The 112,977-nt window shown below is 60.4% G+C and carries 101 protein-coding genes, 4 tRNA genes and 4 pseudogenes (1 of these 109 only partly in view); 62 read left to right on the forward strand and 47 right to left on the reverse strand.

Translation table 11 applies throughout. The features are described from left to right. The gene (locus GXB78_RS28220) at positions 1–756 is read right to left on the reverse strand and encodes a methyl-accepting chemotaxis protein (protein WP_371699990.1); all 756 of its coding nucleotides are present in this window, start codon (positions 754–756) and stop codon (positions 1–3) included. A gap of 102 nt (positions 757–858) precedes the next feature. Further along, positions 859–2,157, reverse strand: a pseudogene (locus tag GXB78_RS28225) (HAMP domain-containing protein); the annotation flags it as partial. Between the two features lie 323 nt (positions 2,158–2,480). On the opposite strand from GXB78_RS28225, the gene GXB78_RS22685 reads away from it, so the two are divergent. From GXB78_RS22685 to GXB78_RS28235, 3 genes and pseudogenes are all read left to right on the forward strand, one after another. Then, complete coding sequence (locus GXB78_RS22685; protein ID WP_064361384.1) at positions 2,481–3,797, forward strand: Na+/H+ antiporter family protein; 1,317 nt, start codon at positions 2,481–2,483, stop codon at positions 3,795–3,797. A gap of 199 nt (positions 3,798–3,996) precedes the next feature. Beyond that, positions 3,997–4,821 (forward strand): annotated as a pseudogene (locus GXB78_RS28230) (cache domain-containing protein); the annotation flags it as partial. A gap of 102 nt (positions 4,822–4,923) precedes the next feature. Continuing rightward, positions 4,924–5,679 (forward strand): methyl-accepting chemotaxis protein, encoded by a 756-nt coding sequence (locus GXB78_RS28235; RefSeq protein WP_408005154.1) that lies wholly within the window; start codon positions 4,924–4,926, stop codon positions 5,677–5,679. 200 nt (positions 5,680–5,879) lie between these two features. Here the strand turns inward: GXB78_RS28235 and GXB78_RS22695 are convergent, their stop codons facing one another. Then, a complete protein-coding gene (locus GXB78_RS22695; RefSeq protein ID WP_329517096.1) occupies positions 5,880–6,815 on the reverse strand; it encodes a LysR family transcriptional regulator in 936 nt (311 codons plus the stop codon). Positions 6,816–6,928: 113 nt separating this feature from the next. Between GXB78_RS22695 and GXB78_RS22700 the strand changes: the two genes are divergently transcribed. The 3 genes from GXB78_RS22700 to GXB78_RS22710 all read left to right on the forward strand — a co-directional run bounded on the left by GXB78_RS22700 (position 6,929) and on the right by GXB78_RS22710 (position 8,593). Next, positions 6,929–7,414 (forward strand): DMT family transporter, encoded by a 486-nt coding sequence (locus GXB78_RS22700; protein WP_329517097.1) that lies wholly within the window; start codon positions 6,929–6,931, stop codon positions 7,412–7,414. A 3-nt stretch (positions 7,415–7,417) separates the two neighbouring features. Further along, on the forward strand, positions 7,418–7,870 hold the full coding sequence (locus tag GXB78_RS22705) for a DMT family transporter (RefSeq protein ID WP_329517098.1): 453 nt from the start codon (positions 7,418–7,420) through the stop codon (positions 7,868–7,870). 555 nt (positions 7,871–8,425) lie between these two features. Next, entirely contained in the window at positions 8,426–8,593 is a 168-nt protein-coding gene (locus tag GXB78_RS22710; RefSeq protein ID WP_016775405.1) for a metallothionein, read from the forward strand. 21 nt (positions 8,594–8,614) lie between these two features. Here the strand turns inward: GXB78_RS22710 and GXB78_RS22715 are convergent, their stop codons facing one another. Together GXB78_RS22715 and GXB78_RS22720 are read right to left on the reverse strand one after the other, a co-directional pair. Beyond that, a complete protein-coding gene (locus GXB78_RS22715) occupies positions 8,615–8,887 on the reverse strand; it encodes a hypothetical protein (RefSeq protein WP_329517099.1) in 273 nt (90 codons plus the stop codon). Between the two features lie 48 nt (positions 8,888–8,935). Then, entirely contained in the window at positions 8,936–9,163 is a 228-nt protein-coding gene (locus tag GXB78_RS22720; RefSeq protein ID WP_016775403.1) for a DUF6555 family protein, read from the reverse strand. Between the two features lie 146 nt (positions 9,164–9,309). Between GXB78_RS22720 and GXB78_RS22725 the strand changes: the two genes are divergently transcribed. The 10 genes from GXB78_RS22725 to mnmH all read left to right on the forward strand — a co-directional run bounded on the left by GXB78_RS22725 (position 9,310) and on the right by mnmH (position 22,925). Then, the gene (locus tag GXB78_RS22725; RefSeq protein ID WP_329517100.1) at positions 9,310–10,077 is read left to right on the forward strand and encodes an AraC family transcriptional regulator; all 768 of its coding nucleotides are present in this window, start codon (positions 9,310–9,312) and stop codon (positions 10,075–10,077) included. A 210-nt stretch (positions 10,078–10,287) separates the two neighbouring features. Next, positions 10,288–10,461 (forward strand): DUF1427 family protein, encoded by a 174-nt coding sequence (locus tag GXB78_RS22730; RefSeq protein ID WP_007969534.1) that lies wholly within the window; start codon positions 10,288–10,290, stop codon positions 10,459–10,461. Between the two features lie 31 nt (positions 10,462–10,492). After that, the gene (locus GXB78_RS22735) at positions 10,493–11,449 is read left to right on the forward strand and encodes a quinone oxidoreductase family protein (RefSeq protein ID WP_329517101.1); all 957 of its coding nucleotides are present in this window, start codon (positions 10,493–10,495) and stop codon (positions 11,447–11,449) included. Between the two features lie 270 nt (positions 11,450–11,719). Beyond that, entirely contained in the window at positions 11,720–13,723 is a 2,004-nt protein-coding gene (gene tssI / locus GXB78_RS22740; RefSeq protein ID WP_329517102.1) for a type VI secretion system tip protein TssI/VgrG, read from the forward strand. 181 nt (positions 13,724–13,904) lie between these two features. After that, positions 13,905–14,585: a DUF4123 domain-containing protein gene (locus GXB78_RS22745; RefSeq protein ID WP_329517103.1), complete on the forward strand. Its 681-nt coding sequence runs from the start codon at positions 13,905–13,907 to the stop codon at positions 14,583–14,585. Continuing rightward, on the forward strand, positions 14,582–18,172 hold the full coding sequence (locus GXB78_RS22750; RefSeq protein ID WP_329517104.1) for a toxin VasX: 3,591 nt from the start codon (positions 14,582–14,584) through the stop codon (positions 18,170–18,172). Before GXB78_RS22745 ends, GXB78_RS22750 begins: the two co-directional genes overlap by 4 nt. Continuing rightward, positions 18,162–19,283 (forward strand): hypothetical protein, encoded by a 1,122-nt coding sequence (locus tag GXB78_RS22755; RefSeq protein ID WP_329517105.1) that lies wholly within the window; start codon positions 18,162–18,164, stop codon positions 19,281–19,283. The genes GXB78_RS22750 and GXB78_RS22755 overlap by 11 nt, the downstream gene beginning before the upstream one ends. Before the next feature lie 222 nt (positions 19,284–19,505). After that, the gene (locus GXB78_RS22760; RefSeq protein ID WP_329517106.1) at positions 19,506–20,615 is read left to right on the forward strand and encodes a hypothetical protein; all 1,110 of its coding nucleotides are present in this window, start codon (positions 19,506–19,508) and stop codon (positions 20,613–20,615) included. Between the two features lie 172 nt (positions 20,616–20,787). Beyond that, positions 20,788–21,822 (forward strand): selenide, water dikinase SelD, encoded by a 1,035-nt coding sequence (gene selD, locus GXB78_RS22765; protein WP_329517107.1) that lies wholly within the window; start codon positions 20,788–20,790, stop codon positions 21,820–21,822. Further along, positions 21,822–22,925: a tRNA 2-selenouridine(34) synthase MnmH gene (gene mnmH, locus GXB78_RS22770; protein ID WP_329517108.1), complete on the forward strand. Its 1,104-nt coding sequence runs from the start codon at positions 21,822–21,824 to the stop codon at positions 22,923–22,925. The genes selD and mnmH overlap by 1 nt, the downstream gene beginning before the upstream one ends. 109 nt (positions 22,926–23,034) lie before the next feature. Here mnmH and GXB78_RS22775 read toward each other — a convergent pair whose 3' ends face one another. Then, a complete protein-coding gene (locus GXB78_RS22775; RefSeq protein WP_253503600.1) occupies positions 23,035–23,709 on the reverse strand; it encodes a histidine phosphatase family protein in 675 nt (224 codons plus the stop codon). Positions 23,710–23,992: 283 nt separating this feature from the next. Between GXB78_RS22775 and GXB78_RS22780 the strand changes: the two genes are divergently transcribed. Both GXB78_RS22780 and hemB read left to right on the forward strand, forming a co-directional pair. After that, a complete protein-coding gene (locus GXB78_RS22780; RefSeq protein ID WP_329517109.1) occupies positions 23,993–24,691 on the forward strand; it encodes a glutathione binding-like protein in 699 nt (232 codons plus the stop codon). A gap of 247 nt (positions 24,692–24,938) precedes the next feature. Then, the gene (hemB, locus tag GXB78_RS22785) at positions 24,939–25,913 is read left to right on the forward strand and encodes a porphobilinogen synthase (protein WP_329517110.1); all 975 of its coding nucleotides are present in this window, start codon (positions 24,939–24,941) and stop codon (positions 25,911–25,913) included. 124 nt (positions 25,914–26,037) lie between these two features. On the opposite strand, the gene GXB78_RS22790 is transcribed toward hemB, so the two are convergent. Next, a complete protein-coding gene (locus GXB78_RS22790; protein WP_329517111.1) occupies positions 26,038–27,567 on the reverse strand; it encodes an FAD-dependent oxidoreductase in 1,530 nt (509 codons plus the stop codon). Between the two features lie 333 nt (positions 27,568–27,900). Then, positions 27,901–30,105, reverse strand: a complete 2,205-nt coding sequence (locus GXB78_RS22795) for a TonB-dependent receptor (protein ID WP_329517112.1) — start codon at positions 30,103–30,105, stop codon at positions 27,901–27,903. A gap of 332 nt (positions 30,106–30,437) precedes the next feature. Here GXB78_RS22795 and GXB78_RS22800 point away from each other — a divergent pair, with 332 nt between their 5' ends. After that, positions 30,438–31,529: a DUF1615 domain-containing protein gene (locus tag GXB78_RS22800; protein WP_329517113.1), complete on the forward strand. Its 1,092-nt coding sequence runs from the start codon at positions 30,438–30,440 to the stop codon at positions 31,527–31,529. 70 nt (positions 31,530–31,599) lie between these two features. On the opposite strand, the gene GXB78_RS22805 is transcribed toward GXB78_RS22800, so the two are convergent. The 4 genes from GXB78_RS22805 to GXB78_RS22820 all read right to left on the reverse strand — a co-directional run bounded on the left by GXB78_RS22805 (position 31,600) and on the right by GXB78_RS22820 (position 34,105). Then, complete coding sequence (locus GXB78_RS22805; protein ID WP_329517114.1) at positions 31,600–32,001, reverse strand: hypothetical protein; 402 nt, start codon at positions 31,999–32,001, stop codon at positions 31,600–31,602. 201 nt (positions 32,002–32,202) lie between these two features. Next, positions 32,203–32,895, reverse strand: coding sequence for an anti-sigma factor (locus tag GXB78_RS22810; protein WP_329517115.1), 693 nt, complete (start codon positions 32,893–32,895; stop codon positions 32,203–32,205). Beyond that, positions 32,892–33,419, reverse strand: a complete 528-nt coding sequence (locus GXB78_RS22815) for a sigma-70 family RNA polymerase sigma factor (protein WP_329517116.1) — start codon at positions 33,417–33,419, stop codon at positions 32,892–32,894. Before GXB78_RS22815 ends, GXB78_RS22810 begins: the two co-directional genes overlap by 4 nt. A gap of 164 nt (positions 33,420–33,583) precedes the next feature. Beyond that, positions 33,584–34,105 (reverse strand): DUF3455 domain-containing protein, encoded by a 522-nt coding sequence (locus GXB78_RS22820; RefSeq protein WP_329517117.1) that lies wholly within the window; start codon positions 34,103–34,105, stop codon positions 33,584–33,586. 313 nt (positions 34,106–34,418) lie between these two features. Here GXB78_RS22820 and GXB78_RS22825 point away from each other — a divergent pair, with 313 nt between their 5' ends. Beyond that, the gene (locus GXB78_RS22825) at positions 34,419–35,048 is read left to right on the forward strand and encodes a glutathione S-transferase N-terminal domain-containing protein (protein ID WP_329517118.1); all 630 of its coding nucleotides are present in this window, start codon (positions 34,419–34,421) and stop codon (positions 35,046–35,048) included. A gap of 106 nt (positions 35,049–35,154) precedes the next feature. Here the strand turns inward: GXB78_RS22825 and GXB78_RS22830 are convergent, their stop codons facing one another. Further along, positions 35,155–35,595: a CBS domain-containing protein gene (locus GXB78_RS22830; RefSeq protein ID WP_329517119.1), complete on the reverse strand. Its 441-nt coding sequence runs from the start codon at positions 35,593–35,595 to the stop codon at positions 35,155–35,157. Positions 35,596–35,793: 198 nt separating this feature from the next. On the opposite strand from GXB78_RS22830, the gene GXB78_RS22835 reads away from it, so the two are divergent. Further along, complete coding sequence (locus tag GXB78_RS22835; RefSeq protein ID WP_329517120.1) at positions 35,794–38,154, forward strand: DNA polymerase II; 2,361 nt, start codon at positions 35,794–35,796, stop codon at positions 38,152–38,154. Here GXB78_RS22835 and GXB78_RS22840 read toward each other — a convergent pair. The 3 genes from GXB78_RS22840 to GXB78_RS22850 form a co-directional block, all read right to left on the reverse strand. Beyond that, complete coding sequence (locus tag GXB78_RS22840; RefSeq protein ID WP_329517121.1) at positions 38,119–38,589, reverse strand: DUF1810 domain-containing protein; 471 nt, start codon at positions 38,587–38,589, stop codon at positions 38,119–38,121. The genes GXB78_RS22835 and GXB78_RS22840 overlap by 36 nt on opposite strands. A gap of 24 nt (positions 38,590–38,613) precedes the next feature. Beyond that, entirely contained in the window at positions 38,614–39,435 is an 822-nt protein-coding gene (locus GXB78_RS22845; RefSeq protein WP_329517122.1) for an aldo/keto reductase, read from the reverse strand. 222 nt (positions 39,436–39,657) lie between these two features. Continuing rightward, positions 39,658–40,806: an aldose epimerase family protein gene (locus GXB78_RS22850; protein ID WP_329517123.1), complete on the reverse strand. Its 1,149-nt coding sequence runs from the start codon at positions 40,804–40,806 to the stop codon at positions 39,658–39,660. 338 nt (positions 40,807–41,144) lie between these two features. Between GXB78_RS22850 and GXB78_RS22855 the strand changes: the two genes are divergently transcribed. The 4 genes from GXB78_RS22855 (at position 41,145) to GXB78_RS22870 (ending at position 44,993) form a co-directional block, all read left to right on the forward strand. After that, positions 41,145–41,894 (forward strand): hypothetical protein, encoded by a 750-nt coding sequence (locus tag GXB78_RS22855; RefSeq protein WP_329517124.1) that lies wholly within the window; start codon positions 41,145–41,147, stop codon positions 41,892–41,894. A 223-nt stretch (positions 41,895–42,117) separates the two neighbouring features. Continuing rightward, on the forward strand, positions 42,118–43,332 hold the full coding sequence (locus GXB78_RS22860) for an MFS transporter (RefSeq protein WP_329517125.1): 1,215 nt from the start codon (positions 42,118–42,120) through the stop codon (positions 43,330–43,332). Positions 43,333–43,449: 117 nt separating this feature from the next. Further along, positions 43,450–44,235, forward strand: a complete 786-nt coding sequence (locus tag GXB78_RS22865) for a sulfite exporter TauE/SafE family protein (RefSeq protein ID WP_329517126.1) — start codon at positions 43,450–43,452, stop codon at positions 44,233–44,235. 185 nt (positions 44,236–44,420) lie between these two features. Then, on the forward strand, positions 44,421–44,993 hold the full coding sequence (locus GXB78_RS22870; protein ID WP_329517127.1) for a DUF4174 domain-containing protein: 573 nt from the start codon (positions 44,421–44,423) through the stop codon (positions 44,991–44,993). Positions 44,994–45,227: 234 nt separating this feature from the next. Here GXB78_RS22870 and GXB78_RS22875 read toward each other — a convergent pair whose 3' ends face one another. Beyond that, positions 45,228–46,349, reverse strand: a complete 1,122-nt coding sequence (locus tag GXB78_RS22875; RefSeq protein WP_329517128.1) for an AAA family ATPase — start codon at positions 46,347–46,349, stop codon at positions 45,228–45,230. Between the two features lie 450 nt (positions 46,350–46,799). Here GXB78_RS22875 and GXB78_RS22880 point away from each other — a divergent pair, with 450 nt between their 5' ends. Then, a complete protein-coding gene (locus GXB78_RS22880) occupies positions 46,800–47,129 on the forward strand; it encodes a DUF6124 family protein (protein WP_329517226.1) in 330 nt (109 codons plus the stop codon). Between the two features lie 16 nt (positions 47,130–47,145). Then, positions 47,146–47,411, forward strand: a pseudogene (locus GXB78_RS22885) (hypothetical protein). A 95-nt stretch (positions 47,412–47,506) separates the two neighbouring features. Here the strand turns inward: GXB78_RS22885 and ampC are convergent. Then, positions 47,507–48,673 (reverse strand): class C beta-lactamase, encoded by a 1,167-nt coding sequence (gene ampC / locus GXB78_RS22890; protein ID WP_329517129.1) that lies wholly within the window; start codon positions 48,671–48,673, stop codon positions 47,507–47,509. A gap of 160 nt (positions 48,674–48,833) precedes the next feature. Between ampC and GXB78_RS22895 the strand changes: the two genes are divergently transcribed. Then, the gene (locus GXB78_RS22895; protein WP_329517130.1) at positions 48,834–49,706 is read left to right on the forward strand and encodes a LysR family transcriptional regulator; all 873 of its coding nucleotides are present in this window, start codon (positions 48,834–48,836) and stop codon (positions 49,704–49,706) included. A gap of 118 nt (positions 49,707–49,824) precedes the next feature. Here GXB78_RS22895 and gudD read toward each other — a convergent pair whose 3' ends face one another. Together gudD and GXB78_RS22905 are read right to left on the reverse strand one after the other, a co-directional pair. Continuing rightward, positions 49,825–51,168, reverse strand: a complete 1,344-nt coding sequence (gene gudD, locus GXB78_RS22900) for a glucarate dehydratase (protein WP_329517131.1) — start codon at positions 51,166–51,168, stop codon at positions 49,825–49,827. A gap of 25 nt (positions 51,169–51,193) precedes the next feature. Continuing rightward, the gene (locus GXB78_RS22905) at positions 51,194–52,540 is read right to left on the reverse strand and encodes an MFS transporter (RefSeq protein WP_329517132.1); all 1,347 of its coding nucleotides are present in this window, start codon (positions 52,538–52,540) and stop codon (positions 51,194–51,196) included. A gap of 355 nt (positions 52,541–52,895) precedes the next feature. Here GXB78_RS22905 and GXB78_RS22910 point away from each other — a divergent pair, with 355 nt between their 5' ends. The 4 genes and pseudogenes from GXB78_RS22910 to GXB78_RS22925 all read left to right on the forward strand — a co-directional run bounded on the left by GXB78_RS22910 (position 52,896) and on the right by GXB78_RS22925 (position 55,752). Next, a complete protein-coding gene (locus GXB78_RS22910; RefSeq protein ID WP_041477180.1) occupies positions 52,896–53,609 on the forward strand; it encodes a FadR/GntR family transcriptional regulator in 714 nt (237 codons plus the stop codon). A 91-nt stretch (positions 53,610–53,700) separates the two neighbouring features. After that, positions 53,701–53,931: a hypothetical protein gene (locus GXB78_RS22915; protein WP_329517133.1), complete on the forward strand. Its 231-nt coding sequence runs from the start codon at positions 53,701–53,703 to the stop codon at positions 53,929–53,931. Positions 53,932–53,965: 34 nt separating this feature from the next. After that, a pseudogene (locus GXB78_RS22920) lies at positions 53,966–54,407 on the forward strand (LysR substrate-binding domain-containing protein); the annotation flags it as partial. Positions 54,408–54,690: 283 nt separating this feature from the next. Beyond that, complete coding sequence (locus GXB78_RS22925; protein WP_329517134.1) at positions 54,691–55,752, forward strand: AI-2E family transporter; 1,062 nt, start codon at positions 54,691–54,693, stop codon at positions 55,750–55,752. On the opposite strand, the gene GXB78_RS22930 is transcribed toward GXB78_RS22925, so the two are convergent. The 3 genes from GXB78_RS22930 to GXB78_RS22940 all read right to left on the reverse strand — a co-directional run bounded on the left by GXB78_RS22930 (position 55,749) and on the right by GXB78_RS22940 (position 56,842). Beyond that, a complete protein-coding gene (locus GXB78_RS22930) occupies positions 55,749–55,931 on the reverse strand; it encodes a hypothetical protein (protein ID WP_042609153.1) in 183 nt (60 codons plus the stop codon). The genes GXB78_RS22925 and GXB78_RS22930 overlap by 4 nt on opposite strands. A gap of 103 nt (positions 55,932–56,034) precedes the next feature. Then, complete coding sequence (locus GXB78_RS22935; RefSeq protein ID WP_016770691.1) at positions 56,035–56,229, reverse strand: hypothetical protein; 195 nt, start codon at positions 56,227–56,229, stop codon at positions 56,035–56,037. Between the two features lie 232 nt (positions 56,230–56,461). After that, on the reverse strand, positions 56,462–56,842 hold the full coding sequence (locus tag GXB78_RS22940; protein ID WP_024013471.1) for a hypothetical protein: 381 nt from the start codon (positions 56,840–56,842) through the stop codon (positions 56,462–56,464). Positions 56,843–57,085: 243 nt separating this feature from the next. Between GXB78_RS22940 and GXB78_RS22945 the strand changes: the two genes are divergently transcribed. Together GXB78_RS22945 and GXB78_RS22950 are read left to right on the forward strand one after the other, a co-directional pair. Then, positions 57,086–57,904, forward strand: coding sequence for a shikimate 5-dehydrogenase (locus tag GXB78_RS22945; RefSeq protein ID WP_329517135.1), 819 nt, complete (start codon positions 57,086–57,088; stop codon positions 57,902–57,904). Positions 57,905–58,092: 188 nt separating this feature from the next. After that, positions 58,093–58,611 carry a cupin domain-containing protein gene (locus GXB78_RS22950; RefSeq protein ID WP_329517136.1) on the forward strand — a complete coding sequence of 173 codons (519 nt, stop codon included), beginning with the start codon at positions 58,093–58,095 and terminating at the stop codon, positions 58,609–58,611. A 129-nt stretch (positions 58,612–58,740) separates the two neighbouring features. Here the strand turns inward: GXB78_RS22950 and GXB78_RS22955 are convergent, their stop codons facing one another. Continuing rightward, complete coding sequence (locus GXB78_RS22955; RefSeq protein WP_329517137.1) at positions 58,741–59,385, reverse strand: YceH family protein; 645 nt, start codon at positions 59,383–59,385, stop codon at positions 58,741–58,743. A gap of 125 nt (positions 59,386–59,510) precedes the next feature. Here GXB78_RS22955 and GXB78_RS22960 point away from each other — a divergent pair, with 125 nt between their 5' ends. After that, positions 59,511–60,020 (forward strand): DUF1993 domain-containing protein, encoded by a 510-nt coding sequence (locus GXB78_RS22960; protein WP_329517138.1) that lies wholly within the window; start codon positions 59,511–59,513, stop codon positions 60,018–60,020. Between the two features lie 238 nt (positions 60,021–60,258). Here the strand turns inward: GXB78_RS22960 and sstT are convergent, their stop codons facing one another. Further along, positions 60,259–61,491, reverse strand: coding sequence for a serine/threonine transporter SstT (gene sstT, locus GXB78_RS22965; RefSeq protein WP_116658113.1), 1,233 nt, complete (start codon positions 61,489–61,491; stop codon positions 60,259–60,261). A gap of 307 nt (positions 61,492–61,798) precedes the next feature. On the opposite strand from sstT, the gene GXB78_RS22970 reads away from it, so the two are divergent. After that, positions 61,799–62,956 (forward strand): MFS transporter, encoded by a 1,158-nt coding sequence (locus GXB78_RS22970; RefSeq protein WP_252873072.1) that lies wholly within the window; start codon positions 61,799–61,801, stop codon positions 62,954–62,956. Here the strand turns inward: GXB78_RS22970 and nhaR are convergent. Further along, positions 62,951–63,850 carry a transcriptional activator NhaR gene (gene nhaR / locus GXB78_RS22975; RefSeq protein ID WP_042609159.1) on the reverse strand — a complete coding sequence of 300 codons (900 nt, stop codon included), beginning with the start codon at positions 63,848–63,850 and terminating at the stop codon, positions 62,951–62,953. The two genes, GXB78_RS22970 and nhaR, sit on opposite strands and share 6 nt — an antisense overlap. Before the next feature lie 133 nt (positions 63,851–63,983). Between nhaR and GXB78_RS22980 the strand changes: the two genes are divergently transcribed. Further along, positions 63,984–64,226 (forward strand): hypothetical protein, encoded by a 243-nt coding sequence (locus GXB78_RS22980; RefSeq protein ID WP_042609160.1) that lies wholly within the window; start codon positions 63,984–63,986, stop codon positions 64,224–64,226. 29 nt (positions 64,227–64,255) lie between these two features. After that, on the forward strand, positions 64,256–65,005 hold the full coding sequence (locus GXB78_RS22985; protein WP_203418679.1) for a TerC family protein: 750 nt from the start codon (positions 64,256–64,258) through the stop codon (positions 65,003–65,005). Positions 65,006–65,252: 247 nt separating this feature from the next. Here the strand turns inward: GXB78_RS22985 and GXB78_RS22990 are convergent, their stop codons facing one another. Next, a complete protein-coding gene (locus tag GXB78_RS22990; protein WP_252880512.1) occupies positions 65,253–65,420 on the reverse strand; it encodes a hypothetical protein in 168 nt (55 codons plus the stop codon). Positions 65,421–65,654: 234 nt separating this feature from the next. Between GXB78_RS22990 and GXB78_RS22995 the strand changes: the two genes are divergently transcribed. From GXB78_RS22995 to GXB78_RS23005, 3 genes are all read left to right on the forward strand, one after another. Then, positions 65,655–66,326, forward strand: a complete 672-nt coding sequence (locus tag GXB78_RS22995; RefSeq protein WP_329517227.1) for a peptidase C39 family protein — start codon at positions 65,655–65,657, stop codon at positions 66,324–66,326. Between the two features lie 90 nt (positions 66,327–66,416). Beyond that, positions 66,417–66,623: a DUF6021 family protein gene (locus tag GXB78_RS23000; RefSeq protein ID WP_329517139.1), complete on the forward strand. Its 207-nt coding sequence runs from the start codon at positions 66,417–66,419 to the stop codon at positions 66,621–66,623. A 12-nt stretch (positions 66,624–66,635) separates the two neighbouring features. Continuing rightward, complete coding sequence (locus tag GXB78_RS23005) at positions 66,636–66,842, forward strand: hypothetical protein (RefSeq protein ID WP_329517140.1); 207 nt, start codon at positions 66,636–66,638, stop codon at positions 66,840–66,842. A gap of 54 nt (positions 66,843–66,896) precedes the next feature. Here the strand turns inward: GXB78_RS23005 and pbpG are convergent, their stop codons facing one another. From pbpG to folD, 4 genes are all read right to left on the reverse strand, one after another. Beyond that, a complete protein-coding gene (gene pbpG / locus GXB78_RS23010) occupies positions 66,897–67,835 on the reverse strand; it encodes a D-alanyl-D-alanine endopeptidase (protein ID WP_042609165.1) in 939 nt (312 codons plus the stop codon). A 300-nt stretch (positions 67,836–68,135) separates the two neighbouring features. Next, on the reverse strand, positions 68,136–69,041 hold the full coding sequence (locus tag GXB78_RS23015; RefSeq protein ID WP_329517141.1) for a hypothetical protein: 906 nt from the start codon (positions 69,039–69,041) through the stop codon (positions 68,136–68,138). Continuing rightward, positions 69,028–69,627 (reverse strand): DUF6932 family protein, encoded by a 600-nt coding sequence (locus GXB78_RS23020; RefSeq protein ID WP_329517142.1) that lies wholly within the window; start codon positions 69,625–69,627, stop codon positions 69,028–69,030. Before GXB78_RS23020 ends, GXB78_RS23015 begins: the two co-directional genes overlap by 14 nt. A 225-nt stretch (positions 69,628–69,852) precedes the next feature. Then, the gene (gene folD, locus GXB78_RS23025; protein WP_016775338.1) at positions 69,853–70,707 is read right to left on the reverse strand and encodes a bifunctional methylenetetrahydrofolate dehydrogenase/methenyltetrahydrofolate cyclohydrolase FolD; all 855 of its coding nucleotides are present in this window, start codon (positions 70,705–70,707) and stop codon (positions 69,853–69,855) included. A 275-nt stretch (positions 70,708–70,982) separates the two neighbouring features. Here folD and GXB78_RS23030 point away from each other — a divergent pair. The 10 genes from GXB78_RS23030 (at position 70,983) to GXB78_RS23075 (ending at position 80,379) form a co-directional block, all read left to right on the forward strand. Continuing rightward, a tRNA-Arg gene (locus GXB78_RS23030) sits at positions 70,983–71,059 on the forward strand. Between the two features lie 32 nt (positions 71,060–71,091). Beyond that, positions 71,092–71,167 (forward strand) — tRNA-His (locus tag GXB78_RS23035). 57 nt (positions 71,168–71,224) lie between these two features. Next, a tRNA-Leu gene (locus GXB78_RS23040) sits at positions 71,225–71,309 on the forward strand. Positions 71,310–71,386: 77 nt separating this feature from the next. Beyond that, a tRNA-His gene (locus GXB78_RS23045) sits at positions 71,387–71,462 on the forward strand. Between the two features lie 401 nt (positions 71,463–71,863). Then, complete coding sequence (gene tig / locus GXB78_RS23050) at positions 71,864–73,174, forward strand: trigger factor (protein ID WP_016775337.1); 1,311 nt, start codon at positions 71,864–71,866, stop codon at positions 73,172–73,174. A gap of 92 nt (positions 73,175–73,266) precedes the next feature. Beyond that, on the forward strand, positions 73,267–73,902 hold the full coding sequence (gene clpP / locus GXB78_RS23055) for an ATP-dependent Clp endopeptidase proteolytic subunit ClpP (protein ID WP_016775336.1): 636 nt from the start codon (positions 73,267–73,269) through the stop codon (positions 73,900–73,902). A gap of 112 nt (positions 73,903–74,014) precedes the next feature. Next, positions 74,015–75,298, forward strand: coding sequence for an ATP-dependent Clp protease ATP-binding subunit ClpX (gene clpX / locus GXB78_RS23060; protein ID WP_016775335.1), 1,284 nt, complete (start codon positions 74,015–74,017; stop codon positions 75,296–75,298). A 163-nt stretch (positions 75,299–75,461) separates the two neighbouring features. Further along, positions 75,462–77,858 carry an endopeptidase La gene (gene lon / locus GXB78_RS23065; protein ID WP_016775334.1) on the forward strand — a complete coding sequence of 799 codons (2,397 nt, stop codon included), beginning with the start codon at positions 75,462–75,464 and terminating at the stop codon, positions 77,856–77,858. A 149-nt stretch (positions 77,859–78,007) separates the two neighbouring features. Further along, positions 78,008–78,280, forward strand: a complete 273-nt coding sequence (locus GXB78_RS23070; protein ID WP_003183171.1) for an HU family DNA-binding protein — start codon at positions 78,008–78,010, stop codon at positions 78,278–78,280. A 227-nt stretch (positions 78,281–78,507) separates the two neighbouring features. After that, positions 78,508–80,379: a SurA N-terminal domain-containing protein gene (locus GXB78_RS23075; RefSeq protein WP_329517143.1), complete on the forward strand. Its 1,872-nt coding sequence runs from the start codon at positions 78,508–78,510 to the stop codon at positions 80,377–80,379. 839 nt (positions 80,380–81,218) lie between these two features. Here the strand turns inward: GXB78_RS23075 and GXB78_RS23080 are convergent. Beyond that, positions 81,219–82,424 carry an MFS transporter gene (locus tag GXB78_RS23080; RefSeq protein ID WP_329517144.1) on the reverse strand — a complete coding sequence of 402 codons (1,206 nt, stop codon included), beginning with the start codon at positions 82,422–82,424 and terminating at the stop codon, positions 81,219–81,221. Positions 82,425–82,544: 120 nt separating this feature from the next. Between GXB78_RS23080 and GXB78_RS23085 the strand changes: the two genes are divergently transcribed. Then, a complete protein-coding gene (locus GXB78_RS23085) occupies positions 82,545–83,444 on the forward strand; it encodes a LysR family transcriptional regulator (protein WP_329517145.1) in 900 nt (299 codons plus the stop codon). A gap of 92 nt (positions 83,445–83,536) precedes the next feature. Then, positions 83,537–84,358 (forward strand): DUF2242 domain-containing protein, encoded by an 822-nt coding sequence (locus tag GXB78_RS23090; RefSeq protein WP_329517146.1) that lies wholly within the window; start codon positions 83,537–83,539, stop codon positions 84,356–84,358. Positions 84,359–84,800: 442 nt separating this feature from the next. Here the strand turns inward: GXB78_RS23090 and GXB78_RS23095 are convergent, their stop codons facing one another. Both GXB78_RS23095 and GXB78_RS23100 read right to left on the reverse strand, forming a co-directional pair. After that, positions 84,801–85,841 carry an AraC family transcriptional regulator gene (locus GXB78_RS23095; protein ID WP_329517147.1) on the reverse strand — a complete coding sequence of 347 codons (1,041 nt, stop codon included), beginning with the start codon at positions 85,839–85,841 and terminating at the stop codon, positions 84,801–84,803. A gap of 3 nt (positions 85,842–85,844) precedes the next feature. Further along, a complete protein-coding gene (locus GXB78_RS23100; protein ID WP_329517148.1) occupies positions 85,845–86,975 on the reverse strand; it encodes a nitrilase-related carbon-nitrogen hydrolase in 1,131 nt (376 codons plus the stop codon). Between the two features lie 207 nt (positions 86,976–87,182). Here GXB78_RS23100 and GXB78_RS23105 point away from each other — a divergent pair, with 207 nt between their 5' ends. From GXB78_RS23105 to GXB78_RS23115, 3 genes are all read left to right on the forward strand, one after another. After that, the gene (locus tag GXB78_RS23105; protein ID WP_329517149.1) at positions 87,183–89,222 is read left to right on the forward strand and encodes an NADPH-dependent 2,4-dienoyl-CoA reductase; all 2,040 of its coding nucleotides are present in this window, start codon (positions 87,183–87,185) and stop codon (positions 89,220–89,222) included. A 125-nt stretch (positions 89,223–89,347) separates the two neighbouring features. Continuing rightward, entirely contained in the window at positions 89,348–90,283 is a 936-nt protein-coding gene (locus GXB78_RS23110) for a 1-aminocyclopropane-1-carboxylate deaminase/D-cysteine desulfhydrase (RefSeq protein ID WP_329517150.1), read from the forward strand. 454 nt (positions 90,284–90,737) lie between these two features. Next, entirely contained in the window at positions 90,738–91,421 is a 684-nt protein-coding gene (locus tag GXB78_RS23115) for a hypothetical protein (RefSeq protein ID WP_329517151.1), read from the forward strand. A gap of 88 nt (positions 91,422–91,509) precedes the next feature. Here GXB78_RS23115 and phnX read toward each other — a convergent pair whose 3' ends face one another. Beyond that, positions 91,510–92,337, reverse strand: coding sequence for a phosphonoacetaldehyde hydrolase (gene phnX / locus GXB78_RS23120; protein ID WP_329517152.1), 828 nt, complete (start codon positions 92,335–92,337; stop codon positions 91,510–91,512). Positions 92,338–92,479: 142 nt separating this feature from the next. Further along, the gene (locus GXB78_RS23125; RefSeq protein ID WP_329517153.1) at positions 92,480–93,589 is read right to left on the reverse strand and encodes a 2-aminoethylphosphonate--pyruvate transaminase; all 1,110 of its coding nucleotides are present in this window, start codon (positions 93,587–93,589) and stop codon (positions 92,480–92,482) included. Positions 93,590–93,702: 113 nt separating this feature from the next. Between GXB78_RS23125 and GXB78_RS23130 the strand changes: the two genes are divergently transcribed. Continuing rightward, positions 93,703–94,563 carry a LysR substrate-binding domain-containing protein gene (locus GXB78_RS23130; protein WP_329517154.1) on the forward strand — a complete coding sequence of 287 codons (861 nt, stop codon included), beginning with the start codon at positions 93,703–93,705 and terminating at the stop codon, positions 94,561–94,563. Between the two features lie 77 nt (positions 94,564–94,640). Here GXB78_RS23130 and GXB78_RS23135 read toward each other — a convergent pair whose 3' ends face one another. Continuing rightward, a complete protein-coding gene (locus GXB78_RS23135; protein WP_329517155.1) occupies positions 94,641–96,035 on the reverse strand; it encodes a type VI secretion system Vgr family protein in 1,395 nt (464 codons plus the stop codon). A 221-nt stretch (positions 96,036–96,256) separates the two neighbouring features. On the opposite strand from GXB78_RS23135, the gene GXB78_RS23140 reads away from it, so the two are divergent. Beyond that, positions 96,257–96,961, forward strand: a complete 705-nt coding sequence (locus GXB78_RS23140) for a YebC/PmpR family DNA-binding transcriptional regulator (protein ID WP_016775324.1) — start codon at positions 96,257–96,259, stop codon at positions 96,959–96,961. Positions 96,962–97,087: 126 nt separating this feature from the next. Here the strand turns inward: GXB78_RS23140 and GXB78_RS23145 are convergent, their stop codons facing one another. The 4 genes from GXB78_RS23145 to GXB78_RS23160 form a co-directional block, all read right to left on the reverse strand. Next, positions 97,088–98,401, reverse strand: a complete 1,314-nt coding sequence (locus GXB78_RS23145) for a leucine-rich repeat-containing protein kinase family protein (protein WP_329517156.1) — start codon at positions 98,399–98,401, stop codon at positions 97,088–97,090. 225 nt (positions 98,402–98,626) lie between these two features. Further along, a complete protein-coding gene (gene zapE, locus GXB78_RS23150) occupies positions 98,627–99,757 on the reverse strand; it encodes a cell division protein ZapE (protein ID WP_329517157.1) in 1,131 nt (376 codons plus the stop codon). A 137-nt stretch (positions 99,758–99,894) separates the two neighbouring features. Next, on the reverse strand, positions 99,895–100,650 hold the full coding sequence (locus tag GXB78_RS23155) for an anti-sigma factor family protein (protein ID WP_329517158.1): 756 nt from the start codon (positions 100,648–100,650) through the stop codon (positions 99,895–99,897). Next, a complete protein-coding gene (locus GXB78_RS23160; protein WP_041477125.1) occupies positions 100,647–101,153 on the reverse strand; it encodes a sigma-70 family RNA polymerase sigma factor in 507 nt (168 codons plus the stop codon). The genes GXB78_RS23155 and GXB78_RS23160 overlap by 4 nt, the downstream gene beginning before the upstream one ends. Positions 101,154–101,309: 156 nt before the next feature. On the opposite strand from GXB78_RS23160, the gene GXB78_RS23165 reads away from it, so the two are divergent. After that, positions 101,310–102,416 (forward strand): catalase family peroxidase, encoded by a 1,107-nt coding sequence (locus GXB78_RS23165; RefSeq protein WP_329517159.1) that lies wholly within the window; start codon positions 101,310–101,312, stop codon positions 102,414–102,416. Continuing rightward, positions 102,413–102,958: a cytochrome b gene (locus GXB78_RS23170; protein ID WP_329517160.1), complete on the forward strand. Its 546-nt coding sequence runs from the start codon at positions 102,413–102,415 to the stop codon at positions 102,956–102,958. Before GXB78_RS23165 ends, GXB78_RS23170 begins: the two co-directional genes overlap by 4 nt. A 59-nt stretch (positions 102,959–103,017) precedes the next feature. On the opposite strand, the gene GXB78_RS23175 is transcribed toward GXB78_RS23170, so the two are convergent. Continuing rightward, a complete protein-coding gene (locus GXB78_RS23175; RefSeq protein ID WP_329517161.1) occupies positions 103,018–104,169 on the reverse strand; it encodes a M14 family metallopeptidase in 1,152 nt (383 codons plus the stop codon). Positions 104,170–104,590: 421 nt separating this feature from the next. After that, a complete protein-coding gene (locus GXB78_RS23180; protein ID WP_329517228.1) occupies positions 104,591–104,989 on the reverse strand; it encodes a DUF6124 family protein in 399 nt (132 codons plus the stop codon). A gap of 130 nt (positions 104,990–105,119) precedes the next feature. Here GXB78_RS23180 and GXB78_RS23185 point away from each other — a divergent pair, with 130 nt between their 5' ends. Then, positions 105,120–105,779 carry a LexA family protein gene (locus tag GXB78_RS23185; RefSeq protein WP_329517162.1) on the forward strand — a complete coding sequence of 220 codons (660 nt, stop codon included), beginning with the start codon at positions 105,120–105,122 and terminating at the stop codon, positions 105,777–105,779. Positions 105,780–105,821: 42 nt separating this feature from the next. Here GXB78_RS23185 and GXB78_RS23190 read toward each other — a convergent pair whose 3' ends face one another. The 4 genes from GXB78_RS23190 to GXB78_RS23205 form a co-directional block, all read right to left on the reverse strand. Next, positions 105,822–107,771, reverse strand: a complete 1,950-nt coding sequence (locus tag GXB78_RS23190; protein ID WP_329517163.1) for an acetyl/propionyl/methylcrotonyl-CoA carboxylase subunit alpha — start codon at positions 107,769–107,771, stop codon at positions 105,822–105,824. Continuing rightward, complete coding sequence (locus GXB78_RS23195) at positions 107,771–108,583, reverse strand: gamma-carboxygeranoyl-CoA hydratase (RefSeq protein ID WP_329517164.1); 813 nt, start codon at positions 108,581–108,583, stop codon at positions 107,771–107,773. Before GXB78_RS23195 ends, GXB78_RS23190 begins: the two co-directional genes overlap by 1 nt. Before the next feature lie 108 nt (positions 108,584–108,691). Further along, positions 108,692–110,296 carry a carboxyl transferase domain-containing protein gene (locus GXB78_RS23200; protein ID WP_329517165.1) on the reverse strand — a complete coding sequence of 535 codons (1,605 nt, stop codon included), beginning with the start codon at positions 110,294–110,296 and terminating at the stop codon, positions 108,692–108,694. Positions 110,297–110,443: 147 nt separating this feature from the next. Continuing rightward, the gene (locus GXB78_RS23205; RefSeq protein ID WP_329517166.1) at positions 110,444–111,607 is read right to left on the reverse strand and encodes an isovaleryl-CoA dehydrogenase; all 1,164 of its coding nucleotides are present in this window, start codon (positions 111,605–111,607) and stop codon (positions 110,444–110,446) included. Positions 111,608–111,905: 298 nt separating this feature from the next. Here GXB78_RS23205 and GXB78_RS23210 point away from each other — a divergent pair, with 298 nt between their 5' ends. After that, a protein-coding gene (locus tag GXB78_RS23210) for an AMP-binding protein (protein ID WP_329517167.1) crosses the window boundary here: on the forward strand, positions 111,906–112,977 show its 5' portion. Its footprint extends 626 nt past the window's final position; only the first 1,072 of its 1,698 coding nucleotides appear in the window; its start codon is at positions 111,906–111,908; its stop codon lies beyond the right edge, outside the window.

Consider the following 112,977-nt stretch of genomic DNA (forward strand, 5'->3'; position numbering starts at 1 on the left):
TCAAACGCGAAACTGATCCATCAACCGCTGCTGCTGGTTCGCCAGGCTGTTGAGCGACTGGCTCACCCGGGCCGATTCATTCGCCTGTCCCGACAACGACTCGGTCACATCGCGAATCGTCGCCACATTGTTGTTGATCTCCTCGGCGACCGCGCTCTGCTCTTCGGCGGCGCTGGCGATCTGCAGGTTCATGTCGCTGATCACCGTCACCGCATCGCCGATCTGCCGCAGCGCGGTCACCGCTTGGCCCACTTGCTCGACACTGCCCTGGGCCTGACGATGGCTATTGCCCATCGACCCGACCACTTCCTGCGTGCCGTTCTGCAATTGCTCGATGACCTGGCGGGTTTCTTCCACCGACTCCTGAGTGCGCCGCGCGAGGTTGCGCACCTCATCCGCAACCACTGCAAAACCGCGTCCGGCTTCACCCGCGCGGGCGGCTTCGATGGCGGCGTTGAGTGCGAGCAGGTTGGTCTGCTCGGCGATGGCGCGAATGGTTTCCAGCACCGTGCCGATCTTCTCGCTATTGGCGGCCAGACCCTCGACCTGCACCATCGCTGCGCTCATGTCAGCGGCGAGGGTGTCGATGCTCGCGGTGGTGCGATCGATCACCGTCAGGCCTTGGCGGGTGGCGCGGTCGGCGTCCTTGGCGGCTTCGGCGGCCTGCGCGGCGCTGCGTGCGACGTCCTGGGCGGTGGCGCTCATCTCGTGGGAAGCGGTGGCGACCTGATCGACCTGACGGTATTGCTGCTCCATGCCGGCGCTGGTCTGGGTGGCGATGGCCGAGGACTGGTCAGCGGTGTTGCGCGCGTCCTGCACCGAGCGTTTCACCTCGGCGATGATCGGCTGCAGCTTGTCGAGGAAACGGTTGAACCAGCCGGCCAGTTGCCCGAGTTCATCCTGCTTGTCATAGGCCAGACGCCGGGTCAGGTCGCCTTCGCCGCTGGCAATGTCTTCGAGCATGTGCGCGACGCCGAGGATGGGTTTGGTCACGCTGCGCGCCATCAGCCACACCAGCAGCAGGCCGATCAGCGCGGCGAGCAGGCCGAGGCTCAGTTCGATCAGCGTGCCCGAGGTATTGCTCGCATCCAGTTGTTGCTTGAGCGCTTCGGCGCGGCTGACCAGGACTTTCTCCGGCACGTCCAACAACACGCCCCACGCTGGTCCGTCGGGAATCGGCTGGAATGGCGACAGCACTTTCAACTGGCCGTTGCTGTGCAGGCTGCTCACGCCAGTGCTTGCGGCAAGCAGGCGCAGCAACTCGCTGCCGCTGGCCTGATCCACCGCATCCAGCCGTTGGCTGAGTTTGCCGGCATCCGGGCTGTAACCGGCGAGCAGGCCAGCGGGGCTGACGATACTCACGGCGGTCTGACCGTCATACAGCTTGCGACTGGCGTTCTGGCTGATCGCTTGCAGGCTGTTGAGGTTGATGTCGACCGACAGCGACGCAATGACTTTGCCGTTGACCTGCAGCGGGAAGACGATGCTGGTCATCAGCACTTTCTGCCCGTCGATGACATAGAAGTAAGGCTCGATCACGCACGGTTTGAGGGTGGTGCGCGGGCAGGTGAACCAGGCGTTGGCGGCCTGACCGCTGGGGCCGGTACTGGTGTCGCTCATGTCGCTTTCCGGCAGCGCCATCGAAGTGACTTTGCCCGGCGTCGGCTGCGACCAGTACAGGGCAAAACGGCCCTTGTCGTTGCTGCCCAGCTCAGCCTGATCGGCGAACAGTTCGTCCTTGCCGTCCAGCGCATTGGCTTCGAACACCAGCGACAGGCCGAGCAGCTCCGGGTTGGCTTGCAGCGCGGATTTGACCTGACGGGTCATGTCCTCGCGCAGGTCGAAGGCATCGAGAAAACGCTTCTCGGCCTGCTCACGCAAAAACAGCACCTGCCGCGAGAAACCGTGGCCGTACTGATAGGCGTCCATGAACTGCTGGCGAATGCCGGCGGCCTGCACCTCGCCCTGCGATTCGATCCGCGCCTGCGCCGATTCAGTGAGCATCTCCATGCTCGACGCCTTGACCAGCGCCGAGCTGTGTTCCATGCGATACAGCGAAAGACCGACCAACAGGGTCACGATACCGGCCAGGCAGAGCCCGGCGAGCAGGGTGATTTTCCATTGGATGGAAAGTTGTCTGAGCGACATGGAGAACATCCTTATCCGATAAATATCTGAGACTTTGCACTGTAGCGGCCTAAAAGCAGGTTTCTTGAGCTGCAAGCTGCAAGCGGCAAGCCACAAGCCACAAGCCACAAGCCACAAGCTGCAAGCTGCAAGCGGCAAGCCACAGGCGCTATGGCTATCGCTTTTCGCCTTTTTCTTGCCGCTTGAAGCTTGAAGCTTGAAGCTTGCAGCTGCTTCCTTCAAAGTGCGCCCCCTCTAATAAGACCCTCTTTGCAAATCCGCCGACCAACCCCGGGCGGACTCATCCTGTCTGGCGGTGTGTTTTCACCCGCAGTGTTTTTTGAGGTAGTGAAATGAATGCAGTCATAGCAGCCGTCGGCGTCATGCTGATCCTCAGCCTGTCGCGCGTGCATGTGGTGATCGCGCTGATCGTCGGGGCGCTGGTCGGTGGCCTGACCGGTGGTCTGGGCATCGAAGCGACGCTCAAGGCGTTCAACAGCGGCCTGGGCGGCGGCGCGACGGTGGCGTTGTCCTACGCCTTGCTCGGCGCTTTCGCCGTGGCGATTGCCAAGTCCGGCCTGGCCCATGCGCTGGCCGACAAGGCCCTGGCCATGGTGGATCGGCAACATGCGACCGGCGGCGGTAACGTCAAATGGCTGCTGATCGGCCTGCTCTGGGTGGTGGCGATTGCTTCGCAGAACATTCTGCCGATCCACATCGCGTTCATTCCGCTGCTGGTGCCGCCGCTTCTCTATGTACTGACCAAGCTGCAACTCGATCGGCGCCTGATCGCTTGCGTCATGACCTTCGGTCTGATCACTCCGTACATGTTCCTGCCGGTGGGCTTCGGCAACATCTTTCTCAACGAAATCCTGCTGGCCAACGTCGCGCGCAGTGGCGTCGACATCAGCGGTATCAATGTCACCCACGCCATGGGCATTCCGGCGCTGGGCATGCTGGTCGGCCTCGGCATCGCGTTTATCAGCTATCGCAAGAAGCGCGTCTATGACCTGGCGAAGATCGAACAAGTCGAGCAGACCGCGGTGCAGTACAACCCGCTGAGCCTGATGATTGCCGGTGTGGCGATCGCCGCCGCGTTCGTCATTCAGCTATTGCTGGACTCGATGATTATCGGTGCGCTGGCCGGGTTCCTGATTTTCTCGGCATCGGGCATCGTCAAGTGGCGCGAGACCGATGATCTGTTCACCGAAGGCATGAAGATGATGGCGATGATCGGCTTCATCATGATCGCCTCGTCCGGTTTCGGCGAAGTGATCAAGGCCACCGGCGAGGTGCAGACGCTGGTAGAAGCCTCGGCGGCGTGGATCGATCACAGCAAGGGCGTCGGTGCGCTGATGATGTTGCTGGTGGGGCTGCTGGTGACCATGGGCATCGGTTCGTCGTTTTCCACCGTGCCGATCCTTGCGGTGATTTTCGTGCCGCTGTGCGTGCAACTGGGCTTCAGCCCGATCGCCATTGTCTGCATCGTTGGTACTGCCGGTGCGCTGGGCGATGCCGGTTCGCCAGCCTCGGACTCGACCCTCGGCCCGACCTCGGGCCTGAACATCGACGGCCAGCATCACCACATCTGGGACACCGTCGTACCGACCTTCCTGCACTACAATTTGCCGCTGCTGGCGTTTGGCTGGGTGGCGGCGATGGTTCTCTAAAAATCCACAATTACCCAATGTGGGAGCGAGCCTGCTCGCGAAGGCGTCGTGTCAGTCGACACACAGGTTGCTGACCCAACGCTTTCGCGAGCAGGCTCGCTCCCACAGGGGGCGGCGATGTTTCAAGACTCAACTTTTACCGTGGCGTGCCGTTAAAGCCTTTAACCACGCCAACAAAACCAAAAAAGTGAGTCCGCCGATGCGCCTGAGTCTGAAGGCTAAAGTCCTGTCCCTTGCCGTTCTGCCGGTGCTGCTGTTTGCGCTGGTCATCAGCGTGACCACGCTGTTCATCCTCCAGGAACAGGCGCGCAAGGAAGTCGAGCAGACCCGCGAGCGGCTGCTCAGCGACGCCAAGGCCACCCTGCAAAGTTATGTTGCCGTGGCCATGACCACGATCAAACCGCTTTACGACGCCGCCGCCCCGGGTGACGACGCGGCGCGCGCGCAGGCAATCAAATTGCTCTCGGGCATCCGCTACGGCAAGGACGGCTACTTCTTCGGCTACGATTCCGAGACCGTGCGCCTGTTCAAGGCCAACGATCCCGATGGCGTGGGCAAAAGCTTCAAGGACAACCGCGATCCGAACGGCGTCTACGTCAATCTCGGCCTGGTCAAAGTGGCCAAGGACGGCACCCACTATCTGCAATACAGCTCGCCGTTGCCGGGCAACGCCAAGGTGCTGGTGCCGAAACTCGGCTACACCGAATACCTGCCGAAGTGGGACATGGCGGTCGGTACCTCGGTCAACCTCGACGGCATCGAAGCCCAGGTGGCGCAGGTCGAGGCGCAAGTGCAGGAACGTGTGCAAGGCGTGGTGCTGAGCATTGTCGGCGTTGCGGTACTGGTGCTGCTGGTGATCGCGGCGGCGGGCATGCTGCTGGCCAACACCATTCTGCGTCCGCTGACCCTGATGAAAGCCAACCTCGACGACATCGCGGCGGGCGAGGGCGACCTGACCCGGCGCCTGAACATCACCAGCCAGGACGAACTCGGTGAACTGGCCGGCTCGTTCAACCGTTTTGTCGACAAGATTCACGGCCTGGTGCGGCAGATCACCGAAATGACCACGCAACTGACCGGGCTGGTCACCCAGGTCTCGGAACAGGCGCAGCGTTCCGATCAGGCCATGGGGCGTCAGCGCCACGAAACCGATCAGGTCGCCACGGCGATCAACGAGATGTCCGCCGCCGCTCAGGAAGTGGCGAAGAGCGCGCAGAACGCCGCCGTCGCTGCCCAGCAGACCGACGAAGAAGGCCAGAGCGCCAAGCGCGTGGTCGCGGGCAGCATCAAGCAGATTCATGCGCTGGTCGATGACATCCGCAGCAGCGGCGTGTCGCTGGACAGCCTGCAGCAGGACGTCAGTTCGATTGTCGGCGTGCTTGGGGTGATCCGCTCGATTGCCGAGCAGACCAATCTGCTGGCCCTCAATGCGGCGATCGAAGCAGCGCGCGCCGGTGAGGCCGGGCGTGGCTTCGCGGTAGTCGCCGACGAAGTGCGCGCGCTGGCCAGCCGCACGCAGATCAGCACCCAGGAAATCCAGGGCATGATCGACCGCTTGCAGGCGGGCACGCAGCAGGCGGTCGAAGCGATGCGCCGTTCCAGCGAGGCCGGCGACGGCACTTCCCAGCAAGCCAATCAGGCCGGCGCGTCGCTGGACGCGATGGCGCAGTTGATCGCGACGATCAACTCGATGAACGCGCAGATCGCCAGCGCAGCGGAAGAGCAGACGGCGGTGGCCGAAGAGATCAACCGCAGCGTGCACCAGATTGCGGTGGCGGTGGACAGCGTCGCCGATGAAACGCAACTGGGTGCGCAGACCTCGCGCAGCCTGGCGGAGCTGGGGCAGCGGTTGGGCAAGCTGGTCGGTCAGTTCCGTATCTGATGGCCTGAAAAGCCCCTCACCCTAGCCCTCTCCCAGAGGGAGAGGGGACCGATTGGGGGATATTGCGGGATTACGCCGACCTGAAAGTCCTGCTTTGAATCCATAATCGACGCGGTTTTTCAGGTCGATGCAGGAGGTGGTACACCTCGGTCGGTCCCCTCTCCCTCCGGGAGAGGGCTAGGGTGAGGGGCTCTTGATCTTCAGGATCTGTCCCAATAGGGAATCTCGCCAAAGCATTCAACAAAAAAATCAATCACCGTCCTGACCTTCACCGACAACCGTCGGCTCCCCGGCCACAGCACGGCGATCTGCTGCGGCTCCAGACTGTTCGACACCTGATACTCCCCGAGCACCGGCACCAGTGTGCCTTCGCGCACCGCTTCGCCAATCAGCCACGACGGAAACATCACCAGCCCCAACCCTTGCTGAGCAGCCTGGGTCAGGGTGTCGGCGTGGTTGCCGGTGATCGGGCCTCTGACGGTGTAGGGCGTCCAGTCCTCGCCATCACGGCGGAAAAACCAGCGCTGCTGACCGGCCGCGCCTTTGTAGGCCAGGCACTGATGCTGCGCGAGTTCGTCGGGATGCTGCGGGATGCCGTGGCGTTTGAGATAGGCCGGACTGGCGGCGACCTGAAAACGGTGCGGCGCCAGAATCCGTGCCTGCATGCTCGAATCGTGCAGCGGGCCGATGCGAAACAGCAGGTCGGCGCCTTCCTGCAGCGGGTCGATGTAATGGTCGGTTTGCTGGATATCCAGTTGCAGCTTCGGATAGCGCGCGCACAGCTCACCGAGCCAGGGTGTCAGATGACGCTGGCCGAACACCACAGGCGCGTTGATTCGGACCAGTCCGGTGGGTTCGCTTTGCTGTTCCTGCAACGCCTGCTCGGCTTCTTCCAGTTGCACCAGCAGCAATCGCGCATGGTGGCCGAGCGTGCGCCCGGCTTCGGTCGGGGTGACGGCGCGGGTGTGGCGGTAGAGCAATTGCTGGTTCAGCGCCTGTTCCATCAACTGGATCTGCCGCGAAATGGAGGAGGGCGCGACGCCTTCGCGGCGGGCGACTTCGGAAAAACTGCCGTGGTCGAGGACTGCCACAAACAGCCGTAGCGCTTTGAATCCGAGTTCGTTGAGCCCGTGCATACTGTGTCTCGCTGTGCGTGTTGCGCAAAGGTGTTGTCCGGATGCTCCCATTTATCGCACAGCGGCGCCAGCCGATAATCCGCGCCATTGTTTATGAGCGTGGAAGGTTGTGTATGCAGACGTTGGATGAGGGGATGGTCGCGGCACCGGCGAAAAGATCGGTGTTGCGTCTGCTGTTGCTGCCGCTGGTGATTCTCGCTGGCATGGGCTTGTCGGTGGAGGCCGGGTTGCTCGGGCCGTTGGGCGAGCAGGTCGGGCATTTGTGGGCGACGTTGAGCATCTTCGGCGTGGGCTCGGCGATTCTGTTTTTGCTGCTGCTGTTCGCCGGCCCGCAAAAAGGTCCGGCGCTGACCGAACTGCCGCGCTGGCAGTTGATCGGCGGTTTTCTCGGGCCGATCTACGTGGTGGTGCTGACGCTGGCGACGCCGCACATCGGCATTGCCATGACGATGATTGCGATTTTGTCCGGGCAGGTCGGCAAGAGTGTGCTGATCGACCATTTCGGCTGGTTCGGCGCGACGCGCAAGAAGGTCAACGGCGAGCGCTGGCTGGCGTTGGGCTTGATTGTGGTGGCTTTGGTTCTGATTGCGCGGGGGTGAGTGATGGGTCTGGTGATTTTGTTGGCGGTGGTGGTGTTGGCCGGGGCGGTGTTGAGTGTTCAGGCGGCGATCAATGGGCGTCTGGGTGAAACGGTGGGGGTGCTGCGTAGCAGTCTGCTGACGTTTGCGGTGGGCGCGCTGGTGACCGGGTTGTTGATTGTGTTTTTCGAGCCGGCGCAGGCGGTGAGTCTGCTGGAGGTGCCGAAGTGGCAGTTGACCGGGGCGCTGTTTGGCGTGGTGTATATGATGGTGATGGTCGGCGCGGTGCCAGTGGTGGGAACGGCTGTGGCGACGGTGGCGGTGATTGTCGGGCAGTTGGGGATGGGGATGTTGATCGATAATTTTGGCTGGTTGGGCAATCCGGCGATCGGCTTGTCTTCGAGTCGGATGCTGGCGATGGGGTGTTTGGCGGTGGCTTTGGTTTTCATGTATCGGAGTACGCGGCAGGCGCAGTGATTTTATTTGTTTGACTGTGTACATATCCGTTGCTGCGGGGGTTGCTGATTACGGTTTCGCCCTTACGGCGAGGCACTTTTTCCAGACGCCGAAAAAGTACCCAAAAAGGCTTCGCCCTGACGTTCGGCCCGCTCGCTGGGGCTCGGGGTTCCTTCGCTCCGGGACTGATCCTGGCGCAGCGGCTCCGGTTTGCTTCGCTGCACCTCCTTCCGCTGTGTACGACTGCGTCGTACGGTCGCTGCGCTCCCACGCCCGGATCAATCCCTCCACTCAGCCTGCCGACGGGCTCTGAGATCAAGATCAAGAGCGGTACTCGAGCTAACGCTCATCGTGTGTGGGAGCTGCCGAAGGCTGCGATCTTTTGATCTTGCTTTTCTTTGCTTTGCTTTGCTTTGCTTTGCTTTTGCTTTTCTGTGGGAGCGAGCCTGCTCGCGAAAGCCATCTCTGCGTCGCTCAATCTCTCATCAGTTGACCAGCCTGCAAAACCACCTTCTACACTGTCCCTTACAGCTTGCTCGCAAGCCTCAGACAACCACCACTCAAGGAGTCTGTCCCATGTCCGATAAAAAATGCGACTGCCCCGGCTGCAACTGTACGATCAAAGAGGGCGAACATTCCTACGCTGTGCACGGCAAACACTATTGCTGCGAGGCTTGCGCTCATCACCACAAGCACGGCGAAGAATGTGCGATGAAGGGCTGCGGTTGCGCTCATCCGAAATAGGCACGCCAAAAAAAGTGGAGCCTAATCAGGCTCCACTTCCATTTTCAGACTGTCGTCTTCCCTTCGCTCAAAGTGCCTCACCGTACCCTGCAATGTTCGCCCTTCGACTTTCACCACCACGATCTTCGCCTGGTCGAGGTCTTCCGGCACCGGTGCCTGGACGCACAAGGTGAAGCGGTAGGGGTCATCCGCCACCGTTTCCAGTGCGACTTCGCATTCCACCGTTTTGGTGATCTGGCCGAAGAAGGTGGTCAGGCCGTAGTCCAGTCGGGCCGGGTGGTAAGTGTCGGTCATCGGTCGATTCCCCTGTCGATTGCCAAGCCTGCGGTGAAGGCGATGGGGTCAGTTGGTCTGGCGCCAGGTGACGTTTTCCAAGCCGAATTTTTCTGCCATCGGTTTGCTGGTCTTTTGTACTTTCTCGCGGCCGAAGCGCGGGATGCGACCCACGCCCGCGTCGCAGCTTGCCCAGTGCCAGGCTTCGGCGTTGTCCATTTTGTCCGAGCGGATAATGAACGACTTGGGGGTGCCATGCAGTGTGTAGTCGATGACGTAAAGTTTTGCGTTGTTCATAAAGCCCGTATTCCTCCCTGTGGTAATAAACGGATCGCGCTGTGCCGAGAAAATTCAGTTGGATTGTCCGACGGTATCTATCGTTGGCGAGGGCGGGGCGTGCTGGTTACCATGGCGGCTTCGCCAACCCCCTGTGAACGCTCGCCATGGCCCTCGCCGCGCCCCCTGATCTGACCGACACCGATGTGCCCGTGCAACCGCTGGCGCGGACGTATCCGCGTGGTTTGTTCATCGAGCCGCACGAGCATGTCTGGGGGCAGTTGCTGTATGCGATGAGCGGGGTGATGTGGGTGGAAACCCCGCACGAAGCGCTGGTGGTGCCACCGCAGCGGGCGGTGTGGTTGCCGCCGGGGGTGCCCCACGGGATTCGTGTGGTGTCGGACTTGCAGATGCGCAATATCTACCTGCGCCCGGCGCTGGCGGCGACGCTGGATGCAACGGTGCAGGTGATCGAAGTCGGCGGTTTGCTGCGCGAATTGATCGTCGGGCTGGTGGCCCAGGGCGATGACAGCGAACCTGAGTATTACGGGGCACTGGTCGGGCTGGCGTTGCTGGAGCTGCGCCGGGCACGGCGTTCGCAACTGAAGATTCCGCTGCCGGATGAGTCCGACCGGCGTCTGATGAATCTGTGTCAGGCCGTGATGGCCGCGCCGTCGCTGGAGATCCCCTTTGAGCAGCACGCGGAAAACGCCGGGGCCAGCGTGCGAACCCTGGCGCGGTTGTTCAAGGACAGCCTCGGCATGGGCTTCGCCGAATGGCGGCGCCAAGTGCAGCTGGCGACGGCGGTGGCGGCATTGATTCAGGGCGTGGCCGTGAGCGTCATCGCTCGTGAACTGGGCTATTCACCGAGCAGCTTCAGCGACATGTTTCGCCGGGAGCTGGGGGTGGCGCCTTCGCAATTCTCGACAACTTGAACAGATCCCGGTGGGAGCGAGCCTGCTCGCGAAAGCTTTGGATCAGGCAATGATGGGCTGACTGGAAGACCGCATTCGCGAGCGGGCTCGCTCCCACAGGGTTTTGTGACGACTGCAGAAGGTTTGTCCGAAATTCAGAAGTCCTTGGCCGATACCGCTCCGCCCGTTTCCCTAGACTCTGCCCATCACTTACCACGGCGGAGTTCCCCCATGAACTACCTCATTTCTCTGGCGATTGGCCTGGGCGTCGGCCTGCTCTATGGCGCGCTGGATTTCCGTTCTCCCGCACCTCCGGCCATCGCGCTGGTTGGTCTGCTCGGCATGTTGGCCGGTGAGCAGTTGTGGCCGATGGGCCGGCAACTGGTCGCTGGCTGGTTGTCCTGAATTTCCCTTTTTCTTTTCGGTGGATGTGCCCATGAAAGCGTTGCAATTCGATCAGACCGGCGACCTGTCTTCCCTGCGTTTCGTCGACGTGCCGACCCCGGTGCCCGGCGCCGATGAAGTGCTGGTGCAGATCAAGGCTGCGGGCCTCAATCCCAGCGATGTGAAAAACGTCCTCGGTCGTTTTCCCTACACCACTCTGCCGCGGATTCCGGGGCGGGATTTTGCCGGGGTGGTGGTCGAGGGGCCGCAAGCAATGATCGGTCAGGAAGTCTGGGGTACCGGGCGCGAGCTGGGCTTCTTCGCCGACGGCGCCCATGCCCAATTCGTCAAGTTGCCGGCCAGCGGCGTGGCGGACAAACCGGCGCATCTGAGTTTCGCCCAGGCCGCCAGCCTCGGCGTGCCCTACACCACGGCTTGGGATGCGCTGGAACGCAGCCTGGTCAGCGCCGACACGCGCTTGCTGGTGATCGGCGGCGGGGCAGTGGCAACCGCTGCTTTGGCCCTGGCAAAAGTACGCGGCGCGCAATTGCTGGCGGCGGCGCGCCGGTCCGAGCAGGTAGCGGATTTGCAGAAGCAGGGGTATCAGACGATTCAACTGGATAAGCCTGAAGAGCTCGGTGCGCAGGTCAACGCGGTGTATCGCGGCGGCGCCGATGTGATTTTCGACACCACCGGTTTCTGGCTACCGGCCTCGGTTGCAGCACTGGCCACTTTCGGTCGCATCGCCATCATCGCCGCGCCGGTCGACGGCCACGTGCAATTGCCGGCGCTGGCGCTGTATCGCAAGGGGGGCTCGGTGGTCGGCATCAATTCTTTGCTGTACGGCGTCGAAGCGTGCGCGGCGATGCTCAAGCAGTTCGGGCGGTTCTTCGATGAGGATCGCTTGCCGCTGCCGCAGGGCTTGGTGGAAGTGCCGCTGGCTGAAGGGCTCGCGCGCTATGAAGAGGTCAATCAGGGTGGTGGCGACAAGATCATTTTGCTGCCCTGACTCACGCAAACCCCTGTGGGAGCGAGCCTGCTCGCGATGGCGGTAGATCAGCTAAACAGTCGGCGACTGACACACCGCTTTCGCGAGCAGGCTCGCTCCCACAGGGGAAATACATAGGATCCGGGATCATTTCCGTAGGACCCCGGCCGTTTCTCTGTGAGCCACGTCCTTTTCGCTCGCAGACCGACAAAACAGGGAAAGGTCTGACTTCACCCATTGCAGCCCGCCATTGCACAGTCCCGTCTTTCAATCAGACACAGGGACAGGTGGATGCTCATTGCTGGCGGGCCCGTTGTTTTCACTCTCGAGATAGAAGGCGTTTCCCACGATCTTCAAGTGTTCGGCTTTCGCACCCGGGAAGCGCTCAACCAGACCTATGAGCTGGATCTGGAGTTGGTCAGCGAGCGCCATGATCTGGATCTGGAAGGCTTGCTGCACCGGCCGGCCTTTCTCTGTTTCGGTGCCGACGGTAGCGGCATGCACGGGCTGGTCTATCGGGTCGGCCAGGGTGATTGCGGTGTTCGGCTGAGCCGTTACCAGATCACCCTGGCACCGCATCTTGCCTACCTCGCGCATCGGCGCAATCAGCGGATTTTCCAGAACCTGAGCGTGCCGCAGATCATCGCCAATGTGTTGAGCGACCACGGCATGCAGGCCGATGCCTGGCATTTTCAGCTCAGCGCCGAGTACCCGGCGCGGGTGTATTGCGTGCAATACCAGGAGTCCGATCTGCACTTCATCCAGAGATTGTGCGAGGAGGAGGGCGTGCACTTTCACTTTCGCCACCGCCGTAAGGCGCACCTGTTGGTGTTCGGCGACGATCAGACGGCGTTTCTCAAACACGACGTGACGACCCGTTATCTGCAGGGCAACGGCCTGGTTGCCGATGCGCCGGTTATCGACCAGTTCACTGTGCGCCTGGAGCCACGCTGCAACCTCGTCGAGCGCCGCGACTATCACTTCGAAAAGCCTGCGGTGCAGTTGGATGCCAAGGCCAGTGCAACACGGGTTCCGCTGCTGGAAGATTATGAGTTTCCCGGGCAGTTCACCCATCGCGAGCGCGGCAAGCACCTCAGCCAGCGTGCGCTGGAGCGCCATGGTGCCGATTATCGCCTGGCCAACGGGCGCAGTAATCAGGCGCTGATGCGCGGCGGCAGCTTCATGACCATGGCGGGTTACCCGCGCGCCGACTGCAACGATTTATGGCTGCTGACCGAAGTCGAGCACATCGGCAAACAGCCGCAGGTGCTCGAAGAAGCGTTCACCGAGCAGGCTGACGCAGATGGCTTCAGTCAGGGCTACCGCAACCATTTCGTCGCGACACCGTGGGACGTGGTGTTTCGCCCGCAGCTCAAGCATGTCAAACCTCGCGTCAGCGGCAGTCAGTTGGCGGTGGTGACCGGCCCGCCCGGCGAAGAAATCTACAGCGATGCCTACGGTCGCGTGAAGGTGCAAATGCTCTGGGATCGCGACGGCCAGCGCGATGAACAGTCAAGTTGCTGGCTGCGCGTGGCCACCGCCTGGGCACATGACCGCTACGGCAGCGTGCAGATTCCGCGGGTCGGCATGGAAGTGCTGGTGGGCTTCACCGAGGGTGATCCGGACAAACCGCATTTGCTCGCCTGCCTGCCCAACGCCGAAACGCCGGTGCCACTGGACCTGCCGGCGCAACAGACGCGCAGTATCTGGCGCAGCCAGAGCAGTCCCGGTGGCGGTGGTTACAACGAACTGCGCATCGAGGACCGGCAAGGCGCGGAAGAAATCTCGATCAGGGCGCAGCGCGACTTCGTTCAGCACGTGCTCAACGACTTGCGTGTGCAGGTCGACAACCTGCACAGCCAAGTGATTGGCGGCGTCTCCAGCCTTGAGTTGCGCGACGAGGAACATCACCTGACCCACGGCAATCGCCTGACTGAACTCAAGCAGGACGATCATCTGTGGGTGCAGGGCGAACAGCATGTACGGGTCTCCAGCCAGCGCGTCAGTGCCGCGCAGCAGCTGCATTTCGGCGCGGGCGAGCAGGTGGTTTTCAACAGCGGCCTGCAGATCACCCTGGCTGCTGGCGGGCATTGGCTGACGGTCGGCGCGGCCGGCATTTTCAGCAGTGTGCCGGTGGTGCAGGGCGGGGCGCCGGCGGTGTGCATGCCAGCGCAACCGTTGCTGCCGGGCGCCACGCCGCTGCTCAAAGCGACATTCGATGCGGTGCAGCAACGTCATGCGCTACTGACCACGCGGACCTCGCGTTGCCTGATCTGCGAGGCGGCCCAGGCATGAGTCTTTTGACGGATTGGCCTGAAGGTTTGCCGTGGGCTGAGCAGCAGGCGTTTGTGCTGCTCGATGGTGCAACGATCGCCGATTTGCCAGCGCAACTGCGAAGGCTCGATCCCGCCGCCAACGCTTTCGCGCTGTACGACCAGCCACCGTTTTCGGCCCTGCGTGAGTCTCGCCGCTGCTGGTGGCGCTCGCTGGCGCTGACGATCCGCTGGCGCGGTATTTTCTGCAGCATGCCGAGCAGGAATGGGGCGTGCTGTTGTTCAGCGCCGCGCCAGTGCATGAAATCGTCGCGCACTTGCGCCAGTTGCTGATCGTCGAGTTGCCGGTCGGCTCGCCGGTGTTGTTGCGGCTGGCGGATGCCGCCGTGGCGCAGGCGCTGTTTGCCAGCGGCGATGCGAGTCTGTTCGGGCCGCTGGGTTGTGTGGTCACGGCGGATTGTGCCCGTGGAGTCTGGCACTGTCAGCGACCTCGGCACGGGCAGGGTGGGGCGTTGGTGGCGCCGTATCGGTTGAGTGCCGAGCAGGATGCCGCGCTGGATCGGGTGGATCGGCGGCGGGTGTTGCTCGACATCGATGCGCACCTGCTCAAGCACTTTCCTGACTTTCATGCCGGGGACACGGCAGTTGAACGCTGGCAGTTGCTGGAACGCATCCACGCCCATGCCAGCGAGCTTGCCTTGAGCAGCCCGTCCGAGATTCTGCTGTACGCGAACGTCGTGGCATGGCTGGACGATGCCGCGTGCAGACGGCATCCGCAGATCCATCAGCTGATGCACACACCTTCGCTGCAATCCCCCGGCGAGCGCGTTGCGATTGCCGCTGCAATGGCCTTCCGATGGGCCTCTGAGAGACATCAATCATGAATCACCCCGCCAACCTCGATGCGTTAGCCGCCTCGAAAGCGCCCATTGGTGCGCCAGCCGCCTGCCCCTTGCGCAACACCCACGTGCAACTGCTGCCCCTCGCGTACGGCCTTGTCGAAAAACCCTTCGACCCCAGCACCGAACTCACGCTGCCGTACACCCTGACCACGCGCCCCATGGGCATCCGCCGCCTGCGCGATGGCTGGCTGTACATCGTCGACAGCCTCAGTGGCGAGCTCTACGAATACCGCGTGCTCGACGGCGTGATCAGTGCATTGCTGCATCGGGGCAAAAGCGTCAGCGAGGATCAGCGCAGCGCCATCGAAGAACGTCCGGCGTTGATCTTCTCGCGCAAAAGCACCCTGTACGTGACCTTCGCCGACGTGCAGTTGAGCGCGGCGAAATGCCGACAAGTGCTGGACAGCACGGAGGAACGCGAGCACTTCATGCAGGCGGTCGATCTTGGCCCGGTGCATTGTCTGATCGGCGGCGAACATCTGCTTACCGTGGCCCAGGCGAAACAGTGGCTGGCGGAAGTGGCCTGCACAGCGAAACCGCTGGCCGAGGCAGACGCCACGCGGATGCCGACGGTGCAGGTCAGCGATGCGCCGGAGCATGAACGCGAACCTTATTTGTGGGAAAACCCGCGACGTTTTCGCGAGGCACATATCGGCGAATTTCTTGGTCGGGTGCGCGGGCCTTATCAGGACGACACGCTGTTTCTGTTGGTCAACGACGACCTCGGGGTGATGCGTGATCTGGCTGATTATCAGGACCTGGTGGTCGGCTGGATCGAGCAGTGGAGCAACACCGACAACAACGAGCGCGACTATCTGCTCGCCAGTTACATCGAGTCGCTGAGCCAGCTCGGTGCTCAGGATTTCGACACCCTGGCCAAGGCCAGCCAGGATCCGCGCGCCCAGGCATTGTTCGCTGAACTGGAGCAATTGCCCGAGCCAGATCGGGAAAATACCCGGCAGGCGCTGCTCGAGTATTTGAACAAGGGTGGTGAGGTTGTCCCGACCGATACTCAGGCTCGACCTGAACTGCAACAACAGCGCGAAAAGGCATTGGACGAGTCGCTGGCGCTGAACCGCTTTGATGGCGTCGCCCCTGATTTCACCGCGCACGCTCGCGTCACCGCCGAGGCGGACCGGCGCTTTTATACCCGCGAATATTTTGCTGAAGTGGCCCCGGCCGACTTCGTCGAACGTCACCTGAGCACATTGGTCGAGCTCGGCAAGGACCAGAGCCGGCGCATGAAAGACGTGCTCGACGGCCCGCTGCTCAGCGGCAAACGCGGCATCAACGACCTGATCGACCGCCCGGCCATGGACGAGGTGCTGAACAGTCATCGCGACAACCTCGGACGCTGGAATCGCCTGCTCGAACGCATCACCGCCGATCGCGCGCAACTGCTGTGCGCCGGGCGTTTCCATCGCTCGGCATGGTATTTCGACGCACAACTGCCGGCGCAGATCGATCAGGCTTTCGCCAGCGAATACGCCTGCCTCAAGGACATCGGTCGCAGCGACGCGGCCAACGAACAAATGCTCGGTTACCTCGAGCAACACCCGCAACTGACCCGCCCGCTGTTCTACACCTTGCCGCTGCGCTTGCAGACCGAACAGGCCGGGCAATATTCAACGCTGTTCAACGCCGGCATGGCGATGTTCAACAACCTGCCGGACTGGCTGGCCAAATTGCAGAGCATCGAGCAGCCGCAGCTGCCCGCGCTGGACGATCTGCCCGCACACAGCCGCGTCCTCGCCGATGCCGTGCAAGACACCTACAGCCCGGCGCTGAACCTCGGCCTGAGCCGGGCGCTGGAAGGCTTCGACCTTGCCGGCGAGAAAATCCCCGACCTCGACGAGCTGTTCCAGCGCTTGCCCAAAGCCCTGCGCCTGCGCGTGTTCGACGCCGCGCGAACCAGCGGCGTGACCTTCACCGTGTCCACCCCGGCGGAACAAGCGGCGCTGCAAGCCACGATCAAGGAAGTGCTGCGCGAACGCGACTACCTGAAAACCCTCAACCGCGAACGCAACCAGCTCACCCACAACAAAAACCGCCAAGGCCACAAAACCGCCCGGGCGGTGGAATTGCAGCAGGAAATCGTCCGCGTGCGTACGCAACTGGCACTGTTCGAAGGCCGCCTCGCGGCAGCGTTGAGCCCGATTGATGAACTGCCGGATCGCTCGGCACGGCTGTACGGCGCCACACCGGCGAAAGCGGGATTGACGGTGGTGTTTCCGCCGGCGCAGCAAGGGGAATTGCGTGGGTTGCTGGAGAATATTCGCGCGGGAGTGGCGGGGGGGTCGAAGGCGAGTCTGGTGCGGACGGAGGGGATGGGGTTGTTGGTGGTGTTGGTGCAGGTGGTGAATTTGGTGGGGGCTTATCGGGAGGTGATGAAGCAGACGAGGGACAGGAAGAAACGGGCGGATTTTGTTGCTGCCGTAATCGCGACAGGCGCAGCCGGATTTACCGCTGCGCAAGGGCTTGCCGATACGGCGCTCAAGGCTCGAAGCGCGAGTCTTATTGCCAGCATGCAGGTTGAAGCGCTGCGACAGGTTCATGTGCAGATGGGGAAGTTGCATGTTGGGTTGGGGGCGTTTACTTATCTTCTGGGTTTGAGAACTTCGTTTGCCAGCTTCAGAATTAGCGATCGAAAGTGGCAAGATGCAATTCGTAGTGGCACTCAATTTGAGCAGAAAGCGGCTGCGGTGGCGACGTTGGGCGCCGCAGGTATGGTTGCAACTAACGGATATGGGGCGAGCAACACTTTTCACGCTTCTTTTAAAGTGTTGACTGCAGCGAACAGTTCGGCACGCGCAGCGGCGTGGGCTGCCGCTGGCACACGTCTTTCTACTGTATTTTTTCGCTTCAATCTCGCCGGTGCGTTGTTCACCGTGCTGGAATTCGTCGGAACGTGGCTATTCCATCGCTACAACCTCTCTGCCCACGATAAGTGGTTGAAAATCACGCCCTGGAGCCGTGATGAAGAGATGCGCGGTGACCACTCCCTGGATGACTATCAAAATTATCTGGCGTTTTTGATACACGCTCCTTACGCCCAATCAGGACCTGATCCCAGTGACACCTGGCTGAAGACTTTATTATTTGGCGCCAAACCCAGTGATATTCATTTGGTTCTGCCGAGGCTGGCGCTAAACGATCTTCTGCCGCCGTTAAACGGTAAACCGAGTCAACGTTTGGGAATCGGTGCCCATCGACTTGTTGCACCGCTGCATGGTCGCGGTGTGCCGCAAGTGCGCAAGGAAGTCATCAGTGAGGAGATATTGAGCAGTCTGCGAATCGTGAAATCGACACCAGATGGTTTGGTGCTCTGCCTTCAATACCCTGTCCGTCCCGATTCTGAATACGCGCCTGCAAAGGAAACGCTAGAACTTGCCGTATGTATTCAGTCCGTCAATGGCAAAGGCGAGTCAGAGTCACGAACTCGTGTGATTCATATCGCCCCCCGGGATACCGGCCATTTTGCTGTAGTAGTTCCGGGTTCGGTCAAGGAGAACCCTCCGGTTCTACTGGTAGAAACTCACTATCTCGAATGGGCTGACCATGCTGAATAATCGTAGTAATCCTCTTTCCAGTCCGGAATGTGAGGGGGTTAAAAAAGCGGGCGATATTGAGCCGTTCCCAAGCGGGAAGATTACCTATCTCGCACCGTTGCCATTACCTACATCAATGCCGCCTTACGGACCTCATATCGGAGCGTTCAATGACGGATACATGGACTTTGGTCTCGGCTCACTGGAGGTATTCCCATGGCAGCTAATTCTCGGCGGGACGACCGCAGGAACTTTTATGGTTCTCGTTTTAGTTCCTTTGTTCACGGGCTTGCTAGGGATTCTTTTTGGCTATGGAAACGAGGCGATTTGGGAATCAATGGTTGGTGTATTCGAAGTGGCGTTGGAAAATGAATTAATTTGCGGTCCCTTGATCTTGCTCATCGGTATTGGCGTCTGGCACCACCACCACAAAAAACGCCTCTCCCTCATCCCAACCCGCTTCAACCGCCAACGCCGCGAAGTCTGCTTCATGCCCGAAGGCGCCATCGAGCCAGTCTTCGTCCCCTGGGAATCGCTCAGCGCCTGGATCATCGAAGCCAAAGGCGCCACCCAGTTTGGCATCCACCGCCAATACGGCATGGGCATCGGTTTCTACCAAGGTGAAAATCTCATAAGCCAGGAATTCCAATGCGCCGGCCTGGAGCTCGCGATCAGCCATTGGGAAGCGATTCGCGGTTACATGGAGTACGAAGTCAACGACCTCAAATCGATTCAGGATTTGCAGGATCTGCAAGGCCCGGACGACCCGCCCCACGAAGGCCTGCACACTTTTCGTAACGCCCGCGCGCGGATGCACCAGCAGATCCGTGAAGGCCGGCGCTCGCGGTTGTCGGGGTTCTTTTGGTACCTGTATCACGTCATGACTTTATGGACGATTCCCAACCGTTTGGTCGAATGGGAAGTGCGCCGTCTGGAAAGAATCGGCAAACAGGCGCTGCCGGAAATCATGCGCGAATGGTCCGAGCCATTGCCGAAAGAGCAATGGGCCAAGCCCAGCGAAGAGCTGTTGCGGCTGAGCGAACAGGTGCGGCGGATGAACAAGCGCCAGCCGCATCGGCCGATTACGCAGATTTTCGCTGAGGTTTGCAGGCGAGCTGAGGGCGGATGTTGAGCAGTTTTGTGGCCAGTGGGTCGGAAGTTTTTTGCCTGTTTGCGCGCCTTCGCGAGCAGGCTCGCTCCCACAGGGGACCGCGTTGGATGCGGATGTTTCGGTTGAACTTGGCCGAGGTGGGAGACCCTCGGTGCGGCCATTTTTCGGTTGTTGCTACCGGGTCGGTCAAGGAAAACCCTCCGGTACTGCTGGGAGAAACTCAATACCTCGAATGGGCTGACCATGCTGAATAATCACAATGAGCCCGTTGTTGATGCGCAATGTGAGTTGATCAGAAAAGCGGGCGATGTAGAGCCGTTTCCAGGCGGAAAGATTACCTATCTCGCACCGTTGCCATTGCCCACACCAATGCCACCTTATGGCCCGCATATCGGTGAGCTCAATGATGTTTACGTGGACTTCGGATTAGGCCAGCCGCAAGTTTTTATGTGGCAAATGACGTTGGGGGGGCCGGTCAGTTTAGCGGTTATGGTCATTTTCATATTCCCCTTGATTACGGGAATGCTGGGTATCGTATTCGGCTATGGTCCAACGCTCATCTGGGAATCAATAGTGGGTATATTCCAAGCAGGATATGAAAGCGCTTTACTGACCGAGCCTTTGATTTTACTGATTGGCCTGGGCGTCTGGCACCACCACCACAAAAAACGCCTCTCCCTCATCCCAACCCGCTTCAACCGCCAACGCCGCGAAGTCTGCTTCATGCCCGAGGGCGCCACCGAACCAGTCTTCGTTCCATGGGAATCGCTCAGCGCCTGGATTATCGAAGCCAAAGGCGCCACCCAATTCGGCATCCATCGCCAATACGGCATGGGCATCGGTTTTCATCACGGCGAAACCCTCACCAGCCTCGAATTCCAATGCGCCGGCCTGGAGCTCGCGATCAGCCATTGGGAGGCGATTCGTGGCTACATGGAGTACGAGGTCAACGACCTCAAATCGATCCAGGACCTGCAAGACCTGCAAGGCCCGGACGACCCGCCCCACGAAGGCCTGCACACTTTCCGCAACGCTCGCGCGCGGATGCATCAGCAGATCCGTGAAGGCCGCCGCTCGCGGCTGTCGGGGTTCTTTTGGTACCTGTATCACGTCTTGACTTTATGGACGATTCCCAACCGTCTGGTCGAATGGGAAGTGCGCCGTCTGGAAAGAATCGGCAAGCAGGCGCTGCCGGAAGTCATGCGTGCCTGGTCCGAGCCGCTGCCCGAAGAGCAATGGGCCAAGCCCAGCGAAGAGCTGTTGCGACTGAGTGAACAAGTGCGGCGGATGCACAAGCGCCAGCCGCATCGGCCGATTACGCAGATTTTCGCTGAGGTTTGCAGGCGGGGCTGACTGGGCGGTGCAGGCAGGTTCGACTACTTTCGCGAGCGGGCTCGCTCCCACAGGAGACCACGGTACAAATGTGGGAGCGAGCCTGCTCGCGAAAGGGCCGCTCGATCAGCACTGAAATCTGCGCTCTCGCGCTCTGCTAGAATCCGCCCCATTCATTGCCAGAGACTCTCCCATGAGCGAGCCGATTCGTCTGACCCAATACAGCCATGGCGCCGGTTGTGGCTGCAAGATTTCCCCGCAGGTGCTGGAAGTGATCCTTGCCGGCAGCGGCGCACAGAACCTCGATCCGAAACTCTGGGTCGGCAATGCCTCGCGCGATGACGCGGCGGTGTATGAGATCGATGCCGAGCGTGGTGTGGTCTCGACCACCGATTTCTTCATGCCGATTGTCGATGATCCGTTCGACTTCGGCCGCATCGCCGCGACCAACGCGATCAGCGACATCTACGCGATGGGTGGCGATCCGTTGATGGCGATTGCGATCCTCGGCTGGCCGGTGAATGTGCTGGCGCCGGAAGTGGCGCGCGAGGTGATTCGGGGCGGTCGCTCGGTGTGCGACGCGGCGGGCATTCCGTTGGCGGGTGGGCATTCGATCGATGCGCCGGAGCCGATTTTCGGCCTCGCCGTCACCGGTCTGGTGGAAAAGCGCCACATGAAACGCAACGACACCGCCACCGCCGGTTGCCTGTTGTACCTGACCAAACCGCTGGGCATCGGCATCCTCACCACCGCCGAAAAGAAGGGCAAGTTACGCGCCGCCGACGTCGGTGTCGCCCGTGACTGGATGTGTACGTTGAACAAGCCCGGCAGCCGTTTCGGCAAACTCGCCGGCGTCACCGCGATGACCGATGTCACCGGTTTCGGCCTGCTCGGGCATCTGGTGGAAATGGCCGATGGCAGCCAGTTGACCGCGCGCATCGCCTACGACCGTGTGCCGCGTCTGGACAGCGTCGAGTACTACCTCGACCAGGGCTGCGTGCCGGGCGGTACGCTGCGCAATTTCGACAGCTATTCGAGCAAGGTCGGCCGCGTGCAGGAACTGCACAAGCGCGTGCTGTGCGATCCGCAAACCAGCGGCGGTCTGCTGATTGCGGTCACGCCTGAAGGCAATGACGAGTTCCTCGGTCTCGCCGCTGAACTGGGCCTGAACCTTGAGCCGATCGGCGAACTGGTCGAGCGACAGACGAACGCAGTCGAGGTGATTTGATGCTCCGCGACTGCACCGACTACCGCGACATTTTCCTCAACGACCGGCCAATGATGGATGCCCGCGCGCCGGTCGAGTTTCACAAAGGCGCGTTCCCCGGCGTGGTCAATCTGCCGCTGATGAACGATCTGGAACGGCAGAAGATCGGCACCTGCTACAAGCAGCACGGCCAGCAGGCGGCGATCGAACTGGGCCATCAACTGGTGTCCGGCGCAGTCAAGGCCGAGCGCATCCAGGCCTGGGCCGACTTCGCTCGGGCTCATCCTGATGGTTATCTGTATTGTTTTCGCGGCGGTCTGCGCTCGCAGATCACCCAGCAGTGGCTGCGCGACGAGGCCGGCATCGACTATCCGCGCGTTGGCGGCGGCTACAAGGCGATGCGCAGCTTTTTGATCGAGACCCTTGAGCAGGCCATCGCGGAGTGTGATTTCGTTTTGCTCGGTGGCATGACCGGCACCGGCAAGACCGAAGTGCTGGTGCAATTGCGTAACGGTGTGGATCTGGAAGGCCACGCGAACCATCGCGGCTCCAGTTTCGGCAAACGTGCCACCGGGCAGCCGTCGAACATCGATTTCGAGAATCGCCTGGCCATCGACTTCCTGAAGAAACGTGACGCCGGTATCGAGCAGTTTGTGCTCGAAGACGAGAGTCGCGTAGTTGGCAGTTGTGCCTTGCCGCTGCCGCTGTATCAGGGCATGCAGCAGTACCCGATGGTCTGGCTGGAAGATCGTTTCGAGGATCGTGTCGAACGGATCCTGCGCGATTACGTGGTCGACCTGTCGGCGGAGTTTGCCGACGTGCACGGTGAGAACGGGTTTGCGCTGTTTTCCGAACGTCTGCTGGAAAGCCTCAACAACGTACAGAAACGCCTCGGCGGCGAGCGCCATTCGCGGATGCTGGTGCTGATGGAGCAGGCGCTGGCCGAGCAGGGCCGCAGCGGCGCGGTGGATTCGCATCGCGGCTGGATCGAGGGTCTGCTGCGCGAGTATTACGACCCGATGTATGTGTTCCAGCGCGAGAAGAAGGGCGGGCGGATCGAGTTTGCCGGAGAGCGGGGGGCGGTGATCGAGTATCTGCGCGGGCGGGTGAGCCAGAAGGTTTGAGGCGCAGGCGACTGGCCTCTTCGCGAACAGGCTCGCTCCCACAGTTGAAATGCGGTTCCCTGTGGGAGCGAGCCTGCTCGCGAAGTCGCAAGGTCAGGCGATACAAAACTCAGGTCGGGCAGGTGGCCTTGCCGTTATCCAGCCCCTGCTTGTAGCTATGGCTCTGCAGGCTGGCCTTGCCGTTGTGCCACTTCAGGGTCAACACATACAGCGAATCGAAGTCGTTGCCCGCCCAGTCTTCGGTAATGTTCTGTTTTTTGCCGACCGCGTTGCCGGCGACCTTGTTGATCAGCTCCGGCAGATAGCCATGGGACCAGGCGGTGTAGATCGTCGAGTTGTGATACTTCTCGTCCAGCAGCTCGCGGGCCAGATCGCTGGTGTCGTTGGCGGAGAACTCGATGTTCACCGGCAGGCCAAGCTTGATCGCGGCGGGGCTGATGGTCATCAGCGGGCGAATGTAGCTGTAGGAGTTGTCCAGTTCGCCTTCCTCGACGTTGCGCGTCGGGTTGGCGGCGAACACGTAGTCGGCCTTGCCGAATTTTTCCGGCAGCAGGGTCGACAGGTCGATGGCCCGGTTCAGGCCTTGGCAGTTGAGCTGACCGAGGCCGCCTTCGGGTTTTTCCGCGTGGCGCAGGAACACCAGCGTCTGCGTGCCGTCCGCCGGTTGCGCACGGCTTTCACTGGATTCGAGGGACAGAAAAAGCGCGCTGACTGCCAGCAGGGAGGGCAGGGCCACGTACGCGCGATGTTTGAAACGTTTGGCGAAACTCATCAGGTTCGTCATCAATTCGAAGATTCTTCAGCAAAATCGGTTAAGGCTGACAAACCTTGGCACCGCGGGCTCCCAGCACCGGGTGTTTCCCTGTCGTGAACAGCTTCCTCTGCGAGAAAGGCATAGCTCAGAGTCCTGTAATGCCCGTTTGGTTCGATCCGGGCCAGTGCGCAGCACTCTAACGGCAACCTTTGCGGGCATGGCGGCAGGTTAGCGACAGGATGTTACGGTTCGTGTAGGCGCCAACCCGGGCCTACATTATGATCGGCTTTCAATTTGTGACTGGATGCTTCCAATGACCGATCTGTCTGCATTCCCGATTACTCAGAAATGGCCGGCGCAGTACCCGGACTGGATTCAGCTCTACTCCCTGCCGACCCCCAACGGCGTCAAAGTGTCGATAATGCTCGAAGAAATCGGCCTGCCGTACGAGCCGCACCGCGTCGGTTTCGACACCAACGACCAGACCTCGGCGGAATTTCTCTCGCTGAACCCGAACAACAAGATCCCGGCGATCCTCGACCCGCATGGCCCGGAAGACAAGCCGCTGGCGCTGTTCGAATCCGGCGCGATCCTGATTTATCTGGCCGACAAGAGCGGCCAGTTGCTCGCTCAGGAAGGCGCGCTGCGCTACGAGACCATCCAGTGGCTGATGTGGCAGATGGGCGGCATCGGCCCGATGTTCGGCCAGCTCGGCTTCTTCAACAAATTCGCTGGCAAGGATTACGAGGACAAGCGCCCGCGTGACCGTTATGTCGAGGAGAGCAAACGCCTGCTGAATGTGCTCAACACCCGCCTCGAAGGCCGCGACTGGATCATGGGCGAGCGCTACACCATCGCCGATATCGCCACATTCCCGTGGGTGCGCAATCTGCTTGGCTTCTATGAGGCCGGGGATCTGGTCGGGATTGAGAATTTCCCCAACGTCACCCGGGTGCTGGAACGCTTTCTCGCTCGCCCGGCGGTCATTCGCGGCCTGACCATACCGTCCTGACCCAACACAGTCGCCACTGTGGGAGCGAGCCTGCTCGCGAAAGCGTCTTATCAGACAATATTTCTGTGTCTGACCCAGCGCATTCGCGAGCAGGCTCGCTCCCACAGGGGAACTGCATCATCAGCAGGATTGTTGCACCTGCGGTAACGCTCTCTTGGCCGATCCAGGTTTGTCCCGCACCCGCCGCAAGGCATAAGCTTCGCCCCCTACGACTTTCGTCTCATCCGCTGTTTTCAGGAAAGGCCCCATGTCCAGTCAGTTCCCCGAAGCACGTCCCCGCCGTCTGCGCCGCAATGCGAGCCTGCGCAGTCTGTTCCAGGAAACCGAATTCAGCCTCAACGATCTGGTCCTGCCGATTTTCGTCGAGGAAGAGATCGACGACTTCGTGCCGATCACCAGCATGCCCGGCGTGCAGCGCATCCCCGAGCGCAAACTGGCCAATGAAATCGAGCGCTATGCCCGTGCCGGCATCAAGTCGGTGATGACCTTTGGCGTGTCCCATCATCTCGACGCCAATGGCAGCGACACCTGGCGCGAAGACGGCCTGGTCTCACGCATGTCGCGCATCGCCAAGGACGCTGTGCCGGAAATGATCGTGATGTCCGACACCTGCTTCTGCGAGTACACCGACCACGGCCATTGCGGTGTGATGCACAACCACGAAGTCGACAACGACCAGACTCTGATCAACCTTGGCAAACAAGCCGTAGCGGCCGCCCGCGCCGGGGCTGACGTGATCGCACCGTCGGCAGCAATGGACGGCCAGGTGCGCGCGATTCGCCAGGCGCTCGACGCTGCCGGCTTCACGCAGATTCCGATCATGGCCTACTCGACCAAATTCGCCTCGGCGCTGTACGGTCCGTTCCGCGAGGCCGGCGGCAGTGCGCTCAAGGGCGATCGCAAAAGCTATCAGATGAACCCGATGAACCGCCGCGAAGCTCTGCGCGAATCGCTGCTCGATGAGCAGGAAGGCGCCGATGCGCTGATGGTCAAACCGGCCGGTGCTTACCTCGACATCATCCGCGACATTCGTCAGGCCTCGAACCTGCCGCTGGCGGCGTATCAGGTCAGCGGCGAGTACGCGATGATCAAGTTCGGCGCCCAGGCCGGGGCGATCGATGAGGATCGCGTGGTGCGCGAAAGCCTTGGCGCGATCAAGCGTGCGGGGGCGGATCTGATCTTCACTTACTTTGCGATGGATCTGGCGCTCGCCGGGATCTAAGCAGCACCTCGTACCCCTGTGGGAGCGAGCCTGCTCGCGAAGGCGGTTTATCAGCTGACATTAGTGTTGACTGACACGACGCTTTCGCGAGCAGGCTCGCTCCCACATTTTAATTTTTGGTGTGTCAGTTGAAGTAGGGCCGGATGCCGTGATCGCGGAAGTAGCGTTCGATCACCTTCGGATCGGCGCTGTTATCGGCAATCGCCACATAGGTATCCGGCCGCAGCAGGTAAAAGCCGTTGCGGCCCAACCCGGCTGTTTCAAACGCCGGGCGCCAGTCGAACACGTGCAGCGGCAAGTGATGTTCGGCGCACCAGGCGATCATCTCGTCGCTGGTGTCGCCGTAGACATGCACCTGCCAGCACGGCTGCCGCAGCGGTTCGAAATTATCCCCTTCGCCATCATGCGCCCACGGCAAGCGGTCGCCGCCGTGCACATGGCCGGCTTCGCCCTGGCTGAGCGGCATACCGCGATAGTTTAGGGTGACTTGCGAGACCGTGCGAAACAGGAATTCGCGGCTTGCTTCGAACCCGGCCATTTTCGGAAGCAGAAACGGCGCCACACGCATCCGTAACAGGTCGGCCATACGCCCTTCGGCAGTGACGAAACTGAAGACCTTGTCAGTGGTGGACACCAGCCGGCGAGCGAAGGCGATGCGCTCGGTTTCGTAAGTGTCGAGCAGCTTCGGCTCGGCGCCACCACTGAGCACGGCAGCGAGTTTCCACGCCAGATTGACTGCATCGCCAATGCCCGTGTTCATGCCTTGTCCGCCGGCGGGGCTGTGGACGTGGGCGGCATCGCCGAGCAGAAACGCCCGGCCGTTGCGAAAGTGCTCGGCCACGCGGTGATGCACGTGGTAGGTGGAGAACCAGTGCACATCTTCGATATGCACTTTCAGATGCTCGATGGCGCGGCTGCTGACGTCGGAAAATTGCAGGGTGTCGGCACGCTCGGCGCGCTCATCACGCACCGTGCCGATCAGCCGCGCGCGGCCTTCGCCGGCCAGTGGGAACACGGCGAGAAAGTCCGCTTCGTCGAGATCCAGATGCAGCTCGCCATTGAGCGCCGGGCCACTGGCCGTGACGTCGGCGACGTAGAAAATCTGCTGATAGGTGCCGCCGGGGAAGTCGGTGTCAAGGGTTTTGCGCACCATTGAACGGGCGCCGTCGCAACCGGCCAGATAGCAGGCCTGACAGACTTCCTGCCGGCCATCGGGCAAGCGTAGATGTGCGGTGATGGTGTCGGCGGTTTCTTCGAAGCTGTCCAGCGCGGTATTGCGCTCGACGTTGACGCCGTAGTCTTCGAGGCGCTCGAGCAGCAGCCGTTCGTGCTCGTCCTGCGGGAATATCTCGATGAAGGCATAGGGCGTCAGGCCTTCGCCGATGCGCTTGAGCGGCAGGTGTGCGACCGGTTTGCCGTGAACCCAGAAATTTGCCGCCGCGACCTGATGGCCGCGACGCACGATGGTGTCAGCCAGGTCGAGTTGGCGATACAGCTCGAGGGTGCGTGCCTGCACGGCCAGAGCACGGGAAGTGGTGCCTGGCGCCGAGGTCTTGTCGATGATGCGCACGCGCACGCCGAGTTTGCTCAGCCACAGCGCCAGGACCAGACCGGTCGGGCCGGCGCCGATGATCAGCACGTCGCTGCGGTTCATGGGGCTGTCCTCCTGTGGCTGTGCAGCAAGTATGGATCAGCGGGAGAGGGTGGCCAGTGTGGTCGGCCGGACGGAGTAAGGCCGCATGTTGGTCATGCGAATGGGGCTGTTCGGTGTTCGGCTGAAGATGTTCGGTGTTGCCCGAATCGATCCCCCCTCACCCCAGCCCTCTCCCCCAAGGGGGCGAGGGGGAAAGGGAGCCGATCCTCAAGCTTTTCAAGATTTGAGTTCGGCTCGGTATATCAGGTCGGCATAGCTTGTCGAAGCAACGCAATCAGTCTCCTCTCCCTCTGGGAGAGGGTTAGGGTGAGGGGCTTTTGATCTTTTCAGCAGTCAGAAATCGATCGTCCCGGACAACTTCGCCACCCGTGGTTCGCCCTGGGTCAAGTAGCCGCCCTGAGCCGATTCCCAGTACTTCTTGTTCGCCACGTTCTCAACGCCGAACCGCACTGTCACATCCTTCTCCGACACCTTGAACGCATAGCGCGCACCCGCGTCGAAGCGGTTCCACGTCGGCAGGCTGAGGTTGTTGGCGGCGTCGGCGTATTGCCCGCCGGTGCGCAACATCCGCGCGTTCAGCGCGACGCCTTGCAGGCCCGGCACGTCCCAATCCACGCCGGCGTTGAACTGGAAGGTCGGCACGCCGATGGCGTGGTTGCCGTCGTTGGCGCCGTTGAGGGTGTTTTTCAGTTCGGTATCCATCAGGGTCAAACCGCTGATCAGGCGCAGGCCTTCGAGCGGCTCGCCGAACACGTTCATTTCCACGCCTTTGTTGATCTGCTCGCCTTCACGAACGTAGGTGCAAGTGGTGGCGCTGTTGATTTCGCAGTAGCCATCGCTTGGCTGTTCGATGCGATACACGCCCAGGCTCGCGCCGTAGGTGCCCATGTCGACTTTTACGCCCAGCTCGGTCTGCTTGGAGCGTTTCGGTGCATAGACTTCGTTGCCGTTGGTCACGCGGAAACCGCCGGAGCTGGTCGGCGAAGTCGGCCCCTGGGCGAGGCCTTCGATGTGGTTGGCATAGAACGACACATGCTCCCACGGCTTGAACACGATGCCGTACACCGGCGTGGTGATCGATTCGTCGTAGCTCGACGAGCGCGGGCCGCTGCCGTAGCTGGCGTAGCTGTAACCCTGCACTACCAGTTGCTGGCGGCGCAGGCCAGCGGTAACCAGCAAGCGATCGTCGAAGAAACCGAGAGTGTCGGAAATCGCCACGCTGCGGTTGAAGGTTTTGCCGACGATGCCCGGGTCGTTGAGATCGCCGCCAGAGAAGTTGCCGACCGGTGCCGGCGGGGTGATCGGGTGATAGATGTTGTTCGAATAGCGCGTCAGGTCGAAGTCATAAGCGCTGCGCTGCTCGGCCCAGATCCCGGTCAGGCCGAAATTGAGCTTGTGGCTGACCGGGCCGGTGTTGAATTTGCCATTGAGGCCGGCCATGACGCTGGTGTTGTCTTCGTCATGGGGGACGAACGAGCCGGTGGTGAACGACGCGCCGCTGTTGCCGACCAGTGTGGTCGAGTTGTAACGGCCGACTTCGCGGGTGTGCTTGGCGCCACCGGCGGCATAAGCGGTCCAGTTGTCGTTGAGGTCGTACTCGGCGCGCAGCATGCCGAAGGTGTCTTCGATGTCGGTGTAGCCCCACTTCGGCGCATAGTTGGTGTCGGCCGATGGCGCGTCCGGCAGGTGCGTGGCAGTGCCGAGGTTGACCGAGCTGCGGCCACCATTGACGCGTTCTTTCTGATAGGCAAAGTCGCCGGAAAGCCGCAGCGCATCGCCGCGATAGTCCAGGCCGATGGCGAACAGTTTCGAGCGCTGGTTCTCGTGATCGATGCCGGTGTCACCTTCGCGCTGCGACAGGTTGACCCGCGCGCCGAAGCGATTGTCTTCACCGAAGCGCTGGCCGATATCGAAGTGATGACCGATGCGGCCTTCGCTGTTGATGTCAGTTGTATAACGGCGCAGCGGCACGTCGCCGGCACGCTTGGGTTGCAGGTTGACGCCGCCGCCGATGCCGGAACCGGTCGGGGTCACGCCGTTGATGAAGGCGTTGGGGCCTTTGAACACTTCCACGCGCTCCAGCGCATCGGTGGAAATGATCTGCCGGGGCAACACGCCGTACAGGCCGTTATAGGAAATATCATCGCCATTGAGTGGCAGGCCGCGAATCATGAAGACCTGCGCCTGGTTGGAGAAGCCCGAGGCCTGGCGCACCGAGGAATCGTTGAGCAGCACATCGGCAACGTTTTCCGCCTGCTGGTCCTGGATCAGTTGCTCGGTGTAGGACGCCGCGCTGAAGGGCACGTCCATCATGTCCTGATTGCCCAGCACGCCCAACTGGCCGCCGCGTGCGACCTGACCGCCAGCGTAGACCGGGGGCAGGGCGTTGGGGGTAGGGGCCTGAGCGTTGATGTTGACGTCGTCGAGCACCAGCTCTTTGCTGTTTTGTTCAGCAGCGTGAGCGGTGACGGTCAGGGAGCACAGCAGGGCGAGCAAAGTCGGGCGAAATGGAGCGCCGAGTCGAGCTGAAGCGGGCATGTCGGATACCTGGAGGCGAACGGCCAATGAATAAAATAAGGGCGGCGCGGAACTCCTTGCGCTAATACGACTCCAGGCGCGAATGATAGGTTTTCGCAGTAACGTTATGCAATCAGTTTGTCATCCGTCCCGTAAGGGCTGCACATTGTGGCGAGGGAGCTTGCTCCCGCTCGGCGGCGCAGCCGTCGCAATCCTGGACTCCCGGTTGTTTCTGGTTGACGCGGATGGCAGGATTCGGGGCCGCTCCGCAGCCCAGCGGGAGCAAGCTCCCTCGCCACAGGAATTGTGGGCTTGCAGGGTAAACGCGGCACACCGGACTGGAAGGAGCAACGATGCACACCTCAAGATTATTGGCCACACTCAGCGCCTTGCTGCTGCTCGCCGGTTGCGCCAGCCAGCGCAGCAACGAACCGGCGCCGCGCCCGCCGGCCGAAGTGAAGGCTGAAATCGTCCGCCTGCTGCCGGCGAAGACCGCCGATCGCCAAGGCTGGGCCACGGATATCTACGCCGCGTTCGCCGCGCAGGGCATCAACACCACCACGCAAAATCTCTGTTCGGTATTGGCCGTGGCGGAGCAGGAGTCGACTTTCCAGGCCGACCCGACGGTGCCCGGCCTGGGCAAGATCGCCCGCGATGAGATCGACCGCCGCGCCGCCAAGGTGCACATCCCCAGCCTGCTGGTCAGCGGCGCCCTGCAAGTGCGCTCGCCCAACGGCAAGACCTACAGCGAACGCCTGAATGCCGCGCGCAGTGAAAAGGAACTGAGCGCCATTTTCGACGACTTCATCGGCATGGTGCCGATGGGCCGCACGCTGTTCGGCGGCTTTAACCCGGTGCACACCGGCGGGCCGATGCAGGTCAGCATCGAATTCGCCGAAGAGCACGCCAAGGATTACCCGTACCCGGTGGACGGCACGATTCGCCGCGAAGTGTTCAGCCGGCGTGGCGGCATGTATTTCGGCATCGCCCATTTGCTCGGTTACCCGGTGAACTACCGTGAGCCGCTGTATCGCTTCGCCGATTTCAATGCTGGTTGGTACGCCAGTCGCAATGCGGCGTTTCAGAACGCGGTCAGCCGCGCTTCCGGCATTCCGCTGACCCTGGACGGCGATCTGATCCGCTACGACTCGATCATGCCCGGCAGCACCGAACTGGCGGTGCGCACCCTCGGCAAGTCGCTGGGCATGCGCAACCCGACGATTCGCGATCAACTGGAGAAGGGCAAAACCCTGGAATTCGAAGAGACCAAACTCTATCAGCGTGTGTTCGAACTGGCGGAGCGGGCAGAAGGCAAGGCGTTACCGCGTGCGCTATTGCCGGGAATCGTGCTGCAGAGTCCGAAGATCACCCGCAAACTCACCACAGCGTGGTTCGCCAAACGCGTGGACGAGCGCTACAAGCGCTGCATGGCCAAAGCCGGATAAAACACGCAGACATAAAAAACCCGGCTGCGGGAGCCGGGTTTCTCTGCGGTGTTGCGCTTGCAGTCATGCATCAGGCAACGCGGCGTTCGATCAGACGATCAGCACCACCTTCGGCAACACGGCGTTCGATCAGACGATCAGCGCCACCTTCGGCAACACGGCGTTCGATCAGACGATCAGCACCACCTTCGGCAACACGGCGTTCGATCAGACGATCAGCGCCACCTTCGGCAACACGGCGTTCGATCAGACGATCCGAGCCACCTTCGGCAACGCGACGTTCGATCAGACGATCAGCGCCACCTTCGGCAACACGGCGTTCGATCAGGCGATCCGAACCGCCTTCAGCCAGACGGCTTTCGATCAGTTTGTCCGAGCCGCCTTCGGCGATCATGGTGTGCGCCGGGGTGGCGGCGAAAGCGTTAACTGCGAAAACCGAGAAAGCAATGCTGAGAAGAGTCTGGCGTTTCATGATGGTGTGCTCCGGGGTGTTGTTGGTTGGTATGGAACTGATGTTACGCCCGGAATTTTTTATGAGAACTTCATTGCCGTGATGGTGAACATCGACGGCGATGATGGTTGATGTAAGAGCTGCCGAAGGCTGCGATCTTTTGATCTTGATTTTAAGAACAATCAAAAGATCGCAGCCTTCGGCAGCTCCTACAGAGAAACGTTAGAGCACCTTCACCGCACGCCCGATCGCCTGAATCGGCCCGGTCGGTTTGCCGATCGGCGAGCCATTGGCGCCTTCCAAGGTCAGCTCGAACAGCTGATTGGGTTGCAGCGGCGGCAATTTGTCCAGCGGCACCGACAACGCTTGCCCCGGTTTGACCAGCCCCAATGAAACCGGCCCCGACCAGCCGTCAGCCTTGGTCCAGAATTCCAGTGCCTTGTCCGCCGGCACCTCGACCACGCCCAGCGGAATCAACTGGATCTCCCGCGCATTGCTCGCCTGAATCACCCAGCCCGGCGCCTTGTCCTGCGGCGCTACCAGCACCACCAGGTAACTCGGTTTCGGCGTGGTCTGGGTCAGCAGGATCGTGCCGAGAATCAATGTCGCCGCCAGCCCTGCCGCGCTCAGACCGCGCCACAGCGGCAGTAGGTTCCACCACGAGGTCAGCGGTTTGTTCACCGTCAGCCGTTCGAGACTGCGTTCGATACGAGGCCACAGTTGCGCCGACGGTTGCTGAGGTTCTGCCAGATCGGTCAGATCCAGCAGACGCCGTTCCCAGGCATCCACGGCTGCACGCAATTGGGGATCGTCGGGCAAGCGCCGTTGCACTTCGATGCGCTGCTCGAACGACAAGGTGCCGAGCACGTATTCGCCGGCCAGTTCATCCCGTTCCTGCGCTGATTCGCCGGTCATCCCATGCACTCCCGCAAAGCATTGAGACTGCGCTTGATCCAAGCTTTGACCGTGCCCAGCGGCGTGTCGAGGCGCGCGGATATCTGCGCTTGGCTGTAACCGTCGACGTAGGCGTGGAGGATACAGCTGCGCCGCTGCGGTTCCAGTTGCTCGAGGCAGCGATGAATGCGCGCCGAGTGAACATCGGCCAACTCATCAGGCACCGCTGCCTCATGTTGTTCGCTTAAAGGCGTTTCCCGACTTTGCTTGCGCAGCTGATTCAAGGCCAGATGCCGGGTCACGCTGAACATCCAGCCCCGCGCCGAACCGCGCGCCGGGTCGAACCCGGCGGCGCCGTTCCAGATCTTGATGAACGCCTCATGCACGATGTCCTCCGCCAGCGCCGTATCACGCACCAGCCGCTTGGCCACGCCGAGCAGGCGCGGGCCTTCCTGCACATATAAATCGCGCAAAGCCGCCCGCTCGCCCCGGGCACAGGCCTGGAGGCGGGCTTCGTAATCGAAAGCGGATTCGGTTAAAGGCATGGCGTGCAATCTAGCTCACATTTCCCAAACATCCAGGCAGTGGCAGTCCCCTGTGGGAGCGAGCCTGCTCGCGAAGACGGAGTATCAGTCGCCACACCAACACCTGACGCACCGCATTCGCGAGCAGGCTCGCTCCCACATTTGGATCTCCAATGATGCCCAGGTCAGTTCGCCGCCCAGAAAATATAATCCGCCTGGTACTTCACCATTTCCTGCTTGCCCTTGTTCGCCATGGTGCACTCACTGCCCGGCGCCACGCCACCCTTGAGCGCAACACGCTGGATGTAGCTGACCCCGGTCATCGCGCCTTTGCCCTCGGCCGGATCGGCCTTGACCAGTTGATAGGGCAGGTTGCCCGGGCTCGACGGTGCCACGGCCAGTTGCGTGCCGGTGACTTTCGATCCGTCTTTCGCTTGCCAGGTCGCCGGTGGGCCGAAGTAGGTGCCGACCTGTTTGCCGCTGCGATCATTGAGCACCGCTTTCGGGCCGACAAAGGTCCACTCGGTCTGCCCGGCCATATTGGGTTTGTCGCGGCATTCGTAGGTGATCTCGCCAACCCCGGTGGTTTCCAGGGCAATCCTGTGCCCGTCCGGCACTTTGATCGCGTCGGGGTAACTGCTCTGGGCAAACGTGCTGGCGGTGAAAGCGAGCAAACCGGTGAAGCCAATCAGCTGGGTGATGTTCATCCGATGATTCTCCGAAAAGGGTAAAGCACTGACAGCACAAAAGTGCGCTGTTACAGGGACTACCCGTGGCGGAGGGGATTGGATGCAGTGCCGGAGAAAAAATCTCAGACACCATAGATCAAACTCGTGGGAGCGAGCCTGCTCGCGAAGGCGTCGGGTCAGCCAGCACTTCTGTGACTGACACACCGCATTCGCGAGCAGGCTCGCTCCCACAAGGTTCTGCATCTGGCTTGAACGATTCATTGACAGAATTTTCTACAGCAGGCCAGCCAGCCATCTACCCTGTGCTAAGGCCTAATCGGGGGAAACGGACATGTACCAGCTCTACGGGCACAAGAATTCCGGCGCGGCCGCCATCGAGGCGGCGCTGGAGTTGTGCCAGATCGCTTATCGTTTCATTGACACCGAAGCCAGTGCCGAGGCCGCCGAAGCGCTGGGCAAACTCAATCCGCTGAAGCAGATCCCGACCTTGCAACTGCCGGACGGCAGCGCCCTGACCGAAAGTGCGGCGATCCTGATCCACTTGGGTCTGACGTTTCCCAAGTCCGGCCTGCTGCCGAGCGGGGCGGCTGATCGCGATCAGGCGATTCGCGGCCTGGCCTATATCGTCGGCAATTGCTACGCGGCGGTGGGCATCATCGATTACCCCGAGCGCTGGTTGATCACGCCCGACGAGAGCGCACGGCAGAACCTGATCGCTGGCACGCGCCAGCGCCTGCACTTCAGTTGGGAGGTATTTGCCGATCAGTTTTCCGGCGAGCTGTATCTGGATGACGAAACGCCCGGCGCCCTGGATGTGCTGGCGGCAGTGGTGAGCCGCTGGGCCGGTAGCCGCGAACATCTGCGCCAGACCCGCCCGGGGTTTTATGCGTGGTTGCAAAGGATTGACCGGCACCCGGTACTGGCACCGGTGTTTGAGCGGCATTGGCCGACTCAAGGCTGACCGGTACATGAATGTGGGAGCGAGCCTGCTCGCGAAAGCGGTGTGTCAGCCAAAGATGTTTCGACTGACCCAGCGCATTCGCGAGCAGGCTCGCTCCCACAAGGGATCATTCCCCCCGAATATACTGCTCCAGCTGTTTGATCAACTCGGCCTGTTCGGCAATCGCTTCCTTGACCAGGTCACCGATCGACAGCAGGCCGATCAACTGGCCGTCCTCGACTACCGGCAGGTGGCGCAGGCGTTTGTCGGACATGATGCCCAGGCAGGTGTCGACGGTTTGCCGGGTGTCCACGGTTATCACGTCCTTGACCATGATATCGCTGACCGGCGTCCCCACCGACGAGCGACCTTTGAGTACCAGTTTGCGTGCATAGTCGCGCTCGCTGATGATGCCGACCACTTTGTCGTCTTCGACCACCAGCAAGGCGCCGACGTTTTTCTCGGCCATCTTCATCAGCGCTTCGAGCACCATGTGATCGGGCTTGATCTGATGCACTTCCTGATTTTTCTGATCTTTGAGCTTGAGCAGTTGGGCGACGGTCTTCATGGCGGTTACTCAGGTGTTGTCGTTGTTCATCAAGCATCGTAGACGCAGCCGCGCAGAGCAAGGTGGCAAAGCGGCAGTTAGCGTGCAAAAAACGCCATTCGCCGGGTTTTTCCGCAGATTCGCAATATTTTTTGCCAAGGCCAGGCGTGGCAATGCCGCGTAGAATGCCGGTCAGTCTGATTTTTCGAGGTCGCAGTGGTGGATTTACAGCAGGGCTTCGTCCTGACCCGGCATTGGCGCGATACGCCGGCCGGCACCGAAGTCGAGTTCTGGCTGGCGACCGACGCCGGGCCGCGCCGCGTGCGTCTGGCGCATCAGCCGTCGGTCGCGTTTATTCCCGCGGCACAGCGTGAAGCGGCCGAGCGTGTGTTGCACGACGAAAACAATGTCGAGCTGCGCCCGTTGGCTTTGCAGGATTTCCAGCATCGTCCGGTGCTCGGTCTGTATTGCCAGCAGCACGGCCAGTTGATGCGCCTCGAAACCGCGCTGAACCGCGCCGGTGTCGATGTCTATGAAGCCGACGTGCGCCCGCCGGAACGCTATCTGATGGAGCGCTTCATCACCGCGCCGGTGCTGTTCGGCGGCACGCCGGATGCCGATGGCCTATTGGTCAACGCTCAACTGAAACCCGACCCCGATTACCGGCCGAAACTGCGCCTGGTCTCGCTCGACATCGAGACCAGGGAAAACGGCGAGCTGTATTCGATTGCCCTGGAAGGTTGCGGCGAGCGGCAGGTGTACATGCTCGGCGCGCCGAACGGCGACGCCAGCATTGTCGATTTCGATCTGGAGTACTGCGACTCGCGCACGCTGATCCTGAAGAAGCTCAACGACTGGTTTGCTCGCCACGATCCCGACGCAATCATCGGCTGGAACGTTGTGCAGTTCGATCTGCGCATCCTCCACGAACACGCGCGGCGTCTCGGCGTGCCGCTGAAAATCGGCCGTGGCGGCGAAGAAATGCAGTGGCGCGAGCACGGCAGCCGCAATCACTACTTCGCCTCGGCAGCGGGGCGGCTGATCATCGATGGCATCGAGTCGTTGCGGTCGGCGACCTGGAGCTTTCCGTCGTTCAGCCTGGAAAATGTTGCGCAGACCCTGCTCGGCGAAGGCAAAGCGATCAACAATCCGTACCAGCGCATGGACGAGATCAACCGCATGTTCGCCGAAGACAAACCGGCGCTGGCCAAATACAACCTCAAGGACTGCGAGCTGGTCACGCGGATCTTCGCCAAGACCGAACTGCTGACGTTTTTGCTTGAGCGCGCCAGCGTTACCGGACTGCCGGCCGACCGCAGCGGCGGTTCGGTCGCCGCGTTCACCCATTTGTACATGCCTTTGATGCATCGCCAGGGCTTTGTTGCGCCGAACCTCGGTACCAACCCGCCGCAGGCCAGCCCCGGTGGGTTTGTCATGGATTCGCGGCCGGGGCTGTATGAATCGGTGTTGGTGCTCGATTACAAAAGCCTGTACCCGTCGATCATTCGCACGTTTCTGATCGACCCGGTGGGCCTGATCGAAGGCCTGCAACATCCCGACGACGCTGACTCGGTGCCGGGTTTCCGTGGTGCCCGTTTTTCGCGCACCCGGCATTGCCTGCCGTCGATCGTGGCGCGGGTGGCTGAAGGGCGTGAGACCGCCAAGCGCGAGCACAACGCACCGCTGTCCCAGGCGCTGAAGATCATCATGAACGCCTTCTACGGCGTGCTTGGCTCCAGCGGTTGCCGTTTTTTCGATACCCGGCTGGCCTCGTCGATCACCCTGCGCGGCCACGAAATCATGCTGCGCACCCGACAGTTGATCGAAGAGCAGGGCCACGCGGTGATTTACGGCGACACCGATTCAACCTTCGTCTGGCTGCGCCGCCTGCACGGTCAGGAAGAAGCAGCGCAGATCGGCCATGCGCTGGTCAAGCACGTCAACGATTGGTGGCGCGCCCATGTAAGCGAGGAATATGGGCTGGAAAGTGCGCTGGAATTGCAGTTCGAAATTCACTACAAGCGCTTCCTGATGCCGACGATTCGCGGCGCGGAGGAGGGCAGCAAGAAGCGCTACGCCGGTCTGGTCACCCGCGCCGATGGCAGCGAGGAAATGGTCTACAAGGGCCTGGAAACCGTGCGCACCGACTGGTCGCTGCTGGCCCGGCAATTTCAGCAGGAACTGTATGAGCGGATTTTCCAGCGCAAGCCGTATCAGGATTACGTGCGCGACTACGTGCGCAAGACCCTCGCCGGCGAGTTTGACGATCGGCTGATCTACCGCAAGCGCCTGCGCCGCACCCTCGACGATTACGAACGCAACGTGCCGCCGCACGTCCGCGCGGCGCGGCTGGCCGATGACTACAACGCCGAGCAGGGGCGGCCGCGGCAGTATCAGAACGGCGGCTGGATCAGCTACGTCATCACCTTGGCCGGCCCGGAGCCGTTGGAGGTGCGCCGCGCCGCCATCGATTACGACCACTACATCACGCGGCAGCTGCAACCAGTGGCGGATGCGATTCTGCCGTTCGTCGACGACGACTTCTCAACCCTGGTCGGTGGGCAACTGGGTCTGTTTTGAGTCGAGCAGTTGCAGCGTCCATTCATCGAGAATGCCATGGAAGTAACGCTCCAGCGCCTGATGGAACAGGCTGTCCTCGGCGCTGAACTGGGCAAACAGGGTCATCGAAGAATGAAATTTCAGGTCATCGGGATGGCCGAAAATCTCTGCAATCGAGCGCTGCGGCACGTTAAGCACCAGTTGGGTGCAGGTGCGCAGTCGCGCGCCAAGCAGTTCGTGGGCCAGATAGGCCTGCGCTTCCTCGGCCGAACCAATGGCAAAGCGCCGGGCCATTTCGCTGCCGCCCAACCCGGCGAACTGCGGAAAGACGAACCACATCCAGTGGCTGCGCTTGCGGCCATCTTCGAGTTCACGCTGGACCCGTTCGAACACCGGGTCCTGTGCCTGGACAAAACGTTGCAGACCAAACGGGTCGTGCAGATCTGTGCTTCTCATCGCGAAGCCCTCGCAGTCGGCGGCTCAGACCATGGCCAGCCGCTGCTTGCGTTGTGGCGCCGGGAACACCTTGTCCAGCGCCGCCAGATCCCCGGCGTCCAGTTGCAGCTGCGCCGCCTCGGCATTGAGTTGCACATGCTCGGGGCGCACAGCCTTGGGAATCGCAATCACGCCATCCTGGCGCAGGATCCACGCCAGCGAGACCTGGGCCGGGGTGGCGTTGTGACGACTGGCAATGTGTTGCAGCACCGGCTCGGCGAGCATCGCGCCGCCCTGGCCAATCGGACAGTAAGCCATCAACGGCAGCCGCTGATGTTGGCACCACGGCTGCAGATCGAATTCGATGCCGCGCTCCTCGAGGTTGTACAGCACCTGATTGGTGGCGCAGGCCGAACTCGAGAGTTCTTCGAGATCGTCGACATCGAAATTCGACACACCCCAACGGCCGATCTTGCCGTCCTCGCGCAGGCGTTCGAAGGCTTCGACGGTTTCCTCCAGCGGGTACTGACCGCGCCAGTGCAGCAGGTACAGATCGATGTAGTCGGTACCGAGCCGACGCAAACTGCGCTCGCAGGCTTGCGGGATGCCTTGGCGGCTGGCGTTGTGCGGGTAGACCTTGCTCACCAGAAACACCTTGTCGCGCTGACCGGCGATGGCTTCGCCGACCACCGTTTCCGCGCCGCCCTCGGCGTACATCTCGGCGCTGTCGATCAGGTTCATGCCCAGCTCGATGCCGGTGCGCAACGCCGCGACTTCACGGGTGTGCGCCGAGCGATCCTCGCCCATGCGCCAGGTGCCCTGACCAATCACGGGAACCTGCACGCCGGCCAACTCAAGAGTACGCATTCAAACCTCCTGGCTTAAAGAGTCGATATCTTTAGTGGGCAGCAGGATAGACCAAGGGTTCCCCAACGAAGGTGGGTCGGAACGCTGAAACCCCTGTGGCGAGGGAGCTTGCTCCCGCTGGGGCGCGCAGCGGCCCTCGCTTTTCCTTGAGTTGAAAAGCAGGGGCCTGCTGCGCAGTCCAGCGGGAGCAAGCTCCCTCGCCACAGGGGGGCGTGTTGCAGGTTATTTTGTGGTGAATTTCAGGACCACGCTGTGGGCATAGGTCTGCCCCGGATCAAGCCGCGTGCTCGGGAAGGCCGGCTGGTTCGGCGAATCCGGGTAATGCTGGGTCTCCAGCGTAAATGCGCCCCAGTGCGGATAGACCTTGCCGCCCTTGCCCTTGACCGTGCCGTCGAGGAAGTTGCTGGTGTAGAACTGCACGCCCGGCTCGGTGGTGAATAACTCCAGGACGCGCCCCGATTGCGGATCACTGACTTTGGTGGCGACTTTTGCGATGTCACCCTTGCTGTCCAGCGCCCAATTGAAATCGAAGCCGCCCTGTTTCGGCTCGGCGAATTTCAATTGCGGATGATCAGCCTTGATGTGCGTGCCGATCGCCGTCGGCTTGCTGAAGTCCATCGGCGTACCGGCGACTGGCGCCAGCTCCCCGGTCGGGATCAGTTTGGCGGTGACCGGCGTGTAATGACTGGAGTTGATGGTCGCGACCTGCTTGAGAATGTCGCCATTGCCGGCGCCGGCGAGGTTGAAGTAGCTGTGATTGGTCAGGTTGAGCACGGTCGGCTTGTCGGTGCTGGCCTTGTAGTCGATGCGCAGCTCGTTGTTGTCGGTCAGGCGATAGGTGACTTCGGTGGTCAGGTTGCCCGGAAAGCCCATTTCACCGTCGGCCGACAGATACGTCAGGGTCACGCCAACCGAATCCTTGTCCTTGGTTTCCCTGGCCTTCCAGACCTTCTTGTCGAAACCTTCGGGGCCGCCGTGCAGCGCATTGGATTTGTCATTCTGCGGCACTTGATAACGCTTGCCATCGAGTTCGAAAGCACCTTCGGCGAGGCGATTGCCGAAGCGGCCGATGGTCGCGCCGAAGTACGCGGTGCCTTTCTGGTAGCCCTGCACATCATCGAAACCCAGTACCACGTCGTCGAACTTGCCGTGCTTGTCGGCAACTTTCAGCGCTTGCAGGGTCGCGCCGTAAGTGATGACGGTGGCCTGCATGCCGTGGCTGTTGCGCAGGATGTACTGTTCGACGGGCGTGCCGTCATTGGTTTTGCCGAAAGCTTTGTGTTCGGCGGTCAGGCCCGCCGCGTTGGCGGAAAGGGTAGCGATCATCAGGGACAGTCCGAGGCCGGAGAGCAGGTGACGGGATTGAAGCATGGTTGACCTTCCTTTTTGTTGTTGTTTTGGTACAGACCGTAGGAGCTGCCGAAGCCTGAGATCTTTTGATCTTGATCTTGATTTTTAGAAGCAAGATCAAAAGATCGCAGCCTTCGGCAGCTCCTACATATCACTAGTCATGCTATTTAAGTGAGGAGAGGAGATTTATAGCGGATTTACGCGTATTGGCAAATATAAAGTCCGACTAATTGATGGGGCGCAAAGCGCCGAAGGTCGGCTAAACGCCCAGGCACTGCACTTTTTCGCAATCGGCGGCTCTATGCATGGCCAGGATGCGGTGACTCCCGCCGCACAGCAATGTGCCTGTCCGAGACTTCATGCCGAGTGTTTTTGCCGTGATCACCGCCGCTTACCGCCGCCCGTGCCTGCTGCTGGCCTGCCTGTTTTCGCTGTTGCTCAGCGGCTGCAGCCACCAGAACGGCAACGGTTTCTTCAATCAGATGCGTGAAGGGCAACCGCAGGAATTTCTGCAGACCAGCGTCGACCGCATGGCTACCCTGGCGATGCGCGGCAACCTCGATAGCCTCTACCGGCTGATGGGCAAGCTCTACCTGCGCAACCCGGAAGAACTGCGCAAATCCGGCTTCCTCACTGTCAATGCGGCGGTGAAGCAAGTGCGCCTCGCCGTCGAGCAACAGCAGCCGCTGCCGGTGCTGGGCGGGCGCAAGGACCTGGCGGCGCTGAGCTATGCGATGAGCCCGGAATTCCTCGGCGACCGCGTCGGCGCGTTCATCTATGCGATCGGCAGCATGCTGGTTACCGCCCACGGCAATCGCACCGAGTTCTACATGACCGACGCGATCAATCCGACGTTCGTGCACAACGCCGCGCGCAACATCGAAAAAGCCATGTGGATTTTGTCGCAACGGCAGAACAAGGAAGGCCAGCCATTGCTGTTCTCCAACGAGATCTCGGAGGAGGGCAGCAACCTCAGCTTCGCCACCGAATTCAGCAAAATCGTCGCGCGCCTCGATCTGCTCACGCAGATGCTTGATGAGCGTTATCGCAGGATCGGTTTGAATTACGCGCAGAGTCTGTTGTTCCTGAATTTCCTGCCGGTGCAGTGAGACGCGGCTGACCATGGGGGGGCGTGAGCCCAACCGCCGTTTTGCGGGTGTGCAGAGAACTACTGTGGGAGCGAGACTGCTCGCGAATGCGCTGGGTCAGTCAACACTTCATTATCTGAAGCTGCTTTCGCGAGCAGGCTCGCTCCCACATGGATCTCATGCGCACCTCGTTCTTTGTATACAATCAAGCGCTCAAATTGATCCAAAAGGAGCCGCCCCCGCCATGACCGACCCCGCAAGCGCCGATTTCAGCCGCGTCGTTCCCGGCGCTCAAACCGACAAACTACCGTACGCCGCGCTGCTGGCCTTCGCCATGACCGGTTTCATCGCCATCCTCACCGAAACCCTCCCGGCCGGCCTGCTGCCGCAAATCGGCGCTGGCCTTAACGTCAGCGAAGTGCTCGCCGGGCAACTGGTCACCCTGTACGCGCTGGGCTCAATCGTTGCGGCGATACCGCTGACCGTCGCCACCCGGCGCTGGCCGCGACGGCGGGTCCTGTTGATGACAGTGGGCGGCTTTCTGCTGTTCAACACCATCACCACCTTCTCCAGCCATTACGGCCTGACCCTGGCCTCGCGCTTTCTCGCTGGCATGGCCGCGGGGCTGTCGTGGGGGATCATGGCCGGCTACGCGCGCGGCATCGTCCCGGTGCATCAGCAGGGCCGGGCGCTGGCGATTGCCATGCTTGGCACACCGGTGGCGTTGTCGTTGGGTACGCCAGCGGGAACGTGGCTGGGCAATCTGATCGGCTGGCGTGCCTCGTTCGGCATCATGTCGGCGCTGGCGCTGGTCCTGGCCGCGTGGATTGTCGTAGCGGTGCCGGATCGACCGGGGCAGATCGAAAGCGAGCGTTTGCCGCTGCTTGAGTCCTTGCGCCTGCCGGGGGTGCGTCCGGTGCTGTTCGTGGTGCTGACGTGGATGCTCGGGCACAACATTCTTTACACCTACATCGCGCCGTTTCTGATGCAGGCCGGGCTGGCCGATCGCGTGGATGTGGTGCTGCTGGTGTTCGGTCTGTGTTCGCTGGTCGGGATCTGGATCATCGGCCTGCTGGTAGACCGCTGGTTGCGCTGGCTGACGCTGATCAGCCTCGCAGTGTTCGCCTCGACGGCGCTGGTGCTGGCGCTGGCGGCACCGTCGCCGGCGGTCATTTATGCCTGCATGGCGGTCTGGGGATTGTCCTTTGGCGGCTCGGCAACCTTGCTGCTGACCTCGGCGGCAGACTCGGCCGGTGAGCATGTCGACGTGGTGCAGGCGATGCTTACGACTTCCTGGAACGTGGCGATCGCCGGCGGCGGATTGTTTGGTGGCTTGCTGCTGGATCGCGCCGGGGCGTTGTCATTTCCGTGGGCACTGCTGATTCTGTCGCTGATCGCACTGGCCACGGTGTGGATCAACCGCACTCACAGCTTCAGACCGGGGCGGCGCGCGCATTGACTCCCAGACATGATGAGTTCGATATGGCATAACGATAGAGCGCATCGATATATGTGGTTATATGAAAAATCGCTATGCTGCGGGCCAGATTTTTCCTGTCGTTTTCTGGACGTTTGAATGGAATTGGCAAATTTCGGCCTGGTGATTGCCGGGCTGGTGGTGGGGTTTATCGTCGGCATGACCGGTGTCGGCGGCGGTTCGTTGATGACGCCGATTCTGCTGTGGTTCGGTATCAACCCGGCAACCGCGGTGGGCACCGACTTGTTGTATGCCGCGATCACCAAATTCAGCGGCGTCCTCGTTCACAGGAAAAACAACAACATCGATTGGTCCATCACCGGCTGGCTGACCCTCGGCAGCGTGCCCGCCGTAGCCATGACCCTGTGGTTCCTCAGCACCCTGCACACCGCGCCGGACGCGATGAACGCCATCATCAAGCAGGCGCTCGGCTTCGTCCTCTTCGCCACGGCGCTGGCGATCTTCTTCAAGAAACGCTTGCTCGAATTCGCCCACAAACGCGCCGGCGGCAACTACAACCCGAGCGGTTCGCGCCTGAATCTCATGACGGTAATCACCGGTCTGGTCCTCGGCACCATGGTCGCCCTGACCTCGATCGGCGCCGGCGCACTGGGCACCGTCGCGCTCTTCATCCTCTACCCGTTGCTGCCGACCCGCCGCCTGGTCGGCACCGAAATCGCCCACGCCGTACCGCTGACCCTCGTCGCCGGCCTCGGTCACGCGAGCATGGGCAACATGGATTGGGCTGTGCTGGGTTTCTTGCTGGTCGGCTCACTGCCAGGCATCTGGCTCGGCAGCCACCTGACCGGACGCATCTCCGACGAAGTCCTGCGCCCGTGCCTGGCGACGATGCTGGTGTTGATCGGTTACAAGTTGGCGTTCTGATTCAGCCTGGAGAAACACTTTCAATGCAGCGGCCGCAGGGCTGTGCCGATGATCGCTCGCGCCATGTTGCGCAAAGTTCTCCCTGACCTAAGCTTCTGACAGGGCAATGCCTTTTTGCCAGATGCCGCCGGAACAATCGCCACGATGCGCAATCAGTAGTGCGTGGATATCAAAAGGAGATGCGCATGCTCATCAGGTCCCTGACCCTGACCCTCTTGCTGGCAATCGCCGGCCCCTTGTTCGCCGCCGACAGCGATTCCCCCCTGGCCGGGGACATGGGCCGTGCCCGCCCGCTGATCGTGATTGCGCAAAGCACCGTCGACCCGGTGTGGCTGAGCCTGAAAAAGGCAATGGAAGACCCGGCCAACAAAAAGGGCGTCACCGACCGCAACATCAAGGTCTACACCATCCTCAACATGTCCGGCCAACTCGACGGCAAGGACATGGGCCAGCAGGACACCATGGCCCTGCTGCGCTCGCTGAAGCTGGGTGCCGGGGCCTATCCAAAAGTGTTCCTGGTGGGCAAGGACGGCGAAACCAAGCTTTCCGCCTCGGGTGACGAAGCCAAGGCACTGAGCCTGGCAAAAATCTTCGAAACCATCGACGCCATGCCCATGGCCGAAAAAGAAGCCGCCGCTGCCGCCGCCGCTGCGCAAACACCCGCCGCCACCGAGCCGGAACCGGCCAAAGGCGCGAAGGGTGCCAAGCCGAGCAAACCGGCGAAACCGAGCAAGCCGCCGCAGATGCCGGATGATTGAATGCGCGTTGACTAATTGAAGCTGAATCCCTGTGGGAGCTGGCAAACCAGCTCCCACATTTTTTTTGTCAGAACACAAACCCGAGGCAGTCACAAGTCCCTTGTAGGAGTGAGCCTGCTCGCGATGGCGGCGAATCAGCCTGCGAATATGTAGCCTGACAAACCGCGATCGCGAGCAGGCTCGCTCCTACAGTTTGACCGGCGCTGGTTGCAAAAAAATGTGCAGGTCGGCATATCACTGGTCATCAAGCATGTACACCAATGCACCTTTTGCACGCTCAATGATCATAGGCGAGCGGGTGGTCAATACGAATTGGCAGTTGGGAAAGGTTGCGCTCAATTGCTCGATCAGACCGAGTTGCCTGCGTTGATCGAGGTGCAAGTCGACATCGTCGATCAGCACGATGCCGTAGCCTTGCAACGGATCAGCCAGTGATGGATTAAGCAGTGCCAGACGTCTGGCGATATCGCCAGCCAGCGCGATCATTGATTTTTCGCCTTGAGAGAGTCGGCTCACATCCAGCGATATGCCCTGCCGGTCGATGGCCATAAACAGGCGCGCTCGGCGCTGCACGCGCAGATTCGTAAACTCCGGCATGAATGCCGCGATAGCCGAGCGAACAGCAGTCAACTGGCTGTCGCGCGCCGAGGCCTTTATTGTGGCAAGTTCTTTCCAGACGTCGCTGTCGGTACCGAATCTTTCCGAGATTGCTGTCAGTGCCGAAGCAGATAACCCATCCTCGTTTTCGCTGTCCTCGCGCTCACGAAACCATGCGAAAAAGCCGCGAAAATCGGCGCCATCGCTAAAACTGCTGTCGTAGGCATCGAGCTGATCGAAGGCCTGTCTGCCGCTGGGTTTCAGCGAGATATCGTTCACACACCGTTCGGCTGGGTAGTAGGCGATCAGCGGGAGTGAGGCGCTGGCATCGGCTGTGAGTCGCGTACGGTAGTGATCGGCAAGCTCTCTGACGTCTCTCAGAAAGCCACGGTCAGAGACCGCAGGTTCTCCTCGAGTGCGAGCGCTGCCCCATACGAACAGATGGCTTTCGTCATCGGCATTGCAGACAGCAGCCCGTGGGTGAGAACGGTCCGCGAGGCCAATCGAAACGACGGCTGCCGGGGCGTCGTTCCTGATTTCTTCGTCGGCAAGCTGTCTGCCCTTGCCTTTAACGGAACGGATTCGCGCGATCAACCAGGTCAGGCAGGTGTTAACGGATTTCAGCACAGTGGTTTTGCCCGTGCCGTTGTTGCCCACCAGTACCGTGATATTCGATGAATGTGTCCGGGTCGGTGCAAACTCGATATCCAGATCGCCAAAATGTCCGACGTTCGAGAGTTTGAAGCTTTGGATTTCCATGGATGCGCCTTTTGAGCGGTACTCGGATTGCAGGAAAATGTGGAGTGTAGATACAACGAATTTATCCGCTAATCAAAACTCATTGCAGCATGTGGCTGCCGAAATGTCTGACACCAACAGCCTTCAAAGCCGGTGGATTTTTCCTGCAAGACGCGGCGGCAGTCGTGAACTGGTGCGTTGTGGCGCAGGGGGATAACCTCTTTTGGCCGCTGAAAAAAACAGTGGTCGGATGTGGAAGTCCGGTGATTCCCGAGCGCGCATTGCGCCTGTAAACACATGTTGGTGGTTTTTATGCCAACATTGTTTGCTTATGGCAGCTATGCGCAGGAGCACTCTCGAGTGCACCGGGTTCCTCGGGCTTCCCCGGACTTCCACACCTGCGCAAAGCTGCCACCCTCTCGTGGAAGTGAGTTCGGCAGTTTTTTCTTTAAATGTCCCGAGGATTTATTAATGAAAAAACACACTCCAAATCCCCCCGAATCCCCCATGGATTCAAGCTCCTTCGATTCCAGTAACCCGCGCCTGCGCCATCCCGGCAACCCCGATCCCATCAGCCATGTCTTCACCATTCTCCCCGATATCGACACAACAACACTCTTGAGCCACGCCTGCGAGACCCTGGCTTCACTGAATGTGCTGACCACTGAGCTGGCGTGCGAATTGAGCGGTGCGCGGCGCAGCCTGACATTGTCGATCCAGCAATTGGCGGTAGTCGGCGAGCTGCTGGTCAACCGCGCGCTGGACAATCTCGATCCGCCAGCAACGGCGACACAACATTGAACAGGGAGGTTCTGCCATGGCGCGCTACATACCGATTACCGGGATCGACCGCAAGATCCCTTGTCTGCTGATCGACAGCGAAGCTCCACTGGATGTTCTGCACGGCACTGCGGCCTATCGCTTGCGCTGTGTAACGCAACTGATGGAAACCCTGACGCTGGGCGATGGCAAGGGGCACGACGCCTTGTTGCTGCAGATCTGGCCCGGGTCACGGCGACGGTGCTGCGTGACAGTTGCGACCTGATGGATGTCATCGGCTGGCGCTTGCAGGCGCAGCCTTAAGCGCTGAAACGAAAAGATCGCAGCCTGCGGCAGCTCCATTCACCGAGCGAAAACCCGATCCTGTAGGAGCTGTCGCAGGCTGCGATCTTTTGCTCTTAATCCGCCAACGCCGCGAAAACCGTATGCGCAATCTTCACCCGTTCGGCATTCGGGTAGTTCTTGTTGGCCAGAATCACGATGCCCATATCCCGCGACGGCACGAACGCCACATACGCGCCAAAGCCTCGTGTGGAACCGGTTTTATTGAACAGTACATTGGCCGGTTCAGCTTGGGGCGGGGTCAGCCACTCGACTTTGTGCGGCTCCATGGCCATGGGCGTCGAGTTGCCATTTTGCAGTTTTTCCAGGCTGATCGGGTAGGCGTAGCGCTCCCAGCCGAGGGCTTGGGTCATGTCGCCGACGCGGTAATAACCGATGTGGGTGTTGGCGATGGCTTGGTGCAGATCGGGCGCGAGGCTGGCCGGTTTCAGCTGTGCCTCGACGTAGCGCAGCAGGTCGGCGGCGCTGGTCTTGATGCCGTAGGCCTCGGCGTCGAGTGCGCCGGGGCTGACGCGCACCGGTTGGTCGGCGCTGTCGTAGCCTTGGGCATACAACTTCGATTGTGCTGGCGGCACGCTGAGGAAGGTGTGCTGCAACCCGAGTTTTGGCAGCAGAGTTTGGGTCATTGCCTGGTCGAAGGGCTGGCCGAGGCTTTTCGCTGTCAGGTAGCCGAACAGGCCCAGGCTAGGGTTGGAATACAGGCGATGGCTGCCGGCGGGAAACTGCGGTTTCCACTGTTGGTAATAGCCGAGCATCTTGTCGGAAGAATCCGCCTCAGCGGGGAATTGCAGCGGCAGTCCGCCGGCGCTGTAGGTGCCCAGTTGCAGCACGCTGACATTGTCAAAGGCGCTGCCCTTGAGCTCAGGCCAGAGCTGGCTGGCCTTGCTCGACAGGTCGAGTTTGCCTGTGGCCTGGGCGTAACCGGCGAGGGTGGCGGTGAAGGTTTTGCTCACCGAGCCGACTTCGAAGAGAGTGTTTTCGCTGACTTTTTGCCCGGTGTCCCTGGCGGCGACTCCGTAGTTAAAGTAATGCGCTTGACCGTTTACCGTGATCGCCACGGTCAGCCCCGGGATGTTGTTCTGCTGCATCACCGGTGTCACGGCTTGGGTGACCAGTGCCTGCAATTGCGCATTGGGCGGCGTCGCGGCATGGCAGGCAATGCTGCTGAAGAATAGTGCGAAAGCGCTGTAGGAAAAGACCTTGCTGGGTTTAAAGGAACACATGATTGAATCACTCTCCATGAGTGTCGACTGTTGTATCCCGCTACACTGCGGGTGATTTTTCATCGGGCGGCTGATCAGCGCGGGCTAATTTAGGCACTTCGCCGACGCTCGACAAACGATGAAAACTCGCACTAGCCATTAGAAAAATTTGGGACAGCGCATGATTCGACCGCAACTGCCGCTCAACGCTCTGCGCGCTTTTGAAGCCTCGGCACGGCACCTGAGCTTCACCCGCGCTGCCGTCGAGCTATGCGTGACGCAAGCGGCGGTGAGCCATCAGGTCAAAAGCCTGGAAGCGCAACTCAACCTGACCTTGTTCAAACGCCTGCCCCGTGGGCTGATGCTGACCAGTGAAGGCGAGACCTTGCTGCCGGTGCTCAGCACCTCGTTCGATCATATTGCGCAGATGCTTGAACGTCTGGCCGCTGGACAGTACCGGGACATGTTGACAGTCGGTGCGGTGGGCACGTTTGCCATAGGTTGGTTGTTGCCGAGGCTGGCGGACTTTCGGGCGAAATATCCGCTGATAGATTTACGCCTGTCGACCAATAACAACCGGGTGGATGTGGCGGCGGAAGGGTTGGATTATGCGATTCGTTTCGGTGCTGGCGCCTGGCATGGCATCGAGGCGACACGCTTGCTCGACGCGCCGCTGTCGGTGTTGTGTGTGCCGGAAATCGCTCGGCAATTGCATGCGCCCGCTGACTTGTTGCAGCAGACCTTGTTGCGTTCCTATCGTACCGATGAATGGCCGGAGTGGTTTCACGCGGCGGGTCTGGCGACGCAGGCCGCACCACCGCAAAGCATCGTGTTCGATTCGTCGCTGGCGATGATGGAAGCGGCATTGCAGGGCGGCGGGGTGGCATTGGCGCCACCGCTGATGTTCGCCCGGCAACTGGCGGCAGATGCGATTTGCCAGCCGTTCGCGATCGAGATCACCACCGGCAGTTACTGGCTGACGCGGTTGCAATCGCGAGCTGAGACGGTGGCGATGAAGGCGTTCAAAACCTGGTTGCTGCAAATCTCAAGCTGAAAACCGATTTGTAGGAGCTGCCGAAGGCTGCGATCTTTTGATCTTCAAAACAGAATCAAAAGATCGCAGCCTTCGGCAGCTCCTACCCCCACAATTGAAATCGGCGGCGCCTTCTAGATCACCGCACCAGACACGGCCGTTTGTTATCGAACTTCCACCCCGGAATCAGAAACTGCATCGCCACGCTGTCATCGCGCGCTCCGAGGCCCATGCCTTTGTACAGTTCGTGGGCCTTGGCCACTTGATCCATGTCCAGTTCCACGCCCAGCCCCGGTTTCTGCGGCACTTGCACGCAACCGTCGACAATCTGCAGCGGTGCCTTGGTCAGGCGCTGGCCGTCCTGCCAAATCCAGTGGGTGTCGATGGCGGTGATGTCGCCCGGTGCCGCAGCGGCGACGTGGGTGAACATCGCCAGGGAAATATCAAAGTGGTTGTTGGAATGCGAGCCCCAGGTCAGGCCCCATTCGTGGCACATCTGCGCGACGCGCACCGAACCCTGCATGGTCCAGAAGTGCGGGTCGGCCAGTGGGATATCCACTGATTGCAATTGAATCGCGTGACCCATTTCGCGCCAGTCGGTGGCGATCATGTTGGTCGCGGTTTTCAGCCCGGTGGCGCGGCGGAATTCAGCCATGACTTCGCGACCGGAATAACCGTTTTCCGCGCCGCAAGGATCTTCGGCGTAGGCGAGCACATGATGCTGATCGCGGCACAAACGAATCGCCTCTTTCAGCGACCAGGCGCCGTTCGGATCGAGGGTAATCCGTGCGTCGGGGAAGCGCTCGGCCAGTGCCGTCACCGCCTCGATTTCGGCATCGCCACTGAGTACGCCGCCCTTGAGTTTGAAATCCTGGAAACCGTACTTGGCGTGTGCAGCCTCGGCCAGGCGCACCACCGCTTCGGCGGTCATGGCTTTCTCGTGACGCACGCGGAACCAGTCGTTATCGGCGTCCGGTTCGCTGCGATAGGCCAGATCGGTTGCGTGCCGATCGCCGACATAGAACAGATAACCGAGCATCTTCACTTCGTCGCGCTGCTGACCTTCGCCAAGCAGCGCCGCAACCGGCACGTCGAGATGTTGGCCAAGCAGGTCGAGGAGGGCGGCTTCCAGGCCAGTGACCGCGTGAATGGTGATGCGTAGGTCGAACGTCTGCAAGCCACGGCCGCCGGCATCGCGGTCGGCGAAGGTCTGGCGCACCTGGTTGAGAATTTTCTGGTAGGTGCCGATCGGGCTGCCGACCACCAGATTGCGCGCGTCTTCCAGGGTCTGGCGAATGCGCTCGCCACCGGGCACTTCGCCGACGCCGGTATGGCCGGCGTTGTCCTTGAGGATGACGATGTTGCGGGTGAAAAACGGCCCGTGGGCGCCGCTCAGGTTGAGCAGCATGCCGTCGTGGCCGGCCACCGGAATGACCTGCATCTCGGTGATGAGCGGAGCTTTGGCGGTGTCGTGAACAGTCATTGTTGTTTTCCTTGTCGAGACGAAGTCAGGCGTGTTTCGGCGCGGCGTCGGCCACGGCTTTTTCAGCGGCGTGTTTCGGCGTAGTCCGCGCAGCGAAGACGATGATTGCGGCGATGATCGAGGTCGCGGCCAGACCATAGAGGCCGCCCTGAATCGAACCGGTGTGTTGTTCCAGCAGACCGAAGGTGGTCGGCGCGACGAAGCCACCGAGGTTGCCCACCGAGTTGATCAGCGCGATGACCGCCGCCGCGATGCGTGCGTCCAGATAAGCCTGGGGAATCGGCCAGAACAGCGACGAGGCGGATTTGAAACCCAGCGCCGCAAAGCAGATCGCGACGAAGGCGAAGATCGGCCCGCCAGTGGTGGACATGAACATCCCCGCTGCGGCGATCAGCAGCGCCGTAGCCACCCACGCTTGCTGGTGTTTCCACTTCGCCGACAGCGAGGCGAAGGCGTACATGCCGACGATCGACAGCAACCACGGAATCGAGTTGAACAGGCCGACCTGCACGTCGCTGAGTTCGCCCATTTTCTTGATGATGCTTGGCAGCCAGAAGGTCGCCGCATAAATGGTCAACTGAATGAAGAAGTAGATCAGGCAGAACAGAATGATCTGCCGGTCCTTGAGCAGTTTGCCCAGCGACGGTCGGATCGGCGTCGCGGCTTCGCGGGCCTTTTGCTCGTCGTCGATGGCGGTGACCAGTGCGTCCTGTTCGGCGCGGGTCAGCCATTTCGCGTCGTGGGGTTTGGCATCCAGCCAGAACCAGACGAAGACGCAAAGGCACACCGAGAACATCCCTTCGATGAAGTACATCCATTGCCAGCCGTGCATGCCCAGCCCGTTGATCTGCAACAGCAAACCGGACAAGGGACCTGAGATCAGCGAGGCCACGGCCGAGCCGCTGAGGAAGATCGCGATCGCCTTGCCGCGCTCGACGCCGGGCAGCCAACGGGTGAAGTAATAGATCACTCCGGGAAAGAACCCGGCCTCGGCGACACCGAGCAGGAAACGCAGGATATAGAAGTGGGTTTCGTTCTGGATGAAGGCCATGCAGGCCGCGACGATGCCCCAGGTGAACATGATGCGGGTCAGCCAGATGCGCGCGCCGACTTTCTGCAGAAGCATGTTGGAAGGGACTTCGAACAGCGCGTAACCGATGAAGAACAGACCGGCGCCGAAGCCGTAGGCGGCAGCACCAATGCCCAGATCGGTTTCCATGTGGGTGCGGACGAAACCGATGTTCACCCGATCAATGTAATTGACGATGAACATGATCACGAAGAGCGGCAGGACGTGGCGTTTGACTTTCGAGATGGCTGAGGCGAGCGTTGGATCGACGCTTTCCTGCATCCCCGAGACGGAGGTTTTCACTTGTTTTTTCTCCCACTGATTATTTTTATGCGGGTAGGGCTGGTGGTGCGTTGTTGATAGACATCATACAACTGTGTTTTTTTGTCCTACAAGTGGGCGGTGGCGATTAAATTCTTCTGATTGTGCGAATTCTTATCCGGAAACTGGATTTTTCCCTGTATTTGTTGGTTGGTCCGCCATTTGTCCAAAGCACCTCTTTGAATGGCTTTGGGTGATGGGCGTAGGCAGGCTGCCAAAGAGATCTGAAGTATTTGAGTGTTGTCATACAAGTTGGCGGGTTGCCGCCCGCTAAAATCAATCTCGACCGCCACCCCGCAGTGCTACGATCGGCAAGCCCCGATCACCGGAACCAACCATGCAAGAAGACCTCGACGCGCCCGCGCGCAAACGCACGCACAACCTCGCTCATGACCTGGTGGAAAAGCTCACCCAGAGCATCCTGCTCGGACAACTGTCGCCCGGTGACAAACTGCCGTCCGAGAATTCCATCGTCCAGGAACACGGGGTCAGCCGCACGGTGGTGCGCGAGGCAATCTCCAAGTTGCAGGCCTCGGGGCTGGTCGAGACGCGCCATGGCATCGGTACTTTCGTGATCGAACGCGCAGCGGAGCAGGGCCTGCGCCTGAATGTCGACACGGCGCTCGGCGTGCGCAGCATTCTCGAGTTGCGCATGGGCCTGGAGACGCAAGCGGCGGCGCTGGCGGCGCAGCGACGCAGTGAGCAGCAGTTGCAGCAGATGCGCCAGGCGCTGGATGACTATCAGCGGCTGTTGGCCAATAACGACAGTTGCGTGGAGGCCGATCGGCGTTTTCATCTGTTGATTGCCGAGGCCACCGGCAACGCCTGCTTCAGCGAGATCATGCAGCACCTGGGCAGCGCGATGATCCCGCGCAACCGGCTGAATGCCGCCGAGCGCGGCGCGGCGGATCTGAGCAAACTCGGGCACTTGGCCAATCTGGAACACGAGGCGATTCTGAATGCGATCAAGCGTCAGGACGCCGATGCCGCCCGCGCCGCCATGTGGCTGCACCTGACCAACAGTCGCGATCGCTTTATCGCCCAAGGCTAATGCCGCTGGTCTGATCCATCGCACGCCGTCGATGGCCGCGCTTCCAAACAATACGCCCCGGATAATCCGGGCCAGTACTGTGAGGTGCAGCATGGCTGATGACGCACTTGTTCCCGGTGGCATGGCGCCCACCGACCAGACCCGCCCCGTGTCCGGCAGCGACGAGCCGACACTGAGCGACCACGACGCACCGCCGGGCATGCACCCGGGGCGCGACCCATTGAGCGATGGCGACCGGCCGGATGACTGGGAGGATCCGCCAGATGACGAGGACGTGCCACCAGCGGATGAGCCGACGCCGTTATCGGATGATATGCGCTGATTTGCTGGTTGGCTTGATCAGGGCGCTGGCTGTGCCGGTGCGTGACATCGAAGACCTGCAAGACAAAACAGAGTTCATGTGGCCGCAGGGTTGCCCTTACCGGGGCAGCGCTCGAGCATTGGTTGCTGCGCCAGGGGCAGGCGCTGCCGATTGTCAGCCTGACCAGTTACGGCGCGATCGTCGGCTGCGTCAGTGCCGGCGCCGGGGTGGCGTTGGTGCCCAAGGGCGTGTTCGAGCGATACGCCACAGGCGCGGGATGCGTGGTTCATGAATTTGCCGAACTGACAGCGATCGAGAATCTGTTTTACTGGCATGAAAACGCCGGGGTCCATCCGGCGCGGGAGGCGTTTGTGGGGATGTTGCGGGAGGAGTTTGCCTACTGGAAAAGCGCCCCTCACCCCAGCCCTCTCCCGGAGGGAGAGGGGGCCGACCGTGGGATATTTGTGAGTTACGCCGACCTGAAAGCGCTTAAGTGAATCCATAATCGACTCGATATTCAGGTTGATATATGGCGCCAGACACCTCGGTCAGTCACCTCTCCCTCCGGGAGTGGGCTAGGGTGAGGGGCTTTTCAGGTACGCACCAAATCCCGCATCACGCACCCAAAGCGCAAATCCATCTGGTGCCAACTAGAAGGGCAGCTGCCGCGAGGGTTTATTGATCTGCATCTATGCTCCATGAATAAACATGGCACTCGCGCGCGCGGCGGCTGACTAAGTGGGGCGGGCGTGTGTGACGCCTGACTGACATGGACCGGATATGAACGAAAAGAGTCTGCAATTCAAATCCCTGACGGTGCTGCTGGTACTGGTCACGGTGGCCTTCATCTGGATTCTGCTGCCGTTCTACGGCGCGGTGTTCTGGGCTGTCATCCTCGGCATTCTGTTTGCGCCGGTGCAGCGCAGGGTGCAGCTGCAATTCGGCTGGCCACGCAACGTCACCTCGCTGTGCACCTTGAGCCTGTGCCTGGTGATCGCGATTCTGCCAGTGATCATCGTCAGCATTCTGCTGGTGCAGGAAGGTGCGACCGTCTACAAGAACATCGAAAGCGGTGAGCTGGATATCGCCGCGTATCTGGCGCAGTTCAAACACAGCCTGCCACCGTATTTCCAGAACCTGCTCGATCGTTTCGGTGTGGGCGAACTCGACAGCTTGCGCGAGAAGATCGTCAAAGCGGCGATGCAGGGCAGCCAGGTGCTGGCGACTCAGGCGTTCAGCTTCGGCCAGGGCACGTTTGAATTCGTGGTGAGCTTTTTCATCATGCTCTATCTGCTGTTTTTCTTTCTGCGTGACGGCCCCGAGCTGGCGCGCAAGATGCGTACGGCCGTGCCGCTGGAAGAAAACCACAAGCGTCGCCTGCAACTGAAGTTCAATCGCGTGGTGCGCGCGACGGTCAAGGGCAACGTGCTCGTCGCGGTGACCCAAGGTGCGCTGGGCGGGGCGATTTTCTGGTTTCTCGACATTCCCAGCGCGTTGCTCTGGGCGGTGCTGATGGCATTTTTGTCGCTGTTGCCAGCGGTGGGCGCGGGGATTGTCTGGGCGCCAGTGGCGGTGTACTTCCTGCTCAGCGGCATGATCTGGCAGGGCGTGGTGCTGGGCTTGTTCGGCGTGTTCGTGATCGGCCTGGTCGACAACGTGCTGCGCCCGATTCTGGTGGGCAAGGACACGAAAATGCCCGACTACCTGATTCTGGTTTCGACCCTTGGTGGCCTCGCGGTATTCGGCCTCAACGGCTTCGTGATCGGGCCGCTGATTGCCGCATTGTTCCTGTCGAGCTGGGCGCTGTTCGTCGAGACCAAGCCCAAGGTGCAACTGCCTTAGGCATGCAGCGCGGTGCTGGTGACCTGTTGCGACAGGGCCTGCGCCGCTGGCAACGAAGTGAGCGGGCCGCTGATCGGCTCGCCATCGCGCACCAGATACCAGCAGGCGAGCAAGCCCGACGCGCGCAACGAAGCGGGAACTGCGCTGCCGATCACCGACATGATTTGAACCTGAGCCATGGGGAAACCTCCATCAAACTGATGGGGCTACCTTAGGGATTTGCCGGCGCTGCGGACAATCAACGCTTTCGATAGTGGTCATTGATGCCAGTGAGGTCTGGCGTCATTCGACCACTTGATCGAGCATGTGCATGACTTCGCGCTCATTGAGCAGGCCCTTGTGCACGAGGTTTTCGGCGAGCAGGGACAGCAGCTTGGCACAGCGATGGCCTTCCAGATGCTTGAGCTCGGTGAGCGCGCTGTAGACCTTGCTCGAAGTGCACAAACCGACGATGCGGTGCGGGTTTTGTGTGGGCATACAGTCGTCCTTGTTGTTATCGATCTGTTGTTTACGGACGGATTCAGATTGCGGTTCCGTCATGACAAAGTGGTGACCGTTTGATGAAAAAACTGCCAGTGGTCGATTCCATCATGCCGACTTTAGCTGCTCGGACTGTCCTCACAGCGACCTCGGCGAGATTTTTTCGGACCTTCGCCGACCAGCGGTCATAAAAAAGCCCCGCTTGAAAAAGCGGGGCTCAGTATTGCGCTTACCAGCGTGGACCGCCGTAGTAGCCATGCGGGCCGCCATAGTAGCCATGGGGTCGTCCGTAATAACCGCGAGGCGGGCCGTAATAAACAGGGGCCGGCTGCACGTAAACCGGTTGCTGCACATACACCGGCGCCGGCTGGTAATAGACCGGTGGCGGCGGTTGCTGCACATAGACCGGTTGCGGCTGAACATAAACCGGTTGTTGCTGCACATACACCGGCCGATCCTGGTTGATCAGTGCCGAGCCGATGATGGCCGAGCCGACGATCGCGCCAAACACTGCAGGGCCCTGCCAGCCATGGCCACCACCCGCTTCAGCCTGGCCAGTGACGGCAAGTGCGCCAATCAACAAAGCCATGATGGGAAGTTTACGAATCATGATAAGTCCTCGGTTCTTCGACCCGGCGACTGGGCCTGAACCAGGCCCACAGTTGTCGCGGGGATACAGCTAAGACAGCAAAATTGCGAAATTCAGCACAGCCGCTGGGTAAATTTTGTGTAAGGTCTGTAGCGACTTTTTTACAAGCCAGCGCGGCGCCTTGAACAAGCCGCAATGATGATTCAGAACCCGGTGGGCTGGCCAATCCCGCCCATCCGAAAGTGCATATGAAGGAGAAGTTTCATGCAGATGAACCCGAACAAAGACACCCAATTGTGCATGTCCCTGTCCGGGCGGCCGGGGAATTTCGGTCTGCGTTTTCACAACCATTTGTATGAACAACTGGGCCTGAATTTCTATTACAAGGCATTCAGCAGCCAGGACCTGACTGGCGCAGTCGGTGGCATCCGGGCGCTGGGCATTCGTGGCTGCGGCGTGTCGATGCCGTTCAAGGAAGCCTGCATTGCCCTGGTCGATGAGCTGGATGCCTCGGCGGCGGCCATCCAGTCGATCAACACCATCGTCAACACCGGCGGCCACCTCAAGGCCTACAACACCGACTACATCGCCGTCGCGCAGTTGCTGGAAAGCCACGCGGTGCCGAAAGATTCGACCTTCGCCCTGCGTGGCAGCGGCGGCATGGCCAAAGCGGTGGCCAGTGCTTTGCGCGATGGCGGTTACAGGAACGGTCTGATCATCGCCCGCAACGAGCGCGCCGGACGCGCATTGGCGGATTCGCTGGGTTATCGCTGGCAGGCCGAGCTTGGCAACGAGCGCCCGCAGATGCTGATCAACGTCACGCCGGTGGGCATGGACGGCGGGCCGGAGGCCGGGCAACTGGCGTTCGAGCCTGAGGTGATCAAAGCGGCGACGACTGTGTTCGATGTTGTGGCGATCCCGTCGGAAACGCCGCTGATCGTGCGTGCGCGAGCCGAGGGCAAGCGGGTGATCACCGGGCTGGAAGTGATTGCGATCCAGGCGTTGGAGCAGTTCGTGCTGTACACCGGGGTTCGGCCGAATGAGGCGCAATTCGCGGCGGCGGTGGAATTTGCACGCAGCTGAGTGATTTTTGTAGTGGCTGAACGGGCCTCTTCGCGAGCAGGCTCGCTCCCACAGGTTGCGCTGGAATGCGATTGAATGTGGGAGCGAGCCTGCTCGCGAAGGCCGCGCTGCGGTTCTGGATCACTCTCTATAATTCTCGCCAGCACGCACAGATGTGCCCACCACAAAAACCACAACCGAGGCCGCCCATGCATCCGCCCATCCTCAACCTCAACGAGGTCGCACTCGAACCCCTGCCCGAAGCTCTCGCCCCCGAAGGCGAAACCGCCGGGCGTTATCAGCAGCGTTTCGCGCGGATCGGTCAGCAACTGGGTGCGCAGAAACTCGGCTATCGCCTGTATGCCCTGCCGCCGGGGATGCGCGGCAGCCCATTCCACAGCCATCGGGTCAATGAGGAAATGTTCTACGTGGTGGCCGGGGAGGGCGAGGTGCGGTTGGGAAGCGAGCGTTTTCCGATCCGCGCCGGCGATGTGATCGCCTGTCCACCGGGCGGGCCGGAGAACGCCCATCAGATCATCAATACCAGCGCCGGTGAATTGCGTTACCTGGCGGTGAGCACTCAGCAGCAGCCGGAGATCTGCGAGTATCCGGATTCGAACAAGTACGCGGTGATGGATAACTTCGCGGTGGATGCCGAGGGTAATGCGTCGGGATTTGTTGCCGTCGCGCGGCAGGCGGATGGTGTGGATTATTGGGATGGGGAATAAAATCTGAAATTTTCAGATGTCCCCTGTGGGAGCGAGCCTGCTCGCGAAGGCGGCGGGTCATTCAAGATCAGAGGTGACTGACACTACGCTTTCGCGAGCAGGCTCGCTCCCACAATGGCCCTGTGTTGGTTATTCGAGACGGGCCAGGCGTTCTTCCAGCGCTGCAATGCGGGCCTCGAGTTCTTCGATACGCTCCAGCGAAACGCCACCGCTCAAACGCTCCCCGGGATTGTGCCGCGCCGCCAATATCACCTCGATATCCGCCGGGTCGCCCAGCGCATGGGTGTAGCGATCCTCGCGCTGCCCGGCCTGACGCGGAATCAACACCGCCAGCCCACGAGCGATCAGGCGTTCAAGCTGATGCACGACCTGTTCGCTATCTTCGAACTCATGCATGCGCCCGCTGCGGGTCAGCAGTTCATTGACGGTCTGCGGACCGCGCAGAAACATCAAACCCGTCAGAATGACCTGTGCTGGCACCAGTTCCAGCGCCTTGTCGACCTTGTGCTCCCAGCGGTCGGCGCGGCTGCCCATCACCAGCCGGGTGAAGCCGCGACCTTCCAGCGCCCGCAGGCTCTGGCCAACCTGACCCTGATTGAGATTCATCACTGGTTCGCGGCTGGTTTTCTGATTGCAGGCCAGCACCAGCGCGTTGAGGGTCAGCGGATAGGTTTCCGGGCTGGTGGCCTGCTTTTCGATCAGCGCACCGAGGATGCGGATTTCCGTGGCATTGAGCCGAGGCTGTTCGGAGGTGGGTTCTTGTTCGTTGCTCATCGCGCGTTCCCTCTGCAGTCGAAGCCGCCTAGCCTAATCCTTGCCAAACAAAAGGCAAGCCGTGTGCTCATCAAGCATGGCTATAATCGCCACCACGTATTACCCAGCCATCACATGAGACTGCCATGACCATTTCACTGTACGCCGCATCCGTCCCGGTTTTTCAACAAATGCTCAACGCCCTGAGCGATGTGCTGAAAAAGGCTGAAGCCCACGCCAGCGCGAAAAACATCGACCAGAGCGCCTTCCTGCAAGCGCGTCTGTATCCGGATATGTTCCCGCTGGTGCGTCAGGTGCAGATCGCTGTGGATTTCGCCAAAGGCGTGTCGGCGCGTCTGGCCGAGGTCGAACTGCCGAAGTACGACGACACTGAAACCACGTTCGCCGAGCTGCAGGCGCTGATCGCCAAGGTTCTGGCCTTCATCGGCGAGATCAAGCCAGAGCAGATCGACGGCAAGGAAGGCATCGAAATCGTGACCCGTCCGGGCACGCCGAAAGAGAAGCGCTTCAGTGGCCAATCGTATCTGCTGACTTACGGCCTGCCGCAGTTTTTCTTCCACGTCACCACCACTTATGCGCTGCTGCGTCATAACGGCGTTGAAGTGGGCAAGCGCGACTACATGGGCGCGTTCTAAGCCGGCAGAAGCCCCTCACCCTAACCCTCTCCCGGAGGGAGAGGGGACTGACCGTGGTGTTTGCCCGAGATACGCTGACGTGAGCTATCAAGCCGAACTCAGGTATGAAAACGACACAGATCGGCTCCCTTTCCCCCTCGCCCCCTTGGGGGAGAGGGTTGGGGTGAGGGGGTAGATTCCAGCCACAAAAAAGCCCGCCAAGGTTCACACCAAGGCGGGCTTTTCGTTGCGCGAGAAATTATGCCGTGCGCTTAGCCTTCTCTTCCTCGCCCAGGCAAGCCGCTGCGGTAAACAGCACATCAGTCGACGAGTTCAGCGCGGTCTCCGCCGAATCCTGCAGCACGCCAATAATGAAGCCCACCGCTACCACTTGCATGGCGATCTCGCTCGGGATGCCGAACAGGCTGCACGCCAGCGGAATCAGCAGCAGCGAACCACCGGCCACACCCGAAGCGCCACAGGCGCAGATTGCTGCGACGACGCTGAGCAGGATGGCGGTCGGGATGTCCACGGCGATGCCCAAAGTGTGTACTGCCGCAAGGGTCAGCACGGTGATGGTGATCGCCGCGCCGGCCATGTTGATGGTTGCCCCCAACGGGATCGATACCGAGTAGGTGTCTTCGTGCAGGCCCAGGCGTTTGCTCAACTCCAGGTTGACCGGAATATTCGCCGCCGAGCTGCGGGTGAAGAACGCGGTGATGCCGCTTTCGCGCAGGCACATCAGGGTCAGCGGGTACGGGTTGCGGCGCAGCTTCCAGAACACGATCAGCGGGTTCATCACCAGCGCAACGAACAGCATGCAACCGAGCAGCACCGCCAGCAGGTGCGCATAGCCGAGCAGCGCGCCGAAACCGGAAGTGGCCAGCGTCGACGCCACCAGGCCAAAGATGCCCAGCGGCGCGAAGCGAATCACTACGCGCACGATCAGGGTCACGCCGTTGGACAGATCATCGAGCACTTCGCGGGTGGTATCGCCGGCATGGCGAATGGCGATGCCCATGCCGATCGCCCAGGCGAGAATGCCGATGAAGTTGGCATTCATCAGCGCGCTGACCGGGTTGTCGACAACACTCAGCAACAGGCTTTGCAGGACCTCGGTGATGCCGCCGGGCGCGGTGACCGTAACGTTGTCCGTGGACAGTACCAGGCTCGACGGGAAGCTCATGCTGACAACCACGGCCACCACCGCTGCGGCGAAAGTGCCCAGTAGGTAGAGGAACAGGATCGGCCGGATGTGGGTTTCCTGGCCATGCTTGTGGTTGGCGATCGAAGCCATCACCAACACGAACACCAGAATCGGCGCCACGGCTTTCAACGCCGAGACAAACACTTTGCCAATGAACGCGGTGGACTTCGCCGCTTCCGGGGCGAACAGAGCCAAGGCGATGCCGGCGATCAGGCCGATGACAATCTGGCTGACCAGACTGAGGTTTTTCAGGCGTTGCAAAAGAGAAGGGGATGAAGCGGTCATGACGGCATCTCTGTTTTTTATAGGGTGCGAAGCGTCGTGGGCAGTCACGAAACGCCTGTCGAAGTGACATCAACGCCGCCAAACGGCACGTTGAACAGCTGTACGATTTTCAGGGCGCGGACTTTATCACAGCGTAGGCGCGAACCTTCAGGCCTGTGACGATCTGCCACCGGATCGACCGGGCAGATCGGCAGTTTTGGGCAACTCAGCGCAGACACAGTCTGGTAAGCTTCGCCATCCTCATTTTCAAGTTCTGCCAGCGGGCCTCCGGGTCATCGCTGGTGTCGTCGTTTTGCTGGAGTTGCGCATGTTGTTGCCTATTCTTCTGTTGTCCGCCGCCGGATTCACGGTGCTGACCACGGAATTCGTCATTGTCGGCCTGTTGCCGGCGATTGCCCGAGACCTTGAAGTCACCATCCCGCAAGCCGGGCTGCTGGTGACCTTGTTCGCTTTTACCGTGGCGCTGTTCGGCCCGTTTCTGACCGCCTATTTCGCCCGTTTTGAACGGCGCAAGCTGTTTATCAGCATTCTGATCATGTTCGGCCTGGCCAACACCGTGGCGGCGCTGGCGCCGAACATCTGGGTGATGGCCATCGCGCGCTTGATTCCGGCGCTGGGTTTGCCGGTGTTCTGGGCCTTGGCCAGCGAGACGGCGGTCGACATCGTCGGCCCGGATTTCGCCGGTCGGGCGATTGCCAAGATCGGCTTCGGTATTGTCTGCGCCACGGTGTTCGGCATTCCGGTCGGTACGTTGATTTCCGACGCGTTCGGCTGGCGCAGCGCGTTTGGCATTCTGGCGCTGATCGCGTTTGCCAAAGCCTTGCTGCTGTTTGTCTATCTGCCGAAGACCAGTCTGCACCAGCATCAGGTCAGCTTCCGTTCGCAATTCAAGATCCTGCGCAGCCCGTTGATGATCGGCCATATTGTCCTGTCGATCCTGGTGTTCAGCGGCATGTTCACCGCTTATACCTACCTCGCCGACATTCTTGAGCGTCTTGCCGGTTTCAACGGCACCGTGGTCGGTTGGTGCCTGATGGCCTTTGGTGCGGTCGGGCTGATCGGCAACTCGCTCGGTGGGCGTGCGGTGGATCGGCATCCGCTCGGCGCCTCGGTGTTGTTCTGTGCGTTCATGATTGCCGGCATGGTCTCGCTGGTGCCAAACATTCATTCGCCCGTCGGCCTGGCAGTGGCGATGGGCATCTGGGGCGTAACCCAGGCCGCGTTGTTCCTGGTCAGCCATGTGCGCCTGATGAAAGCCGCGCCGCAAGCGCCTGCGTTTGCCGCGTCGCTGAACATCGCCGGGGCCAATCTCGGCATCGGTCTGGGCGCGATGGTCGGCGGTCGGGTGATCGACAGTGCCGGTCTGGGCTTTCTCGGCTTTGCCGCTGCCGGTTTCATCCTGCTGTCGGTGTTCCTCGCCATGGTGTTGATGACACTGAAGCCGCGTGAAGCCTGCGCTTCATAATCCGGTAAACAGCTCGCGTCGGGCACCCTCGGTAATCGCAACGATGCCAGGGTGTTTGACCTTGCGCTCCACCGAAATGGCGTAGAACGACTCGCTCACCGCATCGGTCTGGCCAATCAGTTCGACGCCGTACTGACGCTTCACTTCCTCGGCAATCACGCTCGGCCCAATAAAGATCCCGCTGCCGGATTGGCCGAAGGCCTGCATCAAAGCACTGTCATCGAACTCGCCGACTATCTGCGGCTGGATCTGCTGTTCGGCGAACCAGCGCTGCAAGCGGCTGCGCACCACGGTTTCGGCGCCGGGAATCAACAGCGGCGCGCCGTGCAGGCTGCGCGGGAAGTCCTGGCCATACTGTGCGGCGAGTTCGGCGGTGGCGAAAAAACTGATGCCGCATTCACCGAGCTTCTGGCTGTAGCCCTTGATGTCCAGATGCGAGGGCATCGGGCTGTCGGAAATCACCAGATCCAGACGTTGAATGGCCAGATCCGCGAGCAGGCGTTCGAGTTTGTCCTCGCGACAGGTGATGCGCAGCGGCTCGCTCAGCTCCATCGTCGGTGCGATCAGGCGATAGACAATGGATTTTGGCACCACATCGGCGACGCCAACCCGGAACAGGATCTGCTGCTCGTTGGGTTGCGCGCGCAGCATCAGCTCCAGCTCGCCGCCCAACTGAAACATCTGCTCGGCGTAGGGCAGGGCCTGGCGCCCGGCTTCGGTGAGCTCCAGCTGCCGGCCCACGCGACGAAACAATTCCACGTTATAGGTTTGTTCGAGCAGGGAAATCTGCCCGCTGATGGTCTGCGGCGTCAGGTTCAGCTGCTCGCAAGCGCGGACGATGCTGCCGGTTTTGGCCACGACCCAGAAGTAATGCAGTTGTCGGTAATTGAGCATATCGATCGCCACTTCGTGAAAACCGAAGTATAGCCGCTGAAAATACGAATTTTCCTGAACTGTTCATCTCCCTAGAATGCCCAGCCATCGACGGCCGGTGTGTGCGCCTGTCTGTTCATTCGAAGGAAACCTTATGAAATACACATTCCCCGCGTTGATGTTTGCGTCTTTACTGGTTCTGGCCGGTTGTGATCAGGCCGAAAAAAGCGCTCAACAATTGATGGGCGCGGCGGCTGAAACCGCCAAGCAAGCGATCGACGACACCCACAAGGCCGCCGAGCAAGCGCTCAGCGATGCCACTGGTGGCTTGATCCAGAAAAAAGAAACACCGGAAAAACAAGCGGAAGAATCCGAATCTTCCTCCAAGACCATCTGAACCGTCTTACACAGAGTCAGGACTGACCCATGGAATATCTGTTAGAACTCGCCGCCAGCCCCACCGCTTGGGTTGCTTTGGCCACATTGGTGGTGATGGAAATCGTGCTCGGCATCGATAACCTGATCTTTATCTCGATCCTGACCAACAAGCTGCCCGAACAGCATCGGCAGAAAGCGCGTCGTATCGGTATCGGCATGGCCCTGATTCTGCGCCTCGCGCTGTTGAGCACCATCGCCTTCATCGTTCAGTTGACCGAACCTGTGATCGAAATCCTCGGCCAGGCGTTCTCCTGGAAGGACATGATCCTCATCGCCGGTGGTCTGTTCCTGGTCTGGAAAGCCACGACCGAGATTCATCACAGCATGGACCCGGCGCCGGAAGATCCGAAGACCGCGACGTCGACCGTGACCCTGGGTTTTGCCGCAGCTATCGGTCAGATCCTGATGCTCGACATGGTGTTCTCGATCGACAGCATCATTACCGCTGTCGGCATGACCGAACACTTGCCGATCATGATCATCGCGGTGGTGGTGTCGGTACTGGTGATGCTGCTCGCGGCTGACCCGCTGGCCAAGTTCATCAACGACAACCCGACCGTGGTCATGCTGGCGCTGGGCTTCCTGATCATGATCGGTATGACGCTGATCGCCGAAGGCTTTGGCGCCCATGTACCGAAAGGTTATGTGTACGCGGCCATGGCGTTCTCGGCCGGTATCGAGGTGTTGAACATGATGTCGCGCCGGGCGAAGCAGAAGAAGGTCGCTCAGCAGGCGTAATGGTTGACCACACAAAAACCGCCTGGGCTTGTTGAGTCCAGGCGGTTTTTTTTCGCATCGATAATGGCGGTGTGTTCTGGATCTCACCCCTCACCCCAGCCCTCTCCCGAGGGAGAGGGAGCCGATTGGGGGGCTTGTCAAAATCCTGGAGTTCGGCTCGATGATTCAGGTCGGCGTAATTCAAAAGAACCACCCGGTCAGTTCCCTTTCCCTCCGGGATAGGGCCAGGGTGAGGGGCTCTTGATCTTCAGTGCGCAGCAATGTGTCGTACGGAATGCTTTTCTGTCTTCTCAACCGGTGGCGTCTGCACCGGATGATGATGCCGCCGGGAAATCCGCAACACGCCCCACAACATGGCAGTCGCCACGGCCAGCCAGCCGGCTATCAACATCACGATGGTCATGGTCAGGCTCATTGGTGCCTCCTCTTCGCCCTGCGTCGGGCGCTCTCTTTTCGCAATTCGCTCTATTTCAGTGACAGTCTAGTCAATGGGGTGTTTCAAGCTATTGACCAAAGGTCGTTAGTGACCAATCACTTTGCTCTATGTAATCACGGTGTCTGCGGTTTAAGGCTATACCGCGAGCAGGTGCGGCTCTATGATCGCTGGCGTTGCCGGAACACGATGACCGGCGTCTGGAAGAGAGTGATGATGGTGCAGGTATTTTCTCGAGTGCGTGGAGCGCTGCTGGTCGCCGTCTGCGTGGCGGCGCTTAACGGATGCGCAGGTAATGTGGCGCCGGAACTCAAACGCCTGCCGGAGCGTGTTGAGCTCAGCGGCACTTTTTATCGCGGCGAAGCCAACCAGAGTGGGCCGCAGGTGCTGGCCAGTCTTTTGTCGCAACAAGGCATCGTCATCACCCCGGGCCTTCTGGAAAAACCGCTGCACTTGCCGGGCGCTGAGGACAGGCTGCAGCAGAACATGCAGAACCTTGCTCGCGAATACGGCTTGATGGTCTATCCGCTCGACGCCAGGCTGCCAGCCTTGTTAACCCAGGTCGCTGCGGGTTATCCAGTCATGGTGCGGGTCAGTGAAGGTTCGGCATTCTGGGCTGAACCGCGTTACGCGATCCTCTCCGGCTACGACCGCAATAAGCAGAAGGTCCTGCTGCGCGCCGGCATGAATCGTCGGCAATTGATGGATTTTGGCAGCTTCGAGTCGGCGTTCGACAAGTCCGGTGGCTGGGCGATTCTGATCCAGAAGCCGTCGCAGATTCCGGCCGCTGTAGACCGTGCCCGTTGGTTGAAAGCCGCCGATGAACTGGCCCAGGCCGGTGAAGAAAGCGCCGCGGCGCAGGCGAGGAAAGCTCTCGCGGCGCAATAACGCTCCGTTCGTCATCTGCCGGGCACGACTGCGCCCGGCGGGCCTCAGAAGATCAGTACCCGTGCTTCGCGGGTGAATCAAGGAGGCAACATGGCAGATTCCCCTACCCCGAAAGGTCCGCATTCGTCCGAACATTCCTCAGGCGATGATCTGGGATTCGATCCGGATTCGCCGGACCTTGACGATCCGCAAGTCGATCCGGTCGGGCCGGCGAAGGCGCCGCTGGATGTCGAGCCCGGTGAAGATCCGAAGAAACCGGCCAAGCCCTACGACCCGTTGGGCGATCTGAAACCTTGATGTGAGGTGCGTATGAGTACCGATTCAAGTTTTGATGACCACAAACCTGACAGCGTCCCGACCACGCCGGAGCCAGAAGTTGATCCGGTGCTGGATCCGGACAGCCCGATGCGCGACCCGCTGGCGCGGCCAAATGTGCTGACGCCGGACGTGTCGCCAGATCCGAGCTCGGGCGATGGCATCCCCGATGACGATAAGATGCCGCTGCCCAACGACTGAGGCGCAGACGAAAAAAAGCCCCGAAGATTCGGGGCTTTTTCTTGCGCGCTGGATCTACTTCGCCGCTTCGACCACGCCGCTCTGCCGGCTCTTGAGGTTCTTGTCGGCTTTGTATTGCTGCGCCACCGCAGGAACATTGGCGCTGCGCCCGGTTTCCACCCAGCTGCGGATACGGCTGGCATCGGCAAAATGCGTGTACTTGCCGAACGCATCGAGAATCACCAGGGCGACCGGACGGTTGCCCATCTTCGTCACCAGCACCAGGCAATGGCCCGCCGGGTTGGTGAAGCCGGTCTTGGTGATCTTGATGTCCCAATCGGCCTTGTTGACCAAATGATCGGTGTTGCGAAAGCCCAGGGTGTAGTTGGGCTTGCGGAACGCCACGGTCTTTTCCTTGGTGGTCGTCAGTTGCACGAGTAACGGCTGCTTGTGCGCAGCCACCAGCAATTTGCTCAGGTCGCGAGCGGTGGAAACGTTGCGCTCCGACAGGCCGGTCGGCTCAACGAAGTGCGTGCTGGTCATGCCCAGCGCCTTGGCCTTGGCGTTCATCGCCGCGATAAAAGCGGCATAACCGCCCGGATAGTGATGGGCGAGGCTCGCGGCGGCGCGGTTTTCCGAAGACATCAAGGCGATCAGCAGCATCTCGCGGCGCGGCAGCTCACTCTTGAGTTTGACCCGGGAGAACACACCCTTCATTTCCGGAGTGTTCCTGATATCGACATCGATCCATTCGTCCATGTTCTGTCGAGCTTCCACCACCACCAGGCCAGTCATCAGCTTGCTGACAGAAGCGATCGGTACGATCACGTCAGGGTTGCTGGAATAAATGACTTTATTGGTCTGCATATCCATGAGCAGGGCGCTGCCGGACGCGATCTTCAAGGTCGAAGCATCACGTGGGACAGCGGTGGTTTCCGCAGCGTTGATCGTTGGCGTGATGAATGTGCCTGTAACAGCAAAAAACAGGCTCAGAATCGAGAGACGAATTTTCACGCGGGCGAACTCTAAAAGGTTGGATATACCGTTAGTTTGTAACGGGTTATTTCTTAAAACCGGCGCATTTTAGGAGTATGGCTGAAGAACTGTCGATGGTTGTTTGAACGACCTGAAAATCTCGTGAAAAGGCCTGTAAAAAGAGCGGTTTCCGGCGAACGGTTGAAGTTTTTTCTCAGGCATGAAAAACCCTGCACAAGGCGGGGTTCTTCTCTTGCCGAAAAAACCACTCAGACGTGCAGGGTTTCTGCCGCGTACAGGGTGTTTTCCAGCAGACAGGCGCGGATCATCGGGCCGAATCTAGCCCCAAGGAAGCGCTTTGAGCGTATACCTGGGATTGCTCGAACCTATCCTCCTTGCAGTGACCCGAATACTCACTTCGGTGTAGAGGTGGTCGTTGATGAGATTTGGACCCTCAACTTCGGATGAAACTCTCCCGTGTAAAACCTCACCACCGGTAGTCTTGAACTCGAAAATCCGTTTATCAGGCAAGACGCCGACAAACGAACCTGTAAAAGTCTCGTCTTCTTCTTTTATGTTGTCTCTGCTGAGCCGCGCTTTGCTGCGGCGCACCTGTTCAACATCAGAAAACTGAAACCGACGGGTACTGGTCGCCACTCCGCACGACGCATCATTTTCGGATAGCTCGTTGAGAAAATCCGATACGGCCGCTATTGCTCTGTCAGCCAAACGGGAAACTGGTTCGGATAGCTCCTCGTCACTTTTTGTCGTCGTCGCTTCGAGCAACTCTGCGAGAATTTCGATTGCTTGCGATACCGGCGTCGTGCCCTCTATATCAAGCTGCTTGTCCGCCGGTATTTCTTCAAGCTCGAACCCAAAGGAACCGCGAGCTGGTCCGGTAATTAAAAGCTGATTGGCTAACCTGTTCGGGATAGGGCCTTTATCTGCCAGTGAGCCTGACAGCGATGCGGCGATGGCTGTTATCGCGACGCTGAATGCCTGGGTAGCGGAAGCACCAAATTCAGCAAGTACGCCATGGGTGCCCCAGACAGGTGCGCCGCGGTAAGTCAACCGGACCTTAGCGGGCCGATAGGCGTGTTTGCCATTATCTTCCAGGAACGACCGCGCCTGCTCTATCCGTGCCTGTATCGACATCTGGGTGAGCTTGCTGATGCCTGGAGCGGCAGCTTGTTTTTCAAGAAAGCCGAGCTCTGCGGCTTTATGGGCATATTCAGATCTGTCCATCTTCTAGCTCCTGCCGACGTATTGCGAGCAAGGTCTTTGCAGCTTCATCCTCTACAGGCGAAAGATCAACTCGCAAAAAACCCTTCCATTGTCCGGTGCGCCTGTGGGACCACATGCTGTACCAATAAGTCGTCATGGCTACCAATGATTCGGCTGGATCAGTCAACGATTGGATATAGAAGTCGATCTTGAATGCTTTCTTAAGGTGAACCCGGTCGCCACCAAGAAGCTTGACCGCATCATCCCCGAGTGCGTCAAAAAGAGCGTCGCCAGCATCAGTGAAAGTAACAACATCAATATCTCGAGGAGCCCGGTGTTCAAGCATTTCGATGTCTTCGGTAAAGCTTCCATCCAGCCATTGAAATCCGCTGTCCATACCCATTTTGTGAAGCTCTGAGCGATGAGCTAGATATCCTGCGAAAATATCACACCGGTCTGGACTGGTGGCGAACCTGTCGACCATCTGCTCAAGGCTCGCATGATAGGGAGCCCGGTCAGACCCTGTTGGGTCGTTGATATTGATGGGAGGTAAAACTCCCTCAGCATTCCATTGTGGGATCAAACCATCCTCCTTGCATTCCTTCATCGACAGCCAGGCCTGGAAATGCGCTAAGTCTCATGGCGGGGCGTTGGCACTGACTTGTCAACATACGCGTGATGGGCAGACTCTCAAATGGTGGAATTGCTACAACACGTTGAATTGCAGATAGGCTGATTTTTTCATTGGCATTGCAAAATGAAGATGCGCAGTTTTTTCAGTCGAAACAAAAACCCCGCACGAGGCGGGGTTTCGGTGGTGCGAAAAAACCACTCAGACGTGCAGGGTTTCTGCCGCGTATAGGGTGTTTTCCAGCAGACAGGCGCGGGTCATCGGGCCGACGCCGCCCGGTACCGGGGTGATCCAGCCGGCGCGGGGCAGGGCGGTTTCGTAGACGACGTCGCCGACCAGTTTGCCGTCGTCCTGGCGGTTGATGCCGACGTCGATCACGATCGCGCCTTCCTTGATCCACTCGCCCTTGACCAGGCCCGGCTTGCCAGCGGCAACGACCACTAGATCGGCACGGCCGACGTGGCCGGCCAGATCCTTGGTGAAGCGGTGGGTCACGGTGACGGTGCAGCCGGCCAGCAACAATTCCATGGCCATCGGGCGACCGACGATATTGGAGGCGCCGACGACCACAGCGTCCATCCCGTAAAGGTCAGCACCGGTGCTTTCGAGCAGGGTCATGATGCCTTTCGGTGTGCACGGACGCAGCAGTGGGATGCGCTGGGCCAGGCGACCGACGTTGTACGGGTGGAAACCGTCGACGTCTTTGTCCGGGCGGATGCGTTCCAGCAGTTTGGAAGCATCGAGGTGTTCGGGCAGAGGCAACTGCAGGAGAACGCCGTCGATGGCCGGGTCGTCATTGAGGCGATCGATCAGATCGGTCAGGGCGTCCTGAGTGGTGTCGGAGGGCAGGTCGTAGGCTTGAGAGAGGAAGCCAACCTCTTCACAGTCTTTACGCTTGTGCGAGACATAAACCTGAGAGGCAGGATCGCTGCCGACCAGGATCACCGCGAGGCCGGGGGTGCGCAGGCCTTGCTGGCGACGCTCGGCAACTCGTTGGGCGATCTGCTGGCGCAGGCTGGCGGCGATCGATTTGCCGTCGATTAGTTGTGCAGTCATTGCGCGTGATTAACCATCGAGAGGGGAAAAAATGAGAACGCATTCTCGCATGTCGAGCGGTGAGGGCAAAGGCGCTTGGTCAGCAAATTCCGCTAACTCCTTTAATTAAATGAATTTTTTTCAAAAAGGATTTGACGACCTTTGGAGCCCTCTATACTATTCGTCGCACTTGTCGGGCACAGCCTAGCACTGGTTAAGAAGGTGAAGTGGAATCAAGGTTCTGTGACACTGGAAAGCACTTAGTTTGTAGTCCTTTAAGAGTACAGATTAACAAGGCGCCCGTAGCTCAGCTGGATAGAGCATCCGCCTTCTAAGCGGATGGTCGCAGGTTCGAGTCCTGCCGGGTGCGCCATTAGGCAGCTTTGGCACAAGTAACGCGATATGGTGGGCGTAGCTCAGTTGGTAGAGCACGGGATTGTGACTCCCGTTGTCGTGGGTTCGATCCCCATCGTCCACCCCATATTTCGAAAGGCGCCAGATTTAACGGTCTGGCGCCTTTGCTTTAAAAGCTTCATCCGCGGATGTGGTGGAATTGGTAGACACACTGGATTTAGGTTCCAGCGCCGCGAGGCGTAAGAGTTCGAGTCTCTTCATCCGCACCAAATAAAGCTTCATCTGTGCCTCGGGCCTGATGAGGTTTCGACAAAGAAGTTGTTTGGCTTTTTTGTTACGCAATATGGTGGGCGTAGCTCAGTTGGTAGAGCACGGGATTGTGACTCCCGTTGTCGTGGGTTCGATCCCCATCGTCCACCCCATATTCCGAAAGGCGCCAGATTTAACAGTCTGGCGCCTTTTTTGTTTTAGCGGTTCTGAAATCCGGCCATGGCCGGTTTCGCGTAGTGGGGCAGGGCACTTCATCGCATTCGCAGGTTCCGATGAGGCTGAGCTGCTCATTGTTCCGGTATTGCCGGAATGGCTGTCAGGGGTTAACCGATTGTCGCTTCTATATATAGAAGCGTTGAAACAGAGCCCTGACCTGATCGCTTGTATTCGCCTGTGGAGTGCACGGCATTCGTGCGGCGCTCCCTATAAATTGCCTGCTGTTTTTTTACCCGTTTCCAGTAGGGTGACTTCTTGAGTTTGACCCACTAGAATGCATGCCCTTGATTCTGGGGTCGGAAACGGCCGGCTAACGTCTGTGCAACGAGGAATATCCATGCAAGTTTCTGTTGAAAATACTACTGCTCTCGAGCGCCGCATGAGCGTCACCGTGCCGGCAGAGCGCATCGAGACTCAGGTCAACAAGCGTCTGCAGCAGACTGCCCAAAAGGCCAAAATTGCTGGCTTCCGTCCAGGCAAAGTGCCAATGAGCGAAATCAAGCGCCGTTTCGGTGCTGATGCGCGTCAGGAAGCTGTAGGCGACGTCATCCAGTCTTCCTTCTACGAAGCTGTGGTCGAGCAGAAGCTCAACCCTGCCGGTTCGCCTTCGATCGAGCCAAAGTCGCTCGAAGCGGGCAAGGATCTGGAATACGTTGCTGTGTTCGAAGTGTTCCCTGAGTTCACCGTTGCCGGTTTCGAAGGCATCACCGTTGAGCGTCTGAGCGCTGAAGTGGCTGACGCTGACCTGGACAAGATGCTCGACATCCTGCGCAAGCAGAACACCCGTTTTGAAGTGGCCGACCGTGCCGCCCAGAACGAAGACCAACTGAACATCGATTTCGTTGGCAAGGTTGACGGCGAAGTGTTCGCTGGCGGTTCCGCCAAGGGTACTCAGCTGGTGCTGGGTTCCGGCCGCATGATCCCGGGTTTCGAAGAAGGCCTGGTTGGCGCAAAAGCTGGCGAAGAGCGCGTTCTGAACCTGACCTTCCCTGAGGACTATCAGAACCTGGACCTGGCTGGCAAGACCGCCGAGTTCACCGTGACCGTCAATACTGTGTCCGAGCCTAAGCTGCCTGAGCTGAACGAAGAGTTCTTCGCTCAATTCGGCATCAAGGAAAGCGGCATCGACGGTTTCCGCACCGAAGTTCGCAAGAACATGGAGCGTGAACTGCGTCAGGCAATCAAATCCAAGGTCAAGAATCAGGTAATGGACGGTCTGCTGGCCACCAACCCGATCGAAGTGCCAAAGGCTCTGCTGTCCAACGAAGTTGACCGTCTGCGCGTGCAGGCTGTTCAGCAGTTCGGCGGCAACATCAAGCCGGACCAACTGCCGGCCGAGCTGTTCGAAGAGCAAGCCAAGCGTCGCGTCGTACTGGGCCTGATCGTTGCTGAAGTGGTCAAGCAGTTCGACCTCAAGCCTGACGAAGCTCGCGTTCGCGAAATGATTCAGGAAATGGCTTCCGCTTACCAGGAGCCAGAGCAGGTTGTGTCGTGGTACTACAAAAACGAGCAGCAACTGAACGAAGTGCGTTCGGTTGTGCTGGAAGAGCAAGTTGTGGATACTGTTCTGCAGAAAGCTAGTGTGACCGACAAATCGGTCTCCTACGAAGAAGCAGTCAAGCCGGTAGAAGCTCCAGCAGCCGACTGATTGATTTTGCGTTAGAAGTGCACACCATAAGCCAGCTCTCGAGCTGGCTTATGCGTATTCAAGACATAACTATTTGGGAGCGACTGCAGAGCATGTTCCGTAATTCTTATATTCAGCAGAACTCTGATATCCAGGCCGCTGGCGGCCTGGTCCCGATGGTTGTCGAGCAGTCCGCTCGTGGCGAACGCGCCTACGACATCTACTCGCGCCTGCTCAAGGAGCGAGTGATCTTTCTGGTAGGCCCGGTAGAGGACTACATGGCCAACCTGATCTGTGCGCAACTGCTGTTCCTTGAAGCGGAAAACCCGGACAAGGACATCCATCTGTACATCAACTCGCCGGGCGGTTCGGTGACTGCAGGCATGTCGATCTACGACACCATGCAGTTCATCAAGCCGAACGTGTCGACCACCTGCATCGGTCAGGCCTGCAGCATGGGCGCATTCCTGCTCACCGCAGGTGCACCGGGCAAGCGTTTCTGCCTGCCAAACTCGCGCGTGATGATTCACCAGCCACTGGGTGGTTTCCAGGGCCAGGCGTCGGACATCGAAATCCACGCCAAGGAAATCCTCTTCATCCGCGAGCGTCTGAACATGCTGATGGCCAAGCACAGCGGCCGTACTCTGGAAGAAATCGAGCGCGATACCAATCGCGACAACTTCATGAGTGCCGAAGCTGCGAAGGAATACGGCCTGATCGACGAAGTGATCAACCAGCGTCCAGCTTAATATAAGCAGCGCAAAACAGGCCTGATCGGCATGTCCGATCAGCGGCGGGCTTGAAAAAGCCCGCAATAGCCTTCATCTTGTGTTGCAAGCCTATCGGATTTGGATCGAACGAATGACTGACACCCGCAACGGCGAGGACAACGGCAAGCTGCTCTATTGCTCCTTCTGTGGCAAAAGCCAGCATGAAGTGCGCAAATTGATTGCCGGCCCCTCGGTCTTTATCTGCGACGAGTGCGTCGACCTGTGCAATGACATCATCCGCGAGGAGGTGCAGGAAGCACAGGCCGAAAGCAGCGCGCATAAATTGCCTTCGCCTAAAGAAATCAGCGGCATCCTTGACCAGTACGTCATTGGTCAGGAGCGTGCGAAAAAGGTTTTGGCCGTAGCGGTGTACAACCACTACAAGCGCCTGAACCAGCGTGACAAAAAGGCTGACGATGTCGAACTCGGCAAAAGCAACATCCTGCTGATCGGCCCGACAGGCTCTGGTAAAACCCTGCTGGCCGAAACACTGGCCCGCTTGCTGAACGTTCCGTTCACCATCGCCGACGCAACCACCCTCACCGAGGCCGGTTACGTGGGTGAAGACGTCGAGAACATCATTCAGAAGTTGCTGCAGAAGTGCGATTACGACGTAGAGAAAGCCCAGATGGGCATTGTCTACATCGACGAAATCGACAAGATTTCCCGCAAGTCCGACAACCCGTCGATCACCCGCGATGTCTCCGGTGAAGGCGTGCAGCAGGCCTTGCTCAAGTTGATCGAAGGCACGGTCGCTTCGGTTCCGCCGCAAGGTGGTCGCAAGCATCCGCAGCAGGAATTCCTGCAGGTCGACACCCGTAACATCCTGTTCATCTGCGGCGGTGCGTTCTCTGGCCTGGAAAAGGTCATTCAGAACCGTTCCACCAAAGGCGGCATCGGCTTCAACGCCGAAGTGCGCAGCAAGGAAGAAGGCAAGAAAGTCGGTGAATCCCTGCGTGAAGTCGAGCCTGACGATCTGGTCAAGTTCGGTCTGATCCCGGAATTCGTCGGTCGTCTGCCGGTCCTGGCGACACTGGACGAGCTCGATGAGGCTGCGCTGATGCAGATTCTCACCGAGCCGAAAAATGCTCTGACCAAACAGTATGCCAAGCTGTTCGAGATGGAAGGCGTGGATCTGGAATTCCGTTCCGACGCGCTGAAATCGGTCGCCAAGCGCGCTCTGGAACGTAAAACCGGTGCTCGTGGCCTGCGCTCGATTCTCGAAGGTGTGCTGCTCGACACGATGTATGAAATCCCCTCGCAGTCCGAGGTGAGCAAAGTCGTGATCGATGAAAGCGTGATCGAAGGCAAGTCCAAGCCACTGTATATCTACGAAAACAGTGAGCCGACGGCCAAGGCAGCGCCGGACGCGTAAGCGTCCACCGCGCTGCAGCAAAGAAGGGGCCTTCGGGCCTCTTTTTTTTTAAGTCGTTTTTTACCTCCGCTTTACGCTTGTTTTTTTTCGAGGCAGCCCCCATCTTGGTTTCAAGCTTAATTCCATCTGATTACGGCCATATGGCCGCCGTAGAGGCGAAATCATGAAGACAACCATCGAATTGCCTCTCCTGCCATTGCGTGATGTCGTGGTTTATCCGCACATGGTTATCCCGCTGTTCGTGGGGCGCGAGAAATCCATCGAAGCCCTCGAGGCCGCGATGACGGGTGACAAGCAGATTCTGCTGCTGGCCCAGAGAAACCCGGCTGACGATGATCCCGGTGAAGACGCTCTCTATCGCGTAGGTACGATTGCCACGGTTCTGCAGCTGCTGAAGCTGCCTGATGGCACGGTCAAGGTTCTGGTTGAAGGTGAGCAGCGTGGCACCGTCGAACGCTTCAGCGAAGTTGATGGCCACTGCCGCGCCGAAGTCTCTTTGATTGAAGAAGTCGACGCCGCTGAGCGCGAGTCGGAAGTCTTCGTGCGCACGCTGCTGTCGCAGTTCGAACAATATGTGCAGTTGGGCAAGAAAGTCCCGGCTGAAGTCCTGTCGTCGCTCAACAGCATTGATGAGCCGGGTCGTCTGGTCGACACCATGGCCGCGCACATGGCGTTGAAAATCGAGCAGAAGCAGGAAATCCTCGAGATCATCGATCTGTCAGCCCGTGTCGAACATGTGCTGGCGCTGCTGGATGCCGAGATCGACCTGCTGCAGGTCGAGAAACGCATTCGCGGTCGCGTCAAGAAGCAGATGGAGCGCAGCCAGCGCGAGTACTACCTGAACGAGCAGATGAAGGCCATTCAGAAAGAGCTTGGCGACGGTGACGAAGGTCACAACGAAATCGAAGAGCTGAAAAAGCGCATCGACGCTGCCGGCCTGCCGAAAGACGCACTGGCCAAAGCCACCGCCGAGCTGAACAAGCTCAAGCAGATGTCGCCGATGTCGGCTGAAGCCACCGTGGTGCGCTCGTACATCGACTGGCTGGTGCAAGTGCCGTGGAAGGCGCAGAGCAAGGTTCGCCTTGATCTGGCCCGTGCAGAAGACATTCTCGACGCCGATCACTACGGTCTCGAAGAGGTCAAGGAACGCATCCTTGAATACCTCGCTGTGCAAAAACGCGTGAAGAAAATCCGCGGCCCGGTGTTGTGCCTGGTCGGTCCTCCAGGCGTGGGCAAAACCTCGCTGGCAGAATCGATTGCTCATGCCACCAACCGCAAATTCGTGCGCATGGCCCTGGGTGGCGTGCGTGACGAAGCGGAAATCCGCGGTCACCGCCGGACCTACATCGGTTCGATGCCGGGAAGATTGATTCAAAAGATGACAAAAGTGGGCGTCCGCAACCCGCTGTTCCTGCTCGATGAAATCGACAAGATGGGCAGCGACATGCGTGGCGATCCGGCATCGGCGTTGCTGGAAGTGCTCGATCCGGAGCAGAACCACAACTTCAACGATCACTATCTGGAAGTCGATTACGACCTGTCCGATGTGATGTTCCTGTGCACCTCGAACTCGATGAACATCCCGCCAGCACTGCTGGACCGGATGGAAGTCATCCGTCTGCCGGGTTACACCGAAGACGAGAAGATCAACATCGCCGTTAAATACCTCTCGCCAAAACAGATCGCCGCCAATGGTCTGAAGAAGGGCGAGCTGGAGTTCGACGAGGAAGCGATCCGCGACATCATCCGTTACTACACCCGTGAAGCGGGTGTGCGGGGCCTCGAACGGCAGATTGCCAAGGTCTGCCGCAAGGCAGTCAAAGAGCATGCGCTGGAAAAACGCTTCTCGGTGAAAGTGACAGCTGATCTGCTCGAGCATTTCCTTGGCGTGCGCAAGTTCCGCTACGGTCTGGCCGAGCAGCAGGATCAGGTGGGGCAGGTGACTGGCCTGGCGTGGACCCAGGTCGGCGGCGAATTGCTGACCATCGAAGCTGCAGTGATTCCGGGCAAGGGGCAACTGATCAAGACCGGTTCGCTCGGTGATGTGATGGTCGAATCGATCACTGCCGCACAAACCGTTGTGCGCAGCCGGGCGAAAAGCCTGGGCATTCCGCTGGACTTCCACGAGAAGCGCGACACCCACATCCACATGCCGGAAGGGGCAACGCCGAAAGACGGCCCTAGCGCTGGCGTGGGTATGTGCACCGCGCTGGTTTCGGCGTTGACCGGCATTCCGGTGCGTGCCGATGTCGCCATGACCGGTGAGATCACCTTGCGTGGTCAGGTGCTGGCAATTGGCGGTCTGAAAGAAAAACTGCTGGCGGCACATCGCGGCGGAATCAAGATTGTGATTATTCCGGAAGAAAACGTCCGTGATCTGAAGGAGATTCCTGACAATATCAAGCAGGATCTGCAGATCAAACCGGTTAAATGGATTGACGAGGTCCTGCAAATTGCGCTGCAATACGCGCCGGAGCCCTTGCCGGATGTGGCTCCGGAGATAGTTGCCAAGGACGAAAAACGCGAGTCTGATGCCAAGGAAAGAATTAGCACGCATTAATACGTTTTAGCTGGGGGGGCTTTCCTTGACAGCATTTTAGAGCCCTTGTTATAAAGCGGCTCTTAAGTGTCTGTAGGCCATTCAGCACTCGTTTTTGCTTTCACCAAAAAACTTAGAAACATCTCAAAATAGATATAAGGGGACTTAGAGTGAACAAGTCGGAACTGATTGATGCTATCGCTGCATCCGCTGATATCCCGAAAGCTGCTGCTGGCCGTGCGCTGGACGCTGTAATCGAATCCGTCACTGGCGCTCTGAAGGCTGGCGACTCCGTTGTTCTGGTTGGTTTCGGTACTTTCTCCGTGACTGACCGTCCGGCTCGTACCGGCCGCAACCCGCAAACCGGCAAGACTCTGGAAATCCCGGCTGCCAAGAAGCCAGGTTTCAAAGCCGGTAAAGCACTGAAAGAAGCTGTTAACTGAGTTTTCAGGTTTTTACCCATCCGGGTCGGGGTCAAGCCTGACTTGGCAGCGGAGCGGTAGAGCAGGTGGCTGGAACAGGCACCTGTAACGCCGGGATCGAGGGTTCGAGCCCTGTCCGCTCCGCCAGTTACGAGAAGGCGCATCCTCGGATGCGCCTTTCTTCTATCCGGATTCTACCCACGCTCCACGGTTGCCTAAATTGAAGTTCAACCGTTTCTGGGGGACGCATGCTGCAGAATATCAGGGACAATTCACAAGGCTGGATTGCCAAGACCATTATCGGGGTCATCGTTGCACTGATGGCCCTGACCGGTTTCGATGCCATTTTCCAGGCCACGACTCACAAGAACGAGGCGGCCAAGGTCAATGGTGACGAAATCAGCCAGAACGAGCTGAGCCAGGCCGTTGACATGCAACGCCGTCAGCTGATGCAACAGTTGGGCAAGGACTTCGATGCTTCCTTGCTCGACGAAAAAATGCTGCGCGAATCGGCTCTCAAAGGCCTGATCGACCGCAAGCTGCTGCTGCAAGGCGCTGAACAGGCGAAGTTCTCCTTCTCCGAAGCTGCGCTGGATCAGGTGATCCTGCAGACGCCTGAATTCCAGGTCGACGGCAAGTTCAGCTCCGAGCGTTTCGACCAGGTGATCCGTCAGCTGGGTTACAGCCGCATGCAGTTTCGCCAGATGCTGGCTCAGGAAATGCTGATCGGCCAGTTGCGCGCCGGTGTTGCCGGCAGCGGTTTCGTCACCGACGCCGAAGTGCTGGCATTCGCCCGTCTGGAAAAGCAGACCCGCGATTTCGCCACCCTGAACGTCAAGGCCGACCCGGCTGCGGTCAAGCTGACCGATGACGAGGTCAAGGCTTACTACGACGAACACGCCAAGGAATTCATGACGCCGGATCAGGTGATCATCGATTACGTCGAGCTGAAGAAGTCGTCGTTCTTCGATCAGGTCTCGGTCAAGGACGAAGACCTCGAGGCGGCGTATCAGAAAGAGATCGCCAACCTCTCGGAACAGCGTCGTGCCGCGCACATCCTCATCGAAGTGAATGACAAGACCACCGAAGCGCAGGCCAAGGCGAAGATCGACGAAGTCCAGGCGCGCCTGGCCAAGGGTGAGAAGTTCGAAGCGCTGGCCAAGGAGTTCTCGCAGGATCCGGGCTCTGCCAACAATGGCGGTGACCTCGGTTATGCCGGTCCTGGTGTATACGATCCGGCTTTCGAAAAGGCTCTGTACTCGCTGTCGAAAGACCAGGTGTCCGAGCCGATTCGTACCGACTTCGGTTACCACCTGATCAAGCTGCTGGGCGTGGAAGCGCCTGAAGTGCCGACCCTGGCCAGCCTGAAAGACAAGCTGACCCGCGAATTGAAAGCCGCTCAGGTCGAGCAGCGTTTCGTCGAGGCGACCAAGCAACTGGAAGACTCGGCATTCGAAGCGTCTGACCTGGCGCAGCCAGCAGCGGATCTGAAACTGACCGTGCACACTTCCAAGCCGTTCGGCCGTGAAGGTGGCGAAGGTGTTGCGGCCAACCGTGCCGTGGTCACTGCTGCGTTCAGCCCGGAAGTGATTGATGAAGGTGCCAACAGCACCGCCATCGAACTGGACCCGGAGACCGTGATCGTGTTGCGCGCCAAGGAGCATCTGAAGCCTGCGCAACTGCCGCTGGAAAGTGTGAGCGCGGCAATCCGTACTCAGATGACTAAGGAACACGCGAGTGCCGAAGCCAAGACTCGCGCAGAGAAGCTGATTGCTGATCTGCGCGACGGCAAGGCGCCATTGGACAAGGCCATCGCCGGGCAGAACTGGAAGGTCACCGAAGCGGCCACCCGTGGTCAGGAAGGGGTTGATCCGGCTGTACTGCAGGCGTTGTTCCGTATGCCGAAGCCGGCTGTCAAGGACAAGCCGACGTTCTCCAGCGTTACCTTGCCGGACGGTAGTCTGATGATTGTGCGCCTGAACAGCGTCAATGAAGCGGCTGCGCCTACTGATGAAGAGAAGGCGCAATATCGTCGTTTCCTCGCTTCCCGTGAGGGGCAGCAGGACTTTGCGGCTTATCGCAAGCAGTTGGAAGCTGAGGCGAAGATCGAGCGGTTCTGATCTTTTGACTGACGTTTGAAGGAGCCCCGGCCTGTTGGTCGGGGCTTTTTTTTTTGTGCCTTTGGCGGCCTTTGGGCCGGCCATGCTCTTGGGGTTTTGGGTGAATATCCGTTGCTGCGGTAACGGCTTCTTATGGTTCCGCCCTTACGGCGGGTCACTTTTGCAGACGCCCAAAAGTAACCAAAACGCTTTGCCCTGACGTTCGGCCCGCTCGCTTGGGCTCGGGGTTCCTTCGCTACGGGATCAATCCGGGCGCAGCGTCTCCGGTTTGCTCCGCTGCACCTCCTCCCGCTGTGTACGACTGCGTCGTACGGTCGCTGCGCTCCCACGCCCGGATCAATCCCTCCACTCAGCCTGCCGACGGGCTCCGAGATCAAGATCAAGAGCGGTACTCGAGCTTGCGCTCATTGTGGAGTGGGGCGGCTTCGCCGCGGGCAGCTGCGCTGCTTTGCTTTTCTGTGCGAGCCTGCTCGCGAAGGCGGCCTGCTGGGCAACGAATTACTATCGAATTCACGCGATCCAACTGTAGGAGCTGCCGAAGGCTGCGATCTTTTGCTTTTGCTTTTCTGTGGGAGCGAGCCTGCTCGCGAAGGCGGCCTGCTGGGCAACGAATTACTATCGAATTCACGCGATCCAACTGGAGCTGCCGAAGGCTGCGATCTTTTGTTTTTGCTTTTCTGTGTGCGAGCCTGCTCGCGAAGGCGGCCTGACAGCCGACCTGATTTCTCCAGATGTACACCGCCCCCTTGTAGGAGCGAGCCTGCTCGCGATGGCGACATGCCTGGCAACCAATCTCCTGCAGGTCGCACAGATCGAGGCGTGTCATTTTCTAAAAGGTTTCAACGCCGCGATGGAAACCCATGCCCCTTGGCCATTACCACCGCATACAACGTCAACACCAGCAACCCCGCAACAAACCACGGAAATGCTCCGACCCCGACATTCCCCATCATCAATCCGCCCGCCAGTCCGCCGCCGGCAATACCGACATTCCAGAGTGTCACCAGCATCGATTGTGCTGTGTCGGCGGCTTGGGAGGCGGTTTTCGCTGAGGCGGTTTGCAGGAGCGAGGGCATCGCGCCGAATGCCAGTCCCCAGACGATAACGGCTGCGTAAACCACGCCGGGCGAGGCGCGCCACAGCGCCAGGGCTATCGCCGCGAGCAGGAACAGTGCCGCACTCCCCAGTACCAGCTCACGCAACCAGCGATCGATCAGGCTGCCGACGATCCACAGGCTCAGCACTGACGCCAGGCCGAACGCCAAGAGTACGCGATCAATGTCCGAAGCCAGACCGGAGGGTTGCAGGAACGGTGCGATGTAGGTGTACAGAAGGTTATGCGCCACGACGTAGGACAAGGTTACAAACAGTACCGATCGTATGCCGGGCAGGGTGAATACCTGACGCAAGGGCAGGCGTTTTCCTTCCGGTTCGCCGGCGAAGTCCGGGACTCGCAGGTGCACCCAGATCACCAGCGCTATGGTCAGCGCGGTCATGATGGCAAAGCTCAGGCGCCAGCCGACTATCGTGCCCAGCAGCGTCCCGGCGGGTATGCCGAGGGATAGCGCCAGGGGCGCGCCGAGCATGGCGACGGTGATGGCGCGGCCTTGCAGATGGGGCGCGACCATGCGGCTGGCGTAGCCGGCCAGGAGTGCCCAGAGCAGGCCGGCGAAGATGCCGGCGATGAAACGTGCGCTCATGGTCAGCCAGTACAGCTCGGACACGGCAGTGATGCTGTTGGCCACGGCGAAGCCGGCGATCGCGGTCAACAGCAATGGTTTGCGGCGCCAGCCGCGGGTGGCGATGGTCAGCGGGATCGCTGCGAGCATTGAGCCCACGGCGTAAAGCGTGACCAATTGCCCGATGAGGGCTTGGGATACGTTCAGGCCGGCGCTCATTTGCGGCAGCAAGCCCGCAGGCATCGCTTCGGTCATGACGGTGATGAAACCTGCCGTGGCCAGCGCCAGCAGCGCGCCATAGGGCAGGATCTGGTGGGTAGCAGTTGGCCCGGCAAGCGCCGAGGAAGTGACGTGTGCGTCGGTCATGTTGCTGCGTCCCTATCATGGTCAATGTCGATAAACACAGGGTAGGGCGCTGCGTATTGCGGAAAAACAGGTTAGGGTTCCGAACATATCGGACACGGATGTCGCTAATCGGAGGTGTCAATGGATAGCCTGGGCAGCATCTCGGTATTTGTGCAGGTCGCCGAGACTCGCAGTTTCACTGAAGCCGGCCGCTTGCAAGGGGTGTCATCGTCGGCGATCGGCAAGAGCATTGCGCGGCTGGAAGCGCGGCTTGGTGTGCGCTTGTTCAATCGCAGCACTCGCAGCATCACCCTGACCTCGGAAGGCGCGTTGTTTCTCGAGCGTTGCCGCCGGATTCTGACGGAGGTGGAGGCGGCGGAGTTCGAGCTGTGCAATGCCACCTCGGCGCCCCACGGTCGGTTGCGCATCAGCCTGCCGCAGGTGCACGAGCTGGTCATGCCGGTGATGACCGAATTCATGGTGTTGTACCCCCACATCGAACTGGATCTGGACCTCAGCGACCGCATGGTCGATGTCATCGATGAGGGTTTCGACGCCGTGATTCGCACCGGCAAACCCAAGGATTCACGGCTGATGGCGCGGCCGCTGGGCGAGTTTCATCTGGTGCTGGTGGCGAGCCCCGAGTATCTGCAACAGCGGGGCGAACCGCACACGCCGGGCGATCTGGCCGATCACGCCTGTTTGCGCCACACCTTCCATGCTACCGGCAAACTGGAAGCCTGGCCGTTGCGCCGCGCGGAGGGGGCGCCGGAAGCGATATTGCCGCTGCGTCTGCTCAGTACCTCGATCGAGGCGGTGCAGCATGCAGTGCTGGCCGGGATGGGCATCGCCTGTCTGCCGGATTTCATGGTGCGCGAAGCGGTGCGCCACGGTCGTTTGTGCCGGGTACTTGATGAGCATGTCGAGCACGCCGGACAGTTCTGGGTATTGTGGCCGTCGAGTCGGCAGGCTACGGCGAAATTGCGCGCACTGATCGATCATTTGTCGGCGCGGCTTTTTCCTCGCGGCCATGACCGGTAAAGTTGTAACCGATTCTTGACACTATTCCATGCGCCGTGGGGCGGCGATCTGTTGCACAATACGCCCCGGACTGTTTTCCCTCAGGATGCTCAATGTTGATTTCCACTCCCATGCGTGTCGTCGGGCTGGCGCTTTTGTTGACTGCGGTAGCCGGTTGTTCGAAGGACAAGCCGATCTATGAGCATGAGAACTTCGATGACTCCGGCACCTTTTCGCGCAATTACCCGGTGACCGATACCGCCAGTTGCGAAGCGGCCCGGCGCGCGTTGCTCAGTCAGGGCTACATCATTACCAGCAGCGATCCGAAACTGGTCAGCGGTCACAAGAGTTTCCAGCAGACCGGCGAGACACACCTCGAGATCAGCTTCAACGTGGTCTGTGCCGAAGATGGCAGCGCCGGGCATCACGCGACGGTGTTCGCCAACGCCCTGCAGGACCGTTACGCGCTGAAGAAGACCAACAACTCGGCCAGCCTCGGGGTTGGGGTACTCGGCTCGGTGTCGATGCCGATCGGCTCTTCGGACGACTCGATGGTCAAGGTCGCCAGTGAGACCGTCACCGCGCAGAAGTTCTACGAACGTTTCTTCACCCTGGTCGAGCAATTCCTGCCGGCCGATGCGAAGAAAGCCGCGCATATCGAAGAAAAACCGAAAACCGACCTCGGCGTGCCGGAGCCAAAGGCCACGCCTGCACCGGCCGCTGCGCCGGCGGCGGAACCTGCACCGGCCCCGGTTGAAACCGCACCAGTGAGTTCCGAGCCGGTGGTTCCGCCAGCGGAGACAGCGCCGATCACCCCTGCGCCAGCGCCCGTTGAAGAGCCAGCGCCGGCCAGCGAAACCATCACGCCACCGACCAACCCGGATATTCCGCCACCGTCCGAGCCGATTCCGGCGATGCCTGCGTCCGGCCAGTAAGAAAACTCAGCGGAACCCTGTGGGAGCGAGCCTGCTCGCGAAGGCGGAGTGTCAGTCGACAGATTGTTAGACTGACCCACCGCCTTCGCGAGCAGGCTCGCTCCCACTGTGGTTTTCGGGTGGGCTTAAGATCTGGTTACATAGCCGCGACACCATCGTTGCGATAAATCCCCAATCACCTGCTACGTTTTATTCATGAAGGTCGCGTTTCACTTTTCCTTCACACGGGCACTTTATGCTCGGGGCACAGGTCGATTGATCAGGCCATTTTCACAGCGGGCGGTTTGGGGGATTTATACGATGGATGAGTATCAGGAAGAATTGCTCGAATACCAGGCCTTTGAGCTGGATCAACCAGAACCGGCTGACGACGCAACCGAGCTCTGAGCTTCAAGCTTCAAGCTTCAAGCTTCCGGCCTTACTCTCGCTTGCGGCTCACCGCTCACGCTCCCGAGCGGTAATTTCGTCGGGATTCGCCGGGCGTCTGCCCGCTCCAGCGTTTGAAGGCACGCTGGAAAGCTTCGGCTGAGGCAAAGCCCAGCAGGTAGGCGATTTCGCCGAACGCCAGTTCCGTGTCGCGGATGTAGGTCATCGCCAGGTCACGGCGTGTGTCATTGAGGATCGCGCGGAACTGCGTGCCTTCCTCGGCGAGTTTGCGCCGCAACGTCCAGGTTGGCAGTTTCAGGCGTGCCGCGACTTCTTCAAGATCCGGTTCGCGGCCGCCATTGAGCAACGGGCCGAGCAGTTGAGTGATGCGCTCGCGCAGGCTGCGGGTGCGGGTCAGTTGTTCCAGCTCGCGCTCACACAGTTGCAGCAGATGTCGCCAGGTGCTCGGACAATGTTCGCGATTGCGCAGGGCGAGACTGTTCAGGCTCAGGCGCAGTTGATTGCGCTCGGCGCTGAACTGGATCGGGCAATCGCCGAGCACCGTGTAGGCGTCGCGATAATCTGGCGCTGCGAACTCGATTTCGATCCGTTCGGCGCGCAGCGTTTCGCCGCACAGGCTCGACAGCTGCTGCAGCCAGCCGGCGAGGATCGAGTCGACCACGAAGCGGTTATAGGCGTTGTAAGGGCTGATCGAGTAGAAGCGCAGCCAGGCGCCATTGGCGTCTTCGTGGAAACTGGATTGCCCGCGATAGTTCGAGCCGTAAAGCGGTTCGAAGCGAGTCAGGCAGCGGGCAGCTTCGCGCACAGTCGGCGCTTGCGCGGCGGTGATGCCGGCCAGACCTGCCTGATTCAAGCGGATCATCTGCCCCATCCGCAGGCCGAGGGCCGGATCGCCGGTGAGTTGAATCGCCGCGTGGCCCAGGCGCATGTAACGCGGGATCGACAAGCGTGCGCCGGCCTCCGCCAGCCGCGCGGTATCGAGGCCGTATTGCTCGAGCAGAGGCAGTGGGTCGGCGCCGTGGCTATGCACGGCATCGGCCAGACTATGGACGAAGCCCACCGACAGATCCCCGAGGCGCATCGGCTGCGGCTTCATGGTTTACAGCCAAACGTTCAGCAAGCGCGCACCACGGGCCTCGCCATCGGCGAACTGTTGGCCATTGCTGCTGAGGAAGCTTCTGCCGGTACTCGGTTTATCCCAGAACTGCCCGCGCATGAATACACTGACGCCGGCAATCGCGCGGCTGCTCGGCGGTTGCGCGGTGAGAGTCAGTCGATGCCAGGCCTGGCCTTCGCTGAGGTCGCCGGGCTTGAGGCTGACCGACCCCGGCGTGCTCGAACCTTTGTAGCCGCGCCACGGTTTGTCCCAGGCACCTTGGCCTATGACCTGCGCCGGCACGGCCACCAATTGCGCGCCTTGTTCGTCGAGGGTGCGGTAGTTGCCGGGATACCAGCTGTCACTGCCGATCAGGATGCCCAAACGTCCGGCCGGGGTGTCGACGACCTGTATGGCGTGTTTGTCTTCGGCCTGAATGACGCCCTGCTGATCGAAGATCGGGTGCATCTGCCGTTGCGGCTGGCCCAGCGGTGCGCCGTCGCGACCGAAGACCACGCTGCTGTTGTACAGAGCGCCGCTACCGGGCTTGAGCCGGCCGTCGCGGATGCTCGGCTCGGGCAGCACGATCGAACCGGCGACCAGGGTGACCTGAAACTCCTTGGCCAGACCGCCGAACAGTGCCTGATAATCCTTGGCCATGGTCTTCGCTTTCATCCGCAGATAAGCATCGTCCAGACGTTGCTCGCCCTTGGCCCGCAACCACGCGCGGGCGAACAGCAGCGGGTTGCTTGCCGCCAGCCAGTTCATCGCTTCAGCCAGGGTCGGCGCTTGATACAACTCGTCTTTTTCGCCGCTGATCATCAGCCAGGTGCCGATGTGCTCGGGCAACACCACCACGGTTTTTTCGTTGAGCAAGCCTTGCTCGCGGGCTTGCTGAAGATAAGCCGCGAGTTTGCGGTGCAGGCGTGCGGAGCTTTGGTAATCGGTCGGGAACAGTTCGGGCTGGATGCCGAGCAGAGTGCCACGGTCGGCGGGCTTGCCCTGATCGACGGCGAGCTTGATGCGCAGGTCCGACAGGTAATGCCCCGCCGGCCGGTCCGCCGCCCACATGGCATAGGTGGTCAGGGCGGCAACGAGGGCCATGGAGAAAAACAGGTACAGAAGTTTGCGCATGAAAACCAACAACAGCCGGGTACAGGATGTGACGACTAGGGTAGGGCCCATGGCCCGGGTTGCCAAGGGGCGCTGCGCATTTGGATCAATAACTTGTCAGTTACGGTCATTGAGTGACAGCGGTGCGACTCTTAGTCTGTTGAACATGACTGACGGGGGACGCAGAGCTCCCGCAACTTTCCGTGATCGCTCGTTGTGGAGTTACCGATGACCGCCGCTCATTACCCGCATTTGCTGGCCCCGCTGGACCTGGGATTCACCACGCTGCGCAACCGCACCCTGATGGGCTCGATGCACACTGGCCTGGAAGAAAAGCCGGGTGGCTTCGAACGCATGGCGGCGTACTTTGCCGAACGTGCCCGTGGCGGTGTCGGCCTGATGGTCACCGGCGGTATCGGCCCGAATGATGAGGGCGGCGTCTATTCCGGCGCGGCCAAACTGACCAACGAAGAAGAAGCGCTCAAGCACCGCATCGTGACCCGCGCCGTGCACGAGGCCGGCGGCAAGATCTGCATGCAGATTCTCCATGCTGGTCGTTATGCCTACAGTCCGAAACAGGTAGCACCGAGCGCGATCCAGGCGCCGATCAACCCGTTCAAGCCCAAAGAGCTGGACGAAGAGGGCATCGAAAAGCAGATCAGCGATTTCGTCACCTGTTCGGTACTGGCGCAGTCTGCCGAATACGACGGCGTCGAGATCATGGGTTCGGAAGGGTATTTCATTAACCAGTTCCTCGCTGCCCACACCAACCACCGCACCGACCGCTGGGGCGGCAGTTACGAAAACCGCATGCGCCTGCCGGTGGAAATCGTCCGTCGTGTGCGTGAGGCGGTCGGGCCGAATTTCATCATCATCTTCCGCCTGTCGATGCTCGATCTGGTCGAAGGTGGCAGCACCTGGGATGAAATCGTCACGCTGGCCAAAGCCATCGAACAGGCGGGCGCGACCATCATCAATACCGGTATCGGCTGGCACGAAGCGCGGATTCCGACCATCGCCACCAAGGTGCCGCGTGCGGCGTTCAGCAAGGTTACGGCCAAGTTGCGCGGCTCGGTGAGCATTCCGCTGATCACTACCAACCGCATCAATACCCCGGAAATCGCCGAGCAAATCCTCGCCGAAGGCGATGCCGACATGGTCTCGATGGCGCGACCGTTCCTCGCCGATCCGGAGTTCGTCAACAAGGCCGCCGCAGGCCGAGCCGACGAAATCAACACCTGCATCGGCTGCAACCAGGCGTGCCTCGATCATACCTTTGGCGGCAAACTGACCACGTGCCTGGTCAACCCGCGCGCCTGTTATGAGACTGAGCTCAACTACCTGCCGGTGCAGCAGATCAAGAAAATTGCCGTGGTCGGTGCCGGCCCTGCCGGATTGTCCGCCGCCACCGTGGCCGCCGAGCGCGGTCATCAGGTCACGCTGTTCGATTCGGCCAGCGAGATCGGTGGCCAATTCAATATCGCCAAGCGCGTGCCGGGCAAGGAAGAGTTTTTCGAAACCCTGCGCTACTTCAAGCGCAAGTTGCAGACCACGAATGTCGAGGTGTGCCTGAACACCCGAGTCGACGTGACAAAACTGGTTGAAGGCGGTTACGACGAAATCATTCTCGCCACCGGTATTGCCCCGCGCGTGCCGGCGATTCCGGGTGTCGAGAATGCCAAGGTACTGAGTTATCTGGACGTGATCCTCGAGCGCAAGCCGGTCGGCAAGCGCGTCGCGGTGATCGGTGCGGGTGGTATCGGTTTTGACGTGTCGGAATTCCTCGTCCATCAAGGCGTGGCCACCAGCCTGGATCGCGCGGCGTTCTGGAAAGAGTGGGGCATCGACACGCAACTGGAAGCCCGTGGTGGTGTGGCCGGAATCAAACCGGCAGCCCATGCGCCGGCCCGTGAGGTGTTTCTGTTGCAGCGCAAGAAAACCAAGGTTGGCGACGGCCTCGGCAAAACCACCGGCTGGATTCATCGCACCGGTCTGAAGAACAAGCAGGTGCAGATGCTCAACAGCGTCGAATACCTGAGCATCGATGATCAGGGCTTGCATATCCGCATCGGCGAAACCGGCGAGCCGCAATTGCTGGCGGTGGACAACATCGTGATTTGTGCAGGGCAGGATCCGTTGCGTGAGTTGCACGATGGTCTGGTCGAGGCCGGGCAGAACGTGCACTTGATCGGTGGCGCGGATGTTGCGGCAGAGCTGGATGCCAAGCGCGCGATCAATCAGGGATCGCGTCTGGCGGCTGAGTTGTAAACACATTCTGTAGGAGCAGCCGCAGGCTGCGATCTGTTGATCCTGAATTCAAAAGCAAGATCAAAAGATCGCAGCCTGCGGCAGCTCCTACTAGTATGTGGTCTTTTCCTGATTGCGCAGTGCCCATGCTTTTGCCTCCCGCCAACTGGCTACCCCAAGCCCCGCTCGAACCGCTCCGTCTGGACTGGCTGGCAAGCGCCGGCATCGAAGTCGCGATCCTGCGGCTGGACCGGATCCACCCGCTGATCAGCGGCAACAAGTGGTTCAAACTCGTCGAACACCTCAAAGCCGCCGAGCGTGCCGGCGCCGAGGGCATCATCAGCCTGGGCGGTGCGCATTCCAATCATCTGCATGCGCTGGCGGCGGCGGGCAAGCGCCTGGGGTTCAAAACCGTGGGACTGTTGCGCGGGCACCCGCAGGACACGCCGACGGTGCAGGATCTGCACGCATTCGGCATGCAGTTGCATTGGCTGGGTTACGCCGGCTATCGCGCGCGGCACCAAGCGGGATTCTGGACGCCGTGGCAGGCGCAGTATCCGACGTTGCACGCGGTGCCCGAGGGCGGTGGCCGATTGGCCGGCGCGCTGGGTTGCGCTGCGATCAGGCAGCAGGTCGAAGGGCAATTGGCCAAGCTGGGCTGGGATGATTTCGACGCCTGGTGGCTGGCCTGCGGCACCGGCACGACACTGGCCGGACTGGCGCTCGGCGAGAACGGCCAGCGCTCACTGTATGGCGCGCTGGCGGTGCCGGATGATCACGGCGTGGCGCCGAACATCGAGTCGATTATTGCGCAAGCCTGCGAGCCTGCGGCGGACTATCAACTGATCGACGCCAGCCGTGGTGGCTTCGCCAAGGTTGACCAGACGTTGCTGACCTTCATCGAACAGACCGAGCGAACCAGCGGCATCCCTTTCGAACCGCTGTACACCGGCAAGGCCTTGCTGGCGCTCAAGCAGCATGTCGAAGCGGGCGAATTCGCCAGAGGTACGCGGCTCGTCGTTGTGCATACCGGCGGCCTGCAAGGACGCAGAGTTTTCGACATGCATCCTGCGGGTCAATGAATTCTTGTGGCGAGGGAGCCTGATCCCGACCGGCGGCGCAAGCGTCGTCAACTAAACGCGCGATTATTCTGGCTGACAGCGCGCTCAGGTTTTGGCGCTGCTGCGCAGCCCAGCGGGAGCAAGCTCCCTCGCCACAGAGCTCAGCCGCGCTTGGGCATCATCTGCAGCAAGGTGTTATCGCGCACAACTAATGCTGATAAATGCCCCAGCCCATGCAGGCCGATCGGCGCGCATGATGTTTTTTGCAACGAAGAAAATCTGCAGTGCCAGGATCTGCATCTCTAGTTGCCTGAAAGTTGTTTTTTTTATGCGTTCGCGTTCGGCGTAACTTCATGTTGTTTATATTTTGTCTTTGCTTTTTATTTGAACGGTTTGTTGTGCATGGCTATTGTCGGGTTGGCCCTTTAGTTGTTTATTAAAGATCAAAGCTGCATTTATCAATTTGAGTGTAAATATGAAAAGTCCGATCCCGAAGCCTCGTCCATCTATCACCACGGCAAAGCCAGTAGTTCCAACCAAACCGGTGGTGCCGACCAAGCCAGTAGCTCCGACCAAACCGGTTGTGCCGACCAAGCCAGTGGCGCCAACCAAACCGGTGGTGCCGACCAAACCAGTAGCGCCGACCAAGCCAGTGGTGCCAACCAAACCAGTAGCGCCGACCAAGCCAGCGGTGCCAACCAAACCAGTAGCCCCGACCAAACCGGTGGTGCCGACCAAGCCAGTAGCCCCAGCCAAACCGGTGGTGCCGACCCGGCCAGTGGCGCCGACCGCGCCAACTGAATCGAAGCGACCGCCAATGCCATGGCCGACGATCAACTTCAATGTCGACCCGGTGGCGTTGATCGCATTGATCCAGGCCGCCAAGGCAACAGCCAATGCTGACGGTTCGACCTCGCTACCCGACGGCAGTGTGATCGATGCTGATAAAACCTCGATCAAACGTCCCGACGGCATTATTCAGCATGCCGATGGCAGGGTTGAACATCCGAACGGGTTGATTGTCTGGCCGGATAATACAATTGAATATCCGGATGGGCGCATTGTTTGGGAAGACGGCACCGAGCAGTTACCTGATGGCAGTGTTAAATATCCAGATGGTCTGGCTTATGATGCGCAGGGTAATCTGGTTGCCAAGTAAAGTTTCAATACCGTAGTTGTATTTGTAATAAGCAAAAACAAAAACAACACCGCTGATAACTATCGATCAGCGGTGTTTTTTATGCACTTCAGGCGCTTTGCGGCATTTCACCATTGGCCAGGCGCTTGTTGATGTCGGCGATCACTTCCGGCAAATCGCTGATGGTGTCGATCATGTAATGCGGGCGCGAACTTTCGAACAGCGTGTGAATGCGCTTGCGCTCGCTGGCCAGTTCATCGCTGCCCAGCGCGCGGAAATCTTCATAGTCCAGACCCAACGCATTGCCTGAGCAAATCAGCGCAACCGTCCACATCCCGGCCCGGCGACCTTCGAGAATGCCCGGCACGGTGTCGTCGATCTTCACGCACGCTGCAACATCGTCGATGCCCAGAGCGATCACGTTGGCCAAAGCTTGCGCCGGCCATGGGCGGCCGTTCGGCACTTCATCGGTGGCGACCACGTGGTCGGCGACGTAGCCGTTGCTGGCGGCGATTTCGACGACTCTGTCCATCACCGTTTTCGGGTAGCCGGAGCAGGAACCGATCTTGATCCCTTGCTCGCGCAGTCGAGCGATGGTGTCCAGCGCGCCGGGGATCAGTGCCGAGTGCTCGGCGATTTTCTCGATCTGCAGGGGCATGAAGCGATTGTAGATGGCGGTAACGTCATCGTCGGTTGGCGCGCGGCCGAACACTTTGCGATAACGCTCCGCCACCTGCGGCTGATCGCAGAGGGTGCGGATGTGATCCCACTTGCCCATGCCCATCGGCCCGCGGGCTTCTTCGATCGATACCTGGACGTCGAATTCGGCGAAGGCTTCGACGAAAATCTGCGTCGGCGCGAACGAGCCGAAATCGACCACGGTGCCGGCCCAGTCGAGGATCGCGCCTTGCAGCTTGTCTGGATTGGTGTAGTTCATGGCATGAATTCCTGATTTGAATATGAGATCAAAATGTGGGAGCGAGCCTGCTCGCGAAAGCGGTCTGACATCAGCATATGTGTCGCCTGGGACGACGCTTTCGCGAGCAGGCTCACTCCTACAAAGGGATTGGTGGTGAGGCTCAGATGTCGAGCACTTCCATCTCGCGCAGCACTTCACCCACCGCTGCCACGGCCTGGCGCATTTCGTCCGGGGTGACGTGGCCGATGCAGCCGACGCGGAAGGTTTCGACTTGGGTCAGTTTGCCGGGGTAAAGGATGTAACCCTTGGCCTTGACCCGCTCGTAGAAGTCCTTGAACTGGTAACGCGGATCCTGCGGCGCATGGAAAGTCGCAATGATCGGCGCCTGAATCGCCGCCGGCAAAAAGCTGCGCAAGCCGATTTTGTTCATTTCTTCCATCAACGCCTGACAGTTGGCGGCATAACGCGCGTGCCGCGCCGGCAGGCCGCCTTCTTCGCTGTATTGCAGCAGCGCTTCGTGCAGCGCGGCGACGACGTGGGTCGGCGGGGTGAAGCGCCATTGTCCGGTTTTCATCATGTAGACATGCTGGTCGTACAGGTCCATCGCCAGCGAATGCGAGTTGCCAGCGGCTGCGGCCAGCGATTCCTTGCGGGCGAAGACAAAACCCATCCCCGGTACACCTTCCAGGCATTTGCCGGAGGCGGCGATCAGCGCATCGAACGGCACGTTTTGCGCATCCACCGGCAATGCGCCGAAGGAGCTCATGGCATCGATGATCAGGCGTTTACCGTGTTGCGCCACGACCTCGGCGATCTCCGCCAACGGATTGAGAATACCGGTGCTGGTTTCGCAGTGGATCAGCGCAACGTGAGTAATGTCAGCATCGGCGCGCAGCAAGCGGTCGACGTCGGCGGCGGTGGTCGGTTCGTCTTCGGCGGTTTCGAAGGTGCTGAAGGAGCGGCCGAGCACTTCGCAGATCTTCGCCAGACGCTTGCCGTACGCGCCGTTGATCAGCACGAGGATTTTGCCGTCGCGCGGTACCAGGGTGCCGATGGCCGCTTCGACGGCGAAAGTGCCGCTGCCCTGCAAAGGCACGCAATGGTGGCTGGCGGCGCCGTTGAGAATGGCCAGCAATTGCTCGCACAGGCTCGCCGTCAACTGGTTGAAGCGGTCATCCCACGAACCCCAGTCGACCAGCATGGCCTGACGGGTGCGGGCCGAAGTGGTCAACGGGCCGGGAGTGAGCAGAATCGGTGCGGCGGTACTCATTCGTGTGTCCTCGCGAAAACGCTTTGGGATGAAGCTACGGTGCCTACGTTGCAATTCGCCGTTGTATCAATCAAATTGTTTATTGTTATGCCAGCCATCAGTGAGGGTTATTCATGAATCTGTTTCAGCTGCGCGCCTTCGATGCCGTGGCCCGCGAAGGCAGCTTCACCCGCGCTGCTGCGCGGCTGTTCATCAGCCAGCCAGCAGTCACCGGGCACATCAAAGCGCTGGAGGAGCACTACCAGATCACCTTGCTGCGGCGCACCGCGCGACGGGTGGAATTGACCGAGGAGGGCACCAAACTGGCGGCGATCACTCGCGCCATGTTCGGCCTGGCGGAGGAAGCGCAGACTTTGCTCGAGGCCAATCGGCAGTTGTTGACCGGGCGTCTGGAGGTGGCGGCGGATGGGCCGCACATGGTCATGCCGATGCTCGCCAGCCTGCGCGCACGCTACCCGGGAATCACCGTGAACCTGCGCCTGGGCAATGCCCGGGAAACCCTGGCGGCGCTGTTGTCAGAGCACGCCGACGTTGCCGTGCTGACCGAGGTCGAGCCATGCAGGGGCCTGCATCTGCAAGCGCTGAGCGAGTCCCGGATCTGCGCGCTGGTGCCAGCAGCACATAAGTGGGCGACGCGCTCGGGGGAGGTGAAACTCAAGGAGTTGGACCAAGTGATCATGGTCTTGCGCGAGCCGAGTTCGATCACCCGACGCACGTTTGATCAGGCGTGTGCAGAGGCGTCGATTCAGCCACGGGTGTTGCTGGAGCTGGACAGCCGCGAGGCGGTGACCGAAGCGGTCGCGGCCGAGTTGGGCGTTGGTGTGGTGTCGTCGGTGGAAGTCAGCCATGACCCGCGCGTGGTGGCGATCCCGATTGCCGGGGCAGGGCTGACGAATCGGCACATGATCGGCTGTATGGAGCGGCGGCGCGAGTTGCGCTTGATTCACGCTTTCTTTGATCTGGCGCCAACCTGAATACCGAGGCGACTCCTTCGCGAGCAGGCTCGCTCCCACAGGTGCCCGCGCTTTGTAATGTGGGAGCGGGCCTGCGACTAGTGCTCGGCGCGGTTGCTCAGCCAGTCGAGCAACAGGCTGTCGCGCGCGGGCTCTGATTCGTACTCCGGCGGCTGGCGCGCATGGCCAAGGCATAGAATCGGTCGATCCGGATCGCTGTCGAGGAAACTCACCCAGACTTCGCTGCCGGCCCGCGGCAATTGGTCGACGGCGACGGCACCGTCGATTCGGCTCATGGCAATCGGTAGCCACAAGGCGTCGCTGTCGTTGCTTGGCTGACTGTCTGCGGGCCAGAGGATCACGGCGAGGCGGCCATTTTCATCTACTTGCGCGGGTTGTCCGGGCGCACCCGCCACCCGCGCCACGTGATAACCCGCAACATTCGGGCGCGGCTGTTTGAGTGGCGGGCGGAAATCGGCCGACCACGGCTGCGCGGTGAAGTCGTTGTGATAACGGTGCACGGTTGGCGCCGGATCAAGGATCGACGGGTGCTGCCCGTGGTGGCGCACGGCGCTGATCAGCCATTGTTCGTTGAAGTGATTGATCGGATGGTCTGCCACCAGCAGCAGTCGGCCGCTGAGCAGATCGCTGCAATCACTGCGTCCGTGAATCGAGCGTAATTGGCAGCGTTGCCGTTGCAGATGCCGCCTGCTGCGTTGCTCGGCGTACAGTCGTTCCGTTGATCGCGCTGGCGCTTGCAAGTCTGTCGAGGCTTCGTTGGCTGCTTCATCGATACAGGTCGGCTGACCGCGATTGCGTACCACATGCAGCATCGGCACCGGTGCCGCACGATGCTGTTGGTAGAGAACGCTGACGCAGGGCGAGGGTGGTTGCTCATCGGCGTTGAAAGGGATTTCGACCGGTTCCTGCGGCAGGCCCAGGCTGTCGTCGGCGAACACCACGACGTGCCCGTCTGGCCCGTGTTCGAAGTGATAGTGAATGCCTTCTTCTTCGCAGAGCCGCTGCAGCAGGGCCAGATCACTTTCGTCGTACTGAATGCAGAACGCCCGCGCCGGGTAGTGGCCGACGCTCATTTCGATGCGGTAGCTGTGCGTTGGCAGGGCATGTTCTTCGAGCAATTGTTGAATGATCTGCGGCGCGCTGAGGTGGGTAAACACGCGTCGTTCGGGCGCTTGCGCCAGTTGTTGCAGATGCGGCACCAGAATCAGCCGATAACCGATCCGATGGGTGCCGCGATGTTCGCAACTGGCGCTGCAAATGACGCCGTGGAAACCCTGCTGTTCGCTGAGGCGCAGAAAGGCTGGCCTGTGCAAAAAGGAACCCGGGGCGATGGCCGGGGCGAGGCCGAGCAATTCGATGTCGAAACGGTAGGGCTGGTTCAGCGCTTCCTCGCCGCGAAAGCGCACCACCGGCAGGCGCAATCCGCTGTCGGTCAGAGTAAGGGTGAACGGACTTTCCTTGTCATTGAACATTCGAGCAGGCCCTGTCAGGCGATACGGGGTTTCAAGGGTACGAAACCGTCAGGCTGAATGGTCATGTCAAAGGTGCTTTTCAGAATCCCCCTACATGCTTTGGTGAACATGTCGATTCGGCAGGCTGTTTTTTTGGTCGATTGCCGACTTTAGGCCGTATAAACTTGCCGCCACGCGTCGGCCAATAGATGTCTCGGCGCCACAGATCAAGAGAGTGAGTAATGGGCGCACAGTGGAAGGTTAAACACAAAGAAGCGGCAGCCAACGCCAAAGGGAAGATCTTCGGCAAACTGGTGAAGGAAATCACCATTGCTGCGCGCAACGGTGCCGATACCGCCACCAACGCACACCTGCGTCTGGTGGTCGAACAGGCGAAGAAAGCCTCGATGCCAAAAGAAACCCTCGATCGCGCGATCAAGAAAGGCGCCGGTCTGCTGGGTGAAACCGTGCAATACCATCGCGTGACCTACGAAGGCTTCGCCCCGCATCAGGTGCCGCTGATCGTCGAATGCGTGACCGACAACATCAACCGCACCGTCGCCGAAATCCGCGTGGCGTTCCGCAAGGGCCAGTTGGGCGCTTCCGGTTCGGTGGCGTGGATGTTCAACCACGTCGGCATGATCGAAGCCGCGCCGGACAGCCCGGATGCCGATCCGGAAATGGCCGCGATCGAAGCCGGTGCCCAGGATTTCGAACCGGGTGAAGAGGGCGCGACGCTGTTTCTCACCGATCCGACCGACCTCGACGCCGTGCAGAAGGCCCTTCCGGAACAAGGCTTCACCGTGCTCTCGGCCAAGCTCGGCTACCAGCCGAAGAACCCGGTCAGCGGTTTGAGCGACGAGCAGATGGCTGAAGTCGAAGCGTTCCTTGAAGGCCTGGACAACCATGATGATGTGCAGGACATGTTTGTCGGTCTGGCTGGCTGATCAGCTGCTGCATTGACCTGTGGCGAGGGAGCTTGCTCCCGCTCGGCTGCGCAGCAGTCGTCGCTTTTTCGGGACGGCTTCGCCATCCAGCGGGAGCAAGCTCCCTCGCCACAGTGTTCGTCTCCGTCAGTGATCTTGCAGAAGCTCTATCACTTCGCTGAATGCCGGGCGTCCCAAAACATCCGCCTGACAGCAGCGCCGCTCCAGCGCTTCCAATGCCAAGCGCCGCTCTGTACTCAACCCCGAGTCGACACGCGCAAGCAGCTCCCCCAACAACACGCCGAACGCGCGCACTTCCAGCCGTTGCAACGCGCGAGTCTGCGCATCATCGGTGGTGGCATGAAACGACGCCGCGCCGAAATCCCCCAGCAGGCAATCGCCCCGATCGTTCAACAGAATGTTGTGACCGTAGAGATCGCCGTGGGTGATGCCTTGCCGATGCAAGTGCTGCGCCGCCGAAGCGATGCCCCTGGCGATGCGCGAGGCAACGTCCGCGGAGAACCGGCAATCCTCGGCATAAACATCCCGCGAGCACGAGTCCAGGCTCGGCAAGCCGGCGAGATTGCCGAAGCTCGGATCAATCAGTTGCATTACCAGCCCCTGCTGTTTATCGGGATGGCCGCTGATGCGCCCTTCGACGCGGATCAGGTTCGGGTGAAGGCCTGCGGTGATGCAGGCGTTCATCTCATGCAACGGCGAACCGTCGCTGGTCATCTCGCCTTTGTACAACTTCACCGCAACCGCTTGCGCCGTGCCATCGTCACGCTGCCAGATCGCCCGGGAAATCACCCCGGAGGCACCTTCGCCCAGTTGCTGTTCCAGGCGCAGCGCCGACCAGTCGATCAGCGGCGTGGCCTCAAGGGCATCGGCATTGGCTTCGGTTTCCAGCGGATTGCCGGCGTAGGCCAACCACGTCAGGCTCGGCAAGGTCAGCAGCCACTGCGGCAGTTCGCTGAGTTGGTTGGCAGCGATGCGCAGCAATTCCAGCCGATGGCAGTGACGCAGGGAGTCTGGCAGCGTTTGCAGGCGATTGCCGGCGAGCATGAGCTTCTGCAAAGCCGGGCGTTCGCCGAGTTCGCTCGGCAGGCTTTCGATGCGGTTGTCAGTGAGGATCAGCCAGCGCAGCTGTGGCGGCAGGGCGGCACCGGGCACCGTGACGATGTGGTTGGCCTTGAAGCCGACCATCGTCAGCGCCGCGCACTGGCCGAGGCAGGCCGGCAGTTCGCTGAACTGGTTGTCGGAGCAGAACAGCACGCGCAGGCGGGTCAGGCGATGCAGATCATCGGGCAGGCTGGATAACGCGTTGCCGCTGAGGTTGAGCACTTCCAGCGTGTCGGCCAGTTGGAAAATTTCCCGGGGGAATTCGGTCAGCCCGCAAGACAGGTCGAGGCGGGTAATGCCAGACAGCTCGCCGGCGCGCAGTTGAGCAAGGGTGTGCATGTTTGGTTTCGCTATTGATCGGTGGAGCGACGCGGGGGCGCTGAGGATGGGCGACATGATAACGGTAAAGCAATATCCGGTTTATCTGGTATTGAAGTTGGCCCGGGACCTGTGGGAGCGAGCCTGCTCGCGAAAGCGGTATGTCAGTCAGAATTTATGTAACTGATACACCGCTTTCGCGAGCAGGCTCGCTCCACAGGGTTCGCTTCCACAAGGTGCGGCACGTCAGGAGGGAGCGTGGATTTCCTGCAACTGCCCCAACCGGCTGCGCGTGCGCGCCAGGTCGATGGCGTGGCCTTCCAGGCTCTGGCCCAGCGGCAGTTGGCCGAGCAGGGTCAGATGTTTGTCCTGATCGTAGAGCACGTCGATCAAATTGATGAAGCGCTGCTGCACAGCGATCGGACACTCGCCGAGCTGCGGCAGGTCATCGATGATCCACTGGTCGAAACGCTGGCACAGCTGCAGGTAATCCATCACTGCCGTCGGCTGCTCGCACAGATCATTGAAGGTGAACGCGACTTTTCGGCCCTCGCACAAGCGCGCCAGCAACTGGCGTTTGCCAACCTCGAGGGCAAGGGCAGGCGCATCGGCTGGCGGCAGGTTGAGAGCCTGGCGCTGAGCCGACGTGGCCGGCCACACGTAATGTCCCTGGGTAAACACCTGATGCGTATGCTGGCGGTTGAGCGTGCGGTAATCGTGGGCGCCGCCGACTTCCATCACCTGCATGCGCGTGTTGATCAACTCAATCACCGGTTTGAAGCGCGCGTGATAGAGCGGATTGGGCAGCAGACCTTCAGGTGCGTAGTTGGAGGTCACCAGCAGCATGATTTTCCGTTTGAACAGGGCCTTGAACAGACGCGTGATCAGCATCGCATCGCCGATGTCGTGCACGTGAAACTCGTCGAAACACAGCACCTGACAATCTTCGAGCAGCTCGTCCAGGGTGATTTCCAGCGCGTCTTCCTGCTGGCGATGACGGAACATGCCGTCATGCAGTCGGGCGAAGAACTGATGGAAATGCAAGCGACGTTTGCGGGTGATCGGCAGTGCCTGGAAGAAGCCGTCGAGCAACCAGCTCTTGCCGCGCCCGACGGCGCCGTACAGGTACAGACTCGGCGGCGTGTGGCCGCTGTCGCCCAACAGAACGCTGGCCTGCTGCGCCATGCAGTCGATGACTTGCTGCTGGCTGCGGCTGAGGGTGTAGCCCTGACTGTGGGCCTTGTCGCGGAAGTAATCGCGGATGCTCGCGGCATGAGCGTCGTGCCCGGCGCTGGCGGGCAGGCCTTTGCCGAACAGGCGGCGCAGCAACGGCCAGCGTTGGCTCAGTCGTGATCGTTTCGGCGTTCGGGCGGGCACGCGGCACAGGCTCCTGGTTGATTGGGCGCGCCCCACCGGGAGCGCGGTGGCCCCAGTGTAACCAGAGCTCGGGCGCTGGCTCCATGAAATATGTACATGGTCCCCCTGTAGGAGCTGACGAGTGCAAGGGGCGGATTTCAGAACGGTGGCGATTGCTTGAGCAACTCTGCTGCCGGCGAGTCGGTCGGGCTGACCACCGCATAGTTGTAGCCCGGCCCCGACCAGTAATCGGCCTGCAGATCGCCATCGCTGCGCGAGCCGCGCGGCAGCAGGGTGTTTTTCGGCCCCGGCGGACGCAGGTAGAAACTCACCTTGTGGCCGCTGCCGTCCTCATACATCACCATCGCCGCCGGGCCTTCATCGGTGCTGAGCAAGCGCCCGCTGACCGGTTCAAAACCGGCCGCCCCGAGATCAGGCAAGCGTCCGGCGCCGCTGAAGTAGCGGTCGAGCCAACGCTGCATATCGCCATCACTGTCGACCTTGTAATCGGCGGGCAGCACGCCTTGCTGGGCAATCAGGCGGTAGGCTTGCAACGCGTCGGTCATCGGCAATTGCGCAGGGCGCACCAAGGTCATTTCCCGCGCCTGCCAGCCACTGAAACCGCCGATGCTCACGGCCATCAGCAACACCGCCGCGCTGGCCAGGTGCCGACGGGATTGCTGGCGGCGACGCTGGCGGATCGTCGTCGGGTCAAGCGCCGGATTGGCCGGTTGTTGCAACGCGCCGCTGAGAGCCGCACGCAACTGCTGGGCGTCGCGTTGCCAGGCGCGTACCTGCGCCGCTTCTTCCGGGTGGCTGGCCAGCCAGGTCTCGAGCACGCGCCGGTCGGCGTCGCTGAGCTGGTGGTCGATGTAGGCGTGCATGTCACGCTCATTGGGAGGCAGGCTGATCATTTGAGTATCCGCAGGGAAGGGCTGCTGATTTCGCCGTCGCTGAGTTGGCGCAAGGCCTGGCGGGCGCGGGACAGGCGCGACATCACGGTGCCGATCGGGGCGCCGAGGATCTCGGCGACCTCTTTATAGGACAGGCCCTCCACCGACACCATCAGCAGCAAAGCGCGCTGTTCGGTGGGCAAGCGTTCGAAGGCTTGCAGGGTAGATTGGGCGATCACCGTGCGTTCCACCGATGGTTCGGCATCGTCGCGACCGGTGAAAAATTCCAGCATCCGCGCGTAGCGCCGCGAGCGACGGTGCGCATCGAGAAACTGCCGATAGAGGATCGCAAACAGCCAGGCCCGCAAGTCGCCGTCGGCGCGTTTTTCGCCCCACGCCGACAGCGCCCGCTCGAGGCTGGCCTGGACCAGATCGTCGGCGCTGCTGCTGTTGCGCGTCAGCGACACGGCGAAGCGGCGCAATCTGGGAATGATTTCTCTCAACTGTTCGTCGAATTCGCTCATGACTTTCTGCTGGTCGCTACGCTGTGGACTAGGAAGACGCCCGTCAGCGCAGGTTATTCCCAGTGCGCAAAAATAAATACCGCGCCGTGGAATAAACCCGGACGGGGTGCGTCTTGCTGACTCTTTCCACTTGTGGCCGATGGCCTGGAGATATTCATGGTTGATCGCTCGTCCCCCAACGCTGCACCGCCCGGCAGGCCGCCGCGCCAGCCACTGAGCGCCGCGAGCCTGGTCTTGCGTCTGGGCGCCATTGCCGTGATCGTCGCCGCCGTGGCCGGGGCGTTTGCCTACGTGCATGGCAACCTTGACCCACAACGGCTGACGCCAAAAGCGCTGGTCGATGTGCTGGAAAAGAACAACGGCGTGCATCCCGGTTTTCGTCGCAACCACGCCAAGGGCGTTTGCGTGATCGGCCATTTCGAGAGCAGCGGCGCGGCGCGCGAGTTCTCCACCGCGCAGGTGTTCAACCTGCCGCAGACGCCGGTGGTGGGGCGTTTCGCGTTGCCTGCCGGCAATCCTTATGCACCGGACAGCGCCGTACCGATCCGCAGTCTGGCGCTGCGCTTCACTCAGGCGGACGGTCAGCAGTGGCGCACTGGCATGAACAGCATGCCGGTGTTTCCGATCGCCACGCCCGAGGCGTTCTACCAATTGCAGCAGGCGCAGTCGCCGGATCCGGCCACCGGCAAGCCCGACCCGACAAAGGTGCCGGCGTTCTTTGCCGCACATCCGGAAGCCGTGCCGTTCCTGACTTGGGTGAAGACCGCCAAGCCTTCGGCCAGCTACGCCACTGAAACCTATAACAGCATCAATGCGTTTTATCTGGTCGATGGCAACGGCAAGAAACAGGCGGTGCGCTGGAGCATGACGCCGCTGGCGCAGGACGCGGCGGGTGCCACCGCTCCTGAAGGCGCCGACTTTCTCGAGAAGGATCTGGTGCAACGCTTGGCCGCCGCACCCTTGCGCTTCCAGTTGAACATCACCTTGGCCAACGCCGGTGACCCGGTAAACGATGCCAGTAAGGCCTGGCCCGCAGATCGCAAAGTGCTGAACGCCGGTACGCTGGTGCTGGAGAGAACCCAGCCGCAGCTGAGTGGCGAATGCCGCGACATCAACTACGATCCGCTGGTGCTGCCGGCCGGGATTCAGGGCTCGGAAGATCCACTGCTCGCCGCGCGCTCCGCCGGTTACGCCGATTCCTATCTGCGCCGCACCAGCGAAGTCAGCCAGTTGCCCGCTGCCAAACAGGAGGCTCGCCCATGAGCAAGCAACCGACGCATTTCGTTCTGCTGGCGCGCCTGCTGCACTGGCTGATGGCGCTGATGATCATCGCCATGCTGTTTATCGGCGCGGGCATGGTCACTTCGGTGTCGTCTCGCCATGAATGGCTGATCCATCTGCACAAGCCGCTGGGCATCGCGATTCTGGCGCTGGTGATCGTGCGTCTGCTGGTGCGCTTGACCACGCGTCAGCCACCGTTGCCGGATGATCTGCCGGGCTGGCAGGTGTTGGCAGCCAAGGCTTCCCACGTCTTGCTGTATGCGTTGATGCTGGTGTTGCCGTTGCTCGGCTGGGCGATGATCAGTGCCTCGGGCGAACCGGTGATGCTCACGGCGTCGCTGCATCTGCCGTCGATTGTGCCGGCCGATGCGCAACTGTTTGCGTTGCTGCGCAAGTCGCATGGGTATCTGGCTTATCTGCTGTTTCTGACGGTGCTGCTGCACCTGGCGGCGGCGCTGTTTCATGGCTGGGTGCGTCGTGACGAAGTGCTCGACAGTATGTTGCGCGGGCGCGATCGCGGCTGAGCCGTTAAAGCAAAAGATCGCAGACAGGCTGCGATCTTTTGTTGTGACAGGGGAGCGGATCAGCGCAGGGTATCGACCATGTCGGCGAGCGTGGTCAACACATCCTTGCCCAGTTGCCTGGAACGTTTGCCCGACCAGCCGGTGATCTTGTCCGGGTGGTCGTCGTGGTCCTTGAACGGCATCTCCAGGGTCAGCGACAGGCAGTCGTATTTCTGCCCGACGCTGTTGCAGGCCAGCGTCATGTTGGCCTGACCCGGTTCGTCGCGGGTGTAGCCGTAGGTGGTCTGGAAGTCTTTGGTGGTGTGCTTCAAGTGGCTGCGGAAATGCTCTTCTAGCTTTTCGATGCGCGGCGTGAAGCCCGGGTTGCCTTCACAACCGGCGGTGAAGACGTGGGGGATTTCCTCGTCGCCGTGTACGTCGATAAATGCATCGACGCCATATTTTTCCATCTGCTGCTGGACGAACAGCACTTCCGGGCTGATGTCCTGGCTGGCGTCCTGCCAGGCGCGGTTCAAGTCCTGGCCCATGGCGTTGGTGCGCAGGTGGCCGTGGAAGGCGCCGTCCGGGTTCATGTTCGGCACCAGATACAGATCGGCGCTGGCCAGCAGCTTGTTCAGTATCGGGTCGTCGTGGCGTTCCAGCCGCTCGATCACGCCTTCCATGAACCATTCAGCCATGTGCTCGCCCGGATGCTGCTGGGCGATGATCCAGATCTTGCGCTGGCCTTCGGCACCAGTGCCTTTGCGCAGCAACTGAATGTCGCGGCCTTCGACGCTTTTGCCGGTCGCCAGCAATTCGGTACCAGCCTTGCTCAGCGCCTGCTCGATCAGCCAGTCGTGACGGCCACGGCTATAGGGTTCGAAGTAGGCGAACCAGGCGTGAGTCTGTTCGGCTTCGAGGCAGAAGCGCAGGCTGTCGCCTTCGAAGCTGGTGGGGATGCGGAACCAGTTGACGTGGTCGTAGGAAGCGACTGCCTGATAGCCGGTCCAGGCCTTGTTATAGGAGGACTGGCTGGCGTTGACCAGGCGAAACCAGTGTTCCTGATGGAGGTGCAGGCCGCTGGCCTTGAAGTGGAACCACTGAAAATGAGCGCTGCGGGTGTCCGGGCGGATGGCCAGGACCGGATTGAGCGGGTTGCTGATGTCGATGACTTGGATATTGCCGCTGTCGAAATTGGCGCTGATGTCGAACGAAGATTTGGCCACGGTCATAATCGCTTCCTGAGCAGGATTTTTATGACCGGTACTTTACACGCAGGCTGGGGTGAAACCGAGGGGAAATGCAGGGCGTTAGCGGGGGGCGTCCTCCGTGACGCGCCAGCAGCTTAGAGACTGTGCGATTGATTCTCAAGTGCTGATCGCCATTAGTTTTGCCCAATGTGGCCGGGCTCGGCTTGCCAATCAATATTCTTTTGATATTATCCGCGCCAATCGAATTTGCAGTACCCAAAGACTTCATTAGCCTGAAGACACAAGCCCGAAAAACGGGCAAAAAAAGACCCGGCAAAAAGCCGGGTCAAAAACCGTGATTAGCCTGATGAGGAGATAGTCCAGAAGACCGACCTAAGGTCTCTGGTCCATCGACTGATCTCGCGACCAGCTGCTTGCAATAATAATCATTATCATTTGCAAGTCAAATGTTTTTATCTGCGCGATGGGAAAATTCTTTCCTGTCCGCTCGAACCTTGTTCGCCGTTAGCTCGTCGTTGTCGATCGAATGGTCGACCATCGCCCGCGCCATATCCACCATGTGCACCACCGAGAAAGCCAGGTCGCGAGTTGTGCCCTGCAGGTTTTCTGCCGCCTTGAACGCGGTGGCGGCTGCACATCGCAACAGGTCCGAGGCATGCACCAGTGCTTCTTCGCCGCTGAGATGGTTTTTGACATTGAAGAAACGTTCGTCCGTTTCCGCCGCTGCAACACTCGGTTTCAAGTAATAGTCCAGCGCGCGTTGTGCGGCGGCGTTGCCCTGGGGTGAGGTGAAACTGGTGTCGATTTGCAGATCGGGCAGGTCTTTGCTGCTGATGTTCATCATGAAACGTCACTCCATGTTCGATTGAAAGTCCGTTTCCCTAGCATAGTACTGCCTGTATTTGTGACGGGAATTTAAATACTACAATATGTGTTTTGCCGGTCGAAGACGTCCGCGTAAGGTGCGGCACATGGATAAATGGATTGAGTTGGTCAAGGCCAAGATGAGTGAACTCAAAATCACTCAAACAGAGCTCGGAGAGCGCGTCGGCATGTCCCAGGGCGGGATCGGTCATTGGCTGAACAAGCGTCGCGAACCCGGTGTTACCGAAATGAACCGCGTGCTCAAGGCGCTGGGAATGGATTTCCTCGAAGTCGTCCTGGTCATCCGCGAGCCGCAGCCCACGGCGGATGACGAGATGCCGCTGGCGCAGAAGTACAACCCGTACTTCCGTTACCCGGTTTACGACTGGCGAGCGCCGTGCGAGGTGCGCGACGCGGCGGCGAGCTATTCCGGTAGTTCGTCCAAGCAGCGCTTCGAACTCACGGATTACCACGCTCGTGGCGGTGCCGCGTTCTGGCTGACGGTGACGGGGGATTCGATGACCGCACCCAGCGGCCAGAGCATTGCCGAGGGCATGCTGATTCTGGTCGATCCGGAGCTGGAGGCGGTGCCTGGCAAACTGGTGATCGCCCAGTGGCCGGACAGCGAAGAGGCGATTTTCCGCAAGCTCGACGAGCAGGCGGGCCAGCGTTACCTGGTGCCGCTCAATCCAACCTGGCCGAAAACCCTGCTCACCGATGAATGCCGGATTATCGGCGTGGTGGTTCAGGCAACCGCACGTTACTGAGCGGATCGATCCTCGCTAAAGGCCAGGATCGATCCTTTCATTTCACTCTTCTTCCAGTTCAACCAAAGCGCTGCCTTCGCTGACCATATCGCCTTCCTGGCAATACAGCGCTTTGACCACGCCAGCCCGCGGCGCACGGATGCTGTGTTCCATCTTCATGGCTTCGAGCACCACCAATTGCGCCCCGGCCTCAACCGCTTGCCCGACCTCGACCAGCACGCGCACGATGCTGCCGTTCATTGGCGCGGTGAGACCGCCCTGATGGCTGTGGCTGGCCTCGACGGCACAGATCGGATCGTAGGCTTCGATGCGCCGCAGCTCGCCGTCCCATTGCAGATACAACGCGTCACCCTGACGAATCGCCCGCAACGTGCGGCGCACGCCGTCATGCTCGACAACCAGCGCTTCGCCCAACAGTTTTGCATGGGCCGCGGCTGCCAATGTCAGCGCACGATCCTGTCCCTCGCAACTTAAATGCAAGGTGATTTCCGCCGGCAAACCTGCTCGCAAACCACTGCCGCAAGACCACGGCGAGGCGGGATCATCCGCCCGCGCACGGGTTGGCAGACTCTGCGCAAACGCCTGCGCCGCCACTTGCCAGAACTCATCGCTCAACGTGCCCGGCGCTGGCAGCAATTGCTCCTGATAGCGCGGGATAAACCCGGTATCCAGCTCTGCCGCGGCAAAGGCCGGATGCGCGATGATCCGCCGCAGGAAATTGATGTTGGTCTTCAGCCCGCCAAGCGCAAACTCATCGAGCATGCTCAACAGACGCAAGCGCGCCTGTTCGCGATCTTCACCCCAGGCAATCAGTTTGCCGAGCATCGGGTCGTAGAATGGCGAAATCTCGTCACCTTCCTCGACCCCGCTGTCCACTCGCCGCCCCGGACCCTGTGCCGATTCGCGGTACAGATCCAGACGCCCGGTGGCCGGCAGAAAATCATTCGCCGGATCCTCGGCATACAAGCGCACTTCAATCGCATGCCCGTTGAGCGGCACCTGCGCCTGGGTCATCGGCAGCGCTTCCCCACGGGCGACGCGAATCTGCCAGGCGACCAGATCGAGCCCGGTAATCGCTTCGGTCACCGGGTGCTCGACTTGCAGCCGCGTGTTCATTTCCATGAAGAAAAACTCGCCGCGCGCATCCAGCAGAAACTCCACGGTGCCGGCGCCGACATAACCGATTGCCTGCGCCGACCGCACAGCCGCTTCGCCCATCGCCCTGCGCAATTCGGGTGTCAGGCCCGGTGCGGGAGCTTCTTCGACGACTTTCTGATGCCGACGCTGGATCGAGCAATCGCGCTCGTTGAGATAAAGGCAGTTGCCGTGCTGATCGGCGAACACCTGAATCTCCACATGACGCGGCTTGAGCAGATACTTCTCCACCAGCATCCGCGAGTCGCCAAACGAGGACTGCGCTTCGCGCTGAGCGGAGGCGAGGGCTTCGGCCAGTTGGCTGACGTCCTCGACCACTTTCATACCCTTGCCGCCGCCACCGGCCGTGGCCTTGAGCAGCACCGGATAACCGATGCGTTCGCAGGCTTCGCGGAAGGTATCCAGATCCTGTGCCTCGCCGTGATAGCCCGGCACCAGTGGCACGCCGGCCTTTTCCATCAGCGCCTTGGCGGCGGATTTGCTGCCCATGGCATCGATGGCCGAGGCGGGCGGGCCGAGGAAGATCAGTCCGGCGGCTTCGATAGCGCGGGCGAACCCGGCGTTCTCTGAAAGAAAGCCGTAGCCGGGATGAATCGCCTGGGCACCGCTGGCCTTGGCGGCGGCGATCAATTTATCGATTTGCAGATAACTGTCAGCGGCCTTGCTGCCGCCCAGATCGACGCGGATATCGGCTTCACGGCTGTGCCGCGCATCGCGGTCGGTGGCGCTGTGCACAGCGACCGTAGTCAGGCCCAGGGCCTTGGCGGTGCGCATGACCCGGCAGGCGATTTCGCCGCGGTTGGCCACCATCAGGGTGGTAATCACAGGTGCGCTCATCAACGCGACTCCTTGGTGGATGCGGCTTGCCAGCTCGGCGGGCGTTTTTGCAGAAAGGCGCGCAAGCCTTCCTGGCCTTCGGCGCTGACGCGAATCCGCGCGATGGCATTTTCGGTGTAGCGGCGCAGGGCCGGGGTCAGCGCGCCGTTGCCGACTTCACGCAGCAAGTCCTTGCTGGCACGCATGGCGGCGGGGCTGTTGAGCAACAGATTGTCGATCCACTGCTCGACCTGCTGCTCCAGTTCAGCGGCCGGACAACTTTCCGACAACAAGCCGATCTCCCGCGCCCGCTGTCCGCCGAAGCGCTCGGCCGTCAGCGCATAACGCCGCGCCGCCCGCTCACCGATCGCCTGCACTACAAACGGGCTGATCACCGCCGGCGCCAGGCCGATTCGCACTTCCGACAGGCAGAACTGCGCGTCATCGGTGCCGATCGCCATGTCGCAGCAACTGATCAGACCCAGCGCACCGCCGAACGCCGCACCCTGGACCACGGCCAGAGTCGGAATTTTCAGTTTGGCGAGGTTGTACATCAGCTCGGCCAGTTCGCGGGCGTCATCGAGGTTGGTGTGGTAATCGAGTTCCGCCGATTGCTGCATCCAGGCCAGGTCGGCGCCGGCACTGAAGTGCTTGCCGCGCCCGCGCAGCAGCAGAAAACGCAGGCTCGAATCGCTGGCGACCTTGTCGAGAGCAAGGATCAGTTCGCGGATCATCTCGGCGTTGAAGGCGTTGTTTTTCTCGGCGCGGTTGAGCCACAGCGTGGCGAAGCCGCGTGGGTCGGTTTGCAGTTCGAGGGTATTGAAGTCGCTCATATTCATCCGTCTCCACGGTTTTTGTGGGAGTGAGCCCGGTTACGATTGCTGCGCAATCGAGCGGGAGCAAGCTCCCTCGCCACAAAGGCTCGCTCCCACAAAAAAGCATCACATCCGGAACACGCCGAAGCGGCTCGGTTCGATTGGCGCATTCAGCGACGCGGACAAGGCCAGGGCCAGCACATCGCGTGTCTGCGCCGGGTCGATGACGCCGTCGTCCCACAACCGCGCGCTGGAGTAGTAGGGGTGGCCCTGTTCTTCGTACTGGTCGAGAATCGGCTGCTTGATCTCGGTCTCCTGCTCGGCGCTGAACGCCTGACCGCTGCGTTCGGCCTGTTCGCGCTTGACCTGCACCAGCACGCCAGCGGCCTGTTCGGCGCCCATCACGCCGATCCGCGCGTTCGGCCACATCCACAAAAAACGCGGATCGTAGGCGCGACCGCACATGCCGTAGTTGCCGGCACCGAAGCTGCCGCCGATGATCACAGTGAATTTCGGCACCTTGGCGCAGGCCACCGCGGTAACCAGTTTGGCGCCGTGCTTGGCGATGCCACCGGCCTCGTATTTCTGCCCGACCATGAAGCCGGTGATGTTCTGCAGAAACAGCAGCGGGATGCCGCGTTGGCAGGCCAGTTCGATGAAGTGCGCGCCTTTCTGCGCGGCTTCGGCGAAGAGGATGCCGTTGTTCGCCAGGATCGCGATCGGGTAGCCGTGCAAGTGCGCGAAACCGCAGACCAGCGTGGTGCCGAACAGCGCTTTGAATTCATCGAACACCGAGCCGTCGACCAGTCGCGCGATCACTTCGCGCACATCGAACGGCTGCTTGGCGTCAGCGGGAACCACACCGTACAACTCGTCGCTCGCGTACAGCGGCGCAATCGGTGTGCGTTGTTGCACCTCGCCGAGCTTGCGCCAGTTGAGGTTGGCGATGCTGCGGCGGGCGAGGGCGAGGGCGTGTTCGTCGTTCTCGGCGTAATGGTCGGCCACGCCGGAGGTCTTGCAGTGCACATCGGCACCGCCCAAGTCCTCGGCGCTGACCACTTCACCGGTTGCGGCTTTCACCAGCGGCGGGCCGGCGAGAAAAATCGTCGCCTGGTTGCGCACCATGATCGCTTCGTCCGCCATCGCCGGCACATACGCGCCGCCAGCGGTGCACGAGCCCATCACCACGGCGATCTGCGGGATGCCCATGGCACTCATGTTGGCCTGATTGAAAAAGATCCGCCCGAAGTGCTCGCGATCCGGAAACACTTCGTCCTGCCGCGGCAGGTTGGCGCCGCCCGAGTCGACCAGATAAATGCAGGGCAGGCGATTCTGTTGGGCGATGGTCTGCGCACGCAGGTGTTTCTTCACGGTCAGCGGGTAGTACGAGCCACCTTTTACTGTCGCGTCGTTGGCGACGATCATGCATTCCACGCCTTCGACGCGACCGATCCCGGCAATCACCCCGGCGGCGGGGACATCTTCGCCGTAAACCGCGTGCGCGGCGAGTTGGCTGATTTCAAGAAACGGCGAGCCCGGATCAAGCAAGCGGTTGATGCGCTCACGCGGCAGCAATTTGCCCCGCGAGGTGTGGCGTTCCTGGGCTTTGGCACCGCCGCCCTGCGCCACCTGGGCGAGGAGGGTGTGCAGCGCGTCGACCTGTTTGAGCATCGCCGCGCTGTTGGCGGCGAATTCCGCTGAGCGCGGGTTGAGCTGAGTGTGCAGAATCATGGGGCTACTCCGTAGCAGCTTCGAGTTTCAAGCTACAAGCTGCAAGTTGAGGCAAGAGCGCTATCCTCTTGCAGCTTGCAGCTTGCAGCTTGCAGCTTGCAGCTTGCCGCTTGCCGCTTGCCGCTTGCCGCTTGCAGCTGACGAAATTCATTTCGTCTCGTTGAACAGTTCGCGGCCGATCAGCATGCGGCGGATCTCGCTGGTGCCGGCGCCGATTTCATAGAGCTTGGCATCGCGCAGCAGGCGCCCGGCGGGAAATTCGTTGATGTAGCCGTTGCCGCCGAGAATCTGGATCGCGTCGAGGGCCATTTGCGTGGCGCGTTCGGCGGTGTAGAGGATCACCCCGGCGGCGTCCTTGCGCGTGGTTTCGCCGCGTTCGCAGGCCTGCGCCACGGCGTAGAGATAGGCGCGGCTGGCGTTGAGCTGGGTGTACATGTCGGCGACTTTGCCCTGGATCAGCTGGAATTCGCCGATGCTCTGGCCGAACTGCTTGCGGTCGTGGATGTACGGCACGATCAGGTCCATGCACGACTGCATGATCCCGGTCGGCCCGCCCGAAAGCACTACGCGCTCATAATCGAGGCCGCTCATCAGCACTTTCACGCCACCGTTGAGCACGCCGAGGATGTTCTCTTCCGGCACTTCGACGTCATCGAAAAACAGCTCGCAGGTGTTGGAGCCGCGCATGCCGAGCTTGTCGAACTTGTTGCTGCGGCTGAAGCCTTTCCAGTCGCGTTCGACGATGAACGCGGTGATGCCATGTGGACCTTTCTCAAGATCGGTCTTGGCGTAGATCACGTAGGTGTTCGCGTCGGGGCCGTTGGTGATCCAGGTTTTGCTGCCGTTGAGCACGAAGCGGTCGCCGCGTTGATCGGCACGCAGCTTCATCGAGACCACGTCGGATCCGGCGTTGGGCTCGCTCATCGCCAGAGCGCCGACGTGCTCGCCGCTGATCAGTTTTGGCAGGTATTTGCTTTTCTGTTGGTGATTGCCGTTGCGGTTGATCTGGTTGACGCAGAGGTTGGAGTGCGCGCCGTAGGACAGCGCCACCGACGCCGAGCCACGGCTGATTTCTTCCATCGCCACCACGTGCGCCAGGTAACCCAGGCCCGCGCCGCCGTACTCTTCCGGCACGGTGATGCCGAGCAGGCCCATGTCACCGAATTTACGCCACATATCGGCCGGGAACAGGTTGTCGTGATCGATCTGCGCGGCACGCGGCGCGATCTGATCGGCGACGAAGGACTGCACCTGATCGCGCAGCATGTCGATGGTTTCACCGAGGGCGAAGTTCAGGGATGGATAGCTCATGGGTCACCTTTTGGCTTTTTTATCGGGTGGAGCGCACGACGAATCGGCGTTCAGCTTTACGTTAACGTAAAGCTTCCACAGTTCGACTGTCAATCGGCTTTACGTATGCGTCAACTTGGGCGAGAGTAAGGACAGTTCAGACTCGCAATTGGATGTTTTTTGTGGGAGCGAGCCTGCTCGCGAAAGCGCTGTATCAGTCGCCGTATAGGGTGAATGACGCAGCGTATTCGCGAGCAGGCTCGCTCCCACAGGGAATCGAAACCGGGAACACCCACTAATAAAGATAAAAGGGGTCGTCATGGATCAAACCAGTGCAAACCCGCAGCTTAGCTACAGCCGTGGCTCTCAGGACCAGGCTTTGCTGGCGATGACCATCGGTCAGCGCTTCGATCAGACCGTCGCGCAGCACCCCGACGGCGAGGCTTTGGTGGTGCGTCATCAGCAGTTGCGCTACTCATGGCGGCAACTGGCCGATGCGGTGGATGAGCAGGCCAAAGCCTTGCTCGCACTCGGTTTGCAGACGGGCGATCGCCTCGGCATCTGGGCGCCGAACTGCGCGCAGTGGTGCATCACCCAGTTCGCCACGGCCAAGATCGGCGTGATCCTGGTCAACATCAATCCGGCCTATCGCAGCTCGGAACTCGAATACGTGCTCAAGCAATCCGGCTGCCAATGGCTGGTCTGCGCGGGCGCGTTCAAAACTTCGAATTACCACGAAATGCTCGCGGGCCTGGCACCAGAGCTGATCGGGCACGCCAGCGGACAGCTGCGCAGCGAACGCCTGCCGGACCTGCGCGGGGTGATCAGCCTCGATGCGAATCCGCCGCCCGAATTTCTGCCGTGGTCACAGCTCAGCGAGCTGGCCGCCAGCGTCTCGTCCGAACAACTGCGCGAACGCAGCGCCAGCCTGCATTTCGATCAACCGGTGAACATCCAGTACACCTCCGGCACTACCGGTTTCCCCAAGGGCGCGACCCTCAGTCACTACAACATTCTCAACAACGGCTACATGGTCGGCGAAAGCCTCGGCCTGACTGCTGCCGATCGTCTGGTGATTCCGGTGCCGCTGTATCACTGCTTCGGCATGGTCATGGGCAACCTCGGTTGCGTCACCCATGGCAGCACGATGATTTACCCCAACGACGCATTCGATCCGGCGCTGGCGCTGCAAGCGGTGGCCGAAGAACAGGCCACGGCGTTGTACGGTGTGCCGACGATGTTCATCGCCATGCTCGATCAGCCGCAGCGGCAGACCTTCGACCTGTCGAGCCTGCGCACCGGGATCATGGCCGGCGCCACTTGTCCGATCGAGGTCATGCGCCGGGTGATCAACGAGATGCACATGAGCGAAGTGCAGATCGCCTACGGCA

The sequence above is a fragment of the Pseudomonas moraviensis subsp. stanleyae genome (assembly GCF_036283065.1).
GTDB lineage: Bacteria > Pseudomonadota > Gammaproteobacteria > Pseudomonadales > Pseudomonadaceae > Aquipseudomonas > Aquipseudomonas stanleyae.

Excerpts from the sequence above, each read along its gene's own strand:
- GXB78_RS28220 (WP_371699990.1), bottom strand. The coding sequence starts at position 756 with ATGGAGCAGCAATACCGTCAGGTCGATCAGGTCGCCACCGCTTCCCAC.
- GXB78_RS22685 (WP_064361384.1), top strand. The coding sequence starts at position 2,481 with ATGAATGCAGTCATAGCAGCCGTCGGCGTCATGCTGATCCTCAGCCTG.
- GXB78_RS28235 (WP_408005154.1), top strand. The coding sequence starts at position 4,924 with ATGGGGCGTCAGCGCCACGAAACCGATCAGGTCGCCACGGCGATCAAC.
- GXB78_RS22695 (WP_329517096.1), bottom strand. The coding sequence starts at position 6,815 with ATGCACGGGCTCAACGAACTCGGATTCAAAGCGCTACGGCTGTTTGTG.
- GXB78_RS22700 (WP_329517097.1), top strand. The coding sequence starts at position 6,929 with ATGCAGACGTTGGATGAGGGGATGGTCGCGGCACCGGCGAAAAGATCG.
- GXB78_RS22705 (WP_329517098.1), top strand. The coding sequence starts at position 7,418 with ATGGGTCTGGTGATTTTGTTGGCGGTGGTGGTGTTGGCCGGGGCGGTG.
- GXB78_RS22710 (WP_016775405.1), top strand. The coding sequence starts at position 8,426 with ATGTCCGATAAAAAATGCGACTGCCCCGGCTGCAACTGTACGATCAAA.
- GXB78_RS22715 (WP_329517099.1), bottom strand. The coding sequence starts at position 8,887 with ATGACCGACACTTACCACCCGGCCCGACTGGACTACGGCCTGACCACC.
- GXB78_RS22720 (WP_016775403.1), bottom strand. The coding sequence starts at position 9,163 with ATGAACAACGCAAAACTTTACGTCATCGACTACACACTGCATGGCACC.
- GXB78_RS22725 (WP_329517100.1), top strand. The coding sequence starts at position 9,310 with ATGGCCCTCGCCGCGCCCCCTGATCTGACCGACACCGATGTGCCCGTG.
- GXB78_RS22730 (WP_007969534.1), top strand. The coding sequence starts at position 10,288 with ATGAACTACCTCATTTCTCTGGCGATTGGCCTGGGCGTCGGCCTGCTC.
- GXB78_RS22735 (WP_329517101.1), top strand. The coding sequence starts at position 10,493 with ATGAAAGCGTTGCAATTCGATCAGACCGGCGACCTGTCTTCCCTGCGT.
- tssI (WP_329517102.1), top strand. The coding sequence starts at position 11,720 with ATGCTCATTGCTGGCGGGCCCGTTGTTTTCACTCTCGAGATAGAAGGC.
- GXB78_RS22750 (WP_329517104.1), top strand. The coding sequence starts at position 14,582 with ATGAATCACCCCGCCAACCTCGATGCGTTAGCCGCCTCGAAAGCGCCC.
- GXB78_RS22755 (WP_329517105.1), top strand. The coding sequence starts at position 18,162 with ATGCTGAATAATCGTAGTAATCCTCTTTCCAGTCCGGAATGTGAGGGG.
- GXB78_RS22760 (WP_329517106.1), top strand. The coding sequence starts at position 19,506 with ATGCTGAATAATCACAATGAGCCCGTTGTTGATGCGCAATGTGAGTTG.
- selD (WP_329517107.1), top strand. The coding sequence starts at position 20,788 with ATGAGCGAGCCGATTCGTCTGACCCAATACAGCCATGGCGCCGGTTGT.
- mnmH (WP_329517108.1), top strand. The coding sequence starts at position 21,822 with ATGCTCCGCGACTGCACCGACTACCGCGACATTTTCCTCAACGACCGG.
- GXB78_RS22775 (WP_253503600.1), bottom strand. The coding sequence starts at position 23,709 with ATGACGAACCTGATGAGTTTCGCCAAACGTTTCAAACATCGCGCGTAC.
- GXB78_RS22780 (WP_329517109.1), top strand. The coding sequence starts at position 23,993 with ATGACCGATCTGTCTGCATTCCCGATTACTCAGAAATGGCCGGCGCAG.
- hemB (WP_329517110.1), top strand. The coding sequence starts at position 24,939 with ATGTCCAGTCAGTTCCCCGAAGCACGTCCCCGCCGTCTGCGCCGCAAT.
- GXB78_RS22790 (WP_329517111.1), bottom strand. The coding sequence starts at position 27,567 with ATGAACCGCAGCGACGTGCTGATCATCGGCGCCGGCCCGACCGGTCTG.
- GXB78_RS22795 (WP_329517112.1), bottom strand. The coding sequence starts at position 30,105 with ATGCCCGCTTCAGCTCGACTCGGCGCTCCATTTCGCCCGACTTTGCTC.
- GXB78_RS22800 (WP_329517113.1), top strand. The coding sequence starts at position 30,438 with ATGCACACCTCAAGATTATTGGCCACACTCAGCGCCTTGCTGCTGCTC.
- GXB78_RS22805 (WP_329517114.1), bottom strand. The coding sequence starts at position 32,001 with ATGAAACGCCAGACTCTTCTCAGCATTGCTTTCTCGGTTTTCGCAGTT.
- GXB78_RS22810 (WP_329517115.1), bottom strand. The coding sequence starts at position 32,895 with ATGACCGGCGAATCAGCGCAGGAACGGGATGAACTGGCCGGCGAATAC.
- GXB78_RS22815 (WP_329517116.1), bottom strand. The coding sequence starts at position 33,419 with ATGCCTTTAACCGAATCCGCTTTCGATTACGAAGCCCGCCTCCAGGCC.
- GXB78_RS22820 (WP_329517117.1), bottom strand. The coding sequence starts at position 34,105 with ATGAACATCACCCAGCTGATTGGCTTCACCGGTTTGCTCGCTTTCACC.
- GXB78_RS22825 (WP_329517118.1), top strand. The coding sequence starts at position 34,419 with ATGTACCAGCTCTACGGGCACAAGAATTCCGGCGCGGCCGCCATCGAG.
- GXB78_RS22830 (WP_329517119.1), bottom strand. The coding sequence starts at position 35,595 with ATGAAGACCGTCGCCCAACTGCTCAAGCTCAAAGATCAGAAAAATCAG.
- GXB78_RS22840 (WP_329517121.1), bottom strand. The coding sequence starts at position 38,589 with ATGAGAAGCACAGATCTGCACGACCCGTTTGGTCTGCAACGTTTTGTC.
- GXB78_RS22845 (WP_329517122.1), bottom strand. The coding sequence starts at position 39,435 with ATGCGTACTCTTGAGTTGGCCGGCGTGCAGGTTCCCGTGATTGGTCAG.
- GXB78_RS22850 (WP_329517123.1), bottom strand. The coding sequence starts at position 40,806 with ATGCTTCAATCCCGTCACCTGCTCTCCGGCCTCGGACTGTCCCTGATG.
- GXB78_RS22855 (WP_329517124.1), top strand. The coding sequence starts at position 41,145 with ATGCCGAGTGTTTTTGCCGTGATCACCGCCGCTTACCGCCGCCCGTGC.
- GXB78_RS22860 (WP_329517125.1), top strand. The coding sequence starts at position 42,118 with ATGACCGACCCCGCAAGCGCCGATTTCAGCCGCGTCGTTCCCGGCGCT.
- GXB78_RS22865 (WP_329517126.1), top strand. The coding sequence starts at position 43,450 with ATGGAATTGGCAAATTTCGGCCTGGTGATTGCCGGGCTGGTGGTGGGG.
- GXB78_RS22870 (WP_329517127.1), top strand. The coding sequence starts at position 44,421 with ATGCTCATCAGGTCCCTGACCCTGACCCTCTTGCTGGCAATCGCCGGC.
- GXB78_RS22875 (WP_329517128.1), bottom strand. The coding sequence starts at position 46,349 with ATGGAAATCCAAAGCTTCAAACTCTCGAACGTCGGACATTTTGGCGAT.
- GXB78_RS22880 (WP_329517226.1), top strand. The coding sequence starts at position 46,800 with ATGAAAAAACACACTCCAAATCCCCCCGAATCCCCCATGGATTCAAGC.
- ampC (WP_329517129.1), bottom strand. The coding sequence starts at position 48,673 with ATGTGTTCCTTTAAACCCAGCAAGGTCTTTTCCTACAGCGCTTTCGCA.
- GXB78_RS22895 (WP_329517130.1), top strand. The coding sequence starts at position 48,834 with ATGATTCGACCGCAACTGCCGCTCAACGCTCTGCGCGCTTTTGAAGCC.
- gudD (WP_329517131.1), bottom strand. The coding sequence starts at position 51,168 with ATGACTGTTCACGACACCGCCAAAGCTCCGCTCATCACCGAGATGCAG.
- GXB78_RS22910 (WP_041477180.1), top strand. The coding sequence starts at position 52,896 with ATGCAAGAAGACCTCGACGCGCCCGCGCGCAAACGCACGCACAACCTC.
- GXB78_RS22915 (WP_329517133.1), top strand. The coding sequence starts at position 53,701 with ATGGCTGATGACGCACTTGTTCCCGGTGGCATGGCGCCCACCGACCAG.
- GXB78_RS22925 (WP_329517134.1), top strand. The coding sequence starts at position 54,691 with ATGAACGAAAAGAGTCTGCAATTCAAATCCCTGACGGTGCTGCTGGTA.
- GXB78_RS22930 (WP_042609153.1), bottom strand. The coding sequence starts at position 55,931 with ATGGCTCAGGTTCAAATCATGTCGGTGATCGGCAGCGCAGTTCCCGCT.
- GXB78_RS22935 (WP_016770691.1), bottom strand. The coding sequence starts at position 56,229 with ATGCCCACACAAAACCCGCACCGCATCGTCGGTTTGTGCACTTCGAGC.
- GXB78_RS22940 (WP_024013471.1), bottom strand. The coding sequence starts at position 56,842 with ATGATTCGTAAACTTCCCATCATGGCTTTGTTGATTGGCGCACTTGCC.
- GXB78_RS22945 (WP_329517135.1), top strand. The coding sequence starts at position 57,086 with ATGCAGATGAACCCGAACAAAGACACCCAATTGTGCATGTCCCTGTCC.
- GXB78_RS22950 (WP_329517136.1), top strand. The coding sequence starts at position 58,093 with ATGCATCCGCCCATCCTCAACCTCAACGAGGTCGCACTCGAACCCCTG.
- GXB78_RS22955 (WP_329517137.1), bottom strand. The coding sequence starts at position 59,385 with ATGAGCAACGAACAAGAACCCACCTCCGAACAGCCTCGGCTCAATGCC.
- GXB78_RS22960 (WP_329517138.1), top strand. The coding sequence starts at position 59,511 with ATGACCATTTCACTGTACGCCGCATCCGTCCCGGTTTTTCAACAAATG.
- sstT (WP_116658113.1), bottom strand. The coding sequence starts at position 61,491 with ATGACCGCTTCATCCCCTTCTCTTTTGCAACGCCTGAAAAACCTCAGT.
- GXB78_RS22970 (WP_252873072.1), top strand. The coding sequence starts at position 61,799 with ATGTTGTTGCCTATTCTTCTGTTGTCCGCCGCCGGATTCACGGTGCTG.
- nhaR (WP_042609159.1), bottom strand. The coding sequence starts at position 63,850 with ATGCTCAATTACCGACAACTGCATTACTTCTGGGTCGTGGCCAAAACC.
- GXB78_RS22980 (WP_042609160.1), top strand. The coding sequence starts at position 63,984 with ATGAAATACACATTCCCCGCGTTGATGTTTGCGTCTTTACTGGTTCTG.
- GXB78_RS22985 (WP_203418679.1), top strand. The coding sequence starts at position 64,256 with ATGGAATATCTGTTAGAACTCGCCGCCAGCCCCACCGCTTGGGTTGCT.
- GXB78_RS22990 (WP_252880512.1), bottom strand. The coding sequence starts at position 65,420 with ATGAGCCTGACCATGACCATCGTGATGTTGATAGCCGGCTGGCTGGCC.
- GXB78_RS22995 (WP_329517227.1), top strand. The coding sequence starts at position 65,655 with ATGGTGCAGGTATTTTCTCGAGTGCGTGGAGCGCTGCTGGTCGCCGTC.
- GXB78_RS23000 (WP_329517139.1), top strand. The coding sequence starts at position 66,417 with ATGGCAGATTCCCCTACCCCGAAAGGTCCGCATTCGTCCGAACATTCC.
- GXB78_RS23005 (WP_329517140.1), top strand. The coding sequence starts at position 66,636 with ATGAGTACCGATTCAAGTTTTGATGACCACAAACCTGACAGCGTCCCG.
- GXB78_RS23015 (WP_329517141.1), bottom strand. The coding sequence starts at position 69,041 with ATGGACAGATCTGAATATGCCCATAAAGCCGCAGAGCTCGGCTTTCTT.
- GXB78_RS23020 (WP_329517142.1), bottom strand. The coding sequence starts at position 69,627 with ATGAAGGAATGCAAGGAGGATGGTTTGATCCCACAATGGAATGCTGAG.
- folD (WP_016775338.1), bottom strand. The coding sequence starts at position 70,707 with ATGACTGCACAACTAATCGACGGCAAATCGATCGCCGCCAGCCTGCGC.
- tig (WP_016775337.1), top strand. The coding sequence starts at position 71,864 with ATGCAAGTTTCTGTTGAAAATACTACTGCTCTCGAGCGCCGCATGAGC.
- clpP (WP_016775336.1), top strand. The coding sequence starts at position 73,267 with ATGTTCCGTAATTCTTATATTCAGCAGAACTCTGATATCCAGGCCGCT.
- clpX (WP_016775335.1), top strand. The coding sequence starts at position 74,015 with ATGACTGACACCCGCAACGGCGAGGACAACGGCAAGCTGCTCTATTGC.
- lon (WP_016775334.1), top strand. The coding sequence starts at position 75,462 with ATGAAGACAACCATCGAATTGCCTCTCCTGCCATTGCGTGATGTCGTG.
- GXB78_RS23075 (WP_329517143.1), top strand. The coding sequence starts at position 78,508 with ATGCTGCAGAATATCAGGGACAATTCACAAGGCTGGATTGCCAAGACC.
- GXB78_RS23080 (WP_329517144.1), bottom strand. The coding sequence starts at position 82,424 with ATGACCGACGCACACGTCACTTCCTCGGCGCTTGCCGGGCCAACTGCT.
- GXB78_RS23085 (WP_329517145.1), top strand. The coding sequence starts at position 82,545 with ATGGATAGCCTGGGCAGCATCTCGGTATTTGTGCAGGTCGCCGAGACT.
- GXB78_RS23090 (WP_329517146.1), top strand. The coding sequence starts at position 83,537 with ATGTTGATTTCCACTCCCATGCGTGTCGTCGGGCTGGCGCTTTTGTTG.
- GXB78_RS23095 (WP_329517147.1), bottom strand. The coding sequence starts at position 85,841 with ATGAAGCCGCAGCCGATGCGCCTCGGGGATCTGTCGGTGGGCTTCGTC.
- GXB78_RS23100 (WP_329517148.1), bottom strand. The coding sequence starts at position 86,975 with ATGCGCAAACTTCTGTACCTGTTTTTCTCCATGGCCCTCGTTGCCGCC.
- GXB78_RS23105 (WP_329517149.1), top strand. The coding sequence starts at position 87,183 with ATGACCGCCGCTCATTACCCGCATTTGCTGGCCCCGCTGGACCTGGGA.
- GXB78_RS23110 (WP_329517150.1), top strand. The coding sequence starts at position 89,348 with ATGCTTTTGCCTCCCGCCAACTGGCTACCCCAAGCCCCGCTCGAACCG.
- GXB78_RS23115 (WP_329517151.1), top strand. The coding sequence starts at position 90,738 with ATGAAAAGTCCGATCCCGAAGCCTCGTCCATCTATCACCACGGCAAAG.
- phnX (WP_329517152.1), bottom strand. The coding sequence starts at position 92,337 with ATGAACTACACCAATCCAGACAAGCTGCAAGGCGCGATCCTCGACTGG.
- GXB78_RS23125 (WP_329517153.1), bottom strand. The coding sequence starts at position 93,589 with ATGAGTACCGCCGCACCGATTCTGCTCACTCCCGGCCCGTTGACCACT.
- GXB78_RS23130 (WP_329517154.1), top strand. The coding sequence starts at position 93,703 with ATGAATCTGTTTCAGCTGCGCGCCTTCGATGCCGTGGCCCGCGAAGGC.
- GXB78_RS23135 (WP_329517155.1), bottom strand. The coding sequence starts at position 96,035 with ATGTTCAATGACAAGGAAAGTCCGTTCACCCTTACTCTGACCGACAGC.
- GXB78_RS23140 (WP_016775324.1), top strand. The coding sequence starts at position 96,257 with ATGGGCGCACAGTGGAAGGTTAAACACAAAGAAGCGGCAGCCAACGCC.
- GXB78_RS23145 (WP_329517156.1), bottom strand. The coding sequence starts at position 98,401 with ATGCACACCCTTGCTCAACTGCGCGCCGGCGAGCTGTCTGGCATTACC.
- GXB78_RS23155 (WP_329517158.1), bottom strand. The coding sequence starts at position 100,650 with ATGATCAGCCTGCCTCCCAATGAGCGTGACATGCACGCCTACATCGAC.
- GXB78_RS23160 (WP_041477125.1), bottom strand. The coding sequence starts at position 101,153 with ATGAGCGAATTCGACGAACAGTTGAGAGAAATCATTCCCAGATTGCGC.
- GXB78_RS23165 (WP_329517159.1), top strand. The coding sequence starts at position 101,310 with ATGGTTGATCGCTCGTCCCCCAACGCTGCACCGCCCGGCAGGCCGCCG.
- GXB78_RS23170 (WP_329517160.1), top strand. The coding sequence starts at position 102,413 with ATGAGCAAGCAACCGACGCATTTCGTTCTGCTGGCGCGCCTGCTGCAC.
- GXB78_RS23175 (WP_329517161.1), bottom strand. The coding sequence starts at position 104,169 with ATGACCGTGGCCAAATCTTCGTTCGACATCAGCGCCAATTTCGACAGC.
- GXB78_RS23180 (WP_329517228.1), bottom strand. The coding sequence starts at position 104,989 with ATGAACATCAGCAGCAAAGACCTGCCCGATCTGCAAATCGACACCAGT.
- GXB78_RS23185 (WP_329517162.1), top strand. The coding sequence starts at position 105,120 with ATGGATAAATGGATTGAGTTGGTCAAGGCCAAGATGAGTGAACTCAAA.
- GXB78_RS23190 (WP_329517163.1), bottom strand. The coding sequence starts at position 107,771 with ATGAGCGCACCTGTGATTACCACCCTGATGGTGGCCAACCGCGGCGAA.
- GXB78_RS23195 (WP_329517164.1), bottom strand. The coding sequence starts at position 108,583 with ATGAGCGACTTCAATACCCTCGAACTGCAAACCGACCCACGCGGCTTC.
- GXB78_RS23200 (WP_329517165.1), bottom strand. The coding sequence starts at position 110,296 with ATGATTCTGCACACTCAGCTCAACCCGCGCTCAGCGGAATTCGCCGCC.
- GXB78_RS23205 (WP_329517166.1), bottom strand. The coding sequence starts at position 111,607 with ATGAGCTATCCATCCCTGAACTTCGCCCTCGGTGAAACCATCGACATG.